We start from the raw sequence: 115,343 nt of genomic DNA on the forward strand, positions 1-115,343 counted from the left end.
AACGATGCGACCTTGACATCGATCGAGTTGGACGGCCGGCCGCTTGCGGACTTCGAGCGTTACCGCATGAAATACGAGGTGGAATTGCCTGCCGGCACGTCGAAAGCGCCGACGGTTACGGCGACTGTTTACGATCCGAACGCGCATATGCTCATCCTGCCCGCCGAAGCGCTGCCGGGGACGGCGACGATCCGGGTAACGTCGGAAGACAGGGCCGCGGTGAACACGTATGAGATTCATTTCACGGTGAAGGAAGAGGAACCGAAGGGCACGGACGCGACGCTCGCCGCGATCGAACTGGACGGCCGGCCGCTGGCGGGATTTGCGCGAGACCGGATGGAATATTTTGTGGAACTTCCTGCCGGCACGAGTAAGTCGCCAACCGTTGCCGCGCGTGCCACGGATGGGAAAGCGAACGTCGAGATCACACAGGCGGGCAGCGCTAGAGGCAAGGCGGTTATCGTCGTGACGGCGGAGGACGGCATAACGAAGCGGACTTATACGATACAGTTCTCCGTCAGAGTGCCGAATCCGGAACCTAATCCGGGGCCGAGCACGAGTCCAAGTCCGCAGCCGAGTCCGAAACCGGCGCCGAAGCCGAATCCGGAACCGGAACCGGGCATATACAAGGTGAAGCCGGAAGATTTCAAGCCGGCGGCAGGCGGCAAGGTCGTCCTTGAAGTGCCGGCCGAATCCAAGGCAGTTCAAATTCCGCTTGACGCGGTAAGCAAGCTCGGCAATAACGTGCTGGAAGTGAAGGCGGGTGGGCTGATGCTGCAAATTCCGTCTGAAGTCATCAGCCAGGCGGCAGCGCTGCTATCGCAGGAGCAACAGACCAACGGTACGATCACGCTGAGAATGACCCGGCTTACCGAAGGCGAAGTCAAGGCGCGGATCGGCGGGCAGCACGTGAAGGCGGCGGGCGGCGCCTACATACTTGAGCTCGTTGCAACAGCAGCGGACGGGACATCCGTAAGGTTGGATACATTCAATAAGCCGGTCACAATCGGCTTGCAAGTTAACGCGACGGCGAATCCGAAGCTTGTCGGCATTTATGGCGGCGCTAACAGCGGACCGCTTGCCTACATCGGCGGAGAATACGCTAGCGGCGAAATAGCTGCCCAGATTAGCCAATCCGGCGCATATGCGGCGCTGGAGATGAAGAAGGCGTTCATCGACGTGCCGGCGACCCATTGGGCGGCGAGCGTCATCGAGGAATTGGCGGCGAAGGGCATCGTCAACGGCGTGAGCGCGACACATTTTGAGCCGGGACGCAGCGTGACGCGCGCCGAGTTTGCGGCGTTGCTCGTCAAGGCGTTCGGGTTCAAGGAGGAAGCGGAGCTCTCCTTCGAAGACGTACATGCCGGCGACTGGTACGCGGAGGCGGTCGCCATCGCGGTGAAAGCGGGCTTCGTGCGCGGCAGAAGCGCTGCGCAGTTCGATCCGAACGCGCCGATCACCCGCGAGGAAATGACCGCAATGATGATTCAGGCGTACGAAGCGGCTCGCGGCAAGACAGAGGCGAATGGGAACGCGGCGTTCACCGACGAGGCAAGCATATCGGCATGGGCGTTGCCGTATATCAATGCGGCGGCGGCGCTGCAACTGGTCCAAGGACGAGGCGCAGGCATATTCGATCCGCAAGGCATGACAACCCGGGCCGAAGCGGCGCAAGCCATATACAACGTGCTGAATCGATAAGCTTTATCATTTATATTGGCCCCTTTTAGCGGCGCGTTCGCTAAGGGGCCTTTCCTCCACATCTTACATCTTTCCTATCAACATCTCATTCATAGCACCCTTCATAAATCATACGCTTCACTATGTATCCTAATCTTCCTATTGAGGAGGTTTTCAAAAGCATGGCGAGAAATGGAATGCGAAAATGGCTGAGTGCATTATTCGTTTTTACATTATTGACAGGGACGCTGTATGTGCCGCCGACATTGGTCCCGACAGCGGAAGCGTCCGTCGCGCCGAGTTTCCATACGGGACTGGAAAACCAGGACGCGATACAGCCGACATGGATCGATGAATCCGAGTTAAGCGGCAACGTATCGCGGCCCGAAACGAAGGTAACGGACGAGATGAGCCATAAGGGCATAAACGCCTTGTTATACGCAGGACAAAGCACGGGCGCGGGCCGGTCGTACGCGTACAACAAAGTGTTTGAAACGAATCTTGCGGTAAACGCCGACACGACGGTCTCCTATTGAATCTATCCGCAGAGCCGGTCAACCGGCGAAGGAGGAGCCGAATATCACGGCAAGAACAGCATGAATGTCGCGATTGATCTGGCATTCGACGATGGTACATATTTGCATGAGACCGAAGCGAAAGACCAATATGGAATCGGCATGCACCCGGAGGCGCAGGGCAACGGTGGCAAATTGTTTCCGGACAAGTGGAATTTCGTGACGGCGAATATCGGGGAGGCGGCAAAAGGCAAAACGATCAAACGCATACTTGTCTCATACGAGCAGCCGGGAAATGCAGGCACATACCGCGGATTTATCGATGACATTCAAGTTTGGAATGCCGGTTTCGATCCAACCGTCTATGCGGATCCGATGCTCGGCACCGCGAACAATGAATTGGACATTATCGGGTTTGGCGGCAATCGGGGCAATACGTTCCCAGGCGCTGTCGTCCCGTTTGGCATGATCCAATGGAGCCCGGACACCGGTTATAACGATCTCGGTTCAGGCAAAGCGCCCTTAGGTTCCGGCTACGATTACGACAAGAAATCGATTGCCGGCTTCAGTTTGACGCATATCGACGGCCCAGGTTGCGATATCGCCCAGAATGTGCCGTTCCTCCCGATCGTCGGCGATTTGTGGAAGTCGCCTGCGACGAACTTTGAAGATTACGGCTCCTCGTACAGGCGGGAGAATGAAACGGCGATTCCGGGATATTACAGCGTATTGCTCGATCGCTACCGGATTCAAGCGGAATTTGCCCCGACCGAACGGGCCGGCATCGGCCGATTCACCTATCCGGCTACGGACAAAGCGACGATGATCATCAATACCGGCATCAACGCTTCCGGCGTTCGCGACGCGTTCGTCCAAATCGACAAGGAAAACCGGATGGTGACCGGCTGGGTCAATGCGGGCGGATTTTGCGGCAGCAAAGGAAGCGGCGGCACGCTTAAAGAGGACACAAACAATTATACCGTATATTTTGCCGCCGAATTCAGCCATCCGTTTGCCGAAGTCGGCACATACAAGAGCGGAGTCATAACGAAAGACAACGTAGAAGAGCGTTCCGAGAAACCGGATCACCGGAAAGTCGGCGCTTATGTGAAGTTCGATACGAGCGAAGATCAGGTTGTTCAGGTGAAAGCGGCGATTTCTTACACGAATATCGACAATGCGAAGTTAAATCTGAAGACAGAAATTCCCGGATGGAATTTCGACGAAGTGTCAAAGGCGGCGCGGGCGAAGTGGAAGAAGGCGCTAAGTTCCATCCTTGTGTCGGGCGGCACCGAGAAACATAAACGGATGTTCTATTCGTTCATGTACCACGCCTTCGTACATCCGAGCGTTTACAACGATGCAAACGGCGATTACCGGGGGTTCGACCAGAAAATATACAACACCGGCGGCAAATATACGCATTACTCCGCCTTCTCCGGCTGGGATGTGTATCGTACGCAGATGCAGCTCATCGCGATGTTGTTCCCGGACGTCGGTTCCGATTTTGCGCAGTCGCTCGTTAACAGCGCGAAAAGCCGAAACGGGTTCCTGCCCAAATGGAGCATCGCCAATTCCGAGACGAACATTATGAACGGAGACCCGGCTTCGGCCACGATCGCCAACATGTATGCATTCGGGGCAAGGGATTTCGATCTTCAAGCGGCGATGGAGATTATGGATCATCACGCCTCGACGCCATCCAGCCTCAACGGCCGCTTCAATCTGGAAGATTATCTCGCCTTGGGCTATATTCCGATCGAAAGAGGAGGATGGGTAACCGGCTATAGCGTCGAGTACGCCGTCGCCGACTATGCCATTGCGCAATTCGCCAAAGCGATCGGAGACGGCGAGCGGTACCATACGTATATGAGCCGCGCGCAAAACTGGAGAAACTCGTTCGAGGACGGCTATATCCGGCCGCGCAAGGCGAACGGAGAGTTCGAGGGCAACTTCGACCCGGCCAGCGAACACGGGTTCCAGGAAGCCAATTCGGCGCAGTACACCTGGGTTGTCGCATTCGATTACAACGGGTTGTTCGAAAAGATGGGAGGCATCGACGCGGCGAGAGATCGGCTGGATTTTTTCTTTACAGAACTGAACGGCGGTTCGCGGAAACCGTATTCGTTCCTCGGCAATCAACCGAGTTACGGCGTCCCTTGGGCTTATAACTTCGCAGGGCAGCCCTGGAAAACGCAAGACATTGCGCGCAGGGCGATGTTCGAACTGTTTCACGACGGTCCCGCCGGCATGATCGGCAACAACGACCTGGGCGCGGGGTCTGCGTGGTTTATTCTCGCTTCGCTGGGATTGTATCCGGAAATTAACGGTATCGGCGGATTTTCCTTGAACGCTCCGCTGTTCGAGGAGGCGTTGATCCGTCTTGGAGATCGCAAAACGTTCACCATTCGCGGACATAACAACCAGAGCGAAGAGGAAGCGCTGCGGATGAAATACATTGACGGCGTCACGTTGAACGGGCAAACCTACGCAAGCACATGGTTACCGTATGAATATATGACGGACGGCGGCGTACTGTCATTCGCGGTCAGCGATCGGGCCAACATGACCTGGGGAACGGGGCCGGTCGATCCCGAGCACCCATCCGACAGTTATTTAGGCTCGCAAATCGTGAATAACGGCCTGTACCGGCTTGTCAATAAAGCGACCGGGCAGGCGTTGGAAATACCTGACGAGGCTGCGGAAAACGGAACGGCGGTGCAAACCGGCGCGGTCGCGGCGACTAACCGCCAGGTCTGGTCTATGAACGGCAATCCGTACGCGAACTATACGATCGCCAATGTAAGCGCGGGTCTTGCGCTTGGATTGGATACGGAATTGGCCAAACCGGTTGTCCGCCAGGCGGATGCGAATCATGCACTGAAATGGGAAGCGCTTGCGACGGGCGACGGATATTACATGGTTAAGAACGTCGAAACGAAGAAATGGCTGAAAGCCGACGATACGGGTGCGGTCGCGGCAGACGAAACAAACGACCTTACGGACGCCCACCAATGGAAGTTTGTACAGACGTTGAAGCCGGGGGCGACCTATCGAATTGTGAACGCCAACGGCGGCAAAGCGCTGGAAGCGAACGAAGAGGGACAATTGCAGCTTGGGGCTTATTATACCGGTGCGGACAACCAACGCTGGACGGTTAGGCAAGCCGGAGACGGCGGTTTCCGCTTCGTGAATGCTGCGAGCCGGAACGTGCTTAGTCTTGCAAACGGCAGCAGCGCCAATTCCACCCGTGCGGTAACGGAAGTTCCCGATGACGCCAAAGCGTACCAAACATGGGATGTCCTGTTTGCATACCAGAACGCTTATCGGATAACGAACGCCGCGCTGACGAATGCCGGCGGCCCGCTGCACCTTGGCGCCCAAGGGACGGCGGATGCCGCGCCTGTCGTCGTGACGGGGACGAACGCGCCGGGTAACGCGCAGTTGTGGAAAATGATCGAGGTTATGGATCCGTTCGAGAGGAGGTTCGACGGAAATGAAAACCAAGATGAATAAAATGTTGCACGCGCTGTTCTGTTTCGCTCTGATATTGGGCGTGTATCCGGCTGCGGGAGCGAGTGCCGCGCCCGGCGATTTGGTGAATGTAGCCTTGGCCGAGACGGTCACGATCACAGCCAACGAAAATAACCCGCCCAACGAGACGGCCGAGAAATTGATCGATCAAAATCAGAATACGAAATGGCTGGGCCGTTCGAATGCGAATCTGTGGATTCAAGTTCAGTTCAAAAACGGCGATACGCAGGCCGTTACAAAGTATAGTTTGACAACCGCCAACGACGCGCCGGGAAGAGATCCGAAAAATTGGCGGGTGGAAGGCTCGAACGACGGAAAGACATGGGACATAATTGACGAACAGACGAACCAATTTGCGGGAGCCGCGCGTTTCTCGACCGAAGAATATACGATAGCAAGCAATAAAGCGGAGGAGTATGCCTATTATCGGCTATATATTACCGCGAACAACGGCGAACCGTTAACGCAACTGGCCGATTGGAAATTGTTCGCCATAGAGCTTGACGATGCGGCTTCCGTATCGATGGCAATGTCCAAGCTGGATCTCGGCGACACGAGCGCCCTGAAGAAAGGGCTAGCGCTGCCTGTCGGTTTTGTCAAGGGAACGAGCATCCGTTGGGAGAGTTCCAATCAAGAATACATGACGAATCAAGGGAAAATCCGGAAACGCCCCGGCATCGGACAGCCCGATGTGAGTCTCATGCTAACGGCAACGATATCGAAAGGTTCGGCAAGCCAAACCAAAACGTTTCCCGTAACGATATTGGCGCTTACCGCAGCCGATTTCGAATATAAAGCGGGCATTGATTTCGAATCCGGTTTGGAAGAGGGAGACCCGCCCTCGACCGATACGGCCGAACCGAACAGCCCGTACCGGATATTGGCTCTGACGAAGAATATGGGCGCTATCTGCTGCGGAATCGGAGGGATGGAGTCGAAGAAAGGTTCGCCCGGCATGCTCGGTTCCGGATCGCTGCTATATTCCGGCAACGCGCTTGATGCAAATTCTTCGCACGCCTATAACTCGGTTTTTGAAGTCGAAATCGTTGTCCGGCCTTCCACGAGGCTGTCCTATTGGGTATATCCGGAGAAAAAGCCTTCGGTGCTCCCGGAAATTGCGCGCACGACAAGCAAATATGCGGCGCTTGATCTTCTGTTTACCGACGGTACTTATTTGCACGAACTGAACGCCTTGGACCAGCACGGCGTCGCTCTTCACCCGAATGCGCAGGGCAAAGGCGGTTTTGTCGTTGAGGATCAATGGAATTATATTTCCGCGAATATCGGCTCGGTTGCAAACGGCAAAACGATCGACAAAATTTTGTTCGGGTTCGATTCCAGCACAGCGGCCTCCGGTTATTTCCGCGGATTCGTCGACGAGATCGTTATCGAGCATGATTCGAATATCGACGAGGAGAACATGGAAGCGGTGCTGGCGGCGAAGGACGCGCTCGATCTCGGCGATCTGTCGGCCGTGTCCGGCGATTTGAGTTTGCCGGCGGAGGGAGAACAGGGGACGACGATCGCCTGGACCAGCTCGAATCCGGGCTTGATCGGCCACGACGGCAAACTGGCTGCAAGACCTTTGCCAGGGTTGCCTAACGGCGAGCTCACGCTCACCGCAACGATTCAAAAGGGCAAAGCAGCCGCTGCGAAGGCTTTCACCGTCGTCGTGTTGGCGCTGACCGATGCGGAAGCGGTCGCCTTGGATCAAGCCCAATTGGATTTGGGAGACATAAGCGCGGTCGCGTCGGACCTATTGCTTCCCGCCAAAGGGGGATTCGGATCGGCCATTGCATGGAACAGTTCGGAACCAGGCACGATCGATTCCTCAGGGAAGGTCAGTCGGCCGAATCAGGATGACAAGTCTGTCGTCTTGACGGCTACGATGACGAGCGGAAGCGAGCGGGAGACCAAAACGTTTGAGGTCCTCGTCGTCGCCTTAGGCGACAACGGGGATGTCGCCAGCGATACGGCCGCGTTGAATCTCGGAGATCTTAGCGCTGTCACAGACAATATTTTCTTGCCTGAATTTGGACAGCAGGGCTCCGCCATCTCCTGGGGTAGTTCGAAGCCGCATGTCATTGACGAGAAGGGGCGGGTCGCGCGTCCTGCGCCCGGCAGCGGAGACGAGGGCGTTACGCTTACGGCGGCGTTGACGAAAGGGGCGGCTAGCCGGACGAAAGAGTTCGCCGTTACCGTTAAGGCATTGACCGCGGATGAAGCGGTACTGCTGTCAGCCGTTCGGGCCCTTGATTTGCCGAGCGCCGATGCGGTGAAAGAGAATTTGAATCTTCCAGCCGCTATTGGGGGAGAGGACGGCGTCGTCGTTTTCTGGGAGAGTTCCCATCCGGGAATTGTCAATTACCGCGGGGAAGTAGCCCGTCCGCGCAACGGGGATCCCGATGTAACCGTGGCGCTCACGGCAACGCTCCGCTATGGGGCGTCAAGCGTGAAGAAGTCGTTTGCCGTCACGGTCAAGGCAATCGGCGCGGAAGAACTGAGCAGCGATGCTGCGCTAAAGGATCTGCGGGTAAACTTTGCTACGATTGCCGGATTCGATCCGGGCAAGCTGGAGTACAATTACGAATTGCCGGCAGGTACGGAGCGGATGCCAAGCGTAACGGCTATGACCTACGATCCGTACGCGCATATGACGATTGCACATGCGAAAACGGCGACGGGAACGACAGAGATTCGGGTTACGGCGGAAGACGGCTCAGCAAATACGTACAAAATTCATTTCACGGAACATAGGGGCAATGATGCGACATTGAAAGCCATCTTCGTGGACGGCCGGCCTTTGGCGGAATTTGAGCGGTATCGCATGGAATACGATGTGAAGCTGCCGGAAGGCATGACACAGGTACCGACTGTCACTGCGGCAACTTACGATCCCAATGCGCAGACGGTCATCACGCCTGCCGCAGCATTGCCAGGGACGGCGACGATACGGGTAACGTCGGAGGACGGTTCGACTGTGAATACGTATGCCATCCATTTTACGGTTGACGGACTGGAAGAGCCGGAAGGAACGGATGCGACCTTGACATCGATCGAACTGGATGGCCGGCCGCTTGCGGAATTTGAGCGATACCGCATGGAATACGAGGTGGAGTTGCCTGCCGGCACATCGATCGCGCCGACGGTTACGGCGGTTGCTTACGATCCGAATTCGCATAAGCTCATCCTGCCTGCCGAAGCATTGCCCGGAACGGCGACGATCCGGGTAACGTCGGAAGACGGCGCCGCGGCGAATACGTATGAGATTCATTTCACGGTAAAGGAAGAGGAGCCGAAGGGCACGGACGCGACCTTGAAGGAAATATACGTAGGCGGCAAAGCGTTAAGCCGTTTCGATCAACACCGGTTCATATACGATGTGACGTTGCCGGCGGGGACGAAGCGGGCGCCGGAAGTGACGGCAGCCGCTTCGGATTCCAAAGCGAGCGTTCGGATTAAGCCGGCGCAGCGGCTTCCGGGCGTGACGGAAATCGTCGTAACGGCGGAGGACGGAATAACGTCGCTCACGTACCGCATTCATTTTACGGTACAATCCTCTTCGCCTGATTCCGGCGGCGGAGGAAATCCGGTTTACGGCGTGCCCGTTCATAATGTAGCGAAACAAGAGGAGAAGCAGAAGGTGGAAGAAAGACCGAGAGTCGACGAAACGGACCGGGGCGAAGAAGGGAAAACGCCGGAACGGCACGCTCCGCAAGCAACGTTGAGCGATATTGCCGCGCATTGGGCCAAGGAAGCGATTGAAAAGGCGGTGAGGCTCGGCTTCGTGACCGGTTACGAGGACGGCACGTTCCGTCCGAACGCCGAAGTGACGCGCGCGGAATTCGCGGCCATGCTGGCTCGCGCCATGAAGTGGGAGGGAGACGGCGCAAGCCTCAGCTTTGCCGACCGGGATGCGATTCCGGCATGGGCCGGAACGTCCGTGGCCGGAGCGGTCAAGGCGGGAATGATCCAAGGTTACGATGACAATACGTTCCGTTCGGCACGAAACGTAACCCGCGCCGAGATCGCAGCCATGATCGTACGGGCGCTCGGATTGAAAGTCAATCCGGATGCGGAGTTGACGTTCGCCGATACGGATCGGGTGCCCGCATGGGCCGTGCCTTATGTAGCCGCTGCGGCGGAAGCCGGACTGATGCAAGGCAGAGGGAACAATCAATTCGCTCCGGGCGACAATGCGGCCCGGGCGGAAGCGGTGACGCTGATCCTCGCCATGCTGGAGTCCAAGTAAGAGATAAACAACTTAAGGGCAACCGTTATTGGCGGTTGCTTTTTTTTTCTCTTGGAAGAACGGATCGTATGTGGTATGGCCGGCAGCGTCGTTGGATTTTGTCCAATGTTTTCGCTAATCCGGCTCCGTTATACGGCCTTACACTGGAATTTATCCAGTAGATTGCTCGAAAATTCGGAAAATAGAGAAATGGGGGAGAATCTATTGGATGTTTTCCAATCGTGCCCTGCTTCTCCCCATAAAAACTTCATTTCTATTGGATATATTCCAACGGAGACGAAGGGATTGCGTTCCCGGTCATAACGGAAGCGAACGAAAAGGCCGCGACGCAGCTTCAATCCCCTCCGATTTTTTGCTATACTAAAGTATTGGAATGGAACTTGCCGCAATCGAGGGAGGGATGGCCGATGACGGAGCATGAGGAACCGGAGCAAAGCTCATATATGGACAATATTCGCAACAAACTGGCGCTGCTGCCGGATCAGCCCGGTTGTTATTTGATGAAGAACGGCGAGGGCACGATCATTTACGTCGGGAAGGCGAAAGTGCTGAAAAACCGGGTGCGTTCGTATTTCACGGGAAGCCACGACGGAAAGACGCAGCGGCTCGTCTCGGAAATCCGCGATTTTGAATATATCGTAACGTCGAGCAACATGGAGGCGCTCATTTTGGAGTGCAACCTGATTAAGAAGCATTACCCGCGATATAATGTTTTGTTAAAAGACGACAAGTCGTTTCCCTATATTAAAATAACGAACGAAGAGCATCCGCGGCTCGAGGTGACGCGGCGCGTCGTGAAGGACAAGGCGAAATATTTCGGACCGTATCCGAACGCCTTCGCCGCCCAGCAAACGAAGAAGCTGCTGGATCGGATGTACCCGCTGCGCAAATGCCGCACATTGCCGGACCGCGTCTGCCTCTATTATCATCTCGGGCAGTGCATCGCGCCATGCGAATACGAAGTGAAGCCGTCGCAATACGAAGAGATGGTGCAGGAAATTGGCCGCTTTCTGGGCGGCGGCCACGAGGAAATTAAGCGCGAGTTGCAGAGCAGGATGGAGGAAGCGGCGGAAGCGCTCGAATTCGAGCGCGCGAAAGAATTGCGCGATCAGATTATGAGCATCGATGCGATTATGGAGAAGCAGAAGATTACGACATCCGACGCGATGGATCGCGACGTGTTCGGCTACGCCGTCGACAAAGGCTGGATGTGCGTGCAAATCTTGTACATGCGCCAAGGGAAAATGATCGAGCGGCACGCTTCGGTCTTCCCGTTCTACGGAGAGGCGTATGAAGATTTCATCTCTTTCGTGACGCAATATTACAGCGACAATCCGGCGCTGCCGAAGGAAGTGCTTCTGCCCGAGCAGCCGGCGCTCGTCGCGGAGAGCGTAGCGGAGGCGGAGGGCGATTCTGGCGCTCATCAGGCCGAGCCAGGCGTCGCGGCGCAAGAAACTGTCGGCGCCGAAGCGCTGCAGCAATGGTTGAATATTAAAGTGCATGTCCCTAAACGCGGTTTGAAGAAACAGATGGTGACGATGGCGCTCGATAACGCGCGCATGGCGCTGCAGGAGAAATTTCTGCTTATCGAACGCGACGAGGCCCGCAGTTCGAAGGCGGTCGAAAACTTGGGCGGATGGCTTGGCCTCGGCAAGGTAGGACGGATCGAGGCGTTCGACAACTCCAACATTCAAGGGACCGATCCCGTTTCGGCAATGGTCGTATTCATCGACGGCAAGCCCGCTAAGAACGAATACCGCAAATATAAGGTCCGCACCGTACAAGGGCCGGACGATTACGAAACGATGCGGGAAGTGATCCGGCGCCGGTACGAGCGGGTGCTGAAAGAGAATTTGTCCCTGCCGGACCTGATCGTCGTGGACGGCGGCAAAGGCCAAATATCCGCCGCGGTCGATATTTTGGAGAACGAGCTAGGATTGTATATCCCCGTCTGCGGCTTGGTGAAGGACGAGAAGCATAAGACGGCGCAGCTTATGATCGGCGATCCGCCGGAAGTGGTGCCGCTGCCGCGCGACAGTCAGGAGTTTTATTTGCTGCAGCGGATCCAGGACGAGGTGCATCGCTTTGCCATTTCGTTCCATCGCCAGCAGCGCGGCAAGTCGATGGTCGCTTCGAAGCTCGATTCGATTCCCGGCATCGGCGAGAAACGGCGCAAGGCGCTGCTGAAACATTTCGGCTCGCTTAAAAAAATAAAAGAGGCTTCCGTCGAAGACTTCAGGCCTCTTTCGATCGGCGACAAGCTCGCCGCATCCATTATACAAGCGCTTCAGGAGGAGGAGTCGTAACTTGCGGCTCCTCTTTCGTATTGCGTCTGCGGTACAGCGCACGGATGATCCAGGCGACGAGCGCGGGAAGAATCAGATAGAAGATTCCCCACAGGATGTTGCCGGTCCCTCCCATAAACATAAGATTGAGCGCGAACAGCACGCTGTCGAACACGACATGCGCAAAGACGGCCGCGATAAATCCGTACCGCAAAAAGATAAAGCTGAAGATAAGGCCGAGAATCGTGAGCTCGATCACCCGCGAGTAAGTCGGATACACTTGATATCCCGTATGTCCGAATGCCCATATGAGCGTCGGAATGAGGCATGCCAGAAACGTATTGCGCACCAGCTTCTTCATGATGGCGATGCCGAAAAGACGATAGACCGCTTCTTCGCCGATTCCCGCGCCCCAGGCCAGAAGCGGAAACAGCCACGGATAAGTCATATTGTACGGAGATTGCGACGCATCCGTCGTGAACCAAGTTCCGATCCCGCTGCTCAAGCCGATGAAAATAACCGGCTGAAGCCCGAGCAGGATGAAGGCGGTCAAGTAACCGATCCACATGCTGCGGAACGTATAGTCCCCGTATCCCGCTTCCCGCGGGCGCGGCCAAGGGTTGAGCCCGCGCTTGCGCCACAAGCCGTCGCCGGCCACGAGAGAGAAATAGATGGAAGCGCCGAGCGCCAGCGTAAACAAGCTTTGTACGATAATGCCGAAATAGATGGCGACATCGACGGTCGGCGTTTCCCCAAGCATCGATTTCAGTGCCGGAAACATGTTGAGCGTCCCGATAATATTGACGGCCGTATAGACTGCCGCAAGCAAGATGCCGCGCTTAAACGAGGTGAAAGAGCGGGTCAAGGCGCTGTATACGACAGCCAGAACGGCGAGCGCCAGCGTCAACAAACCGTAACCGATGCCCGTCATCCAACTTGCATACCTCGATTGTTTCTCAACATAGGCCGCATGCGATTCCGGCACGGTAAACGCCGGTTTAAACCCGACGATGTCCGGGCCGCGGAATTGAACCCGAAGCTCCAAGCCGGATTGTCCGATCGTCCGCGACATGTCTTGCAATACGACCGTGTATAATCCGTTCTGTGCATATCCTTTCGATATTTCCTGTAGCTGCTCCGGCCGGTACCCCATTTGCCCGGCAAATTGCTTAGCCGATTCCAATCTTCCATCCGGATCGGCCGCAGCCCCCTCCTTGTTCGCGGCGGGCGGCGTGTAAATGCTCCAGCGCGCGACTTTGCCTGTTTGCATATGTACATACACATAATATACTTTTCCTTTGACACTGCGGTCCTTCAACTCCACACGATACGTATCGTACGGGAATTCCCGCTCGAACTTCCGGTTGTAGTCGTTTAATAGCCGGTTGGCCGTTAAATATCCGTACAGCAATTTGTCCGTATCGTAAATCGCATATCCCGACGCAAGTTCCGGATCGGCATCCTTCCACTGTGTCAAAGTGAAAGATAACGCCGCGTCGATCGCTTTCTCTTTCGAAATGACCGCCCCGCTCTCCGCGCCCGGAGATTCATTCGTAAAGACCGGCAGCACTTGCAGCACCAAAAATACGATGAGACCGATCCCCGCCAGTATACCGAGCAATCTACGGTCGGCGCGGAGCGATAAACGTTCCCCCAATCGGTTCATGAAAATCCTCCTCGTCATATCGCAGTTGCAATTTCATTAAGGTTAATGATGCCATATTTTCGGAGCGTTCGCAAAAATGAAATAAATTGTTGAGACAGGTCGGTGATTTGGCAAGATAGGTCATAATAAAGATTATGATATGCAAATTCGTTTCTATGGAGTATACTTTGCTTTATAATTTTTCTCATTCATTGGCGGGCCGTTTTTTGAGCGAACATTTTATTAGAGGTGATGATGAAATTGAAGCGGCGATTGCATCCTTCCCGGTTATCTCCTCCCCGCATTTTGGCGATCGGTTTTGCGGCGATGATCCTGGTCGGGACATTGTTGTTAATGATGCCGATTTCGAATGCGGAGGGGAGAACGCTCGCGTTCGTCGACGCGCTGTTTACGGCGACTTCGGCCACCTGTCTGACAGGTCTGGTCGTTGTGGATACGGGAACTCACTTTACCGTTTTCGGCCAGATCGTGATCGCGATTCTGATCCAAGTCGGCGGGCTGGGATTTATGACGATGGCGACTTTATTCGCGCTCGTGTTCAAGAAGAAAATATCGCTGCGGGAGCGTCTCATTCTTCAGGAAGCGATGAATCAATCGAGCATCGAAGGGATAGTGCGTTTGATTCGGAAGGTGCTCATTTATGCGCTGACGATCGAAGGATGCGCCGCCATACTGTTTACGATCCGCTGGTCGTTCGATATGCCGTTCGGGCGCGCGCTGTATTACGGCGTATGGCATGCGGTGTCGCTGTTCAATAATGCGGGCTTCGACCTGTTCGGCCATTTTCGCAGTTTGACGATGTATGTGAGCGATCCGCTAACCAACTTGGTATCCATGTTTCTGATCGTTTCGGGGGGCATCGGATTTATCGTCCTTTCCGATTTGGTCGAATACCGCAAGAAACGCCGGCTGTCGCTGCATTCCAAAGTCGTACTGACCATGTCGTCGTTTCTCATCGTAATCGGAGCTATCGTCATGCTTATATTTGAATTTACGAATGCGAAGACGCTTGGCCCGCTTGATTGGAGCGGCAAAATATTATCTTCTTTCTTCCAATCCGTCACGACCCGAACGGCGGGAGCGAATACGCTCGACATTGGGGAATTGCGGCAAGCGTCGCAATTTTTCATGATTATATTAATGTTTATCGGAGCTTCCCCGGGCTCAACCGGAGGCGGCATCAAAACGACGACGTTTGCGATTTTGATCGGTGCGGTCGTCGGGATGGTCCGCGGCAGAGACGATATCATTATGTTTCAATTCCGTTTGGGGAAAGAGCGGATATTCAAAGCGTTGACGGTTGCGCTGCTTGCGTTGTCGCTGATCGTATTCGTATCGATGGTGCTCTCAACGACGGAATCGCATTCGTTCTTGGCCATATTGTTCGAAACGACATCGGCGTTCGGTACGGTCGGCTTGTCGATGGGAATTACGCCGGACCTGTCCGTATTCGGCAAAATCGTCATCAGCTTCATGATGTTCGCCGGCAGATTAGGGCCTTTGACGCTTGCTTACGCATTGGGGCCGAAAAAAGAGAAAGAATTGTACCGGCATCCGGAAGGAAAAATGATTATAGGATAAGGAGCTTTGGCAGGAGATGAATACGGAGCAATTTGCCGTCATCGGACTGGGGCGTTTCGGCTCCAGCTTGGCGAAAGAATTGATCGAGTTAGGAAACGAAGTGTTAGGAATCGATAAGGACGAAGAAGTCGTGCATGAATTGAGCGATGTGCTGACGCATACCGTCGTGGCCGACGCGACGGAAGAAGAGATGCTCCGTTCGCTCGGAATCCGCAATTTCGATTGTGCGGTCGTGGCGATCGGGGACGATATCCAAACAAGCATATTGGCGGCTATTCTGATGAAGGAGTTAGGCGTCAAAAAAGTGGTGGCCAAAGCGATTTCGGTGCTTCATGGCCGCGTATTGGAAAGAATCGGCGTCGATCGCGTCATTTATCCGGAACGCGATATGGGCGTTCGGGTGGCGCATCAACTGGTGTCGCCCAATTTGCTCGATTATATCGAGCTGTCGCAAGATTTTACGATTGCGGAATTGTCCGTGCCCGATTGTTTGTCAGGCATGTCGCTCAAGGAATTGAATATCCGCGCCCGCTTCGGATTCAGCATCGTGGCGCTCAATAAACCGTACGGCGTCATCATCGCCCCTACGGCAGAAGATATTGTCGAGAAGGAAGATATGATGGTCGTCATCGGTACGAACGAACAAATCGAAGCGTTTCAGGAAACGGCATTAAATCAAGAGAAAAATGGATAGCCTATAACACTTTTCTGACAAAACTGATCATTTATTTACGGGTAAATGATCAGTTTTTTTCATGATTAGAAAGGGAATGGTCTTAATTATACATGATTTTAGACAAACGTTTGGGCAGTATAAAACTGCTGATATATAAGGTTTTATCGAAAGTTGATTCGCTTCATTTTACGAAAATTATTGACGAAATTAATGCTATAATATATGATGAATTCAATTCATAAATGACCATTTTTGCAAACGCTTTCCGGAAAGGAGGGAGAACGATACCTACATTAAAAGATGTCGCTAAACTGGCCGGCGTATCCGTTTCTACGGTGTCGCGCACCTTGAATGACGATAACAGCCAAATGGTGAAGGAAGAAACGAAAAAGAAAATTTTCGAAGCCGCGGCGCAACTGGGCTACAGGCGCGCCTCCTTCGAGAATCGGCATGAAAGCTGGATGCAGCGCAAAGATGCGCCGCCGCAAATCGGTTGTTTCCTGTCGGTCACTCAACATAAATACAACCATCCTTATTTCTCCACGATTTTATCGGGAATTGAGAAGGGGCTTCGGAATGAAGGCGCATCGCTGGCATATGTTTATACGCTGGAGGAGTTCAAGGATCGGGACAATTTGCGGCGGATCGTCCATGGCGCGAAGGTGGACGGCGCTATTATTATCGAAGGAATGGAGCCGGAAACGTACCAATTTATCAAAAATTATATTCCGTCGATCGTCGGCGTCGATATTGCCGATCCGGATGTTTCGGTCGTTTCGTACGACCGGGTGGCTGCCGCCAAGGAAGCGGTTAATCATCTCATCGGCCAAGGGCATCGGCGCATCGGTTTTATCGGAGGCGCGGGATTAAGCGGAATGATCGAACGGGAAAAAAGATTTCGCGGCTATCAATCCGCCTTACAGGAAGCCGGCCTGCCGCTTCGATCCGAATGGATTATGGATGCGGGGTGGAATGTCGACGAAAGCTACCGGGCGATGAAGGAACTGCTGGAAAACGATAAGGGCGACGATCTTCCGACGGCGATGTTCGCGGCGAGCGATATGATGGCCATTCCCGCGATGCGGGCCGTGTCGGAGAAGGGACTGAACATTCCCGAACATATGGCGTTTATGGGACATGACAATATCGATTTGTCGGAATATACGATACCGCCGCTGTCCACTATGCATGTGCCTAAATTCGAAATCGGCCTAATAGCCGCGAGCTTGATCGTGGATACGATCGAAGGACGCTATCCTCTGCCGATCAAAATGATCGTCCCGCATGAAATGAAAGTCAGGTCTACATCGGATTGCGAAAGATAATCATTCGTTTTATGAAACCAGTGTAATGGAGGAGTTGTCATGAAAAAAAGTTGGGTCGTTATGCTGCTGCTTCTATTGTCCTGCGGGTTCGCGATGCCTGCCGGGGCGGCAACGCCGCGAACGGACGCCCCGCTCGTCAAGGACGGAATCCGGTTTTACCCGAAAAACAAATTGTCGGGGGTTCAAACCTACACAGTATACTACGGCGAGGACAAAATCGAAGAGATGAAGCGGTTCGACCTTGCGATTTTGGAAACGGCTTCGCAAACGGAGGAAAGGATACGCGATTTGACAAAATCCGGTACGATCGCTCTCGGCTATATCAGTATCGGGGAAGCGGACCCGGAGACATGGTATTATCCGTTTGTCGATAAAAAATGGATGCTCGGAGACAATACGAACTGGAATTCCCAATTTATCGACGTGCGCCATCAAGGATGGCATGATCTGGTCTTGAACAAGATGATTCCGCGGATTGCCGGATATGGCGTTCAAGGGCTGTTTCTCGATACGGTAGATACGGTCGACGTGGAACCCGGCATGAAGGATGCGATGACGGATCTGATCCGGGAAATTCGCGAGGCTTACCCGGACCTCATTCTCGTCATGAATCGCGGTTTGACGATTATGGACGAAGCGATCCCGTATATCGACGGGCTGATGTTTGAATCTTTCTCCGGCAACGTCGATTGGGATACGGTCGATTGGGATACGAATCCGCCGCGGGCCGTCTATCGCCAATGGACGGGCGGCGATGAATTATGGACGACGGATGTCGCAAGCAAACTCGGCGAATGGCAGCGAAGAACGGGCCTTACGGTGCTGGCGCTCGATTATTCAAACCCGGGCGACAAGGAATCGATCGAATACGCTTACGAGCGGGCAACCGCATTCGGCACAGGATTGTGGGACTTTGTCCCTTATGTGTCGACCCTTGATTTGCAGCATATTTACAAGCATAATATCGACTATCAACGCAGCGACGCTTTCCGCGATTCGGACGGAGACGGCGTGACCGATGCGGAGGAAATCGAGGCCGGCCTGAACCCCGCCAAGCCTTTTTCCAAGAAGAAAGGTTTATCCGATCTGAGCGTCTTCGAAGCGCTTAAAGTAAAGCAATGGGCGGAGGAACGGTTAAAGACGGCAGCTGACGAGAAGGCAAAAGCCGCTTTGTCGCAAGTCGCGGCATGGATGGATTCGTTCATGCAAAAACCGGATTTGGAAAATATCATGTTCGCGCGAATGTTCCTGCTCCAATACCAGGCGACTGCCGAGCCGGATCCGGGCGTAACCGAAACGATGAGCCGGCTTAACGATTTGACGTGGCAATTGAAATCCAAATAATCTTCGCAGATATCCCGCAGCTATAGGGCCGTCTGCCGTTTGAGAGCCGTACCTTCTTCAAGGTGCGGCTATTTTTTGAAAAACGCCTTCGCTTCGTCGATGAAATGCCGCGCCGTCATGCTAAGCGTAGCGGGATCGACATAGATAAGAGCGGTCGTGCGCTGCGTTTGCTCCAATTCTTTAAAGTTGACGACGACCAGTTCGTTGTCCGCGAGCAGTTGCGGCCGCAAATACGATTGAGGAAGGAGCGTCGCCAGTTTGCATGTCGCCAGCAAACGGAGAATCGCCTCGAAGGAGTCGATTTCCATGCGCACGTCGGGCATAATGCGGTACCGATGAAACAGCTCGTCCGTCAAGATGCGGTACCACGTTCCTTTGGAGAACAGAATCATCGGCAATCCGTTGAAATCGTTCATCCCGATCGGATGGTCGGGCTGGCGGCCGAGGAGCAGCGGATGATGCTTCGGCAGGACGAGGCATAAATGATCCTTGAACAACGGCAAGCAATGCAACGTTTTGTCGTCGATGAACGAGGCGACGAGCCCGATGTCTACTTTCTTCTCTTTGACAAGCGAGGCGATCTCGTGCGTTTTGCCTGTAATGGCTTTTAATTCGACGTCCGGATGTTTGGTCATAAAGATGTTCATCATATCAGGTAAGGTGGATTGCAGCGTGGTCAAGCTGGCTCCGATCGTTATCGTGCTTTTGCCTTCTTGCCTGTATTCGTTGATGGTCCGCAAATAGTTATGCTGCAATTGGCGAAGCTCCAGCGCGAATTCGTACGTCAACTGCCCGATTCGCGTCAGTTCGAGCCGCTTGCCTTTGCGCACGAACAGCTGCACGCCCAAGTCTTCTTCCAGGCGGGATATTTTGCGGGAGAGGGCCGGTTGCGATATATTTAACACTTGCGACGCTTTGTTCAAACTGGATTGTTCCACGACGACTGTAAACTCATGCATGATATCTAGCATCGTCATTTCTCCTTCTTCATGTATATATGCAAAAAAGTTATAATAAGTAATACCAATTAAGCAATTCCATTATAAGCTAAAAAGGAGTAAGATGATAGATGGTGAAAAGGTGATATAGATCACACTTTTTCGAATGAATAATAATGGACAATTGAACGCATCTATTGAAAGGAGAACGCTTACTTATGAAAGGAACTTCTTTTTATTCACGGAAGTTACACTCTTTGCTCGGGGTCATTCCGCTCGGCTTATTCATTATTGAGCATATGCTGACGAATTACTCGGCATTTGAAGGCGGTCAAGAGGGGTTTAACGCCAGCGTAAAGTTTCTGAACGACTTGCCGCTTATTTTTTTCCTGGAGCTGTTCGGGATATGGCTTCCGCTGCTGTTCCACGGAGTATATGGACTGTACATCGCGTATCAAGCGAAAAACAATGTCGGCAGCTACAGTTACGGCCGCAACGTGATGTTCATGCTGCAAAGGCTTACAGGGGTCATTACGTTTATTTTCGTCGTATGGCATTTTTACGATACCCGCTTCCAACTCGCGCTTGGCACCGTAACGCATGAAGGATTGGGCGGGCATATGAACGGAATCGTATCGAATCCGCTCTTCTTTGCTTTTTATGTGATCGGCGTCATTTCCGCCGTATTCCATTTCAGCAACGGGATCTGGTCGTTCCTCGTCAGCTGGGGCATTACCGTCGGTCCGCGTGCGCAACGCGTATCCTCGTATATTTGCATGGGAATGTTCGTGATCGTGGCAACATTGTTTATTTTATCGCTGGTCGCATTTCGCGGAGATGAATTCCAAGCGGCCACGGCTATGTTGAATTCCGTGACAGCGGTACTTGGTTAAAAGGAGGAAAAGCGAATGGCTAAAAATAAAATCATAGTAGTAGGCGGCGGATTGGCAGGACTCATGGCGACGATTAAAGCCGCGGAAGCGGGCGTTCACGTCGACCTCTTCTCGCTTGTACCCGTCAAACGTTCTCACTCCGTGTGTGCGCAAGGCGGAATTAACGGCGCGGTCAATACGAAAGGGGAAGGCGACTCGCCGTGGGAGCATTTTGACGATACGGTTTACGGCGGCGACTTTTTGGCGAACCAGCCTCCGGTCAAAGCGATGTGCGAAGCCGCTCCGGGCATTATCCATCTGATGGACCGCATGGGCGTAATGTTTAACCGCACTCCTGAAGGTCTGCTTGATTTCCGCCGATTCGGGGGAACGAAACATCATCGTACGGCGTTCGCCGGAGCGACGACAGGACAGCAGCTTCTGTATGCGCTAGACGAGCAGGTGCGCCGTCATGAAGCGGCAGGACTTGTAACGAAATACGAGCATTGGGAATTCCTGTCCGTCGTGCTTGACGACGAGGGGGCTTGCCGCGGCATTTGCGGACAAGATTTGCGTACGATGGAAGTCGTTACGTTCGCGTCGGACGCGGTCATTCTTGCGACCGGCGGACCCGGCATCATTTTCGGCAAAACGACGAACTCGGTCATCAACACAGGCACGGCGGCAAGCGCGGTGTACCAGCAAGGCGTTTATTACGCGAACGGGGAATTCATTCAAATTCACCCGACGGCGATTCCGGGAGACGACAAGCTGCGGCTTATGTCGGAATCGGCTCGCGGCGAAGGCGGCCGGATTTGGACATACAAAGACGGCAAGCCGTGGTACTTCCTGGAGGAAAAATATCCTGCATACGGAAACCTCGTTCCGCGCGATATTGCAACTCGGGAAATTTTCCACGTATGCGTCGATTTGAAGCTTGGCATTAACGGCGAAAATATGGTTTATCTCGATTTGTCGCATAAAGATCCGAAGGAATTGGATGTCAAGCTCGGCGGCATTATCGAAATTTACGAGAAATTCGTGGGCGACGATCCGCGCAAGCTGCCGATGAAAATTTTCCCGGCCGTTCACTATTCCATGGGCGGCATGTGGGTCGACTACAATCAAATGACGAATATTCCCGGACTGTTCGCGGCAGGGGAATGCGAGTATCAATATCACGGCGCCAACCGTTTGGGGGCGAACTCGCTCGTTTCGGCTATCTTCGGCGGCATGGTGTCGGGACCGAAAGCGGTCGAATATATTCGCGGTTTGAGCAAATCGGCTGAAGATCTTCCTTCTTCCATCTACGAACAAGAGAAGAAGAAACAAGCCGACAAGTTCGAAAGCTTGCTGAAAATGGAAGGCACGGAAAACGCCTACGCGCTTCATAAGGAATTGGGCGAATGGATGACGAACAATATGACGGTCGTCCGTTATAACGATAAATTGGAACAAACGATCGGCAAAATCAAAGAATTGAAGGAGCGTTACCGCAACATCAATATTACGGATACGTCCCGCTGGAATAACCAAGGCGCTTCGTTTACGCGTCAATTGTGGAACATGCTGGAGCTGGCCGAGGCGATGACGAAGGGTGCGTTGCTCCGCAACGAAAGCCGCGGCGCGCATTACAAGCCGGAATTCCCGGAACGCGACGACGAGCAATACTTGAAAACGACGAAAGCGAAATGGACGCCGGACGGTCCGGAAATCGGCTACGAAGATGTGGACGTCTCTTTGATCAAGCCGCGCAAGCGCGATTACTCGACAGATAAGAAGAAAGGAGAATAAACGATGGCGGAAACTACGGCGACACCTAAAGCAGTAAAGTTTATCGTATCGCGTCAGGACGGACCGGATTCGAAGCCGTATACCGAGGAATTCGAAGTGCCGTACCGGCCGGGCATGAACGTGATTAGCGCATTTATGGAGATTCAACGAAACCCGGTCAATACGAAGGGCGAGAAGACGTCTCCGGTTTGCTGGGAATCGAACTGTTTGGAAGAAGTATGCGGCGCCTGCTCCATGGTTATCAACGGCAAACCGCGCCAAGCCTGCGCGGCGCTCGTCGACAAGCTGGAGCAACCGATCCGCGTTGAGCCGATGCGTACGTTTCCGGTCGTTCGCGATTTGATCATCGACCGCAGACGGATGTTCGACTCGCTCAAGCGCGTGAAAGCTTGGATTCCGATCGACGGAACCTACGACCTCGGTCCGGGACCGCGGATGGCGGAATCGAAGCGTCAATGGGCGTATGAATTGTCGAAATGTATGACATGCGGCGTTTGCCTGGAAGCCTGCCCGAACGTAAACGATAAATCGGATTTCATCGGCCCGGCGCCGATTTCGCAAGTTCGCTTGTTCAACGCCCATCCGACGGGCGAAATGAACAAGGAAGAGCGTTTGGAAGCGTTGATGGAGGAAGGCGGAATCGAAGGTTGCGGCAACTCGCAAAACTGCGTCCGCTCCTGCCCGAAAGGCATCCCGCTTACGACGTCGATCGCCGAAATGAACAAGGAAACGACGAAACATATGTTCAAGAAATGGTTAGGGGTATAACGATCGTACCCAACGCCCCGATTGTTAAGCTAAAGACATATCTGCCTGCGCTAATATCCGTTACGGGATTCGCAGCGGGTATGTCTTTTTTTTGTTTAAAAAAATAGATTTAGAGGCGAAAAATTACAACAACTGAAGCTTGATTTAAAAAATCGAACATGATAACCTAACATAAAGATTGCCGCATCATGCCGGAGGCAGGCGATTACGATCGGAGGTGGATGTATGACGGGAGCCCGACAACTCAGGTTTCATAGCAAGCCTTTCGTAAGCATTATGATCGTACTCATGATCTGTACCGCCTTCGTTCCCTTTAGTATGGAAGCGGGTTCGAAGCCGCTCGGGGATGCGATGCACGAAGTAAAGGTGATTAAAAGCCATCATTCGGTCAGGCACATTTTTTTCCCTGCCATGCATTGGTTTGTAAAAATCGGAACCATCGTTCCGCCGTCTTTTTTGTTGCTTATATGTATCTTTGTTTACTCTATCGTAAGTTACCGAACGTTCATCCCGATCAAGATGAAACGTCTCTTTCTAATGCCCATTAAGTTTACGTCGAGCTTCGTGCCCAGTACAGCATGTTCTTAGACGAAAATATAAAAAAAAATAAGTCAAACTCATATTGGAGGTTATTTCTTTGAATATTAGAGAAACGGATTTGCCGGGAATCGGACATAAATATGTGCTTGAAGCGCGCAGCGGCGACAAACTCGTTATCATTATCCATGACGACGGGCGGCGGGAGGTCTATCATTTCGACCATGACGATGCGGAAGAGAGCGTTTCCATGGTCAGCTTTGACGACGACGAAGCCCGTTTGATCGCGGGAATTATCGGCGGCATGACTTACCGCCCGAAAGCGCTCGAGACGATCGAGGTGGCGCTGGACGATCTGGTAATCGAGTGGTATAAGGTAGAACCAGGCGCGAAATGCATCGGATATACGATCGCCCAATTGGATGTCCGCCAAACGACGGGGGCGACAATCATCGCCATTATCGAGAAAGACCATAAAAAACATATTAATCCCGCTCCGGACTACAAATTTGCGCCGGAATCGACATTGGTCGTAGCGGGGGAAAGACATCAAATCAAGAAGTTGAAAGAATTTTTACTCAACGGAAACGAAGCGCAGAATACATCGGCTTAGCCGGTACAATGCAGCCAACGGTATCGCTCTTTCCTTCGCGGGAAACGTGATGACGCGTTGGCTGTTTTGTTTAATTTGCCGGAGCATTCCAAAGAAAAAAGTCAACAATGTCGCCCGCCATTCGTCTACTAGGTGAGGTGAATTTTATGCGAAAAACAATTGTCTTTATACTCATTAGTTTGCTGGTTCAATGGAACAATTGAAAATAATCGTTTTCAGCGTTTGTCTGGGAGTTGTATTCGAATGGCCCGGCTGCCTGAAAATATTGAAAAAACAATTTGCATTTCGTTATTGGCTTGTTATCCCGTTAATCGTATGCTTGTTATTATCCATTCTGCCTCTCTTTCCGATTAACAGTTGGACGACCACCATAGTTGGATATTTATTTTTCCGCTTACATACGAATATCATTTTCGGCATCTTAAGCGGCATTTTAATGGTTCGTATGATCACTAGAAACGATAGTATAACGCGTTGAAGCACTTGGAGATGATAGCATGTTCTTGCGCAGACTTGAGATTATAAATAAAACCGGAACGGTTGATTATCCATTTAACATTCCAGCGATAAGGAAATTGACTTCCCTTGAGTTTAAGACGAACGTGACGTTCTTCGTCGGAGAAAACGGATCGGGCAAATCGACGATTCTCGAGGCGATCGCCTTCCAATGCGGGTTCAATACGGCGGGCGGCGGCAGGAACAATTACTACGAAGTGGATGCTTCCCACTCCGGATTAGGCGATCATATCCGGCTTTCCTGGATGCCTAAGATTACAAACGGTTTTTTTATGCGGGCGGAAACATTTTACCACTTTGCTTCCCATTTAGAAACAATGCCGGATAGTTTACGGTACTATGGCGGTCGATCCTTGCATCAACAATCGCATGGCGAAGCCTTTCTCTCCCTGTTTAGCCACCGATTCGGCAAAAAGGCGATCTACTTGCTGGACGAACCGGAGGCAGCTCTGTCACCCGCAAGGCAATTGGCATTCATGCGAATCATCAAAAATTTGGAGAATGAAGCTCAGTTTATCATTGCAACGCATTCTCCGATTTTGCTTGGTTACCCTAACGCGCAAATTTTGAATTTTGACGCGCAGCCGGTTCGGGAGATTCGATACGAAGATACGCTGCATTATATTATAACCAGACGCTTTCTTGAGAACAGGGGAAAGGTGTTAGATGAATTGTTTTCTGATTAAAACGGTCGAGCATCTCTGGAATTGATAGAGCGGTATGATGACCATTCCTTCCCTTTGTCGATATCCCTTTCGTTCAGAAACGCCGGATTTGATGTACTTCCTCCCTATCCTTAGCGAAGGGGATTTCGACAAAAGGGCGGAAAAAGAGGGAACAAGGCACTAGCGTTGCATCGAAAAAGGCTGCGGATTCGAGTTCATGGAAGTTGTCAGCGTGATTGGCCGGCAACTCACCGATAACCCAACATTATTTTAGAAAGGAAAACGGTATGCCCTTCACCTTCGCACATCCTATATACGCCCTCCCCTTGCGCAAGTTGAGACCCGCCTGGTTCAGTTTGACCGGGCTCGTACTGGGGGCGATGGGGCCGGATTTTGAATATTTTCTTGCTCTGGAGCCGTATGCGACGATCGGACATTCGATAAAAGGACTAATACTGCAAGTGATCCCGTTGTCCGTCCTGTTTGCCATTTTGTTTCATTTCATCGTGAAGCGGAAGCTTGTACGCCACTTGCCGGCATTTTGGCAGCTTGATCGAAGGGCCGCCGCGCTCATTACGCCTTGGCAGCTGCGGACATGGAGGCAATGGATCGTCTTTGTCGGATCGGTAGTCATAGGTTTTGCCACGCATATTTTTGTTGACGCATGGACGCATGAGGGCGGTTCCTTCGTACAGCAATGGGCATGGCTGCAGCAACCGATATTGCTAGGTTCTCCTGCTTATAAATTGCTCCAATACGGCTTGTCCTTGCTCGGCCTCATCGCGGAGTTCGGACTTATTGTTTGGCTATTGGCCGCCGCGCCGGCGAACGGCAGCGCCGTACTGCACGAATCGAGAGCCGATGCGGTCAACCGTACCCGAAAGATGCTGTATTGGGCCGGTGTTGCGCTCTGTGGACTGCTCACAACCGCATTCAAATTATGGCTGTCGCCTAGCTATAATACGATTGGGATCATCGTCGTTGCGCCCATCTCTGGCTCATTGCTTGGCTTATTGCTCGTATCCTGTTGGAGCAAGCGGTCGATGCAAAAGCGAAGATGACCGTGTGCGGACGGACGCACGTGAATAGATCGATTGTATTTGCGCGCCAAAATGCGGTAAAGTGAGATAGATAGCAATTATTTTCATAAAAGGAGGATGGCCTCATGAATGTTGCCGCCGCATACTTGCAAGATGCGATAAGGACGTTTGAAAGCATGAAAAAGCTGGCCGACAAAACATTGGAGCAGTTGGACGATTCGCAGTTCTACGTGGCACTCGACCCGGAGTCCAATTCGATGGAGATTCTTATTCAACATATGCATGGCAATATGCTGTCCCGCTGGACGGATTTCCTGACGACCGACGGGGAGAAGGCAGACCGGGACAGAGACGGCGAATTTGAAGCCGGAAGGCTCGACCGCCGCGAACTGTTGGAACGCTGGGAACAAGGCTGGAACACGGTGTTTGCCGCCCTCCGCGCATTGACCGCGGACGATTTGCTGCGCACCGTCTACATACGCGGCGAAGCGCATACGGCGCTGCAAGCGATCCAGAGACAGGTGTCCCACTACGCGTACCATGTCGGGCAAATGGTTTTCTTGGGCAAGCATTTGAAGAGCGGCGACTGGCAGACGCTCAGCATCCCGCGGAGAAAACCGGAATCGAAATAATCGCGCCTCCCGCAATGAAGCGGGAGCGCTTTTTTTTTGGGCTTAATGCCGCCGCTAGCCTTTCGTCCCCCCTTGCAAGCCGAACCCTTTCGACATGAAGCGTTGCGATAAAATGTACAGCACGACGGAAGGACAGGCGTACAATACGGAGAAAGCCGCTAACCGGCCGTAATCGACCATGCCGTATTGTCCGAAAAACTGGTACAGCTTTACGGAAGCCGGAAAATTATCCGGCGATTGCAACAAAATATACGGTACGAAGAAGTTTCCCCAACTGCCGGAAAAGGTGAATATGGCTACGGTGCAAATGCCGGGAATCATTAACGGCGCAACCACTTTGCGAATGCCCGTAAAGATCGACGCACCGTCCACCCATGCCGCTTCTTCCAGGTCGTTCGGCACCGAATCCATAAAGTTTTTGAGCATCCATATTCCGTAGGGCATAGCCGATGCGACATAGAACAGAATGACGCCTATAATATTGTCGTACAGTTTAATGCTAAGAAAAAGCTGGTACACCGGAACCATGACGGCCGTAATCGGCAAAGAAGTCATAAAGAGAACGGTCAGCATAAACGGCTTCTTATATTTTAATTGGTAGCGGGACAACGGGTAAGCGGCCAGAATCGCCAAGGCGACGACAAGCACGGCTTGGCCCAGCGACATGAACAGACCGATCAGGAAAGCGCGCTGATTGGCGGCGTCGGATATGACATCGATATAATTGTTCATCGTTATTTGCTTGGGCATTTTCAGCGTTTGCATGGCGTTCGGATCGACCGAGGCGACGAAAACCCATAGCAGAGGCAGCAAAAAACAAATTCCGATGAAAGCTAAAATGGCATTCGGCAAGATACGGTACACCATGTTACGTTGTTTCGCATTCATAACAATTCTCCTTGTCAATGTACAGTTTTCATAGAGCGGATATAGAACAAACTGAGAATGATGCCGATCAACAACAACAATAAGGAAATGGCCGTTCCATAACCGAGCTGGTAATTGACGAATGCTTGATTGTACATAAAAATAGGCAGCGTCGTCGTCGAGGTTCCCGGCCCCCCGCCTGTCATCGCGTAGATGAGGCCGAACACGCCAAGCGTTTGCAGCGTAACAAGCATCATATTGGTTGTAATGGATTCTTTGATGTACGGGATAATAATGCGAAATAAAATTTGCAGTTTGGAAGCGCCGTCGACCACTGCCGCTTCTTCGATTTCCGCAGGCACATCGTCAAGCGCCGCCTGAAAGACGAGCATGGAGAACGCTGTGCCGTGCCAAATATTCGCGATAATGACGGTAAGCATCGGAACGGTAAACAGCCAAGTAACCGCAGGGATTCCGAAAAATGTAATGATCGAGTTCAAAGTCCCTTCGTCGCCGAAAAAACTGTACAAACAAAGGGCGCATACGATTTCGGGCGTTACCCAGCCCGCCAGAACGATCGTGCCGACGACACGCCGGAACATCTTGTTTTTTTTCTTCATCAAGAGGGCGATGAGAAAACCCAACACTTGCTGGCCGATGACGGCCGAACCGATCAGGAATATCAACGTATTCCATATGCTGACGGTGACCGTGGGGTCTTGAAACATGCGAGTATAGTTGTCGATTCCGATAAATTGCAATTGTTTGGCCGATTCTCCCGTTAGAGCCAAATTGGTGAACGAATAGAAAAACGTCAATAAAATCGGATAGATAAAAAATAAAAGCATGATAACAACCGACGGAAGCAAATAGAAAAGCCAAGTATACGTGCTGTTCTTCTTATAGGCAGAAGCTGCGGTCAAACTGCTCATTGTATTCCTCCTTCCGCATGCATCGATCATGAGAATGAAAAGCTTGCTTAGACCCCCTTGTTTGCAAGGAGAAGCCTAAGCAAGCCGGAGCGTTATTTCTCCACAACAAAATCCTTGCCGACAATTCGCGTCACATCCGCCGCATATTTATTCATCGCATCTTCGGGGGAAGTGCCGGTCGCAACCGACTCGACCATCGTTTGAATTTGCGTCGATACTTCCGGGTATTTGTCCTGTGCCGGCCTGAATTCCGCGTTTTGCAAATAGTCGGTGGCGATTTGATAGAAAGGCATTTCCGCATAACCGGGATCTTTCGCGACGTCCGCGCGAACGGTCAAGCTTCCCGAAGCGGTAACCAATTTTTGCGTATTTTCTTTATTTAGGGCGAACTTAATAATGTCCCATGCTTCATCCTTGTTTTTCGAATTGCTCGGAATCGATAGTGCCCAGCCTCCCGCAAGGGTGATCGATCCGGGCGCCTGCCCTTGACTTGTCGGCATCGGGGCGAATCCGAGCACATCTTTATATTCCGGCCAAGGGGACGCCCCTCCATCTAAATAGTTGCCGGTAATCCACGAACCGTCGAGCGAGATGGCCAGCTTTCCTTGCGGTAAATATTCTCTTGTCGACGTGTTGCCCGCCTGCCCGTTCAACACTTTGGAGAGCGGAGGGCCCAGTTTCTCCTTATTGACGGTTTCTATAAAACGAAGCGCGTCGAGAATTCCTTGGCTTTTAATAATCCACTTGCCGCCTGCGTCGTCGTATAATCTTTCGCCGGTGCCGTACAGCAGCATTTCATAGGTTTGCATCGACGTCGCCTCGCCGGTCGCTTTGCCCATGTTCATCCAAATAGGCACAGTATCGCCGCCCGCTTTCTCTTTGACCGTTCTGGCTGTCTCCAGCACGTCATCCCATGTCTTCGGCTGCCAATCTTCCGGAAGCCCTGCTTGCTTGAAAATTTGCTTATTATACCAAAGTCCTCTCGAATCCGTATTATACGGCACGCCGTATACTTTGCCGTCGCTTGCCGTTACCCCTTTCTTCATCGCTTCGATAAACGAACCGTTGGTCCAATCCTCCCAATCTTTCAGTTTATCGTCCAGCGGTTCGAGGTAACCGGCACTTGCATCCGCATTCAATATAAACGTGTCTTCCGTAACAATATCCGGCGCCGTATCTTTCGATTTCAACGCTAAGGCGACTTTCGCGAAATAATCTCCTTCCGACGCTTGGATCGGTGCAGGTTTCAGTTCCACGTCTTTATTGGGGTATCTAGAGGAGACATCCATAATCCATTTATAAAGCGTTCCATTCTGCCCGGTGCCGTCGTCACGGTAGGTTATCGTGATCGTTTTCTTCGTTTTGGAGCCCCCTTCGTCTTGACCGCCGGGATCGGCCGTTCTATTCGTCGAACAACCAAATAATAGAAAGGCGCACAGCAAAGCAATGATAACCGTCGATACGCTTCTACCTTTATTTGAATCCGCTTTCATCCTTTCTCCTCCTTTTTTCTACCATAACGGTAAACTTGTATTTCTTTTATTAGTATTAGCCGTTTACTATTTTATAACTTCAAAATCGCGCCTTTCTTCGCTTCAGCGAGCAGGGCGCGACGATCAGTACGTTAACGAAATATTTTGCTTACCTTTTGTTGTTGACAGCCCGGTTTACTTGGTTTACGATTTCATCACTGCTTAATCCTTGGGCGTTAATGACGGAAGCTTTCGTCTCGATTCCGCTCATGCCCATAACGTTTTTATCTTGTCCCGAGATGACGCAGCAATCGCAATCGGCCACATTGTTCATGGATACGACTTCATGCCCGTCCCTTTGCAATGCGTCCGCCACCGAATTCAGGCTGTCTTCCAGCGCGACTTTTGCCATGATTTACATCAACCTCCCGCGATATTTACTTACTGGCATTCGAGAGTATTGTAAACAAAATGTCGTCAAATTATCCGTTTCGGAAACTTTAGGCGCAGAAAATCGTTTATGTATGTACGAGCCGTTTTCATAAAATGATGTAAAAGGAGCATTGAAACAGACATGATGATAAAAAAAGAACCGATAACCGTGGATCGGATCAAGGCGGATTTACAGACGCTCGGCTTGCGGCCCGGCATGACGGTAATCGTCCATTCATCCATGAAATCGTTAGGAGGGTGGATCTTGGGAGGGCCGGTTGCCGTTATTATGGCGTTGGAGCAACTGCTCGGCGTCGAAGGTACGCTCGTCATGCCGACGCATACCGGAGAACTGAGCGATCCTTCGACATGGGTCAATCCTCCTGTCGATCCCAAGTGGTGGGATGTCATTCGAAATGCGATGCCGGGATACGATCCGGATTTGTCGCCAACCTATTATATGGGAGCCATCTCCGAATGCTTCCGCAAACAAAAGGGAACGCTGCGCAGCTCTCATCCGCAAGTATCTTTTGCCGCCCGCGGCCGGCTCGCGGAGCGGATCTGCGGCGAACATTCGTTGGAGAATTGCTTAGGAGAAACGTCTCCTCTGGCAAAAATTTACGAAGCGGGCGGATACGTGCTCCTGCTCGGAGTCGGCTATTCTGTGAATACGTCGCTTCATTTGGCGGAATATAGGGCAAACTATCCGGGGAAAAAGCAGATCGTCCATCGTGCCCCGATAATGCGCGGACAAACTTCCGAATGGGTGGAGTTTGCGGATATCGAATTTGACGAAGGAGACTTTGCGGACATCGGACAACAGTTCGAAAAGGACTGCCCGCATATTGTGCGAAGAGGCAATATCGTTGAGGCGCCGTCCGTTCTCGTGCCGCAAAAAGATTTGGTCGATTTCGCTACGGTGTGGATGGAGCGCAATCGGAACCAGTCGACAAAATAATGATGGGAGGTGTTCCTCGATGGATCAAATCGCGATTATATCGGATATACATGGAAATATGCCGGCTTTGGAAGCCGTATTGGACAATATCGAGAAACGCCGGATCGCCAAAATTTATTGCTTGGGAGACTTGGTCGGGAAAGGTCCGTGCCCCGCAGAAGCGGTCGATGTCATTCGGAATCGATGCGAAGTCGTCGTGCGCGGCAATTGGGACGAATTGATGAGCAGCGCTGCCGATGACGAAGAATTTACTTGGCATTCAAAGCGGCTCGGGCAGGAGAGAATCGATTACTTAAGCGGTCTTCCGTTTTCGTTCGATTTTCTGCTAAGCGGCAAGCTTGTCCGTCTGTTTCACGCGTCTCCGCAGAGCGTCTTCCATCGGGTGCATCCTTGGGAGGACGAAGCGAAGCGGCTCGCATTGTTCGAGAATACGCCCGCCGTTCAAAGTGCAGGGAAGGAAACCGGGGAACCGGATATTGTCGGGTACGGCGATATTCATAATGCGTATATGCAGCATTTGTACGGCAAAACATTGTTCAATGCAGGCAGCGTCGGCAACCCGCTCGACATCTTGCATGCGTCGTATGCCATATTGGAAGGGGAGTATGGTGGGCTTGATCCCGCCGGTTTTTCCATTCAATTCGTGCGGGTCCCTTACGATGTGGAACGCGCCGTCCGCCAAGCGGAAGAAGCGAGGGTACCGAAGCTCGAAGCCTATATTCGCGAACTGCGAACGGGCATATACCGCGGTCTCCAAACCTAGGTACATCATGAAGATTATATTTTGTTACACAAATGAAATATTTCTGTTATGGCTTCATAACATTGAGGGGTTACACTAGATTCATGACCCCCCTTTTAATCATATATAGACCTTGGAACCTGTGGAAGACAGGTTCTCTTTTTTTGTTTATAACGGTACGACCTGCTTTCGCATTTCTTTATAATATACCCATGAGGTAAACCCGAGCTCTTTCAAGCGCGCGCGGACCAGTTCCCATTCGTCCCCGACTCGATCGGGAATATGGGCGTCGGAGCCGAAGGTTACGTCTACGCCGTAAAACAACGCGCGTTCCAGTATATCGTCCGAAGGATACCATCCGCCGCTTAGTTTCGTTTTGCCCGAAGTGTTAATTTCAATGGCGATGCCGCATTCGCGGATCGTTTGCAGCGTTTCGTCAATCGCTTCGGCAGCCGGGATGTCGGTGAAGGCCGGATAGTTTCCTTTCATCGCGTCGATATGCCCGAGAATTTGGAACATGCCGCTGCGGGCCGAGTCGCGGATCATTTCGTAATACAATTCCTTCTCGCGCCGATGTTCTTCGTCCGAAAGGTTTTTCCACCGGTTTTTATTGAAGATGCTGACCCCGCTCGTATAATGTACGGAACCGATAATATAATCGAACGGGTATTGTTTATAAATCGATCGATATGTTTCGGCTTGCTCCGGGAAAAAATCGGATTCAACGCCAAGCAGCACATCGATTTTACCCGCATATTCCGCTTTTAATTTCAGAACCTCTTCCACATAACCGGCGAATGCGCTTTTGGCCATCGCGATACGGGGCTGAGCCTGGTCTTCTTCGCTGCCAAAGTACGGCGAATGGTCCGAAATGCCGATGACTTGCAGATTGGCGCGAATGCCCGCTTCGATATAATCGCGAATATTGCCGTCGGCGTGTCCGCAACGGAAGTGATGAGTGTGTAAATCGAATTTCATCCTTAAAATTCCTCCTTCACTCTGTGCTCATAAATTGCGATTCGCGCATCCCTTTCAAGTCGCTCAAAAACTGCTGCATGGCTGAATTTAAATACTTCCCGGATTTGTATACGACGCCGACCGGATGCGTCTTCTCGAACTCATTCACTTTAATGATCTGCAACGTACCCCGTCTTAGTTCGCCGGAGATCGACATTTTGGAGACGATGGCCGCGCCGAGGTTAAGTTCTACCATCCGTTTAATTTCCTCGCTGCTGGACAGTTCCATAACGACAAGCGGCTGGATATTGTTTTGTTTGAAAATTTGATCGACGAATTTGCGGCCAACCGTATCGGGCGACAACATAATGAACGGAATTTCGCGCAGCGATTCCAAGGTCGCATGCTTGGTTTGGCTGAGCGGATGCTGCGGCGAAACGACCATTTCGAACGTGTCGTAATACAGGACGGACGATTCGAGATTAGGATTTCCTTCCGACAAGTAACCGATCCCGATGTCGACCGAGCCGCTTTCGACGCTTGCCATGATTTGCATGGAGGACATCGTCAAAATCGACGTTTTAATGAGCGGGAATTGGTTTTGAAAATAGGACAGCACCCTCGGCAAAATTTGCATCGCGATGGAAGTCGTCGTACCGAGCACGATATGGCCTTGCGGGATGTGGCTCAGATCGGTAAGACGTTGTTTCAACTCGCTGACAATGCTTAATATCCTTTCGGCATGATCCAGAAACACCTTCCCTTGATCCGTTAACGTGACAGGCTGGTTCCGGTCGATGAGTACCGTCTTGAATTCGTCTTCCAGACTTTTGATTTGCGCCGATACGGCAGGTTGCGTGAGATTAAGCAATTCGCCGGCTTTGCGAAAACTCATCGTTCTGGAGATCGTGATCAAAGTCTCAAGCTGATTAATGTTCATGGGAACCTCCTTAGGATATATTTTTGACTTCCCGCAACGTAAGGCTTCGATAAAAGCTTTTTTTATCGACCGATCAGAAATTATAAATATGTTTTCTCATTCTAATTATAGGTTATTCTTCGGGAGCGAGCAATATTTATAAGATACGGGAAGGAAGAAGGAAAGCGCGAATCCGATGTCGAACAAAATGTTGAAAAATCGACATGGGCCATTGGTAGCAAATGCGGTTTCAAACATTGTTGAAGGAGGTCGTTTATGAATCGAAAATTGGTACGAAGCTGGCAAATGTACGACTGGGCCAATTCCGCGTTTGCCACGACGATGCTGGCCGCGGTGCTCCCCATTTTCTACGCGGACGTGGCGGCAGGCCATTTGCCCGATTATCAGGCATCCAGCTACTGGGGATTTACGCAAACGATTGCGATGATCGCCGTTGCGCTCATGGCTCCCATTCTGGGAGCGGTGGCGGACTTATCAAGCAGCAAGGTGCGGTTTTTGCGCGTTTTCGCTTACCTTGGCGTATTGTCTTGCGCGTTGTTGTTTTTTGCGGGCCAAGGGGACTACATCTACGTATCGGCGCTGTTTATTCTAGGAACGATCGGCTTTTCCGGCGGGAACACCTTTTATGATTCATTGCTGCCCGAAATCGCTCCGGTGGAAGTAAGAGACGACGTATCCGCGCAAGGTTATATGTTTGGGTATATCGGCGGCGGCGCGCTTTTGGCGCTGAACATCGTCATGTTGGAGAAATGGGATTTATTCGGGTTTCCGGACAAAATCGCCGCGACCCAGGCCGTTTTCGTCAGTGTGGCCATTTGGTGGTTCGTATTTTCGATTCCGATTTTCCGAAATATGAAGGATCCGAAGCGGGAAACGAAGCAAAGCGTCGGCTTTTACGCCAAGCACGGGTTCGGCCGCGTGTTCGGAACGCTGCGCAAAATCGGGAAATACCCGGAGTTGCTGAAATACTTGGTCGCTTTCTGGTTTTTTAACGACGGTATTTCCACGATCATCAGTATGGCGGCTATATACGGCAAGACGATCGGTATTGAAACGACCCATTTGATCGTTGCGCTGCTCATTACCCAGTTCGTCGGCATTCCTTTTACGTTCGCGTTCGGCAAGCTCGCGGTCAGAATCGGCTCGAAACGCTCCTTATACATATCTTTAAGCATTTATGTGATTGTCGTGTTATTAGGTTATTTTATGACGAGCGCGCTTCATTTTTACTTGCTCGCTTTTATCGTAGGCATGGTGCAGGGAGGAAGCCAGGCGGTGGCGCGGTCGATATACAGCCGGTTAATCCCGAAAGAGCGGGCGAGCGAATTTTTCGGATTCCTCAGCCTATCGGATAAGGTAACCGCTTCGTTGGGACCTGCCTTATTCGGAATCGTCGGTTTGCTGACCGGTTCGACGCGTACGGCAATATTATCCATTCTGGCGTTTTTCATCATCGGCATTCTGTTGTTGACGCGGGTCAATTTGGAGAAAGGGCATCGGGACGCGGAAGAGGTATCGGGATAAGCAGGGGTTGTGGAGCAATGGTTGGGTTAGCGGCCTCTTTTGTCGGTATCCCGTTTGTTCAGGGGGAGGGGGCGAGGAGCCTTCTGTCGCTGTACCGGTTGCTCAGGGGAGGGGTCAGGTGTCCTTTTGTCGATATCCCGTTTGTTCAGGGGGAGGGCGAGAGGAACCCTTTTGTCTACATCCCAGTTGTTCAGGAAAGCGGCACAAGTCCTTTGTCGCTGTATCGGTTGCTTAGGAGTATCGGGGGTTCGGACCATGTTGTTTATTCCGTATGCTCAGGGTAACAGAGCTAGAAACCGATTGTCCGTACACTGTATGATCGTTATCCCTTTAGTTCAGGCGAGAAAACGTGTGAACTGCAACCACCTGTTAGTAAGGAAGAGAGCTGAAACAGCATGACTACAATAGGCAGATGTTTCGTACACCGAAACCTGCCTATTTCATTTGTAGAATTAGGTCTGAAAAGGTAATAATCAATAGAGTCAGGCAATCGGCAAATTGTTTCTGAGTAGTTGGGATAATGCTAAGAGTTTCTGAGTATTTGGGATAGTGCTAAGAGGGAAGTTGCAGAGGTACAGGGGGGAAGAGGAACAAGCTTTAATGGGGTAAAAAGGTTAAGGCGGCTGTAAAAAAGGAGAGAGATGAGGTGTGATTGAGTGGGGATAGTGAGAGATAAAGCAAGGCATAGGGAGTAGAAATAAAAAGAGAAGAATAAAGGAGAAGTAAAAGAGAAGTAAAGTAAAGATGGAGTCCATGCGACACATGGCTAACGGAAGCAGAGGACTCTATTTGTGAAAAAATGAGACTTTCTAAAATGTAACGGAAGTGAGGGACCTTATTGGCGGTCATTCGAGCATTTTTCGCTAGAAAGACAATAAATAAGAGCGCTGATTTCCGTTAGAATTCGAAAAGAGTGCTTTTTGCCGATTTAAGGTCTTTCACTTCCGTTAAAAATTGTATGTCTTGACTTATTGACAGACAGTCTCGCCTGCAAAAAACCGTGCCAACCGACGCTCATACGGAGCAGGTCGCCGGGCCGATCGGTTATATGATCGGCTCGGCGACCTGGATGCGATGCCCGCTGTCGCAGGGCATCCCCGTCTCGTAGGAGCGGTTGCCCACCGCGCGGGCAACCCGCTCCTTCGCTTGCGCCGCGGCGCTGCTCGCGGCGCCTTCCGCGCGCGCCGCCGCCCAATAGGCGGCCACGGCGCGCACGATCTCCGCCGCGTCTTCGCGCGCGGCGGTCCATTGGTCCCAGACGCTCGTCGTATACGACGCGTCTGCCCCGGTCGGGTCGCGCCATTCGACGCGCGACTCGTTCAAAATATCAAGCGGCTTGTTCCGCCGCTTGTACACGAGCGGCGCGATCCGGCCGAACGTCGCGATGCGCTTGAAGCCGCTCGGATCGTGGAACAGCCGCTGCGCCCGGATCATGTCGCGGTTCGCATCGTCCCAGGCATCCCGCTTGATGCGCGCGGCGATGTCCGGATAATAACGTTCCGCGACCGTTTGGAACAAATCGACGATGCCGTCCGGGAAACGGCCCCCGGTGTCGATTTCCTTCCATACGGGCGTCCTCCATGTCTCCAGTCCTAGCTTCCGTTTCACGATCAGCGTATCCATCCATATTTCGAAGCGTTGATGACTCCACTTTTTGAATCCGGAACGATAAAATACGTATGGATGCATATTCCGGTCCAACACATGATGAAGCGCGAACCCCAGTATGTAAATGCTCGCCGGGTCGTCTTCGGCGCGTTCGGATACCGCTTCGATCATATCGAGCAAGACGCCGCCGCAGTGCAGGGAATGCATCGCGCTCCCGAGCAGGTTCATCGTCTTATCTTTTTTCCATGGCCAAAAATGATGATAGAATAAAAAATCAGGTCCTTGACACCCCATATTGAATACCCGCTTCAATTCCGGCTCATCTCCGTATGGAAGATACCCCTCCGCTTGCAATACCTCCTGGCCGAAAATAAGATGGGTCCAAATGTTTGGCATATGCTACCGACTCCTTTTGAGAGGTTGTTCCGCTTTCTATCGTATAAAAAGATGGCGTTTAAACTGTAACAGCTTCATTTTATACGAAAAAGGTCTTAATCGTACAGTCGCAAAAGTCGCCATCTTTCTACCTTGTGTTAAGTCTTTCATCCTAAAAAAGAGTGTTAATTTTTCATGTTTTGCAGTATAATAGGTATAAATTTCAATGGGAATGGATGGTTTTATCGATTTTTTATTATTTTTGTCGATTATGGGAGGGACATTAATTAGATGAAAGCGGAATTTATCAATCCATTTTTGGAGTCGGCAAGAATCGTAATCGAGCAAGTCGTGCAGGTTCGCCCTGCAACGGGAACGTTGGGAATTCGCGAGTTGACATATATCGAGGATTATATATGGATTCATATCGGCATGTCGGGCCAAGTCAGCGGCAACGTCATTTTTGGTCTGAACGAATCGGTCGCTCTCAAGATGGTATCTGCCATGATGGGCGGCTTCATGGTGACGGAGCTGGATGAAATGGGCCATAGCGCCATATCGGAGTTAGGCAATATGATTAGCGGCAATGCGAGCACGATTTTGTACAATCAGGGCGTTCGTGTTGATATTACCCCGCCGAAAGTGTTAAAATCGACGGAAGGAGACGTCAATTCCGCCAAAGCGCTTACCGTTCCGTTAATTATGGACGGAATCGGCGAATTGGACATTCAAGTGCTTATCTCTTAACGATACATAATGGAAAACGATCAGAACAGCTCCGGACGGAGCTTTTCTTTTTTTGCGAACGGGGTGATCATGCTTGTTACACGGGAAAGTAGCGCTTATTACGGGGGCTTCCAGCGGCATCGGCGCCCTGACGGCGCAAATGCTGGCCGCGAAAGGGGCGATTCCGGTCCTGACGGCCCGGAACGCGGAGAAGCTGCGCGATGCGGCTTTGGGCATCCGCGGCGAGTACGTTGCGATGACGATGGATGTGACGGATACCGGGCAAATATGCGGTACGGTAGAGCGCATCATGGATAAGTTCGGGAAAATCGACATTTTAATCAACAATGCCGGGTACGGTATCTTCGAATCGTTCGACCGTTTGCGGATCGAGCAATTCGCCGACATGATGGACGTCAATTATATGGGCGTCGTCCGCTGTACGAAGGCCGTTTTGCCGCATATGCTGGAGGCTGGGAGCGGACATATCGTCAACGTGGCGTCGATGGCCGGCAAAATCGGCACCGCCAAATCGACTTCGTACACGGCCACGAAACACGCGGTTCTCGGCTTTACCAATTCGCTCAGGCAGGAGCTGGCGGGAACGAACGTTACCGTCTCGTCCGTCAATCCGGGACCGATCGATACGCCTTTCTTCGAGAAGGCGGATCCTAGCGGAAATTATGTGCGCAACGTTTCGTTTTTTATATTGAAACCGGAGAAAGTAGCCGGGGAGATCGTCAAGCTGATCGAACGGCGCAAGCCGGAACTGAACCTGCCCCGGGCTGCGGCGGCCGGTATCAAATTGTATCAATTGTTTCCGCGGCTTGCGGATAAACTAACCTATAGATGGTTGAACAGAAAATAGGAAGGAAGGATTTATGCTTATGTCTACTTTTCAGGATCTGCACATTGCGGAACCTTTTATTTCGCAGCTTGCCGAACGGAACATTACGGAGCCCTCGCCGGTGCAAATCGAGGCGATTCCAGCCATGATGGAGGGAAAAGACGTCATCGCGCAATCGCAGACGGGGACGGGCAAAACGCTTGCCTATTTGCTTCCGGTGCTGCAACGGATCGATACGGGGAAGAAAAACCCGCAAGTCTTGGTGCTTGCGCCGACGCAAGAACTGGCGATGCAGATCGTGCGGGTGGCCGAGACCTACGGCGAACGTTCCGGGGTAACGGTGCAAGCGCTGATCGGCGGCGCCGCTTTGAAGCGGCAAGTGGAGAAGCTGAAGCTTCATCCGCAGTTGGTGATTGGCACGCCGGGGCGCGTTCTGGAGCTGATTCGGATGCGAAAGCTCAAAATGCACGAAGTGCGTACCATCGTGGTCGATGAAGTCGATCAAATTTTCCGTTTAGGCGCGGCGAAAGATACGGAAGAGATTTTCAAAAGCGCTTTGCGCGACAGACAGCTTGCGTTCTTCTCCGCGACGATGACAGGCCAAATCCGGTCGATCGCGCAGGAGTGGATGACGGAGCCGGTCACGATCGGCATCGAACCGGACAAGCGGATTGCACCGACGATCGAACATCTTTATTTCGTCTGCGAAGAGCGCGACAAAATCGATACGCTCCGGCGCTTGGTCCGTTTATATGAGCCGAAGTCGGCGATCGTCTTCGTGAACGATACCGATTCGATCGCCGAATGGACGGAGAAGCTGCAGTATGTCGGACTTACGGCCGAACCGTTATACGGAGACGCGAACAAGCAGGAACGCGCCCAAGTATTGCGGCGGTTTCGCGAAGGCCAGTGCCAACTGCTGATCGCCACGGACGTAGCCGCCCGCGGACTGGATATCGAAGGATTGCCGTTCGTATTCAATGCGGATCCCCCGCTCGACGCGGAACATTACGTGCATCGCGCCGGCCGTACCGGCCGAATGGGCAAGAAAGGAACGGCGGTTACGATTATAACGGGTCGTGAAAGATTCATTATCGAAAAATTTGCGAAACAACTGCAGATTGATATACGGGAGAAAGTGATGTACTCGGGAAAAGTTCACCCGGCGGGCGAGCGGATTCGCCGAAATCAAGGCGCGGGAAAACGGCAAAAATCGAAACGATAGGAAAGATAGATGACGATTGGTGGAAAAAACAGGTTTTTAATTGACTTTATTTTACTACATTCTTACAATTAGGTTCAAACGATATGAACTTGAGCAAAGGGTGGAGGTACATGGAAGAATCAACCGCTTATACGATTCATAGGGTGTTAAGCAATAATGCGGTTCAAGTTTCCGGGGAAAAGACCGGCGCCGAACTGATCCTGATGGGGAAGGGACTCGGCTTTGGCGCCAAGACCGGAATGTCGATCAGTCCCGCGGATACGCGGATCGAGAAGAGATTCACGCTCGACGACCCGCAAGCTCAGAAGCATTATCAAGTTTTGTTGGAACAAGTCGATTCTAAAGTGCTTGACGTATCCCAAGACATCATCGCGTTGATCTCCCAAGAATTCGGAACGGAAGAGTTGAACGAACAAGTGTTTATCGCTCTTCCGAGCCACATTCAGTTTGCTCTTCATCGTCTCAACAGTCACATGGAAATTGTAAACCCTTTTCTTTATGAAATCCAAGCCCTCCATTCCAGGGAATTCGCGCTGGCCAAGAAAGCTTCCGAATTGATCTCCAATTCGTTTCAAATTGAGGTGCCGGAGACGGAAGTCGGTTTTCTGGCCATGCATATCCAATCGGCGGTTTGCCATATTTCACTTGGGAATATCGTCAAATTGACGCATTTGATTCAAGAAACCGTCCACTTGATCGAATCGGAGACAGGCATTAAAGTTCCGCGCGACAGCATCGATTATATTCGTTTAATCACCCATCTGCGATTTGCGCTCGAGCGTTTGCTGGATGGGAAAATTTCTCCGAATCCGTTTGCAATCAAATTAAAGAAGACGCTTACAAGCGAGTACCGTCTCGCCCAAAAAATCGCAATACATATTGAGGAGCGCCTCGGATTGTCCGTGCCCGAGGATGAAGTCGGTTACATCGTCATGCATCTCTACCGGCTGCTGCAACAATATGAGAGACTCAAGTAATATACAGGACCGTATATGTCTTACGGACTGTCCCGCCAATTGACTTCATAGAATATCAGACATGCGATTAGCGTGCAACTAGGTAAACTAGGCATGAGCTAAGTGTGGCAGAAGAGTCATTTACGATTTTTCGCTGTCCGTTTGCTCATGCTTTTTTTTCTGTTTGCATAAGTCATCATGTTATGCGCGGGTCGCAGAGAAGGAGGTAGCACCCATGATTTTCAAAAAGAAAAAAGTAGTCACCCTTATACCGCCGCTATCGGGAATTTCAGTTGCGCTGGAAGAAGTGCCGGATCCCGCGTTCGCCCAAGGCTTCATCGGCGAAGGCATCGCCGTCAAGCCGACAAACGGCCAAGTCGTGGCTCCTTGCGACGGCAAGGTATCGTATATGTTCGACACGCACCATTCTTGCATTATCGAACATGAATCGGGAGTCGAAGTATTGATCCATATCGGCATTAATACGGTACAGCTGAGAGGAGAAGGGTTTCGGCCGTATGTGAAATCGGGGGAGCGGGTCAAACAAGGACAACTGCTGATCGAGTTCGATATCGAGCGGATTGAACAAGCAGGCTATCCCGTCATTACGGCGGTTGTCATGGCCAATGGCGACGCCGTTGAGAAAGTAACGTCATACCGGGGCGAAGTAACCGCAAACGTTGGGGTGCTTCTGGAAATACAAGTGAAATAAACTCATGCAACGAATGGGATGAAAGGGGGAGTTTTATGCTAGGTTTTTTGCAAAAGATCGGCAGATCGTTCATGCTGCCGGTTGCTACGCTTCCAGCCGCGTCCTTATTGCGCAGATTCGGCGAAATCGATTATGTGAATCAATTTCAGTTCGGCGAATCGGCTGGCGGATTTATCAACCAGTTTATCGCTCCGTTCTTGCTCGCCGGTGGGACGGCCATATTCGACAACTTGCCGCTCATTTTCGCGATTGGGGTAGCGATCGGTTTTGCCGGCGACGCCGTTGCGGCATTGGCGGCCGTGATCGCCTATCTTGTCTTGGGCAAAGTGCTGGCCGTCGTACCCGGCGTGTTTCGTTTTATCGACGACGATGCGATCTTGAATATGGGCGTGCTCGGCGGCATCATTGCCGGCGGAATCGCCGCTTATATGTACAACAAATATCATCGAATCAAGCTTCCGGATTGGCTCGCGTTTTTCGGCGGCAAGCGGTTCGTGCCGATTATTACGTCGATGTCGATGGTCATTGTCGCGATCGCATTCGGCGCGATATGGGGCCCGATTCAGAATGTGCTCGATAAATTCGGAAACTGGGTCGTCGGTTTCGATGTGGCCGGAGCCGTCGTGTTCACGGTTTTGAACCGGTTGCTGATTCCGTTCGGGCTGCATCATGTCATTAATACGATCGCATGGTTTCAAATCGGCACCTATACGGACGCTGCGGGAAACGTCGCCCACGGCGACTTGCACCGGTTCGCCGCAGGGGATCCGTCCGCGGGCATGTTTATGACCGGCTTTTTCCCGATTATGTTGTTCGCTTTGCCCGGCGCGGCGCTTGCGATCATTCACACCGCCAAAAAGGAAAAGCGTAAAGCGATCGCCTCCGTATTCATCGGCGTGGCGTTTGCCTCCTTTTTGACCGGGATTACGGAGCCGATCGAGTTTGCCTTTATGTTCGCGGCGCCGATATTATATATCGTTCATGCATTGTTGGCGGGCGTATCGGCTTTCATTACCGTTTCGCTCGGGATTCATCAAGGATTCGGATTCTCGGCCGGTTTGATCGATTTTTTGCTCAACTTGCCGATCGCCACGAAGCCGTGGTTGCTGATTCCGATCGGTCTCATATTCGGGGTAATCTACTATTTTCTATTCCGAATTATAATTGTGAAACTTAATTTGAAAACGCCCGGACGCGAGGAGGACGATTTGGAAGAATCCGCGGGGGGCGAATCGGGGAAAAATACGACGCTGCGCGATAAAGCGGCGAAAATTACGGAACTGATCGGCGGCAAGGCAAATATAGAGAGCATCGATGCGTGCATTACGCGGCTGCGTCTTCAATTGATAGACGATAAGAAAGTGAACGACGTCGAGATAAGGGCATTGGGCGCCGCGGGGATTATGAGATTGGGATACGGCGCGGTACAGATCGTGTTCGGCATGGAGTCCGAATTGTTGAAAGACGAGATGCTCAAGCTGTAGCGAGCATATGGGCAAACGTGGGGGAATCGGAAAAGGAGTGGACCTTATGCAACAACGATATATCATCAACAACCCTACAGGCATACATGCCAGACCGGCGGGAGCCATTATAAAAAAGGCGGAGACGTTTCCGTGCAGAATCGAATTGGAGACGGAAGACGGAACGCGGATATCCGCCAAAAGCTTGATCGGCATTTTAAAATTAGGTTTGAAACAAGGGGATCGGGTCGCGGTGATTGCCGAAGGAGAGGACGAAGCGGAAGCGGTTCGGCAAATCGGCGAAATCGTACAATCGATATTCGAATAAATGCCGGGAGGGCGAAACAATGAAATTAACGGGAATAGCGGCAGCGCCCGGGTATGCATGGGGACATGCGTTTTTGTTGGAGCAGGCGAAGGAAGTGGAACGAATACAGCTTCGTCCCGAGAAGTCGACCGAGGAGGTTGCGCGTTTCACCGCGGCCGTGGAGCAGGCCGTCTCTCAGCTAAAGGAACTGCAGGAGCGAACTCGCGCCACAATGGGGCTCGATTACGCCGAAATTTTCGAGTCGCATATTATGGTGCTGAAAGATGAAGAATTCGTCGGACGCGCGAAAGAACTCATTGTCGGGCAGTTGATCAACGCCGAGGCGGCACTATCCGATGTGACGCAGGAATTGGTCCAATTTTTCGAAAGTATGGACAATGTATATATGAACGAACGGGCTGCGGATTTTCGCGATATTAGCAAACGTCTGCACGGATTGCTCACCGGAAGCGAGCAACTGTCATTATGCGATCTTGACGGGCCGGTTGTGCTAATTGCGCACGATTTGACCCCTTCGGACTCTGCCCAACTCGAGCGCGAACGCGTCGCCGGGTTTGCTGCGAATATCGGCGGCAGTATGTCGCATTCGGCCATTATGGCCAGATCGATGGAAATACCCGCCGTCGTCGGTTTAAAGAACGCGACATCGTCGTTGAACAACGGGGATTTCGTTATTCTGGACGGGGTGAAAGGCGAATTGCTTATCAATCCGACGGCAGAGCAAGTGTCCGCATACCGAAAAGCAAAAGAAACGTACGAACGGCAGCGGGAGGAATCCAAAGCGTATTTGTATGCTCCTTCCGTTACGGCGGACGGCAAAATTGTGGAGTTGGCAGCCAATATCGGCAATCCGGCGGATGCGGTTCATGCGCGCAACAACGGGGCGGAAGGCATAGGGCTGTTCCGAACGGAATTATTGTTTATGGGACGCCGGAATTGGCCGACGGAGGAGGAACAATTTTACGCTTATAAACTGGCGGCCGAAGCTTTCGGCGGCATGTCGCCGATCGTCATACGAACGCTCGATATCGGGGGAGATAAAGAACTGGATTATGCGAAACGGCCGCGGGAGAGGAATCCGTTTCTCGGTTATCGGGCGATCCGTCTCAGCCTGGACGAGCGGGATAGGTTCAAGGCGCAGTTGCGGGCGATTTTGCGCGCCAGCGCATTCGGCAACGTGAAGATCATGTTCCCGATGATCGCCACTTTGCAGGAATTGCGCGCCGCTAAGGCGCTGCTCGCCGAAGCGAAGGCGGATTTGGACGCCATAGGCGTCAACTATCGTCATCGCATGGAAGTCGGAATCATGATCGAGGTGCCGGCCGCCGCCCTTATATCGGATCAACTTGCGAAAGAAGCCGATTTCTTCAGTATCGGCACGAATGATCTCGTACAGTTTACGATGGCGGCCGATCGTACGAACGAAAAGTTATCGCATTTGACGGATCCGATTCATCCCGCGGTGCTGCGTTTGATTCGACTCGTGATCGACAACGGGCATAAGGAAGGCAAATGGGTAAGCCTTTGCGGCGAAATGGCGGGCGATCTTGCCGCGATTCCGATTATGCTCGGCCTCGGACTGGACCGGTTTTCCATGAATGCCGGCGCCGTTCTTCCCGCACGCATTGCGCTTAGCGCAATAACGGCGGCGCAAACGAAGGAAATGGCGGAAGCGGCGCTTCGCATGGAGTCTTCTGACGAAGTTAGGGACTATGTGCATGCAATCATGCCGCATCTACGCGAATTGTTCCAGATTCGACGCTAATTTAAATATTAAGCCCCGGGCTATGCCTGGGAGAACGGAACAGGAAGTGCCGTGAGGCATGACGGAGCAAAGCCTCCGTTTGCTATACTGAGAATTGCGGTACCCATGGGCGGCAGCAGTTTAGCCCACCAGGCATCTCAATAAACCCCTTGAGGGGGTAGCCGGTAAAATTGCTGCGAAACCGCGCCTTTAGGCGCTGCCAGGCCAGTATCATGCCCCTTATAGGGGCCGAATCAAGCCACCCGTTGCACGGTACTGTGACTTGCTATCATTTCCATGTTAAAATATACTAACTAGGGAAAGCCTGACTTTTCCAGGGGTAACTAATTAAGCATTTATTAAGGGTTTCATTAGCCGTTCGTTAAGAACTGTGTATTACTCTTATAGTCAAACAAGGAACATGCGTTAACGCACGCTCTCCTGAAAGTTTTGCGCAGCAAAACTCACTTCGGAAGCATGGGCCAAGGGTTCTCGCAACCTTCTCGGTGCTGAAAAGTCTACTTTTTGAACACGCACTATTAAAACGGGTACGCCGAAAATATTTTCCATATGGATAAACATTATGCCGGTGAACGCGTCTATTAATAGGGATGGTATTTTATCATTTGGAAATTCATAGTTGAATGGAGGAAACGTAGGAGATGTTTAGTAGGTGGAAGCTCAAAGGATTGCTGGCCGTGCTGCTTGTTGCGGCGGTACTAGGCGGCTGTGGAACCGGGGCGAAGGAAGCGTTGCCGAAATTGGATGCGGAAGCGGAAGGGACGCTTAGAGTCATGTTTTGGGATGAAAACTATTTCTTCCAAAAATATGGAAACTTGTTCGCGACCCAATTTCCGAATATCGAAATCGAAGTCGTGAGCACGAGATCGATGTACTCGGATATGGATGAAAGCGGCGTATTTGATTATAAGAAGGCATTCCGCAAATTTGTCGACAAAGAGCAGCCCGATGTTTTGATGATGAACATCGAAAGTTACGAGGAATTGGCAGCGGAAGGAATGCTGTATGATTTGGAGTCCGTTATCGCGCAAGATAAATTTGACACTGCCGGCATGCTGCCATCCGTTGTCGAGTTGCTGCGGGAAAAGGGCGGCGGCAAGCTGTACGGATTGGCGCCGACATTTTACAGCAATGCTTTGTACTATAACGTGGATCTGTTTAACGAACATCAAATCGACCTTCCGCGGGATCAAATGTCATGGCAAGAATTGTTCGATTTGGCGAAACGTTTTCCGACCGGCGGCGACGAGAAAGAAAGAATTTACGGCTTGCAATTGCGGAGTTACCAAAGCAGCATCTTCGACTTGATTAATTCGATGGGGCAAACCGAAGATTTGGCTTTCCTTAGCGGGGACGGGGAGAAGCTGACATTCGACTCGGATAATTGGCGCAGGGTGTTTGACATGGGAGTGAATGCGATTAAATCCGGGGCCGTCTACACGCCGAAGCAACAAGATATGATGGGCGGCATGACGATGGAGGAATATTACAGCAGAGATTTGTTTATATCGGGCCGGGTCGGAATGATTTTGGGCGCAACCTACTATATGCGGGAACTCGAACAAGCGTCGGAAATGTCCAAAACTATTAAGAAATTTCAATGGGATCTTGTGACAATCCCCGTTAATCCGGCCGATCCTGAAACTTCTAGCGAACTCAGCCTAAGCGATATTTTTAGCGTGAACGCCAACTCGGCGAACCAACGCGCCGCTTGGGAATTTATCAAATATATTAACGGCGAGCAATTTGCCAAAATTCAATCCCGTTCGTTTGACGGCGATCTGTTGACGCGCACATCCATAATGAAAAATACGGACAATCGCAACATTGAAGCGTTCTACAAGCTGAAACCGAAATCGACGACAAACAATACATGGGAGAAGATGCCGTCCAATTTCTACGGAACGTTGACGAACCTCTTCAATGAAGAAGCGCAGCAAGTCGTCGACGGCAAGAAAACGACCGAAGAAGCGTTAAGCGCCATTCAAGAGAAGGGACAATTGGAACTGATCAAAGCGAAGGAAGAGGAAAAAAAGCAAAAAGAACAGCAGGAGCAAAACCCGGAGCAAACTGAGGAGGTATCGGAAGGCTCGGCTCAGTCCGAAACGGTGGCTGACGCGCCTTAACGCGCCCTTTGCGTTGCTTATAAAAATCCCTCCGTACGATGATCGTACGGAGGGATTTCGTTATGCAGATTCGCAACTTCCATTTCGCTTCGTTATAATGAGGAATAAGAGGTGAGACGTATCATATGAATCCGATCTTGCAAGTGGAACAATTGACAGGCGGTTACAGCATCGGCAGGCCGGTGCTGCATGACGTAACATTTGAAGTCAAGCAAGGCGAGATGGTCGGTTTGATCGGTTTGAACGGCGCCGGCAAAAGCACGACGATGAAGCATATTCTGGGATTGCTGCAGCCTCATCAAGGCCGGGTGCGGCTTGACGGCAAGACGCTGGACGAAGCGCCGGAGCTATACCGCGGTTCGCTTGCCTATGTGCCTGAATCGCCGATCCTATACGAAGAATTGACGGTTCAGGAGCATTTGGAGCTTTCCGCCATGGCATACGGCGTCGAACGCGACGATTACGCCGAACGGGCGCAAATGCTGCTCGATTTATTTCAAATGCGCGATAAGCGCGAAAATTTCTCGAAACATTTATCCAAGGGAATGCGCCAAAAGGTCATGATTATGAGCGCTTTTCTTGTCCATCCGCCACTCTATGTCATTGACGAGCCGTTTCTAGGACTGGACCCGCTTGGAATCCGTTCGCTGCTCGACTTTATGGTGGAGACGAAGACCAGCGGCTCGTCGATTTTATTGAGCTCGCATATTTTATCAACCATTGAAACCTATTGCGATCGATTCATCGTTCTTCATTATGGCCGCATCATCGCGCAGGGGACGCTGGACGATATACGAGCTGCGGCGGGATCCGATCGGTTGACGCTGGAAGAATGTTTCTACACGCTGGTCAAAGGCGGGGGGTAGATCGATGCGACTGGATCAATTATGGCAGCGGCGGCGGCAGCAATATTGGAAAGAGCTGTTCCCTTATTTTCGCTATGTGATACAGGGCGGATCGGCCACACTGCTTGCTTTCGTCATTATCGCATTTTCCGCTTATTACGTTTGGTTTTTACAAAACATAACGGAATCGTTTCCAATTCGCTACATAGCGCTACTGGTGCTGGCGCCATTTGTCACATTCAGTTCTTTCCGCACATTTTTGCAGCCCGCCGACATTATATTTTTGCTCCCAATGGAGCCGCGGATGAAGGAATATTTCCGGGGCAGTTGGAAATACAGTATGGTGCAGCAGTCGATTTGGTTATTCATCGCGTTTGGGATATTGTGGCCGCTGTACGTTCGGGCCGACGCCGATCCGAAACCTTTCGTGCTGTTACTGGCGGTATGGCTCATCTTAAAGGCGATAAACAGCCACGGCAGTTGGCGGGAACGGAATATGAACCGCCCGTTGGCGCGAGAATCGTTCCGCATGGTACGTTGGGCGTTTACCGTCGGCATGATTGCCGTCTGGTTATGGCAGCCTGTTTGGAAAGCGGCCGTTTTCAGCGCGATTGCTGCCATTACCTATATCATGGCGCTTCGTTTGCCTTTGCGGTACCCGGTGGCGTGGGAACGCCTCATCCGGCTGGAGCAAGAGCAACAGGGGCGCATTCTGATGTTTATGAATTTATTCGTCGACATGCCTGCAACGCCCCAGCGCGTCTATAAGCGTTCCTGGATGAACTGGGCCGCCGGCCGTATTCCGTTTCGGCGCGAGTCCGCATACTTTTACTTGTTTACAAAGTCGTTTTTGCGCGGCGAAGTGTTCGGCATGGCGATACGGTTGACGGTTCTAGGGTTGTTTGTCCTCTTCTGGGTGCGCGACTCGGCTTGGGCCGTTGCATTGTACGGCTTCTTCGCGCTTGTCATCGGAATGCAATTGACGGCGGTGCGACAGCTGCATTCCTATTCGTTCTGGCGGTCGATTTATCCGCTGCCGGACCTATGGCGCAAACGAGCGATCGTGCAATTGGTTTTTCGGGCTCATTGCGTCTTTGCCGTTATTTTATATATTCCGCTCGCGTTCGGCGGGCTGGAATGGTTGCTCAAGCTTCTGCCGTTGCCGGGAGGACTGCTGCTCGCCGCAGCGTTCCGTTCGGTATGGTCGCGGCAAAAGTGGTTTACTTCGGAAGACGATGTCTAAGACATGCCTAACGAAGGAATGTTGAAATATAACAAATTTATTGCCGGGAGGATACGATGGCGGATCCGAGAATTGCGAAACTTGCGGATATTTTGGTGAACCATTCCATTAAAGTAAAATCGGGGGACAAAATTTTGATCGTCGGGGATGCCGCGACCGGGCCCTTGGTCAAAGAAGTGTACCGGAAAGTGCTTCAGTGCGGAGCGCTCCCGCTAACGCAGATCGGTTTGGCGGAGCTGGAAAAAATATTTTATGACGAGGCGGGCGACGATCAACTTGCCAATGTGGACCATATCGATTGGCTGTACCGATATGCGGACGGATACATACGTATTCTTGGCTCGGACAATACAAAGGTACTGAGCCATGTCGACCCGGCGAGAATCGCGCGGCGGCGGAAGGCGACCGCCCCGCAAATGCAATATTTAATGTCGGGCGGCCTCCGTTGGGTCATTACGCTGTTTCCGACGAATTCGCAGGCGCAAGAAGCGGATATGTCGCTTGAAGAATACGAAGATTTCGTATATAGCGCCACCAATGCGGATTACGCCGCCTTGGAGAAGGAAATGCAGCATGCGGCGGAGTTGTTTAACAAAGCGTCCAAGGTGCGCATCGTGGCGAATGAAACCGATTTGACGGTAGATATCGAAGAGCGTCGCGCTGTCATTAGCGCCGGCGAGCACAATATTCCGGACGGCGAATTTTACTTCACGCCGAATCATTTGAAGACGGAAGGATACATCTATTTCGAATGGCCGACGCTGTTTAACGAGCAGGAAATTGCCGGCATCCGCCTTACCTTTAAAGAAGGGAAGATCGTTGATTATTCCGCGGAAAAAGGACAGGAATTTCTCGCTTCGGCTTTAAACACCGATAAAGGCGCGCGCTACTTGGGAGAGTTGGGAATCGGCATGAACTTCGGCATTCGGCAGCCGACGAAAAACATTTTGTTCGACGAAAAAATCGGCGGATCCGTTCATCTCGCCGTCGGGCGCGCCGTTGATTACGCGGGCAAAGGCAACGATTCCGCAATCCATTGGGATATGGTGAAAAGTTTGCAGCGCGGCGGCGAGCTGTATCTCGACGATGTACTCGTGCAACGGGGCGGCAAATGGTTGTTTTAAATTTCTCGGTTGCAGAAGGTTTTTGGATGCAGATGAAGAAAAAGTTAGGAAATGAAAGATTACATACTGATACCATTAAAAAGCGCAAAGGCTGGTGAGTGTATGGCGAATGAAAAACTAACGGTCAATGTGGGCATGGTAGGTTATAAATTTATGGGGAAGGCGCACAGTCACGCTTATCGCGATGTCGGTATGTTTTTCGATATGGATGCGTCCGTCAATATGAAAGCGATTTGCGGCCGGGATGAGAAGGCGGTCCGGCAGGCTGCCGACAAATTCGGGTGGGCCGGTTATGAAACGGATTGGCGCGCGCTAACGGAACGGGACGATATCGATCTGATCGACATCAACGCGCCGAGCGACGCGCATAAGGATATCGCGATCGCCGCTGCGAAAGCGGGCAAACATATCTTATGCGAGAAGCCGCTTGCGCTCTCCTTGCAGGATTCGCGCGAGATGCTTGCTGCTGTCCGCGAAGCCGGGGTCAGACACGCGATTTGTTTCAATTACCGATTTTTGCCCGCCGTCCAGCTTGCCAAACAATTAATCGACGAGGGCAGATTGGGCGAGATTCATCATTACCGCGCAACGTATTTGCAGGATTGGTTGGTCGATCCGATGTTTCCGCTCGCCTGGCGGATGCAAAAAAGCGTGGCGGGTTCCGGCGCGCATGGCGATATTAACGCGCATTCCATCGATTTGGCGCATTTTCTAATCGGCGACTTCGACAGAGTCGTCGGCCAGAGCAAAACATTTGTGACGAAGCGCCCGCTTCCTTCCGGGACAGGCGGACAGGATGCGCCCGCTGCCGCCCAAATGGGAGACGTTACGGTTGACGATACGACTTCGTTCTTGGCGCAATTCAAAAACGGCGCGCTCGGTACGTTCGAAGCGACCCGTTTCGCTACCGGCTGGAAAAATGGCAACACGTTCGAAATTAACGGCAGCAGAGGAAGCCTGCGCTTTAATCTCGAACGCTTGAACGAGTTGGAGGTATATTTGCTGGACGACGAGCCGCATTTGCAAGGCTTTCGCACGATTAAGGTGACGGAAGGCGTTCATAAGTACGCCGGCAACTGGTGGCCCCCGGGCCATATTATCGGATACGAGCATTCATTCGTTCATATTGTATACGAGTTTATCCAAAGCATTGTAACCGGCGGATCATTCCATCCCGACTTCGCCGACGGCGTCAAATGCCAGCAGGTGCTGGAAGCGGTGGAGCGGTCCATCGAATCGGGCGCATGGGTGAATGTGGACGACGTGTAAGTTAGAGTTCAATATTTGCGCATTAAGTAAGCCTGGGGGGGCCCAGGCTTTTTGATATTTTGGTGTGAGTCCGTTCCCTTTATGTTGCAAGGCGCTTCCCTCGTTGTGTTGCTTTTTCCGCTTTTGTCGGTATCCCCCTCGTTCAGAAGGCTTCGGAAAACTGTTCCGTTCGATCGCCAAGCCCTAACTTCCTCGACTATCCCATTTTCATCCCCTTTTGTCGAAATCCCCTTCGTTCAGAAGACTCCCAAAACTAGCTTTGTTCAGTGCCGCCAAGCTAGACGATCGCTTTCTAAAGGGAAGTTTCCAATTCAGCAAGAGAGTGATCAGTTTTTTTCCAAAAAATAAAAATCGAAAGTTGAAATAGGAACATTAGTTTGGTATAATAAATGGGAACGAATGTTCCGATTATCGTGCCAGGAGGGATTGTCATGACCGATTTGTTATCCTTTGAAGCGTTCTCAGCTTATTATGAGAAGGAAGAAACATGCGTGAAGGCATGGTTCGAGATGAGATGGCCGGACGGGTTCCGATGCCCCCGGTGTCAGCATCATGCCGCTTACGTCATTACGACCCGCAAACTCCCTCTATATGAATGCCAATCCTGCAGAGCGCAAACTTCGCTCATTGCCGGTACGGTCATGGAAGGCAGCCGCACCTCGCTGCGCAAATGGTTTCTGGCGATTTATCTCCATGCAAGGCCGGAGGGCGTCAACGCGATACAATTATCCCGAATCATCGAGGTAACTTACAAAACCGCTTGGCTCATCTGCCACAAGCTGCGGTATGCCATGTCCCAGACGGAATCGGCGGAGCTGTTGTCCGGACTGGTTCGCATTTCGGAAGCGATCTATGCCTTAAGGATCACGCCCGGCTCGAATTGGCATAAACAAGCACAACCTCTGCTCATCGGCGCTTCGGAGGACGGGAACGGGGTTATCGTGAAAATAAAAATCGAAAAACAGCGGAAAGAACCGATCAAAACTTGCTTTAAGCCTTTTCCGGTGGAGCATTTTATCGATCGTTATGTGGATCCGAAGGCGGCTGCCGGTGCGATTGTGACGCGCCGCATCGGACGCGACAGGAACCTAACGTTAATACGGCTTGCAGGGGAAGTGGAAACGTGGCTTGCTTGCCGGTTCGGCGGCATTGGAAGCAAGCATCTGCAAGCTTATTTGAATCATTATTGTTATATGTTCAACCATAGCAATTCCTCGCTGAAATCGCTATTCAACAGCTGCGTTACTTCACGAACGATTACTTATCCTGAGCTTGTCGGCCGTACTTCCGATTCCGGTATGGGTCATTATAAAATCGCATCCTAATGGGGTGTCCTTACTGCGATTGTTTTCATGGAATGTCTGTTTTCTTTGAATCCAGATACGTGCACTGTACCCCTGTATTGATGCAATTGCCCATGTTTTTTATAACAGCATTGAAAAAGGGCATATCTTACCTGTTTTTAATTCATTTTTGAAACTTTCTACTCTTTATTCCTTTATCCTGAGCGAGCGGGATTCCGACAAAAGGCGGGGAAAAGAACATAAGCCCAGGATCGCCGAAGTACTTCGTCAGAAGTTATTCGTTAGTGTATAGTCCCAGGCTTATTAGCGGACGCTCGCTTCGCAGTAGAATCGAACGGCGTTGCCGTAGAGGGCGGAAGCGGTTTCTTCATAAGGGAGAGCCTTCAGCTCGGCAATAGCCGCCGCGACATCCAATACCATCGCCGGATGAGTCTGCTTGCCGGCGAACGGCCCTTCGAACGGCCACGGGCCGTCCGTTTCGGTCATGATGCGATCCAGCGGATACTGTCGAACGATCGCTTGAATCTCCGGCTCGTAGAGCACGTCCGGCGTGACCGAAACATAATAGCCGTTCCCGATCATTCGCTCGATCGTCGTCGGCGCCCCTTTGAACCAATGGAAGTGGGCGCGGGTTACGCCGTGCTTTTCCAACAAGTCGCAAGCGGCGTCGGCATCCTCATAGACCGCATGCAGTACGATCGGGCGTTCCAACATTCGCGCCAGCATGACGAAACGCTCCAGCAGTTCCAAATATGCTGCATTCGGGAACGTTTCGGCCGTGCGCATTTTTTCGGCATCGCGCCGCATATAGTACGGCAGCCCGACTTCGCCGATGGCGAAATATTCGTCCCGCCGTTCGAGCATCCAGGCGATAAGCGCATCGACTTCCGCGGCGTCCGGCAGCGGCTGCTCGGGATGGAAGCCGTACGCGGGCACGATCTGCCCGGGGAAAGCTTGGAATATGGCCCGGGTTGCACGGCAGGATTGCAAATTTCGGGACACGGCGACAAGCTTTCGGACGCCGCTTTCTTTCGCTTTGGCGAGCAGCCTTTGCATGTCTTCCGGCGCATACATATCCAGATGAATATGCGAGTCCATCGCTTCGATCCGCGGCGAAGTCGAACTATTCATACGCATCTTCATTCCTTTTAAGCAACCCGTAAATGTCCTGTTTCAATTGAAGGAACGCTTCGCTATGCAGCATTTTCTCGTCCCGCGGCCGCGGGAACGGAACGGCGAATTGCCGCACGACACGAGCCGGCGAGGACGACAGCACATAGATGCGGTCGGATAAATAGATGGCCTCGTCGATGCTATGCGTCACGAGCAGCACCGATCGCCGGTGACGCTCCCACAGGCCGAGCAGCCATTGCTGCATATGGAGGCGAGTTAGCGCATCCAGCGCGCCGAACGGCTCGTCCAAGCAGATGAGCTCCTGCGGGCTCAGCATGGCCCGCACGAACGAGGCGCGCTGCTGCATGCCGCCGCTCAAGACGCGCGGATATTGCCGCTCGTATCCGCCGAGTCCGGCGCGCGCCAGCCATTCATGCGCCTGCTCGCGCAGCGCCTGGCGGGAGCGTTTGGCGCCGCCGGCAATGTCCAGCGCCATCGTCACGTTCTCCTCGATCGTGAACCACGGAAACAGCGCCGGCTGCTGCGGCATATAGCTGATCAGCCCTTTGCGGCCGGTAACGGTTTCCCCGTCGATGCGAATCCCGCCCGAATCGGGCAGCAGCAGTCCGCCGATCAATTGCAGCAGCGTGCTTTTCCCGCTGCCGGACGGTCCGACGAGCGATACGAATTCGCCTTGGCCTACGCTGAGCGTAATGTCGTCCAATACCCGATGTTGCCGGCCGTCGCGCAGAAACGATTTGCCGATGCGATCCACTTCCAATTTTGGCGCAGCCATACCTTACCGTCCTCCCTTCGAACCGGTTCTCGTATCCCGCTGCCACCGGATAACGCAGCGTTCCAACGTTACGACGAGTGCGAACAATAGCAAACTCAATGCTACAATAACGAAAATGGAGGCGAATACCCGATCCGTCATATAACCGTTGGCGGACAATCTAATAAAGATGCCAAGCCCTTCCTTCGCGCCGATCCATTCGGCGACGACGGCGGTCAATACGCTATAGGATGCGGCGATCCGCAAACCGGAGAACAGATGGGGCAGCGCGCTCGGAAACTCCAGTTTCCGCATGATCTGCCATTTGCGGGCCCCGATCATTCGCATATAGTTCAACAAATGCGGATCGGGCTGCGTCAAACCGGTTAATGTCGCGACGATGACCGGAAAGAAGCAGACGAGCATAATAAGGATTACCTTCGGCAACAGTCCGTAGCCGAGCCACATGACGAGCAGCGGCCCGGTCGTAATGACGGGAATGTTCTGAGACAAGACAAGCAGCGGATAGACGGCTGCTCGCATGCCTGGAATCAGGTGCAGCGATATGGCCAGCACGACGCCGAAGACGGCGCCCGCCCCGAATCCGAGCAAGGCGATTCGCGCCGTAGCGAACGTATGCGACCATAATCTCGCCGCAACGTCGGCGTTGCCGAATACTTCGACAATTTGCAAAGGACCGGGAAGCAGCCAAGCTTCGATATGCCCCACCGTAACGGCGGTTTGCCATCCGATCAATAAGACAAGAATAACCGCCAGCGGCGGCCATCCTTGTCGAACCCAATGTTTCACTTTCATAGCGGTCTTCCTCCCGCGTCAGTCGTATTTATGCGTCAATCTGTTCATGGAAGCGCCGCTCTTCGGATTGTACAGCACTTTGATCTGGGAAATGACGGACGGACTGCCCATCTCAATCATCGCTTCGTTCATCTGTTTGACGATATCGAGCAATTGATCCAAATCGCCTTCCATCGTCGTTTCCAGGGGGGCCACGCGATACGGTACGCCTGCTTTGGCGATCACCTCGATCGCGCGGTCCACGTAAGGAATGACGTCTTCGCCGTTTGGCGTTTTCGGAATAATTTGTATGCTTACGAGCGCTTTGGCCATGTTCATATCTCCTTTAATCGATTGATTTTCTTAAGTTCCGGATCGTTATCTCTATTCCGGTAAAAATTCGTTCGTAAACGCCTTGTCCGCATCGAGCTCTTTCTCCAGAAGATTATGCTCAAGCATCCAGTCGGCATAATTCACCCAGACTTCGCGCTTCTGTTCTCCCCAACGAGCCGCATCGGATTGGTAGTGCGGACTTAGCCACTTCTGGCTCGTCTTGACCAAATCGGCGTTCAAGTCCGGCTCCGCTTGAATGAGCACGTCGGCCGCTTCCTCGGGGCGGTCGATCGCGAATCGATACCCTTCCGCCGCGCCGGCGACAAACGCTTTTACGATGTCGGGTTTTTCCGCGATCATTTTCTCGCTGGTCGTCAATACCGGCGTATAATAATCCAGTTTGTCGCTATAATCGGTCAAATAGACGATATTGAGCGGTTCGCCCCGCAATTCCGCCTCGATTCCCGTCCAGCCGTAAAAAATCCAAGCAAAATCGATATCTCGTTTCACCGCTGTGAAAAAATCGGTCGATCCGATGTTTACGTTGTTTACCTTGCTTGCGTCGGCTCCGTCTTTTTCCATCAACGATTGCAGCATCGCTTCTTCCACGGGCGAACCCCAGCCCCCGTATGTTTTGCCTTCGAAGTCTTTCGGCGTTGTAATGTTTTTGTCGACAGGCGAAGCAAATCCCGATGTGTTATGTTGAATAATCGCCGCAATGGAGACGAGAGGCACGTTCTGAATGCGGGCGAGCGTAATTGACTCTTGTACGCCGACGCCGAATTCGGCATGGCCGGAGGCTACCATCTGATTGGAGCCGCTATCGCCCGGCTGAATAATTTCCACATCCAATCCGCGCTCCTTGAAAAAGCCTTTATCGCGCGCCACGTATAAACCCGTATGGTTCGTATTCGGAACCCAATCCAATACGACTTGTACTTTGGTGAGCTCCTGCTCCGTGTTCGCTTGTCCATTCTCCGCCGGCTTGCCGGCACCGCCGCAACCTGCCGTAATGAGCATGAATGCGCAAAGCGCAAGCCACCACGATCGTTTTCTTTTCATCCGCATATTTTCTCCACTCCTCTTTCTATTTCTTGACAAACAAAAAACGCCCCCTTATCCGGAGACGTGCGCATGGCAAAACAAATCGAAATCCTTGTTTCCTACGCTGGCATTACCCAGATCAGGTATACGGGTCAGTGTCTAACGGGACACAATCTCAGCCGGCCGATTCCCAGCACCCCGGAGGAACGTATTCTGTTATCAATTGATTATGATTATAGCAAACGCTGTCGAAAAAGCCACTATTTTTTTATTTTAACGCAAGAAATATTTTTCGGGCGAATATGAAGCCTTGCATGGCAAACTATCGTATAATAGATGGATAATGAAAAATATGGTAGTTGAATTCATGGGAGGGAGAACGAATGAAAAACAGTTTCACCGTTTTTGTATCGCCTCAATCGACTTTTGAAAGAGTGAGGGAAAAGTCGGGCTCAAGCTGGATTGCGCCATTAGTCATTGTGATCGTTTTATCCTTAATTACGATTTACTTCCAAATGCCGACGCTGGAGAAGGAAATGATCAAGACTTTCGACGCGCAAGGAATCGATCCAAGTATGCAAGAGATGGTTATCGCTACGAGTAAAGTAACGAGCTACGTGTTTGCCGTAATCATGCCTGCGATGATGGTGTTTCTCGGCGGACTGTTATTGATGCTGGTCAATTTGTTCATCCGCGGCGAAGCGAAATATATGCAGCTAGTCAACGTGTCGGCTTATTCGTCGCTGCCGTCGGCGATCGGCGGGCTTCTAACCGGTTTGCTTATGTGGACCTCGAACGTCCAGTCCGTTACCGAGGTCAGCTTAAGCTTGGGCGCTCTGGTGGCGGACAAATCAAGCGCATTATTTAAAATGGCATCGATTTTGAACCCGTTCAGCATTTGGGGTCTCGTTCTGATGATCATCGGCATGACCGTAATGAGCAAACGCCCGCGTAAACTGGTGGCGGCTTGGATCGTCGTCGGCTGGCTCTTGATCTCGATCGGAAGCTCGTTTCTATATTGAGCACAGATACATAGAATAGGGTGATGTTTCCATGAACAAAAAAATAATATGGGGCGGTTTGCTAGGGGTGTGCATTCTCGGGCTCGCGGCGTTCAACATGTACAATGTGAACAAAAGCGTCGAAGTCCGCTTAGGGGAAGCGACGGAAGGACGGATCGTCGAGCAAATCTATACGAACGGAAAACTGGAACCGCGCGAGGTGACCGATTATTTTGCGCTTATTGGCGGTACGGTAAAACAAGTCGGCATAAAAAAGGGCGACGTGGTTACGGAAGGGCAAGTGCTGTTCAAGTTTAACGTGGAAGATGTAAAAGAGCAGCTTACAATGGAACGCATCAATTTGCAAATGATTGTGGCGGAACGGGACAGCGCCAGCAAGCAATATTTTGAAAATTTTAAAAAGTTGAAGCAGGAAGATCCGAATCAGGAGATCGAGAAATTGGACTTGTCGCAATACGATTTACGCCTTAAAAACAGCAAGGTAAAAATCGAATCGCTGGAACGCAAGTTGAATAACGACGAGTTAAAGGCGAAAACGGCCGGCGTCGTGACGGAAGTGGCGGTGAGCGAAGGACAAATGGTTGCGCAAGGCAGCCCTGTCGCAACGATTGCCGATCTTACTTCATTTCAAGTAAAAGCGAACTTAAACGAATTGGATGCGGGCAAAATCGAGCCGGGAATGGACGCCGTCGTTACCGGGGACTCGATTGAAGGCGTATATAAGGGGAAAGTGACATACATATCGCCGATCGCCGTGTTGGCCGACCAGACGTCGAGGGATCCGTCCGTCGAAACGATCGTTTCCCTCGACAATGCCGCCGCGGAGCTTCGGTCCGGATATAATGTGACCGTCGAATTCGAAATTCCGGATCGAACTCGTATTTTGGTGCCGATCGACGCGGTCGTACATGCGGGGGACAAATCATACGTTTATAAAGTGGCCGACGATAAAGCGGTAAAGGTCGAAGTGACGACAGGCAAAGAAAACGAGGAGCAAATCGAAATCGTTTCAGGCGTCGGGATCGGCGAACAAATTGTTGTCGAGGGCGCGGAACGGCTGGACGACGGGATCAAGGTGAGCGTACGATGATTACACTGCGCGGGATCTCCAAAGTGTATCGCAACGGTTCCCTTGAAGTACAAGCATTGTCTCCCATCGATTTAACGATCGAAAAGGGCGAATTTGTCGCGATCATGGGTTCGTCGGGTTCGGGGAAATCGACGCTGATGAATATTATCGGCTGTCTGGATGTGCCGACAACGGGAAGCTACATGCTCGACGGGGAAGAGGTGCACACGTTAAGCGAAGAAAGTTTGGCGCGCGTCCGCAACCGGAAAATCGGATTCGTATTTCAAAGCTTCAATCTGCTGGGACGGCAAACGGTGCTGCAAAATGTGGAATTGCCGATGATGTATGCCGGCATCGCCAAGCCGGAACGAACGGAGCGGGCGCTCGCGCTGCTGGAGAAGGTGGGGCTGAAGGATCGCGTGAAGCACCGGCCGACCGAGCTGTCCGGCGGGCAGAAGCAGCGCGTCGCGATTGCTCGCGCCTTAACGATGAACGCTCCGATTCTGCTCGCGGACGAGCCGACAGGAAACTTGGACACCAAATCGTCGCACGATATTATGGGCTTGTTCCAACAAATCCATGGCGAAGGAACAACGATCGTGCTAGTCACCCATGAACCCGATATCGCGGAACATGCCGGCAGGGTCGTATGGTTTGGCGATGGGAAGCTCATCAAGGATACGCGCAAAGGAAGTGCCGTCACATGAGTATTTGGGAAAGCGTTCTGGTTGCATTGGACAATTTGCGGCTGAACAAGCTGCGTTCCTTTCTGACGATGATCGGAATCGTGTTCGGCGTGGCGGCGGTTGTGACGGTCGTGTCGATCGGCCAAGCCGGACAGTCGTCGATCGTATCCGCGGTTTCGAACTTTAAAGACGGCTATTTTGTGATCTATGCGAATCCGATGGAATCGGTTCAAGGGGATACCGATATCCGCATGCGCGACATTACGGAAGTCCGCAAGCTTGACGGAGTCCGTTATTCTTCCTCCTCCAATCCGTATTCCATGACCACCAAATTTAAAAAGGATACATTAAAATTTACGGTAACGGCGACGATGTCCGATTCCTTTAAAATGCAAAATATCGATTTGGCGGCAGGGAGGTTTTTTACCGCCCAGGAGGAGCGCGCCCGGCTGAAAGTGATCGTAGTCGATGCGGATTACGCCGAGAAAGTGTTCGGATCGGCGAAGCAGGCGCTAAACCGCAAAATCGTTCTATCCGGCGGGACGTTCCGCATCGTTGGCGTGTATAAGCCGCAAAAAAATATTTTGAGCGGCATAGGCGGCGAGCAGTATACCGGTTTTGCGCCGATTGCCGCGATGCCGGCTTCCGGCGACGGGGGCGCGGAACGCTTTCAGGCGATGGAAGTGCTCGCCAATTCGCCCGAGAACATCGACGAAACCGTCAAAGCCGTGAAGAAATGGCTGGCCGACAAGCATAACGTCTCCGAGAACGCGTATATGACGCAGACGGGCAAAGAGGCCGAGGAGATGGTTTCAAGCACGTTCTCGATCCTGCAAACGATTATCGGCTCGATCGCCGGCATTTCGCTGCTGGTCGGCGGCATCGGAGTCATGAACATTATGCTCGTATCGGTTACGGAAAGGACGCGTGAAATCGGAATCCGCAAAGCGATCGGGGCGACGCCGGGTGCGATTATGGTGCAATTTATGATCGAGGCGGTCATTTTATCGTTCATCGGAGGGACGGCAGGGGCGCTGTTAGGGCTGTTTTGCGCGTTTCTATTCTCGGTTCTGTCCGGCTGGCCGTTCGTCGTGTCGCTATGGGCGATCTTGCTTGCGTTCGGCTTCTCCGCGGCGGTCGGCATCTTCTTCGGCTTGTATCCGGCGAACAAAGCTTCGAAGCTGCATCCGATCGAATCATTGCGATACGAATAATGGAATATCCGTATCCGTTCAAAGGAAAGCGCCTGTCGCGGGAAACCGCTGGCAGGCGCTTAGTCGTTTAAATGACGTTGCTGTATTGTTCTTCCGTCAGAATGCGTTCAGACTGGGCATAAGCCGGCTTTCCCGGCATATAATGAATCGCGCGCAAAAAGCGGATCGTGCGCGTCTTGGCGCGCATGACGACGGAATGCGTCTCCGCCTGCTCTTCCGGCAAAGCGCGCACGCCGCCGAGGAAATGGCCCGGCGTAATGCCGGTCGCTGCAAAAATGACATCGTCGGTGCCGATCATGTCTTCCATTCGCAGCGTCTTGAACGGATTGCCGATCCCCATGTCGAGACAGCGCTGCAACTCAATGTCGTTGGCCGGCATGAGCCGCCCTTGCAGTTCGCCGCCGAGGCAATAGAGCGCGGCCGCGGCGAGGACGCCTTCCGGAGCGCCGCCGGAGCCTACGTACAGATCGACGCCGGTATCGGCGAAGGCGGGAGCCATGGCGCCCGCAACATCGCCAGCGCTGAGCAGTTGAATGCGGACGCCGGCGTCGCGCAGCACGTTCATTTCGTTCGCATGGCGGTCCCGATCCAGAATGGAAACGTTCAGCTCGGAGAGCTTCTTGCCGAGATGTTCCGCGGCTTTGCGCAATGTCAGCTCGAGCGGATCGTCGAGGCTGAGCTTATTCTTCAATGCGGGACCTACGGCAAGTTTCTGCATGTACATGTCCGGCGCATGCAGCAAATTGCCTTGGTCGGCAATCGCCACGACGGCAAGCGCGCCGTTTCCGCCTTTCGATACAAGCTCGGTGCCTTCGACGGGATCGACGGCAATATCGACGGCCGGGCCGTCGCCGCATCCCAGCTTCTCGCCCACATACAGCATCGGGGCTTCGTCCATCTCGCCTTCGCCGATGACGACTCTGCCTTGGATCGCAACGGAATTGAACATTTGCCGCATCGAAGCGGTAGCGGCTTCGTCGGCCTCGTTCTTGAGTCCCCGTCCGATCCATTGCGATGCGGACAATGCGGCCGCTTCCGTAACACGTACGATTTCTAAAGATAATTGTCTCTCCATGTGGTTCCCCTCCACGATATTATATAGTATGTCATATATACATTGAAATATGTTATAACAAATAATATAATATACATCAATGAAAATCAACCCGTATTTTTAAAAACAGGCGGCATAATTTTTGTCGAGGTACAGGCCGGACGAGAAGAAGGAGGGAATAATGGAAAAGATGAGTGTGTAAATATTTTGTATCGGGAAAACTATTTATAAGTCATATGCTTGGTTATATATGACGTCATAATTGTCCGATGTTGAAATACGAGCTTTTGAGCAGGTAATTGCGACAACAGGCAAGAAAGCGGTGCGGAACAAAACTTAACAAATGAGGAAACATGGGAGGGCTTTCAATGAGCGATTCGGGAAAAAGCGGGCATGGCTTGAAGCTGGGCGTTATTTTATGCAAATGGTGCCATCGTGTCATTGATGAAATGGATACCGAGAAAGTGGTCGTTTACTATTTGGAATGCGATCGGGAAGATTGCGCGAAAGACCGGGACAGCCGATTGGAAGTCGGATAAATAGATTGTCTAGCGGCGCTTTTTCCATTATCATTAGAACAAAGAACAAGGTACTGGTAAAATAAGTTTAAGCGATTTCTTGGAATCGCCGGAAAACATCGTTAGGAGTGAGTGGTCATTCAACTCTCGTCACGCCAATATGAAATATTACAACTCGTTCAAAAACAGGCTCCTATCACCGGAGAGCAAATTGCGGAACAATTGGGCGTCAGCAGACCGACAATCCGTTCGGATTTGTCGATTCTAGTCATGCTTGGATATTTGGATGCTAAGCCGAAGGTGGGATATTTTCCGGGAAAATCGGTGGCGGCTTACAATGCGCCGTTCAAATTGGATTTGAAAGTGAAGGACGTACAACTGCTGCCGGTCATCGTTCGGGAGACGGCAACGGTCAACGATGCGGTTGTATCCTTATTTCTCGGCAATACGGGAACATTGATCGTGGCGGATGCGGACGGAATCCTGCTCGGCGTTATATCCAGCAAAGATTTGCTGAAGGTGACGCTAGGGAACCCGAATGCCGCTTCCATGCCGGTCAGCATCGCGATGACGCGAACTCCCAATATCGTGACCATATCTCCCGAAGATCATATTATCGACGCGGCGAAAAAAATGGTGGAACATCAAATCGACACGCTCCCGGTCGTCGTTTCGCGTTCGGACGAACATAAGCAGGATAAATGGGAAGTTGTCGGCAGAGTGACGAAAACGACGATCACGAAATTAATATTGCGCATGGGCGCAGATTTATAGAGAGAGCCTAACAGGGAAAGGGGAACTATGCGGATGGGGCAGAAGCCACAGCAAACGATTACGATTTGTTCGGACTCCGTTGGGGAGACGGCCGAAATCGTCGTGAAAGCGACGATGAGACAATTTAGCGGCCACGACGTGCGGCTGCAGCGGATCGGACATATTAAACAAGAGGACGAAATAAGGACCATTATGGAAGAGGTAAGCCGCAACGGCGGTTTTGTCGCCTATACGCTGGTTCAACCGGAACTTAGGGAAATGATGAAAGCCGAGGCCATTCGTTTGGGCGTTCGCGCCGTCGATATTATGGGTCCGATGATGCAAGCGTATATCGATACGTTTAACGATTCGCCGCGGCGCAAGCCGGGCTTGCTCCATCAAATGGACGAAGACTATTTTCGCCGGATGGAGGCGATCGAATTTTCGGTCAAATGCGACGACGCCAAAGATACGACGTCGCTGCTGCAAGCCGATATCGTATTGCTGGGCGTATCAAGGACGTCGAAAACGCCGCTTAGCATTTTCTTAAGCCATAAAGGCTACAAAACGGCGAACCTCCCGATCGTGCCGGAGGTGAAGCCGCCGAAAGAGCTGTTCGATTTGCCGCGAAATCGGGTGATCGTACTAACGATGGATGCGGGACAATTGCTCAAGATCCGTACGGAACGTCTCAGGACGCTGGGGCTGCCTTCCGTTTCCGCCTACGCCACGATGGAACGCATTCAAGAAGAGTTGGAATACGCCTCCGTCCTGGCGGCGCAATTGGATTGTCCCGTCATCGACGTTACCGATAAAGCGATCGAAGAAACGGCCGGCATTATTTTAGGATATTTGAACTGAAACATAACAAAGGAGTTGCCTGATAGCGAACCCGCTAAGGGCAACTCCTTGTCGTTGCAAGCTTTATTTCGTCAAATCGCGCACGCCTTGGTAGATCGTATCGAACAATTCGTCCAAATACTCCTCCTCGATGCAGGAGAAGGCGACGCGAAGATCGGTTTCGCCCAAGGCGATCGTGCCGATGCCGTATCGATCGAGCAAATGCGTGCGCAGCGTTTCGGCGTCAATCGTTTTCAGCTTCAGGCACATGAAATATCCGGAATTGAACGGATAGTAGTCCCACGCCTCGTTGTACTTGCCGCTGTCAAGCAGCGATTTGACGCGATTGGCGCGGCCTTTCATAATTTCGAATTTCTCGCGTTTCTGCTCTTCGAATTCGGGAGCGTTCAATGCTTGAAGGACGAACGTTTGCGACGGATGCGAGCAACTGGATACGGTAGCGCGAATGATGCCGATCGTTTTTTGTTCCAACGCGCTAAGGATCGCTTCGGACTCGGCCGCGAACGTAATGAATCCGACGCGGAACCCCCAGACGTATTCTTCTTTCGTCGCGCCGTCGACTTTCACCGGCAGGATGTTCGGATGGAGTCCGGCCAGCTTGCCGAACAACGATTGATGCAGCGAATCCTCGAAGAAGAGGCCAAAGTACGCATCGTCCGTCACCGCGACGACTTTGATTCCCGCTTCGGCCGCGTCAAGGATGGCCGCTACGATTTCATCGCCCTCCTGCGGGCCTGGCGTATAGCCCGTCGGATTGTTCGGGAAGTTAAGCACGAGGATGGCTTTGCCTTTATCCTTCTGCGCCAGCAGCGCTTGACGCAGCCCCTCGCTGTTAAATCGATTGCGCTCGTTATACAGCGGGAAATTAACGATTTGCGCGCCGCGGCGAATGCCGAACGTCAACTCGTAATTCTCCCAATTTTTATCCGGGAAAATGACCGCGTCGCCCGTCTCGGCGAACAAATCGGCCACGACGCTTAAACCGTGCGTGAGCGCATTGGTAACGATCGGATTGCCGAACGATTTATTTTCAAGCGCCGGATTTTCCTGAATCATCTTCTTGCGCCAAGCCGCCCGCAATTCCGGTTTTCCCGCAGGAGGAGCATACGGATACAAATCTTTCGGTTGATACGCGGATAATGTATCTTGGATCACCTTCAGGTGCATCGGAGCGTTGCCCTCCGTCGCGATCCCGATCGTGGCATTGTATTTTTTCGCTTTGCTCGCCGCTTCCGCCGATTGGCTTAAAATGCCTTCTTTCGGAAAATAAATGTCCTTTCCCAACTGTGACAACATCGCATACACATTTGCATTTTCGCGTTGAATGGTGTCGTTCAACTGCTGAGCCAGTGGATTCATCTCATGCCATCCCTTCCAAAATCTTGGTTTTTAGTTTCCCATCGCTTGTATCCGAATTATATCATTTTTGCAAATGCGGTGTCACTTACATTCTAGACGGCAATAGATTCATAAAGGATGGGCGGATCGGGAAAAACGCGCTCCAAACTGCTGGCCGGCGCAGTGACGATGATGTCATTTATGATGCGGACAGTATCGCTTCATCAATTCGATTGTGGCGGCGTCCAGCGGTTCCTGTCTCTGCTCCAATCCTGCGACAACTTTATCGAAACGGGGTTCCTTCATATTTTGGCCGAATTTAAACTTGGCGCTGACCGACTCCACGCATATTTTGACAACGGCAACGCCGCGCAGTTGTTTAGCATAATCGGCATCGTCCGGATCGATCGGCTCATATCCGCCTTCGGGCTGCAATTTCTCCATAAAGGCGGTTAAGCTTCGCGCCTTCTCCGCCAAATCGTCGACGGCTTGCGCCGTTCCTTTGAACAGCACGGATTTAAAATAAGACGTTGCCGGGCAGGCGAGCTTCGGATCGGAAAAGTAGGAAGGGATAATGGCATATTCTTTGGCTACAGCGAATGTCACGTTCGGATGGAGCCGCAAATGTTCCATCTTCTCTCCGATCTTGCTGCCGTGAAAATAGACCGCATCGTCCGTATGCACGAAATTCAACGGGGTGACTCTCGGCCACCCGTCTTCCCCGATCGTACCTAAAAAACCGCAGCTCATTTCCGCCAAAAACGTATCGATTTCCTGCCGCTCCGCAATGGAAAATTCTTTTCTGCGCATGGGATTCATCTCCTGTCGATTTTGATATTCTCCTAGAATAGTCGGTTTGTTGACAATAAAAAAGATCCAATTTACAGTGGAATTATTGGACCAATGATCCGGCTTATTTGACAGGAGGCGATTCAATGGATTTTTATATCCCTTTCGATTCGTATTTACGGGAATACCGCTATAAATATTTGGCTTTGTATCATGCGATGCGCACGGCGATTGTGAGCGGGACGGTTCCCTATGGAACGAAGCTGCCCTCCAGCCGCGAAATGGCGAAATTATACGAGGTTTCGCGAGGGAGCGTCAATCAAGTGTACGAGATGCTGCTATCGGAAGGCTTTGTCGCGGCCGAAGTGGGCAGAGGGACGTTCGTCAGCTACCGCTCGCCCGCTTCCTCCTCCGCTGTTGTCGAACAAGCGGAAATCTCCATGTCGGATTGGGGCAAACGGGTAGCCGTCATGCCGTCGTATCACGGAAGCCGCGCTGCTGCGGGAATGCATGACCGAACGGGAAAGGGAAAGGTTGATCTCCAAGCATGGCATATTTCTACGGATCATTTTCCGGCGGACGAATGGAACCGGGCGCTCTATGCCGAGGTAAGGCGAACGCTGCGCCAAAGCGGGACGGATTCTCTCCATCCATTCGGGCATTTGCCGCTCCGGCAAGCGATTTCTCATCATTTGCGCAGAATGCGCGGCATCGCGGCGCCTGCCGAGCATATTTGCATATACAACGGGTCGATGCAGGCGATCGCATTGCTCGCGCAATTATTGGTGAACGAAGGGGACCCGGTTGTGATAGAGAATCCTTGTTATCCCGGCACCGCAAGGGCTGTTCGCATGTTTGGCGGCAATATCGTAAAGGGCCGGGTGGACGGGAACGGAATCGTGCCGGACGACTGGAACGCCAATCTACTGTTCGTGACGCCGAGCCGGCATTTCCCGACAGGGGCGGTGCTTCCGTTGGAACGAAGAAGACAGCTGCTGACATGGGCGGCCGGCAGGAAGGCGATCATCGTCGAGGATGATTACGACAGCGAATTCCGTTACGGAGGACGGCCGATCGAACCGTTGAAAACGTTGGACAGCCAAGGCTGCGTCGTATATGTCGGCACGTTCTCCAAGACGATGTATCCCGACTTGCGCATCGGTTACGCGGTGCTTCCGCCGGGGCTGGTCGAACCGATGAACCGCGCGAAGCATTTATACGAGCCGTATCCGTCATCGCTGCTGGAGCAGCGTGCCCTCGCCGCGTTTATGAAATCGGGCCATTACGAACGCCACTTGCGCAGAATGAAGCGGATTTACGGCAGAAAATACGCCGTATTGTACAAAGCGCTGCAGGAGATGGCCGCCGATTTGTTCGATATCGTTCCATGCGACGCCGGACTGCATATATACGGCGTATGGCGTCATTCGGCCGAAGCTTACGAGCGATGGGGCAGCCTTGCCGAAGCCAAGGGCGTCATATGGAGCGACGGCCGAAGATATCAGTTGGAGGGCGGTCATCCTGCGGCATGTTTCGGCTTTGCCCATTTGGTGGACGAGCAGCTTGAGCGGGGCGTTCGGATCATGGCGGAAGCTTGGCGGGAATATGAAGCGGAAGCATCGGTTTAAGGGAAGCGAGAAGATATGGTACACTATGGTTCAAGAGGTTGTTCAAAAAGTCCCCTTTTGATCACGAAGATGAACTGGGAGCGAGCTCGACATCGAATTTTGCGTTCACCCTCGAAGTCCGGTGCTCGTGTAGGTTTTGCCTACACTCCGCTCCTCCTTCTTCGGGTTCTCGCAACCTTCTCGGTGCTGAAAAGTCGACTTTTTGAACACGCACTTCAATAGAGATTGATTCACAATGATCGAAATTCGCTTATAATCAGGGAGGTTCGTTACGCATGATAGACGCATCGCCATCCTCATATGTTTTGAAGCCCTCGTTTGCCAAAATCGTATGTGAGCCGGGGTGGAAATGGGCGAAACGGGAAAAGCCGATGCCCAATTACGATTTATTCTATGTTTGGAGCGGCGAAGGCGAAGTGTTGTTGAACGACCGGGCATACCGGGTTTCGAAGGGAAGCTGTTTTCTGTTTCGGCCGGGAGACCATACGAGCGCGACGCATGATCCGCAGCGTCCGCTCGTGCTGACCTATATTCATTTCGATGTAAGCGAACCGGTCCGGTCCATACCGGCGCCTTACCGTAAGCTGCGGGAAACGGTCGATTTCGAATATATGCTGTCGCGTTACGTTCGTTTGTTCCTGGTGAAAACGTATGCGGCGGAGGAAGAGGCAAAGCTCATATTGAAGCAAATGATGATCCATTTGCTGAGGGAGGATTTGGAGGAGCCGGTCGAGCGGAAAGCGAGCCATCGCGTCACGGAAGCGATCCATGAAATCGCCAATTATGTGCGACAAAATCCCGGCGCCGCGCACCGCGTTGAAGATTTGGCGGCGCGGGCGCAGCTCTCGCCTCGCTACTTGTCCATCAAATTCAAAGAATTGATCGGCGTGCCGATCCAATCGTATATGATTCGCACCCGAATCGAACGCGCCGAGCATTTGCTTCATCATGCGGGGATGAACGTCACGGAAGTGGCCGAAGCGCTCGGGTACCGCGACATCTTCTTCTTCAGCCGCCAATTCAAGCGATACACCGGAAAAAGCCCATCGGAAATCCGTTAGTTAGAAGTCGACTGTCGACTCTTTTTCGAACGCGCATTAAGACGTTCGGCCGTTCTCTTGCGGCTGCAGCGTTCCCAACGCTTCGCCCATTCTCACCTTATGCCCGACGGCTAAGTCTTCGCGCGGCGCAAACGTGCCGTCTTCGGTCAGCAGCACGACCGTCGAACCGAACTCGAAATAAGCGAGTTCCTGACCGCGTCCCCATAATTGCGCCCGCTCGTCCACATACTTGATGCTGCTGACGTTGAGCGCTCCGACCTTGACGACGGCAACTTCGCCGCCATCGTGGCGGATATAAGTAACGAGCCGCTCGTTTCGGCTTAATACCCGCTTCATATGGCGAAGGCCGAAATCGTTGACGGGGTATACTTTGCCCGGAATATGTTCCGTCTCGATCCGTTCGCCGGCGACCGGCGTATGGATGCGGTGGTAATCGGTCGGACTTAAATACAATACGAAATAATAGCCGTCTTTATATTTCTCCATGCGCGGCGACCGGTTCAGAAGTTCCGCCAGCGTATAGTCCTGTCCTTTCACATTGACGATCAACCCCGTTTCGATCGTACCCATTCCGGTAATGAGCGCGTCTACGGGGCTGACCAATATTCCCGGACGGCTATCGATCGGGCGCGCTCCCGGCTTCAGACGTCTCGTAAAAAATTCGTTTAACGAATCGTATTCGTGCAGCGCTTTTTCCGCATCCTCCACTCGAATGCCGTACATTTTCGCAAATTTCGGAATGAACGGTTTGCTCGCTCCCGATTTTGCAAACGCTCCGGTCAACCGCGACAACCATTTGCGCGAGGAGAGCTCGGTTAGCAGCCGCATCCAATGTTTTGCCATATTTTATGCTCACCTGTCCTTCCCGTTAATCTTGACATAGAACGGCGGGCAAATCAATATTTTTCGCACGCTCAAATGAATAGAGAGATCTTGTCTCCGCAGGCGTATCGCGTAATCGGCGCATCGTAAAAAAGGGGTTGCTCATTCCGCGATTATGGTATATGTTATAGTCAATTACATAACGATACGGGGGCTTGAGGATTCAGGCTGAGATTGTAGCTAGTCAACCGCTACCGACCGTTAATCTGATCTGGATAATGCCAGCGGAGAGAATCATGATTCGACAAAGGGCCCTTTCTAACCGTCTGTGTATTTCCAGACGGTTTTTTTATGTAAAATTTCATAAAAAAGGGAGAGTTTGACAAGAAATGAATCAAGCGATTGGTAATGCGTACCGGAAAGGCTTGAAGTTTTCCGATATTTTAGTAACGGTGTTTCTGGCTTTGGTGCTTGGCGTCGTGTACCGGTTTTGGGGCGTCGTCTACGATTTGTTCAAGCCGTTCTTTTTTCAATCCGATGAAATCGTATACGGCATGTGGTTTATTGCGTCGACAATCGCCTTTCTGATCGTCCGCAAACCGGGCGTCGCGCTGTTGGCGGAACTGGCCGCGGCCCATGTGGAATTGCTGTTCGGCTCGGAATGGGGGATCCAAATGTTTCTTTACGGACTTGTGCAAGGGTTGTGCGCGGAGCTTGTATTCGCGGCATTCCGTTACCGGAATTACGGGATCGCGGCGGCATCGCTCGCCGGCGTGGCGATGGCGGTCGGTTCCGCGCTTGTCGATTATTCGTACGGGTATATCGCCGATTACGAGGCATGGATGTTTTTCGTCAAATACGGTTTGCGCTGCGTTAGCTCCGTCTTAATCACCGGGATATTCGCCTATTATGTCGTCAAAGCGTTGGAAGCGACGGGAGTTACCAATTTGGTGCGTCCGGTGGCCGCGTCGGAATATGAATCGTTGAAGAATGAGAACTGACGAAAGCGAGGCGGGAAAATGGCGGCGATTGCACAAACGGAAGCGGTAGGCGTCGGTCAATTGCGATTAAAGTTTCCGGGAGAACAAACCTTTGTGTTCCGCGATTTGTCCTTAACCGTACCGGCCGGGCAGAAAGTATTGCTGCTCGGCCCAAGCGGATGCGGGAAATCGACGCTGCTGCAGGTGCTCGGAGGGCTCATTCCCGATTCGATTGAAGTGCCGCTCGTATACGATTCCATTCGCGTTCCCGACTCGTGCGGATTCGTATTCCAGGATCCGGATACGCAGTTCTGCATGCCGTATGTCGACGAAGAATTGGCGTTCGTGCTGGAAAACTTGTCAGTGCCCAGAGAACAAATGCGGGCACGTATGACTGAAGCGCTTGCGCAGGTCGGCCTCGCGCTGGACGATCTCCATACCCCCGTAAAGCGCCTGTCCCAAGGGATGAAGCAGCGGCTCGCGCTCGCGTCCGCGCTGTTGCTTGATCCGGACGTATTGTTTCTCGACGAGCCGACGGCGCTGCTCGATCCGGAAGGAACGCGGCAAGTTTGGGAATCGGTAAGCAAGATTGCGGACGGCAAAACGATATTGATCGTAGAGCACAAAATCGACCGGATTGCCGAGCTCGCAGACCGGGTCGTCTTGCTGAACGATGAAGGAGCCATTATCGCCGACGGCGAGCCGAACGTCGTATTCCGCACCTGCCGGGGTCAATTGCAGGAATACGGCATCTGGCATCCCGGCGTGTGGGAGAATTATTCCGCTTCGCCGTCCTATCGGCGGTTGACCGATCAACATCGTGTGCCGGAGGCCGCTCAAAGGCCGGTTATCGTATTGCGCGACTGGAAAGGGTTCCGCGGGAATGAAGGGCGCATCGCGGTAGAAGAGGCGGAAATCTATCCCGGCGATTGGATCGCCGTCGTCGGAGACAACGGAGCGGGCAAAAGCACGCTGCTCCTCTCGCTTATGCAGCTGCTGCGGACGGAGGGGAAGTATGAGCTGAACGGGCGCGATCTGTCCGCAAGCGGCAGCCAAGGCTCCCGCAACCGGCAACGCCCTATGGCGGACGATGTCGGATTCGTCTTTCAAAATCCGGAGTTCCAATTTGTAACCAATACCGTCTATGACGAGATCGCATACTCGCTAAGGCGGGACGGCGCGAAGAGCGCCGCTCGGATCGAAGCGGCCGTTGCGCAAATGCTCGCGCTGTTCGATCTTGATGTAGGTCCGGGGCGTCATCCGTATCAGCTCTCAACCGGACAGAAGCGTCGGCTTAGCGTCGCGACTGCGGTCGTATGCGGACAGCGGGTGCTGCTCCTGGACGAACCGACCTTCGGTCAGGACGCGCGCAATACGTTTGCGATTCTTGAAACGTTGGAACAATTGCGGCAGCAAGGCACCGCGATTGTAACCGTAACGCACGACCCGCAGGCGGTTCGTCATTTCGCGACGCATGTTTGGCAAATCGCAGACGGCAAGCTCGTCCGGCGCGATCCGGCCGAACGGTGCCCATTCATCGCAAGCGGCCGGGCGGAACGGGAGGAGGAGAAGCGATATGAACTTGCTCGAACCCGCTAAAGAGACATGGCTGCACAGGGTGAACCCCGCCTTGAAGCTTGCCGCTTTTCTCGGTCTGTTCGTCGTCGCCTTGTTGACCCATCGGCCCGATTTCGCGTTATTTCAAGCGATTGTGTACATTGCGCTGCTGTTCTTGTCCAGCGGCCATTCGCGGTGGAAGATGGCGGCGCTTATGCTGCCGTTTCTGCTCGTCTTCCTCTCTTCGTCGTCGACGATGATCTTGTTCGGCAGGGGAGACACCGTTTGGTGGACATGGGGTTTGCTGAAAATTTCCGAGGAAAGCTTTTACCGCGGCATTCATATCGGATTGAAATCGGTTTGCTGCGCGGCCGCGGGTTTGCTGTTTGCGCTTACGACCCGTCCGTCGCTGTTGTTCTACGCCCTGATGCAGCAATTTCGCATGCCTCCCCGGTTCGCATACGGCTTTTTGGCGTCGATGCGTCTGCTGCCGATCGTATGGGAAGAGTTTGTCACGCGCAAGCATGCGCTGCAAGTGCGCGGCGTACGCTATGCCCAAGGGGTGAAAGGCTTGTACGAAAGGCTGTCTATGTATGCGGTCCCGCTTCTTGCCCAAAGCATACGGCGGGCGCAGCGGATCGCGGTTGCGATGGAAGCGAAGCGGTTTCGGATGCGGGCGAAACGTACGTACTATTATGCGACCTCCTATTCGATTGCGGACCTCGTATTTATCGTTTGTTTCGCCGCGCTTGTGACAGCCGCTTATGCGGCGGCGTTCCGCTTCCCGGTTTTCGGCATCGACGATGTGCGCTATATGAGCAAATCGCTTTGACAGCCGGTCTCGTTCTCGCCGCCGCCCGATTCCCCGGAGCCGGAGCGCAGCAAAAAATCGGCGTAAGCGATAGGATTGCTATAAGTGGCCCGCCATATGTCGTACATGCGCGCCTTCAGAAAACCGTATCTCCGGCCGCATCCGTTGGATTCGATAAACTTGACTTCCCCTTGGCTGGTAATGCCGATATCGAATCCGAGATCGGCAAGATGAGGCAGCTTCGACTCCATCCGCTTGGCGATGGAAAGCGATACGGCATCGATCCGTTCCTTCAGCTCTTGCACAGGGAAATGCGGCAGCGCCGCGGGCAGCAATTGTTCAATGCGGCTAACCGATCCGCCGTTCGCCACATTGGTAATATATCTGCCTGCTCCCGCCACTTTGCCGATGATGCCCGTAACTTGCCACTGGCCGCTTCCGTCACGCTGCACGACGACGCGCAGGTCGAAGGGGCGGCCGTTGTAAGCGGCGAGCGGAATATATTGCTGGATGATATATTTTTTGTGCGAGGTGAACGCCGAGACCGCTTTCGGCATTTCCTTCGCTCTCGCATACGCCGTCTTCACGCCCGCTTTGCCTGCGGGATAGTACAGTTTCCATCCCGACGAGTAACGAAGCAGTTTGATGACCCCTTGCCCCAAACTGGCGTTGTTCGGCTTTAAAATCAAGGAGTCGTGCCGTTGCATCATCAATTTGAGATTATCCGCGGTGTACAGCATCGTATCGGGGAGATGGCCGATTACTTCAGGTTCCTCGCGCAATATGCGGTCGATGACGATTTTGCCGTACCGGTTCGTTTCGTTAAATATTTGAATCCCTTGCCTGACGAGTTCTTTGATGCGATCATGCGACTCTTTGCGGAAGTATAATGCGCGATTATGAATAACCCGCGGAATCGGAACGGTTTTTCTCACATATCCGTACTTGCCTTTCACATAGGCGACGGCTTCTTTCTTATCAGGATGCAAATCCGCCAACCGTACATAACAAGGCGTAATGCCGTAACGCTTGCCGGCTTCTTCGTAACAGGACAGCGACTCCTGTTTCGGTTTCCCGCTTGGGATCCCCCGATACGTTCCTGAGTTGACCAAAATGCCCACATAATTGTTCCCCATGAACGAAAGTCCCTCCTGCCAGAAGTAGTTCAACAAAAGCAAATCGTAGAATACGCGCTCGAAGATTTCTGTCGTACAGTTTATGCCGCCGCCCTGTCGGCCCGTATGGTCGAATGTGTCCCCGCATTCGTCTATTTTTCCGCCATTGTCACCATCGGATAGGCCGGTTGTATATGCTAACGTAGCATACTCCGGCGCAGTTCTCTCCCACTTCCAGCTGCCGGAGGCTTCATCACTTCTCGAAGGAAAGGGGTTGATCGTTTGAGCGCGCCAAAAGTCGCCGTCGTAACGCCGGGATCTTTCACGATTCCTTCTAAACGAAGCAGCTCGGTGGAACGCGTGGTCGAGCAAGTATGTCCGCTAATCAAACATCGGGCGAATGTGCGCATTTTCGGCAGAACGGGCAAGGGGCTTCGCAGATTCGGCCTCATTAAGGGCGTCCCTTGCGAACGGTTTCCGGCAGGGAAAGGCGGGAAGTATATCTCGGCCGTCTATTTGCGGTTAAAAACGTTTAAGCCCGATCTCATTCAAGTGGAGAACCGGCCGCGCTTCGCTTATTTTTTGAAGAAGAAAATGCCCAAATCGCGCGTCTGGCTATACCTGCATTCCACGACGTTTCTTTCCAAACGTCATATCGGAACGCAGCAACTCGCTCGCAGTTTGCGCGCCGTCGATCGCATCGTCGTAAACAGCGCGTTTCTCAAAAATCATATCGGACAGCTGTTTCCCGGTATAAAGGGGAAAATCTCGGTCAATCATCTGGGCGTCGATCCGGACAGTTTCACGTCGCGTTGGAGCAAAAAAGGAGGGCAGCTGCGGGAGGAGTGGCTGCGCAAGCACAGAATGCAGGGGCGCAAAATCATTCTTTTCCTTGGCCGATTAATTCCGATGAAAGGCGTGCATCATTTGCTTCGCGTCGTTCCGGACGTTGTAAAAGAAGATCCGTCGGCGCTTTTTGTCATCGTAGGCAGCGCTTTTTACGGTTCCAAACGGAAAACGCCCTATGTGCGCAAGCTGGAACGGGCGGCAAAGCCGTATTCCAAGCATATCCGTTTCATTCCATACGTGCCGTACGACCAGGTAGCGCGTTGGTTCGGCGCGGCGGATATCGCCGTCGTCCCTTCGTCCGCGCGCGAGGCGTTCGGCTTGGTCAATGTGGAGGCCATGGCGGCGGGAATTCCGGTCATCGCAACAAGGGCCGGAGGAATGAAGGAAATCGTCGCGGACGGCGAAACCGGATATTTGCTGGACCCGCAAATGTTGCGAAGCCAATTGAAAGCGCGTTTAACGCAGCTTTTGCGCGACGAGACGCTCAGGAAACGGTTGGGAACAGCGAGCGCGGAACGGGTTCGGGAACAGTTTACATGGCGTCATACGGCCGACCGTTGGATCAAAATGATCGAGAGCGAAGTCACGTAAATGGCTGTAGAATCGTATCGATGAAATTTCATTGTCCGATTTTTCTAGGCGAGTGACGAGTATCTGGGTGAATGCATATGATGCAAATGACGATCTATGCAGGAAGGAGAGGCCAATGAAAAAGCAAAGGAAAACGGTGAAGTCAGGGAAAACGAAAAAACCGCTTTACTATGTGCATAACCCGAATTCTCTTGAACTGAGCTGGCTTGACAGCATGAAAAAAGAGAAAAAAGACGGCGAAGACGTCAAAGAGACTTCGCAGCGGAAGGAATTCGCCGTTAGCGCTGTGGCGGAATCCGTTCTCGAACAGGCGCCGTCCGAGCAATGGATGCTGAATGCGATGCATGAAGTGGCTCGCGAAGAACCGTTGACGAACAAGGATGAAGGCTTTAATCGCGCAAAAGCGGTCTTGTTTGGCGACAAGACGGCCGCTCAGGGGGAAGCGCGGGCGGAAAACGTAGCTCATGAAGCGAAGGCGGAACGGAAGGAAGCGGATGTTGCCGAGTTGCAGTCGGAGGCGGAGAGCGGATCGGAAGCGATAAAGGACGAATTGCCGGATGCAAAGGAAGCCAGAACCGCACCGCGAACGGAACGCAGAGCGCCTAGGGCCGCGGCGAAACCGGAAGCGAGAAGCGGAGCGAAGCCGGATAAGTCCGGCTCGCTGCAAGAGCCGAATGAAGAGCGGAATAGCGAAGCCGCGCCTGAGGGACCCGCTGCGAAAGGCCAAAAAGCGTCATTCTCTTCCGCGGCCGAGCCCAACCCGTCTCCCAAAAGGGGCAGCGAAGCTTTATTCGAATCCGCAGCGCAGCAAGCGCCGGTTCGCAGCGCGAAGAAAGAAGTCGTGTATACGGACGATTTAGCGGACGGTGCGGTCACGAACGAAAAAATTGCGCCTTATTCGATTGACGGGACGAAGTTGAAAAGGGACAGTATCGGGACCGAAGCGTTGCAGGACTACGCGGTGCTCAGCATAAAAATCGCCGACGGCGCCATCAATGCCTCGAAAATCGCGCCGGAATCGATCGCAGGCGAGCATTTGATCCGCAATGCGATATCCGGACAGAAAATCCGGGATCGTTCCATTACGAGCGAAAAAATTAAAGACGGAAGCATCACGTCGGAGAAATTGGCGGATAAAACGATCGACTCGAGCAAAATCGCCGAAGGTTCGATTCAAACGAAACACTTGAGCGCCATGATCATCTCTGCCGACTTGATTCAAAATCAATCGATTACGGCCGAAAAAATTCGCAGCGGCGCGATCCAAACGGAAAATTTGGCCAACGAGTCGATCGACAGTTCCAAAATTAAAGATAATGCGGTCACATCCGCCAAAATACGCGACGGAGCGATTACGGAAGCGAAAATTGAAAACGAAAGCATTACGGCGGCCCATATTCGCGACGGAGCGATTACGAAACAGCACTTGGCGCCCAGATCGATACAAGGAGATCATATTGCGGACGGACATGTAAATTCGAATCATTTGGCTTCTCGGTCGATCGGTCCGAACCATATTCAGCCGCACGCGATTGCGTCCGCCCATTTGGCGCCGTCGTCCGTCAATTTCAACCATTTGCAAGAAGAAGCCGTGAAACAGGAACATATCGGCCAGAACGAAATTCAAAGCTGGCATATTGCCGATCAAACTGTTTCAACATCGAAGCTTGCCGACCAATCGGTAACGACCGTCAAAATCGTCGATCATGCGATTACGACTTCGAAAATCGCCGAACAAAGTATTTTGCCGCAAAAAATAGCGGACGAAGCCGTGCAAACTCGGCACATAGCGAAAGGCTCGGTCGTCTCGGACCGGATCGCCCCGTTCAGCGTAGGAACGATTCATTTGCAGAAGGAATCGGTTGGTCCCGAACATATCCAAGAAGAAGCCGTACAGGAACAGCATTTGCAAAACGGCGCGGTCACCTCCGACAAATTGGCTTATCTTGCCGTACAGGAAGACCATATCGGGCTGGGCGCGGTGACGACGTATCATTTGGATGCTGCGGTCGTTACGGATGAGAAATTGGCGGCAGGCAGCGTCGTTACCGAAAAAGTGGCGGACGGCGCGATAACGGAAGAGAAGATCGCCTCGCAGGCGGTAACATCCGATAAAATCGCGGACCAATCGGTTCAAACGTACCATTTGGCGGACAGCGCGGTCAGTTCGTTCAATTTGCAAGAAGAAGCCGTGCAATCTTACCATATCTCGCCGGGAGCCGTTCAAAGCGTTCATATCGAGAATCACTCGATCGAGCAAGGAATGATCAAGAACGAAGCCGTTACCTCCGATAAAATCGCCGCGCATGCGATAAAGGATCGTCATATCGGGGCCGGAATGATCTATTCCCATCATTTGGCCGATCATGTGATCACTTCGTTAAAGCTGTCGCCGGAAAGCGTCTCGACGGATAAATTGGGCGATATGTCGGTTACGACGTCCAAAATCGCCAATCAAAGCATAACGGCCGACAAGCTGGCCTCGGAGGCGATCGAAAGAAAACATTTGTCCGAAGGAGCCGTCACCGGGTACGCCTTGGCTGAACAAGCCGTTCAATCCGAACATGTGAATGCGAAGGCGATCCGCGCCGAGCATATATCGGCGGAATCGATCGAAACCGGCATGCTGTTGGATGGGGCGGTTACGAACGGAAAATTGGCGGAGCATAGCGTTTCGGGCACCAAGATCGTTCCCGGCTCCATCGAGGGCGATCATATCGGGAACGAAACGATCGGCGGCAGGCATTTGCAGGCGCATGCCGTTCAATCGGTTCATTTATGCAATTCCAGCGTTACGGAAGAAAAGCTCGCCGAGCGCAGCGTCAGCGGATCCAAGCTTCAGCCGGAAAGCGTTGAGGAAGAGCATTTGGCGGACCGTTCCGTTTCCGCCGGCAAGCTTCAGCCGGAGTCCGTTACATCGGAGCATCTGACTCGGCAATCCGTCGATTCCAACCATTTAAAAGATCTTGCGGTCGGAGAACGCCATTTGCAGCCGCAATCCATTACGGCGGAAATGTTGCAGGACGCGGCGGTAACGAACGACAAAATCGCCATATCGGCCGTAACCGGCAAACATATCGCGCTCGAATCCATCTCGGGCAAACATCTGCGCGTCAATTCCATTCAAGGATATCATCTGAAAAAAGGAAGCGTAACGGTCGCTCACTTGGCGCAGGATGTTTTATCCGTGGATTTGGTTCCCGACGAAAGCATTCACGGCAACAAAATCCAGTCCAAGGCGATCGACACGAGCCATATTCGCGATCAGGCCGTTCGGACGGATAAGCTGAAGGACGGCGCGGTAACGTCCGCCAAGCTCGGAGAGGGCGCCGTAAAATCGATTCATATCGAGCCGGGAAGCGTCTCCGGCGGTCATCTGCAAATCGGCGCGGTCGGCTCAAGCCATCTGCAGGCCGCAAGCGTCCATTCGGATCATATCGCGGAAGAAGCGATCGAGTCGGCGCATTTGCAAAAAGGGGCGGTTACGCAAGAACATTTGCGCGCGGACGCGGTTAACGCGGTTATTTTGCAGGACGGCAGCGTAATCGAATCCAAACTGGCCGCAGGATCGGTCACTTCCGGCAAAGTCGCAAGACGCGCCATCCTTGCGGATCATATTGCGCAAGGCGCGATCGAAGCGGAGCATGTCAACGATTCCGTTATCGGTTCGTCCCATCTTCAGGCGGAATCGGTCGACAGCCGGCATTTGAAATCCGGCATTATTACGTCGGAGCATCTTACGGAAGGCGTCATTCTGACCCATCATTTGCGCGAACAATCGATCGGCGAAGCCCATATCCAGGACGATTCCATCCATTCCGGCATGCTGCAGGACGGAAGCGTGACGAGAAGCAAATTGCCGGATCGGGTCGTTTCGGGCGACAAAATCGCCCTCAAATCGATCGGTTCGATTCATTTAACGGAAAACGCGGTGCAAACGGAACATTTGACGGACTCCTCGATCGAGGGGCGGCATATCGGTCCCGGCGAAGTGACCGGCGAGCATTTGCAGGTGATGGCCGTCACTTCCCGCCATATTCAAGACGGGGCGCTGTCGACCGTACATTTGCAAGACGGGGCGGTCACGGCGGATAAATTGCAAACCGGTTCCGTAACGACGGCCAAAATCGCCTTAAAATCGATCGTAGAAGACCATATTCAGGATCAAGCGATTACCGAGGCTCTTCTTCAGGACGGGGCGGTCGGCACGGATAAATTGGCGGACAGCGCCGTAAGCGCAGCGAAAATCGGCGCGAAAGCGGTGCATTCGCAGCATTTGGCGGAACAATCCGTCCATGCCGCCCATATTGGGCAGCAATCGGTAGGAGCGGAGCATATTCGAACGGGAGCGATCTCGGGCCGCCATATCGAATCAGGGGAAATCTCCGGCGATCATTTGGGCCCCGATGCGGTAGCTTCGTTTCATTTGCAAACGGACAGCGTGCATACGGGACATTTGCGGGACGGAGCCGTTCGTACCGAAAAATTGCAGGACCGCACGATTACCGGGGAAAAAATCGCAATTAAGACGATTGCGACGGAACATCTGCTTGACGGTGCCGTCCAAACGCCGCTGCTCGCGGATTCCGCCGTTGCGGCTTCCAAATTGGCCGACGGCAGCGTCACCGAGAGCAAAATCGCCCGCGGAGCGGTGGGGCCGCAGCAGATCGCGGACGAGGCGGTTTCGGCCCAGCATATCGTTCCGTATGCGATCGGCTCCGACCATATCGGGGTGGCGGCCGTTGAGGCGCGCCATATCGGTTCCGGTGAAATCGGTCCGGAACATTTGCAGGAAGGTGCGATCGGTTCGCAGCATATTCAAGCGGGCGCAATCATGCCGGAACATTTGCCGGACGATTCGATCACGGCGGAGAAGCTGCAGAAACGTTCCGTTACCGGCCATAAAATCGTCCTGAAAACGATCGCGGGGGAGCATATTCAAGACGATTCGATTACGGCCGACATGTTGCAGGCCGGAAGCGTCACCGGCGACAAGCTGGCCGCTGCGGCGGTTGCCGGCGATCATATTGCGCAGCGCTCGATCGGCTCCGGCCATTTGGACGCCGAGGCAGTGCGGTCGGAGCATATCGCTCCGCAAGCCGTCGAGACGGGACATCTGGCCCAGGAAGCGGTCCGGTCTGAGCATATCGGTTCCGCCGCCGTTCACGGAGAACATGTCGCGTCAGGGCAAATCGCCGCCGATCATTTGGCGGAAGGAGCCGTCGCGACGAAACATGTGCAGGACGGGGCGGTTACGGCGGATAAATTGCAAACCGGTTCCGTAACGACGGCGAAAATTGCCGTGAAATCGATTGTGGAAGATCATATTCAGGATCAAGCGATTACCGAGGCTCTTCTTCAGGACGGGGCGGTCGATACGGATAAATTGGCCGACAGCGCCGTAAGCGCGGCGAAAATCGGCATTCAAGCGGTCCATTCGCGCCATTTGGCGGAACAATCCGTCCATGCCGCCCATATTGCCCGGCAATCGGTCGGGGCGGAGCATATTCGGGCCGGAGCGATCGGAGGACAGCATATCGAATCCGGAGAAATTTCCGGCGATCATCTCCGCCATGAAGCGGTAGCATCGTTCCATTTGCAATCGGGCAGCGTGCGGACGGAACATTTGCAAGACGGAGCCGTAAGCGCGGAGAAGTTGCAGGAGCGCAGCGTTACCGGCGACAAAATCGCGGCCAAGACGGTCGCAGCGGAGCATCTTCTCGATGGAGCCGTTCAAACGCCGCTGCTTGCGGATTCCGCCGTTATTGCCGCCAAACTGGCGGACGGCAGCGTGACGGAGAGCAAAATCGCACCCGGAGCGGTAGGGCCGCAGCAGATTGCGGAAGAGGCAGTATCGGCAGAGCATATCGTTCCGTATTCGATCGGCTCCGACCATATCGGGGTGGCGGCGATCGAGGCGCGCCATATCGGTCCCGGTGAAATCGGCCCCGATCATTTGCAGGAAGGTTCGATCGGACCGCAGCATATTCAGCCTGGCGCCTTCTTGCCGGAACATTTGCCGGACGAATCGATTCCGGCAGAAAAGCTGCGGAAGGGATCCGTTACCGGCGATCGAATCGCCTCGAAGACCATTGCGAGCGATCATATTCAAGACGGCTCCATTGCTGCCGAATTGCTGCAGGTTGGCAGCGTCACGGGCGAGAAGCTGGCTTCCGAAGCGGTAACCGGCGACAAAATTGCGGGACGGTCGATCGATTCGGGCCATTTGGGCGCCGAAACGGTTCGGCCGGAGCATATTGCGCCGCTAGCCGTCGAGTCGGGCCATCTAGCCCAAGGGGCGGTCCGGTCCGAGCATATCGGTTCCGCCGCCGTTCTCGGCGAGCATGTCGCTTCGGGGCAAATCGCTGCCGAACATTTGGCGGAAGGCGCCGTTGCGTCGAATCATTTGCAGGCGGGAGCCGTGCAGGCGGATCATATTGCGGACGGTTCAATCGGAGCGGAGAAATTGCAGCCCGGTTTGATCGACGCAGTAAAAATTGCGGACGGTTCGATTCGCGGCAGCCATTTGACGGACGGAGCCGTCCAGGCCGGGCATATAGCGGAGCGCGCCATCGAGCCCGCCCATATAGCGGAGCGGGCCATCGAGCCCGCGCATATAGCGGAGCGGGCCATCGAGCCCGCGCATATAGCGGAGCGCGCCATCGAGCCCGCGCATATAGCGGAGCGGGCCATCGAGCCCGCGCATATAGCGGAGCGGGCCATCGAGTCCGCGCATATAGCGGAGCGGGCCATCGAGCCCGCGCATATAGCGGAGCGGGCCATCGAGCCCGAGCATATAGCGGAGCGCGCCGTGGAGGAGCGCCATATCGCGGATGAGGCGGTACGCGGCCGTCATATCGGCGACGGCGAAATCGCATCACGCCATTTGCAGCCGATGTCGATCGGAAGAGAGCATTTGCAGCCTGACGTTCTCCAAGTCCAAGAAACGAAATTCGATTCGTTGGAAGGAACGCTGATTGCCGACCGTTCCATCAACGGCGATAAGCTCGCTCCGCAAATCATTTCCGCCTCCCATCTGCAATCCGGAGCCGTGACGGCGGACATTTTGCAAGAAGGAAGCGTGACGAACGACAAAATAAGCGACGGAGCGGTAACGGCCAACAAAATCGCCGCCCGTGCCGTCAGTTCGACGCATATCATCCCGCACTCGATACGGCCGGACCATCTTGGCCCCGGTATCGTCGGTCCGGAGCATATCGGCGCTTCCGCGATCGGCGGAGAGCATATCGCATCCGAGCAAATTTCGGCCGCTCATCTGCAGCAGGATTCCGTAACAGAACGGCAATTGCAAGCGGGATCGGTGCATTCGGAGCATTTGCAGCTTGGCGCGATCGGAACCGAACAGTTGCGGGACGGCGCGGTAACCGGCGACAAATTGGCGGCGGAATCGGTAAGCTCCCGGCATTTGCAGCTCCAATCCGTCGATACGGATACGCTCAAGGACGGCAGCGTCAGCAGCGAGAAAATTGGCGACGGAGCAATTACCTCGGATAAAATCCGCGGGGGCGCGGTCGATTCATCGCATTTGGCGGCGCAGTCCGTACGGCCGGAACATATCGGTCCGGAGGCTGTAGGAACCGTTCACCTGCAATCCGGTTCCGTCGGTTCGGAACAACTGCAGGAAGGAGCGGTCACGGGAAGCAAGCTGGCGGCGGAAACGATAACCGGCGAGCATATTCAAGCGCAGGCGATCGATGCGGCACTACTGCGCGACGGTTGCGTGGTGAGCGGCAAAATTCAGGATTCTGCGGTTACGGCCTACAAAATAGCGCCATTGTCGATCCAACCGTTCCACCTTTCGCCGCAAACTGTTCAAACCGGCCATATTGCAACAGGGTCCATCCGGGCGGAGCATATTAAGGAAGGTTCCGTCGACGAATCGCATGTTGCCGACCGGGCGATCGAAGCGAAGCATTTGCAGTCCGGTTCCGTCGGCGCGGAGCATTTGCAGCCGGGGGCCGTACAGCCGGAACATTTGCAAGACGGGGCCATCGGCACGGATCAATTGCAAGACGGTGGCGTTACCTTGTCAAAGCTTGCCCCGGAGGTCGTTGAAACATTCTATCTTTCGGATGAATCGGTCGCCTCGGAGCATATCGCGCCGCGCTCGATCGGTCCGGATCATCTTGGCGACCATATTGTTGAAGAACGGCACATTGGCGAAGCAGCGGTTACGGGCGGACATATCCGCAGCGGTTCGATCGGGGAAGCCCATCTTCAGCGGCATGCGGTGCAAACGCAGCATATCCGGGATCAAGCGATCGGCGCCGACCAGCTTCGGGACGGATCGATTACCGGGGAGAAGCTAACGGGTGATGCGATCGGCACCGAGCATATTCAGGCCCATGCGATCGTAACGTCCTTGCTTGACAACGGAAGCGTAACGAACGATAAGTTGGCCGATCGTGCGGTGGGCGGCAAGAAGATTGCCTTCGGATCGGTTGCCGCCGAGCACTTGCAGGACGAATCGGTTTCGCCGGACAAAATGACGTTTACTCCGGTTCAAACGGTTGCATCGAGTGCGCCGCCTTTGCAGCAGTTCGGAATGACCCCTTTCGCATTTTGCGATCAAGACGAAAAAATCGAAGTGACCGTTTCATTTGCCGAACCTTATGCGAATGCGGATTACGTGATCGTCGCGATGACGAACCATTCGGCCTGCTACGCGGCATTGCGGGCGAAGAACGAAAAATTCGCCGTCGTCGAAATTGTGAGGGGCCGCATCAGTCCGCAGCCGTTCGGATACATTTCCTGGATCGCGATAGGCCAAAAATGAGCGAGAAGCGAATCAATATGATACGGGGACAGACGTTAGAACACGCGGGTCGATAGACTCGCGTGTTTGCTTTGTCCCGACCGGCAGCCTGCCATGCAATGCCGAAGGAGGGGGCAGTACATAAGCCGTTGCAATAGAAAGTGTACAACATAGAATGTGTGTAAACGCGAGCGTGAAGCGCGTTTCACGCGAATTCGGTATGCGGCCTCGCCGATACTCACAATTTTTTCCGAACATTAGGAGGTGGATGACGTTGTTAATCCGTCATCGTCGAACGATTCGTAAAACTTTGACTCGCACTCGCCTCAATACGGATGCGGGGAATGGCTCGAAACCGTACGTTTCCGTCATTATCCCCGTCAAGAACGAAAGAAAAACGATCGCCCGCGTGATCCGGGAGGCCCAAATGGTGCACCCGCATACCGAAGTTATCGTCGTGGCCAACGGATCGAAAGACGGGAGCGGAAGCATTGCCGAAAAATGCGGGGCTACCGTATTGTCGTTTTCCGAATCTTTGGGTCACGATGTCGGCCGAAGCATTGGTGCGCAGGCGGCAAAAGGACATATTTTATTGTTTATCGACGGCGACATGATCATTCCCGTCAAGCAACTGCGGCCGTTCGTCAAGGCCGTCTCCGGCGGATTGGACGTCGCTTTGAACAACTATTCGGGACCGGTTCGAAAACATAGAGTGCATGGCGTCGTCTTGGCCAAGCATGCGTTGAATGCGATGCTTTCCCGCCCGGATCTGCAAGGATCTTCGTTGACGGCCGTTCCGCATGCGATCAGCCGGAGGGCGCTGGAGGCGATCGGCGCGGAGAATCTGGCGGTTCCGCCGCTTGCGCACGCCATTGCAATCGGACGCGGATTGCAAGTGAAGGCGGTTTACCGCGTGAACGTAGGGCGATTGAATCCGCTCCGCATGCGCGGGCGCAGGCACGATCCGCTGGAAGGCTTGATTATCGGCGATCATCTGGAGGCGATCGAATGGATAACGGCGAATGAGCCGCGCGGCGGCTTCGGAGATTTGTCGAGGACACGGGAAATCGTGAGGTGAGCGAATGAAGCAGAGCGGAAGAAGCGTACGGAAACCGATGAACGGGGTCCGGAGAAGCAGCGTTGAGCGCCCCGCGGCCTCCGCAGCGACCGTCGCTGCGATCGTATCCGTGAGCAACGAAGAAGAGTCGATCGGGAAGGTGCTCGGTCAATTGACCCGGCTTGCGCTGGATGAACTGATTATCGTGATGAACGGCTGCAGAGACCGAAGTTTTCCGCTCGCGCGATCATATCCGCAAGCGGTCATCTTGCACTATCCGCATCCCATCGGACATGATGTGGGCAGAGCGATCGGCGCCAAAGCGGCGCAATCGGATATTTTATTGTTCGTGGACGGCGACTTTCCCGTTCCGGCGGAATCGCTTGCCCAATTCATCGAGGCGGTGCGTCGCGGAACGGATGTCGCACTAAACGATTTGTCGCCGTATCTGCCAATGTTCGATGAACGCGATGCCGTTACGCGATGCAAGGAATTTCTGAACCGCTGCTTGGGGCGGCCGGACTTGGGGGCCAATTCGTTAACAGCGGTTCCGCACGCGCTGTCGCGCAAAGCGGTCGAAACGATCGGCTGCGCGAATTTAATGGTGCCGCCGAAAGCGCATGCGATCGCGCTGCTGCAAGGACTGAAAGTGGAGGCAAGCGTCAGCGTAAACGTCTTCCATCATAATAGGGAGCGGAAAATCAATATCGGGACGATAAATCCGGTTTCGCAATTGATTGTGGGCGACCATCTGGAAGCGTTCCGGCAGGCGATGGATATACAAGGCGGAAGGTTGCTGTTCCCCGATCGTTTCCGCAGAAGAGCGGCGTTAAGGAGGAAAGGCCGGTGAAAAGGACCAGCATTATTATTCCTACATTTAACGGACTTCACCTGCTGCGGCAATGTCTCGCATCGATTCGGCAATATACGGACGTACCGTACGAATTAATCGTGGTTGACAACGGATCGACGGACGGAACGGCGGATTATTGCCGGCAGGAGCAAATTCCGTTTATTTCGCTGCCGTCCAATACGGGATTTCCGGCCGCTTGCAACAGAGGATTGCGGATGGCAAGCGGGGATGCGCTGCTGTTGCTAAACAACGATGTCGTCGTAAGCGCCAATTGGCTGTCCAATTTGTTGGCCGGACTGTACAGTGCGGATCATATCGGCATCGTCGGCCCGATCGCCAATTATGTCAGCGGCAAACAACAAGTGGCATATCCCTATGCGGACTTGGCCGAATTTCAGCGGCTTGCCGCCGAAGCGAACCGTCCCGACGCTTCCAAACGGAAATTGGCGGAACGCATCGTCGGTTTTTGTTTTTTGTTCAGGCGGGAAGTGTTGGATACGATCGGCTTGTTGGACGAACATTTCAGCCCCGGACATTATGAAGACGACGATTACTGCTTCCGGGCGCGCATGTGCGGCTTTAGTTTGATGATTTGCGGCGATGCGCTCGTACATCACGAAGGAAGCGCGAGCTTCAGAGAGCATGCCGCCGGCCGGATCGAGGAGTTGATCGAACGGAATTATCGGTTGTTTCAAAATAAATGGGGTGTGGATCCGCACATTTATATATGACGGGGAGGGATTTCGCATGAAAGGTATCATATTGGCTGGAGGAACCGGAACTCGCCTGTACCCGCTCACTAAGCTTGTCAATAAACATTTGCTGCCCGTAGGCAAATATCCGATGATTTGTTACGGCATCGAACGTTTGCGCCGTGCGGGCATACGCGACATATTGATGATTATCGGCAAAGCCTCCTCCGGACTATATATGGATTTTTTGGGCGACGGGTCGGAGTGGGGCGTCAGCCTTACCTATAGAATTCAAAGCAATGCCGGCGGAATCGCCCAAGCGTTAGGCTTGGCGAAAGGCTTCGTATCCGAAGGAGAGAAGTTTGTCGTTCTGCTCGGCGACAATTTGTTCAAGGACGATTTGGCGCCATTCGTCAAGTCGTTTCGGGAACAGGCCGTCGGGGCAAGGGTGCTGCTGAAGCAAGTTGCAGATCCGCACCGCTACGGCGTTCCCGTATTTCATCCGGAACGCAAAGATGAAATTGTAAAAATCGAGGAAAAGCCGTCGCAGCCGAAGTCCCATTATTGCGTCACGGGGCTTTATATGTACGATACGAACGTTTTCGACATCGTCGAACGGCTGGTTCCTTCCGCCCGCGGCGAATTGGAAATTACGGATGTGAATAATGTATACGCCGAGGCGGGGCGTCTGCAATACGATGTGCTGCAAGAATGGTGGACCGATGCGGGAACGTTCGAATCGCTCTTTGAGGCGAGTGTAATGCTTCGGGGGGTAGAGCCGTGATCAAAAAACAGGATAAAATAAGAAAACGAAAAAAACGGGTCGCCATGGGGCGGAAACGCCGGCTTGTCGTGAAGAAGATCGCCGGCAAAAAAAGAACATACAAGTTCAAGAAGAAAAGGCCGGCGGAGACGGCTGCGGACGCTCCCGTCATAGCTGAGCCCCCGCAGCCAGTGCCTGTCGCCGCAGCGGCGCCCGAGCCCCGTGCGCATGCCGACCGGTTTGAAGAAGGGTACAAAATCGGCGTATACGACGGCGGTGAGAAGCTTCTATCCGACATGCTTCCGGCATTTACGATTTTGCCCGAATTGACGGTTCGGGATGTGATAGCGGCCGGCTTTGAACAGGTGCGCCATCGTCTGTATCCGCTGCTCGATCCATTTACCGTATTTCGCGAAATGCAGCAGGCGTTAAACATGCGGAAACCGTTGTCCTTGGTTCGCCTTGGCGACGGCGAACTGCTTACGCTCGCCCACGATAAAGTCGTAAGCGCGGATCAAGCGTTGCGGGAAGGTCCTTTCTTGAAATATGCGGGAGTCGACATTCCCGATCCCGAGGCCGGAGACCTGCTGGCACAATCGATTCGCCAGGCAACGATCATCGGCATACCCGTTTCCCGCTCGCCCAATTTCCAACAGTTATTGTTCCCGGTGCTGCATCATTATCAAATCGGTTATAGCGATTTGCGAATGACGATATCCACGATGAATTATTTATTGTATCAATTGGGGTATCTAACGATGTTGATGGAGGGAAGAAGAGTGCTGCTTGTCGGAAACGCGGCTCCGGCACTGAGCGGGGTGCTCGCGCGCAGATGCGTTCAAGTCGCCGGCGTCGTCGCCCCGGTGAACGGCATGAAAGACATTCAACGCGTGATGGCGGAGGTGGCGCAATACGATTTCGATATGGCGCTTGTCGCCGCGGGCATTCCTGCCGTCGTCATTTCGCAGCGGATCGCCTCCGAATTGGGCAAAGTCGCGCTGGATTTCGGCCATTTGGCCAATAAAATCGCCACTGGGGAAAGCATTTGATGCAATCGCGCGAAGCGGAGTCGGCATGAAGGCAAACGGTGCGTTATCCCGTAAATCCTTGAATCCTTGAAGGAGGTGACAAGCGGTGAAGGCGGAGCAATCCAAACGGAAAGGGGCGAGGCGACGCCTCCGGAACCGAAATTCGCATGGCAGGCCGTCAATCCGGAAGCGAACGCGCGAACGTTCGTATGAAGAAGGATATGAGAGAGGCTATAATGAGGGCGTCCAGCTCGGCCGGCTCGGATACGGCACGAAGTTTCACGGTACGAGCATTATTATCCCGACGTACAATCAACTGGAATATTTGAAAGCATGTATCGACAGCATACGGATTCATACGCCGACTCCTTACGAAATTATCGTTGTCGACAATGCATCGACCGACGGAACGGAGCAATATTTGCAAAGATTGGGCGGGGAAGTCCGTTATCGCGTTCACGATCGGAACCTCGGTTTTGCCGGCGCGATCAATACAGGTTTAATGATGGCCAAAGGAACGACGATCGCGTTATTGAACAACGACGTAATCGCGACAAGAAATTGGCTTGCGAATATGCTGTCTTGCTTGCATAGCGATCCCGGAATCGGCATGGTCGGTCCTGTGACGAATTATATCGGAGGCGATCAGCAAATCGAAGTGCCGTACCGGAATTTGGAGGAGATGCATGCGTTCGCGGAAGGGCATAATCGGCCGGATCGAACAAAATGGCAAAGAACGGATCGTTTGGTCGGCTTTTGTTTGCTGTTTCGGCGCGAATTGTTCGAGCAAGCCGGTTATTTGGACGAAGGGTATGAAATGGGCAACTTCGAAGACGACGATTATGTGATTCGCGTACGTTTGCTCGGCTATTCCCTCATGACGGCAAGGGATACGTTTGTGCACCATTTCGGAAGCGTCAGCATGAAGGCGTTAGGAGACGGTTTGCAAACCGTGAACGATCGCAACAGCGCCTTTTTTTCGCAAAAATGGGCCAATCCTTACGCATTGGTTGATGAGGTCAAACAAATAGTTGCAGCGATGACGGTCCCATTGCCGCCCGCTCGCACTTCTGTTCATTTCTATCCGTCTCACGTGCTGGTGAAAGGATCGGGCGAAACGATTTACTGGATCGAGGACGGAATGAGGCATCCGGTAGAGGGCCATATTCCCCTTCCTGTCACGCGGGTGTCGCAAATCGAATTGCGCGGATGGGAATTAGGAGACGCCATTGGGGGCGAAGCGGTTATGAGGCGTTACAGAGGGGGCGAACGCGGGCATGCGGCGGTCGCGGAGGCGCCCGTTAACGGGCAATTATTGGCGGGAAGCGACGGGACGCTATATCAGTATATCGGACAGCAGAAACGGAAAATCGTGAGCGAGCACGCGGCCGCCGTCTGGAATTTGCATTTGAAAAATCGAATGCCGTTGTCCGAGGAGCGGCTGAGAGAGATGCCGGAAGGCTTGCCGATCGTTTCCGCTCCGCTAATTAAAGGGATGTATATATAGGCGCTTGACATGTAGCAGGGTACATTCGACGGCATATGTTGTAATAGGGTGGGTTATCGTTAATGGGGAGGGAATGGGATGCATCAAAAAATAAGTGAAATGATCGTACACATGTCTTATTCCCATCAGCACATGGCTAGGGTCATCGATGCCAAACGCCAGGTTGCGGTCCGAATGTCGCAGATCATCCACGCCTTGCCCGACCGGCATCCGGAATTCTCGGGTGTGGACGGTTTGATCGAGAATTCGGCGATAGTAACGAAAAATATCGTTGCCTATCTAAACAGCATCGCCGATTTGCAGGAGGCGGTGGCGGAAAATTTAACCCATGTCATGAAGGAAATCGGAGATCAGGGAGAAGAGTAAAGACGTGAACCCGGGCCCGGAAGCGAGGGGATGGTATTGAACAGAGAGGAGGCGTACTTGCATATTTTGGATGCAAGCGCCAAGTTGCAATGGAATATTTCCATGATCCTGGAAGCGAAAGCGGTCGAAGCCGAGAAAGTGCGCAATTGGGCGTTGAACCATTTATCCGAACACGCTTTTACAAGTCATGAAGATCAATTGAAGGAGCCGATCGCGATTCATGAGCAACTTGTCGAGGTGATCGACGGATTAACGAAATTGGAACACGGCCTGGCCCATAATTTGCGGGTCATATTGAATCGGGACGCGGATTCGGGCGGAGACGGGTTCGACGGAATGTTTGGCGGCAATTTTGATATAGGGGACACAGGCAATGGACCTCTGGACGAAGGAAAGGATCGTTAAGCTAAAGCTTGTTGATTCGATTGCGCACAGCCAACAAGCGATCGCCCGCATACTAAACGTTATTGCCGATGTGGCGGAACATGAGGAGTCGAAGGAGCTCGCGCGCCGTATCGGCGAAAATATGCAAGTCGTAACCGGATACCAGCAAGCCTTAAGCTCGATGGCGGCCGGCGTCGCGTCTCGGCGATTAAAAAAAGGAACTCCTACTAAGCCGTGGTTGGCTCCAGCTTTCAACGCACTAACGAATGGGACCCGAGGAGTGCAGGAGGATAAGCGGAATGAAAAAAACAAAGACAAAGGCGCTAAGAAAGAGAAAAATTCGCATCGTGAAAAAGGGGAGACGGTTATTCAAAGGAAAACGCCGTTTCATTCATAAAAAGTTGAAGCGCCGAATCAAAAGACGGATCAGACCGATTCGCAAGCGCCGTTTAAAACGGCTTAAACGGAAAGGTCATGCCCGCCGCAGCAGGCCGGTCATTCAGGACAATGCGGGCCCGCCGCAAGGGAATGAATTCAATCAGGCGTTCGATCAGGCGTATAACGAAGGATTCAACGCCGGCTTTGCCAAAGGGTTCGAAGACGGCCATCATATTGCATATGCATCGCAATAACCACCGAATCGGTGGTTTTTTTGCTTGAAGAAGGAAATATAAGAATTTTGTCGAAATGGTAATGTAAAATATTCCACTTGGAGCGGTTACTTAGTATGGTTTATGACGGAATTATCATCTCTATTGTTTTGGGATTGATTCGCGGCGGCAGCTTGAAAAGCTTTGCCGATTTGCGCCTTAAGCACGGCTGGATTTTCATTGTGCTGCTGGCTGTGCAAATCGTTATGTTTATATTTCAGTCCCGCTGGGACTGGCTTTCGTATGCAAGCAATTATTTTTATATGGCCGTTTACGTCGTCGGCTTGTATTTCTTATGGATCAATCGCAGCCATACCGGTTTTCCCTGGATATTCGCCGGCGTATTGCTGAATTTTATCGTCATGGCGGCCAATGGGGGAAGAATGCCGGTTTCGCCGGAAGCGGCATCCGTCCTGGATCCGTTCTTTACCCAAGCGCTGCAGGAAGGCGTTTACGGCAAGCATCAATTGATAACCGACTCGACCCGGCTCGGGTTTCTGGGCGATATTATCCCGTTATCGAGTCCGTATCCCCGGACCCAAGTGATAAGCGTCGGGGATGTCGTCATGAATATTGGCATTTTCGTTTTTATTCAGCATTTGATGCTGGCGGATAAAATGAAGAAATCTTCGCTGAAATCGATAGAGGAGTGAAGCGCACAACCATTAGATTATAGAAGGAGGTGAATTCGATGAAACTTGATAAAGCCAAAGCGAAAACAATTCTTTTGAATTTGGCGATCGTTGCATCTCTGGTTATTGCTCTAACTTCCGGCTATAGACTAGTATAATCTTAAGTCGGAAGGCCCCACCGAGGAAGAAGTGATTATGCTTCTTCCTTTTCACCTTCTCTAGAAAAGGTAGAAATTTGAATATGAATCATACAGCTAAGTTGAAATCGTATTTTACAATCCCATCCAATCTGTATTTAACAGGTCTATGTTTCGTGGGGATTCTCGTGTTTATGCTAAATTCTCAAATTCAATTGCCTTCGACATCCGGTTGGGTATTGTTGTTTTCACTCACGGGATCGATATTGCTATTAAATCAGGTTTTATTCCGTTTGCCTCCTGAGGGAAATGCTCAATCGATGGATTCGGCATTGTACTTGGCTTGTATTTTCACTTTTGGATTGCAATTATCTCTCAATGTACTGTTAATCAGTTCAGTGATTTATATACTATATCAACGAAGAATCGTTTGGTGGAAACATATTATCAATTTCGCCGTCTATGCTTTAATGATCGTTTCGGCCCATTACGTATTCGTGCAAACGGGAGGACATACAGGTCCGATGGAGCCGACTGCGCTATATTCTTATCTTTTGGCTATGACCGCATATTTTACCGTTAATGTCATTGCGCTCGGAATTTATTTTATGTTGTTAATTAAAAAAAGCTTGTTCCAGGTTATCCATGGATTCGTTAAAGAAACGATAACCGCCTATATAAGCACGTTACTGCTTTCCTTAATGTTAACGATGATGTTCGAGACGCATTTTTATTTCGGATTGTTTCTGTTTTTAATCATCGCCGTCCTGTTGTCCGTCTCGTTTAAACAGCTGTTTCGCTTGTATCAGGAAGTTTCGGATAAGGCCGCGAGAGACCCGCGCACCAATTTGTTCAACCACGGTTATTTCGAAGAACTGCTGGAAAAGGAGCTCGCCCAAGCGAAGGCGTCAGGCTCTCCCTTAAGTCTCGTTATTTTGGATGTGGACAGCTTCAAAAAATATAACGACACGTTCGGCCATCTGAAAGGCGACAAGCTGCTTGAGTTTTTCAGCAAATTGCTTTTGCAGGAATGCGATCCCCATCATTATATCGCAGGGCGTCACGGAGGCGACGAATTTACGATATTGCTGCCGGGCAAACGGGAAAGGGAAACATTCTCTTTTATCAATTCCTTGAGGAAAAAGGTTAACGATTCCTATTTCGAAGGCGTTGAAATTTTCCCGCACGGCTGCCTTACGTTTTCGGCCGGAATTATCGAGTATACGGGGGGAATTTATGATAAGTCGCAACTAATGGATAAAGCCGATCAAGCGCTGTATTATGCGAAAGCCCAAGGCAAAAACCTTGTACATATTTATAACGAACAGTCGCCGATTTCCAAGACGATCGATATCGAGCAAGATATACAGGAAATCGAGCAGCAATTGAAAATCTTCCTATCGAAAGATATTTATACGTTCCAGCATAGCAAAAGAGTATTCACGTACGCCATGGATCTATGCGATTATATTCCGCTCAGCGATGCCGAGAAGAGAACGTTAATTTTGGGAGCGCTGTTCCACGATATCGGTAAGTTAGAAGTGCCGAAGCATATTTTGCAGAAGAAAGAGAAGTTGACCGCCGAAGAATGGAGCATCGTGAAGAAACATGTTATATGGGGAAAAGAAATCGTATCCGCCATCGATAAATATTCGGATCTGATTCCGCTGGTGGAGCTGCATCATGAACGCGTTGACGGCAAAGGTTACCCGTACGGCCTGGCCGGCGACGATATTCCGAAGCTGGCACGCATATTATGCGTAATCGATTCGTTCGACGCCATGACGACGGAAAGGCCTTATCAGAAAACGAAGACGTTCGATGAAGCGATACAAGAACTGCGGCGTTGTGCGGGGCAACAATTCGACGAAGCGTTCGTCGAATCCTTCATTCGGATGATCGCGAACAAGTATGATTTTAAACTGGAAGAAATGAATTCCGTTTCATAACGATAGAATCCGACTCTATTTGCGAATGACGCATTCGCAGATAGAGTCTTTTGTTTTTTTGGACATTCGCCAATTTTCAATCTTAGCGGATAAGCGTCCATGATGTGTCTGCCTGTATCGCATATATTTATACATACCTATAAACCAATGACGGACAGGATGAATGTTGTGAAAGATAAGATTTTCCGACGCAGGGGCAAAGGGCATCGGCATGGGTACGAAACCGGTTGGAGGCATGGCTACCGTCTGGGAGCGTGCCAATCGGTACTGAGGCGAGTCGCGTCCCGCCCGTTCCCGGTGCGGGATGTGAAGGCGATGTATGTTCCTCAAGGATTCGAGGCGATCGACAGCGGGGTCATCGAGGCGCTGCAGGCGTCCGTCCGGGAATGCATAATCGCCGAACCGCAGCGGATGCTTGATTTGGCACTGGAGACGAAGCCCGATCTGTTGCTGGTTATGAACGGGCTTCACGTCTTTCCGGAGGAACATCACGATCATCTCGACCGGATTCGCGGCAGCGGAATCCGCACGGCCGTTTGGCTGGCGGACGATCCGTATTTTACGGACGATACGGCACGCAATGCGCCCCATTACGATTATATATTCACCCATGAGATGAATTGCATCGAATTTTACCGAAGTCTCGGCTGCGGCCAAGTTCATTATTTGCCGCTCGCCACAAGCAGCCGGATATTCCATCCGCGCCGCACGGGATTGGAGTACGAAAGCGATGTCTGTTTTATTGGAAACGCCTTTTGGAACCGTGTTGCTTTGTTTGACGAATTGGCTCCGTATTTGGCTGACAAGAAAGTGGTTATCGCCGGAGGACATTGGGAGCGCCTGTCCCGATTCGAAACGTTAAAGCGTCATATCCGGCCCGGTTGGACGCCGATTGAAGAGACGGCGAATTATTACAATGGGGCCAAAATCGTAATCAATATGCATAGGCCGATCGAAGCCGGAAGCGACAATCGAAACGGCCGCAACATTCGCGGCACGTCGATCAACCCGCGCACCTATGAAATTTCCGGCTGCGGTACCTTGCAAATTACCGATGTGCGCGAAGATTTGCATCATTTGTACCGTCCCGGATCCGATATTGAAACGTTTGCGTCGGCATCCGAATTGCGCGACAAAATCGAATTTTATCTAAGCCATGAAAAAGAACGCCTTGCTATCGCGCTGAGAGGGTTGCGGACGACTAGAGAAAACCACATGTTCGCGGACCGGTTGAATCGCCTTTTTGAAATTATATTTTCATAATGCAAAGGAGTGTCGTCATGTCTTTAATCGTTCATCGTCGGAAAAAAACGAGAAAGCGCCATGCGCTCAAAAAACGGAGAATCGTCGTAACTAGATTAGGCCCAGCCGCTATAGCCCGCAGAGAAGGGCGGAAATTGGGGTTCAAGAAAGGGTTTGACGAAGGTTACTTGCGCGGCCGTGCCGACGTCATCGTCAACACGGTTCAAGATCCGGTTCCGTTTCGCAATATTCGGATTCTGTACGTTACGACGGGGAAAGGTTTTCCGTATTCGCCGATCGACGAAGCCGTGATCAGCACGCTGCAAGGGATGGTGTCCGAACTCATTCCGACCGATCCGCGGCAGCCGGTTGCCGATCTTGCAAGCCAAGTACGGCCAGATCTTGTGCTCTCGCTCGACGGCATGGAGTTTTCGACCGAACAGGTGCAGTCGATCCGGCAACTCGGGTTCCGCACCGCGATTTGGCTAACGGACGATCCGTATTATACCGATTTCACGTCTAATATGGTCGGCCATTACGATTATGTTTTCACGCTTGAGTTGAACTGCGTTCCTTATTATCAATCGCTCGGCTGCCCTAATGTATATTACTTGCCCTTCGCCGTTCAGCCGACGCAATACCGCCCGAAGCCGACTCAATCGACCATTCGCAGCGATATCAGCTTTGTCGGTTCCGCATATTGGAATCGCGTCGGATTTTTCGATCAACTCGTGCCTTATTTGCAAGACAAGAACGTCAGCATTTCAGGGTTATGGTGGGATCGGCTTGCAGGGTTCGAAACGCTGAAAGACAAGATCGAATTGGGCAAATGGATGGGACCGCAGGAGACGTCGGAAGTGTACAACGGTTCGAAGATCGTCATTAACTTGCACCGGTCGCATGATGACGATTCCGTCAATAACAATACCAATAAAATACACCCGGTATCCCCTAATCCGCGCACATTCGAGATCAGTTCATGCGCCACGTTGCAGCTAACCGATATTCGCGACGATTTAGCCCGGTTCTATACGCCGGGCGTGGAGATTGAGACGTATGCTTCTCCCCAGGAATTGATGGAGAAAATCGATTATTACTTGGCGAACGAGGAAGCCCGCCGCGATATCGCATTGCGCGGATTGGCCAGAACGATGCGCGAGCATACGTATGCCAGAAGATTGAATGAAATGCTGGCCCATATATTCGGGTAAAGGAATCGATGCGCGATCCGGTACAAATTGCTGTACCGGATCGCTTGCATCATGAAGCGATGCAGGGATACGAAAGGGAAATTGTACGAATGTGGAGGGTTCAATGTCGTGGCGATACGTATGTCCTTTCAATATATTGTACTACCTGGGAAAGGAGGTGAATCCATACCGTTAGGTATGATTCGTGCCGATGCGTAGAAAACGAAAAATGATATTGTTCTCTCACGTCTGCAACCCAACCTCCATAACCGGCGCGGAAAAATTGCTTCTCTTTTTTACGAGGGAAATGATGCCGTTCTACGATTGCGTTCTGGTTGTGCCGGGAGAAGGGGTTCTTTCGCGCCAAGCGCGTGCCCACGGAATTAAAGTAGTCGTTCAGCCGTGTCCGCTGTTTTTTCTTATTTACGATCCCCCGGCCGATTTGCCGGATCAGTTGGAGAGGTTGAAGCAATGTGCGGAACTGCCGAAATTAATTCGGCTGTTAAAATCGGAACGCCCCGATGTGGTGTTAACCAATACATGCGTGCATATTTTGCCGGCGGTTGCCGCCAAGACGCTGCATATTCCGGTTGTGTGGAAAATTACCGAGACGATTAACGAAAATGCGAATACCGCTCAATCCGTTGCGCTTATCGACCGCTATTCGGATCTGATCGTCGGCATATCGAATACGACGATGCGTTCATTTCGCGGCGACGCGATCCGCCGTAAAATCGTTATTTTGCCTCCATCGTGGCGAATGGAGGAATTCGAGCCCGAGAAATGGCCCGCCGCCAGAAAGTCCAGACGCAACCAGCTTGGCATTGCCGAGTCGACGCGGCTTATCGGCTATATTTCCACGTTCATCAATCCGGAAAAAGGATTGGAGCATTTTATTAAAATGTCGCTCCAAATTTGCGAAAAATTCGCCCATACGCAATTTATTATCGTCGGGAGCCCAAGGGATATGGACTATTACAACCGTTGTCTCGCGATGATTCAAAGGTCGAAACACGCGCATCGCTTTCGGTTCAGCGGTTTTGAAGATTCGATTCAGGCGATTTACCCGGCGATGGATATTTTGGTCGTCCCAAGTCTAGTTCAGGAAGGATTCGGTATGACCGCCTTGGAAGGCCTTATTTTCGGCAAACCGGTCATTACGTACCGTTCGGGCGGTCTAAGCGAAATTCAAAGCGCAACGGGCAACGATCGCTATGTCGTCGAGCAAGGGAATGTGGAGCAGTTGACGGCATGTGTCAGCGAGTTGCTGGCCGATCCGCATGCCGAAGCCAGAGTAGGCCGATCCAATCATCAAACGGTGCAATCGATGTTCGGCATCGAATCCTACCGAAAGAACTTGAATCATTTGGCTGTGCGGATCAACGCCCTTAGCCCGCCGAGACCGAGACGCGCGCTTTCCGCGCGCAGAACGGGAAAAACGATGCGCTTAAGGCGATTGATGCGAGTAAGGAAGCAACGTGCAGCGAGGCTCGGAAGAAAGCTGCGTTTAAAGCGGAGGGCCGCCATTGCCAGAAAAAGAGTTGCCGCCGCAAAGCGCAAAAGCGCAAGGCGCAGAATCGGCAAGCGAATCAACGTTAGAAGACGGCTTGCCAACCGGAAGCGCAAGAAGGTGCGAACGAGAGTCTAGCCCGATTTTCATACGATAAGAAGGTGAATTTTTTTATGCGCATCATGACTGTCTTGGGTACGAGACCTGAGATTATCCGGCTAAGTTTGATTATTCGGAAATTGGATCAGTATGCCGACAAGCATGTGCTCGTGCACACCGGCCAGAACTTTACCGCGACTTTGAGCGATATTTTCTTCACGCAGTTGGAGCTGCGGACGCCCGACTACAGGCTGAACATGAAGCAGCAATCTTTTGGCAGCCAACTGTCCGCGATGTTTGGCGAAATCGAACAAATCATATTGCGCGAAAAGCCGGATAAAGTATTGCTGCTCGGAGATACGAACAGCGCTTTATGCGCGATTGTCGCGGAACGTATGGGAATTCCCGTCGTGCATATGGAAGCCGGAAACCGCTGCTTTGACTTGGCCGTCCCCGAAGAGAAAAACAGGCGGGTTATTGATGCGATTTCCTCTTACAATATGCCGTACACTCAGCAGAGCAAAACGAACTTGCTGCGTGAAGGCTTTCCAAGCGAACGCATCGTTCTGACCGGGAATCCCATTTATGAAGTGCTGCTCCGTTTCGCCCCGCAAATCGAACAAAACGATATATTGGAACAATTGGGCTTATCGCCGCGGAACTATTTTCTCGTGACAGCCCATCGCGCCGAAAATGTAGATTCTCGCGATCACTTGTCCCAAATGATGAGCGCTTTGAACGAAATCGCCGCGCTTTACGGGCAGAGAATCGTTTGCAGCATCCATCCGCGAACCAAATCCCGAATGGAGCAATATATGGACATTGACATGCACCCGTTAGTCGAGTTCCACGAACCGTTCGGATTTTTCGAATTCGTCAAGCTGGAACGGAATGCGCGCTGCGTCATGACGGACAGCGGAACAGTGCAGGAGGAATGCTGTATCTTTCATATTCCGACGGTAACGATGCGCAATACGACGGAAAGGCCGGAAACGGTCGATTGCGGCAGCAACGTCGTCTCAGGGCTCAAGGCGGCAAACATCGTGGAGGCCGTAAAAATCATGACGGAACTGCCTTCCGACTGGCAGTGTCCGGACGGATATTTGGCGACCGACGTTTCCGTAAAAGTCGTAAAATTTCTGCTTGGAGGGAAGGTTGATGTTTGAGAACGAACGAATTTTGGTGACCGGCGGCACCGGGTCTTGGGGATACGAACTGATTAGCCAACTGCTGCCGCAAAAGCCGAAGGAGATCATCGTGTTCTCCCGAAACGAGACGAGTCAAGTGGCTATGAGCCGTCATTTCGAAGATCCGCGGCTTAGTTTTTTTATTGGCGATATACGCGACAGAAAGACGATTTCGCGCGCATGCCAGGACGTGGATTACGTGTTCCATCTTGCGGCGCTCAAGCATGTGCCGGTATGCGAGGATCATCCCTATGAAGCGTTAAAAACGAACGTCATCGGCACGCAAAACGTGATCGAGGCTTCGATTGAAAATCATGTGAAAAAGACGGTCTATATTTCGACGGATAAAGCGGCGAATCCATCCAATTTTTACGGCATGACGAAGGCGATCGGCGAAAAGTTAATCGTGTATGCCAATTTACTGCGTTCGGACACGAAATTCGTTTGCGTGCGCGGCGGCAACGTGCTGGGCACTAACGGCAGCGTCATTCACTTATTTATGAACCAAATTAAACAGAAACATCAGATCGGATTGACGGACAAAAAAATGACTCGCTTTTTTTTAACATTGCAGGATGCGATCCGGTTGCTGTTTAAAGCGACAAAAGAGAGTTATGGCGGCGAAATTTATGTGATGACGATGCCGACTTGCAAAATTATCGATTTGGCGGAAGTGTTAATCGAAGCTTCCGGCAAATCGGATGTTCGGATCGTGGAAACCGGCGTAAGGCCCGGCGAAAAAATACATGAAATATTAATGAGCGAATACGAGAGCACATCCACTGTCGTTTACGACGAGCAATATTTGGTTATTTTGCCGACGATCAATATCCCCGGTTTAAGGGAGCGGTACGAACATTGCGCCCCGGTAGAATTCACCAGCTTCAGTTCCTCGCAAAATGTAATGAACAAGGAAGAAATCAAGAACATGCTCGTGCGGGGAGGATTTTTGTCATGAAATTGCTCGTCCTCGGCGGCAATGGAATGGCTGGCCATATGTTGGTGGGGTATTTTCGCGCCGCCGGCCGACATTCCGTTTTCTACACGACAAGAGACGAGACCGACGATTCCGGATTGTTGTTCGACGCGGAGGATCCCTCCATGGTGGAGGCGCTCGTTCGAACGGTTCGCCCGGATGTCATCGTGAACGCGATCGGCATTTTGAACGAAGCGGCCAAACGGAATCCGGTAGCGGCATATGCCGTTAACGGGCTATTGCCGCATCGTCTGGCGTCGGCGGCCGACTCTGTCGGGGCGCGGCTCATTCATATTAGCACCGATTGCGTATTTCGCGGCGATCGGGGCGGTTATGCCGAAACGGATGCGCCGGACGGCATAACGGTGTATGCTCGAACGAAAGCGCTTGGCGAAGTGAACGCCAGCCGCCATCTTACCGTTCGAACCTCGATCGTCGGACCGGAAGTCCGGTCGCATTGCATCGGATTGTTGCATTGGTTTCTGCGGCAACAAGGCAACGTTCGCGGTTACCGGCAAGTGTTGTGGAACGGAGTCACGACGCTCGAACTCGCTAAGGCGATCGAACATTGGATTGACTGTCCGGTTAACGGACTCGTCCATCTTGTTGCGCCGGAGCGTATTAGCAAGCTGGAATTGCTTCGTTTGTTCCAAAGATCGTTCGACAAGAACGATGTTGAGATCGTACCCGACGACGAAATCGCCGTCGATCGAACATTGGCGGTCACCCGTTCGGATCTGGACTATTCCGTGCCCCCTTATGAAGAGATGATTCGCGAACTGGCACAGTGGATGCGGTCGGGATGAACGGGCGCGGCACGATTCTCGTTACCGGAGCTTCGGGATTTACCGGCCGTCATGCTTGCAGTTATTTTGACAGCATCGGAATGAAAGTCGCGGCGCTCGTAAGGAAGGCGGGGGACACGCCTGAGTACGGAGAGACGGTCGTTTGCGATATGACGGTCAAGGAGCAGGTGTATGAAGCCATACGATCGGTTCGTCCCGATTACGTGCTGCATGTGGCGGGGAAAAATTCCGTTCCCGAATCGTGGACGAATCCGATCCAATATATCGAAACCAACATGATGTCTACGCTGATCCTGTTGGATGCGCTGCGGGAATTGCCGCACTGCCGCATTCTCGTGGTCGGCTCGAAATTGAAATTCGATTTGGCGCGGACGGAGAAACCGCCGCATCCATATAGTTGGAGCAAGACGATGCAGCAAACGGCGGCGCGCCATTGGATGCATTTATTCGAGCAGCATATTATGCTGGCGGAGCCTTCGAATTTGATCGGCCCCGGCCCTTCGACGGGGATTTGCGCACTCTTCGCCAGCAAAATGATACGGATGGAGCGGGGATATAAGGAGGGGCCTTTCCGCTTATCGTCCGCCGGAGAACAGCGGGATTTTCTCGACGTGCGGGATGCCGTGCGGGCATACGGATTTATTTTACGGGCGGGAAGCAGGGGGACGGTCTATCCGATCGAATCGGGAATATGGCGCCGCCTTGACGATGTGATCGAAGCGTTTCAACGTCATGCTTCCAAACGAGTGCCCGTAATTGCCGGAAATGACGATGTACGGACAGAGCCTGTGCCGGCAAACCCCGCTTTGATGCGAGAACTTGGTTGGACGCCTCAAATCTCCTTTGAGACGTCCGTTCAAGACATTGTTGACTATTACAGGAAGCGGCAAGAGGTGAAATGATGAAACCTAGAGTAACGATCGTTATTCCGTTTTACAATTGTCCTTATGTCGATCAAGCGATCCGCAGCGCGCTGAACCAATCTTATAATCATATCGAGATCATTGTCGTCGACGACGGATCCACACAACATACGGAATTGATAGCCCCTTACCGCAGCCAGTTGAATTATTTGGGAAAAGCGAACGGGGGAACGGCCTCGGCATTAAACCACGGCATCAGAATGGCTTCCGGAGAGTATATCGCCTGGTTAAGTTCGGACGATCTGTTTTACCGGAACAAAATCGAACAGCAGCTAGAGTTTATGCTAAGCCGAAATGCCAAAATCAGTTATACTTCCTTCGATAATATCGACGCGCATGGCAATGTGACGGAAGCCGACGTCGGCATCCGGTTTCCGAACGCTCTCGAGTTTTACCGTTCTTGGCATCATTACAATCCGGTCAACGGTTGTACGGTAATGATGAAAAAAAGCATGCTGGAGCGGGTAGGGCTGTTCAACGAAAGTTATCCTTACACGCATGACGTGGATTTATGGATGCGCATTATATTGAAGGGGTATTATTTTTATTTTTTGAACAAAAGTTTGACCGGTTACCGCTGGCATAACGAGATGGGAACGAGGAAGCATCAACCTGCCGTCGTGCAGGAATATGCGCAGACTAGAGAGAGATATCACGCCCCGTTATCCAATTTCATCGCCAAGCTGGTTAACCGGTAAGGGGGCGTCGATGAGAGCGGTCGTAACGGGGGGCGCCGGTTTTATCGGTTCGTATCTTGTCGAATCATTGCTTGCGCAAGGCGATGAAGTACATGTGATCGACAATTTGAGTACGGGTTCGTTAGCGAATGTGCCTGGAGCGGCGGAGTTTTACGAAGCGGACGTTCGTTTCGAACAAGCGTCGCAAACGATTGCCCAGATTCGCCCCGAAATCGTCTACCATTTGGCCGCGCAAGCGGACGTCCAAACATCGGTGCGCGATCCGTTTCTGGACGCTCATGTCAACGCGCTTGGTACGGTCAATTTGCTTCAAGCGTGCGTCAAGGCAGGCGTGAGCAAATTTATTTTGGCATCCACCTCGGCCGTGTACGGCAACTTGGAGCGGACGGCGATCAGGGAAACCGATCCGGCGAACCCGATATCTTTTTACGGTATATCTAAGTTGACGGCGGAGAATTATGTCCGCATATTTGGTGCGCTTTTTGGCATTCGTTATACGATTTTACGGTATGCCAACGTATACGGGGCCAGACAAACGCCAAAGGGCGAAGGCGGAGTCGTTGCGTTATTCATGGAACGGTTTCGGAATGGATTGCCTCTGATCGTTCACGGCGACGGGGAGCAGACCCGCGATTTCATTTACGTGAAGGATGTCGTGCTTGCCAATTTGTCGGCAAAGCGGTTTGGAGATGGCGAGACGGTGCACATTAGCACAGGCTTACCGACATCCGTCAACATGCTCGCTTCCGAGCTTCAGCGCATCCATGACAAACCGCTTCAAGTCAACTACCATGATCCGCGTTTGGGCGATATACGCCACAGCTGCCTGAGCAACAGCAAAGCTCGCGAAACGCTCCGGTGGAATGCAAGGTATAATATTCGCGAAGGGTTGCGCGAAACCTATGAGCATTTGTTCAACAAACGCATATAATAAACCTGCCAACCCGTACTTTCCGAAAAGTGCGGGTTGTGTTCATGCGAACATAGCGCTATGCGACTCTTTAAACCAATTCCCATTGGCAGTATTCTCTCATCGAACCTTCTAAGCACTATCCCCTCGACTCAGTATCCTCTCATCGAACTTTCTAAGCACTATCCCCTCGACTCAGTATACTCTCATCGAACCTTCTAAGCACTATCCCCTTGACTCAGTAACCCCTCTTGAGAATATACAATCGAACAAGAAGGAAGATGAACGTCTTAACGACTATACCTCACCCACCTGCATTTTTTGTAATTTTATCTATATTTATATTGAAATACGAACTAATGTTCTGTATAATGTAAGTAGAACATCTATTCTTATTGGGGTGAAATAAGTGGAGGAACGAGCCGGAAAGTATGATTATTCGGACGCTTCGTCGGAACGTTTCGTTAGTGACGTTCAGCGGGATTTAAGCTCTGTATGCAATCGGGATGAGGGATACCCGAATGGCATTTCAAGTTGCTCTGATGCGGCGAACATGAGCGATTCAACGGCAGATTGCCTTGTGGCGATGTTTGATCGTCAATTTGGTACGGAGGAAGCTTGCGCCGATTACTTATTCCAAAAGAAGTGGCCGGGCGGGTTTCATTGTCCGCGTTGCCGCTATGATCAAGCGTATACGATTGAGTCGCGAAGACTTCCGTTATATGAATGCCGCGCCTGTCGTCATCAAACTTCTCTTACAGCCGGAACGATTTTAGAAGGGAGCCGTACTTCATTGCGCAAATGGCTTTTTGCGATCTGGCTCGTTTCGCGACATTGCGGTGTCAATGCAGTACAACTCTGTTCGTATATCGGCGTTACATACAAAACGGCTTGGTCGATGTTGCATAAGATTCGCCAAGCTATAAGTCATGGCGATGCAAACCAACCGCTTACAGGAATCGTCCGAGCCGGTCAAAATTTCTATGGCCGCCCTTACAATTCGACTATATTTCGGCATCCCCAGGAACATCATTTACTCGTCGGCGTCTCCCTCGACCCGCAAGGAGAGCCGCTTTACGTTAAAATGAAGCAAATCTCTCTTGAACATCTGGACGAAATGCGCTTACGGAAGTCCGGTTTGAAGGCGTTTGCAGAACAGCATGTCGATCCTGAAACGTACGATGTAGTCATCGAGCGGGGGCGCATGCTTTTCAATCGTCTTCCCCATTTGCGGAAGTTATTTAATCAAGCGACAACATGGATTAATAAGACGTTTCGCGGAATAGGCCCCGCCTATTTGCAATATTATTTGGATGAGTTTTGTTTTCGCAGAAATATGCAATTCCGCAATGCCCCTATTATGAATAGTCTCTTGGACTTATGTATGACAACTCGCCCGATGACTTGCTCCGTCGCATCGCGACAATACCTGCGTACAACCGGCACGAGTACAACTCATCTAAGAACAAATACGTTGAGCCGCTACCAGCGAAACAAACTTTATTTGCAAAACCTTATTCATAAAAGCAGACAAATTCGAAAAGTTCTTGCTGAAACTCTGGCGTAGCGGGGATCCTTGTATGGAAGCATACTTTTCATTGAAACACTTTCTTGCAACCTGTCGAAAAGTTTTGTTGAGATTGGATTATTGAAGTTGAAATTCGACGCCTATTTGTTGAAGGAGCGATATACTATAAGTTTTACTAATGCCCACTAAGTTGGGGACTACCTCTGAGCGACCAGGATATCGGATGTTGTTTTGTGCTGTGTCTGTATTTCAAAGGAATATAGATTATTTAGTACGGCCCTAAAGAGGGGCAATAAAGTTTTAGTTTTGAGATTTGCTAGTTTTTAGTTCATATGGCTACGCAGAGAGACATTAAGTTTAGAAGTACTAGGTTCGCCGCTACTGATGGGATCGTGTTTAGAGGGTTTAATGGGAATATGCAATTCCCCTGAGTGGTTGGGATAGCGAGTGATTGGGATAGCGGTCAGAGGGATGAAAAATTGTTATATTTCATTGGCTTCTGAGCTGATGGGATAGTGGTTAGAAGGTTTTAAAAAGGAGGCAATAGGAGGGGGGGGGTTATTAATGGTTTGAAGGGCGGTTTCCCGCCCGGTTCGCAAAGGGTTATATCGATTCGATCATATTGATAAAATTTTGCGCATAGCGTTCCAGAGTAAACTCGGTACGGACGAGGCGTTGCGACTCGGTGCGAATCGATTCTCTAAGCTGTTCGTTGCTTAATAAAGAAATGGATTCTTGCAACGCTTCGACAATATCGCCTAACGTATATAGTTTGCCCGTTTCGTTGTGTATAATCGTGCTTGCAACTCCGTCTTTCCGCGATGAGACGACCGGGCAACGACAACTCATCGCCTCCAGCACACAATAAGGCCCGCCTTCTTCTTTGGACGTTAAACAGAGGAAGCCCCCGGAATCGCCAATCATAGAAAAATAATTTTGCATCTGATCATTCGGCACGTTTTGATACATCGTAAGATACGGCTTCAATTTCAACCGCTCGATCTCGCTTTCGAATTGCTCCCTTTCCTGCGCGTTCGCTAAATTCGGATCTTCAAACATCCATAAGCGAATGTAAGGATTGTAATAATGAATCAAATGGCTTCCGATCGTTAAAAACTCTCTCCAATTTTTATTATCCTCGATTCTCCCGACCCAAGCGATAATAGGGTGGCTCGTTTTAGGCAACTCCCGATACGTAAACATTTCGCTGTCAAACGGATTGTTGAAGTGGAACTTGGGGATGTAAGGGAACAACTCGTCGAACAGAGCCGCGATATGGAACGTTTTCGGATTTAATAATGCGGAAGCATATTCCGCGATACAAGCAATTCCTTTCGTCAATTCGTTTCGCGCGACTTCCTGCGGTCCGTATCCCTGGATTTCCAAAATGAATTTTCCCGTATAACCCAGACTGCGAAATCGCGGAAATGCGCCGTAGTCGGTCGTAGCTATAATCGCATCGTACCGTCCGTGCTCGATAACTTGTATGAGTCCGGCGTCGTCGCTCGCGATAAATGTGGGAATATCGGAAATATTTTGCATTCCCGAGCCGGGAGAATAGTAGAGACAATGCCCCGTATGTCCCAGTTTGCGCAGCGCCCGGCATCGATGGCGGTTCAAAGAATCGACACCGCCGCTCGGAACGTAATGAATAAATAAAAAATTCATGAGCTTCGGCGCGGCGAAAGAGCGGAAATAGCGCGCCTTCTCTCCCTTCGTTTTACGTTTAATTCGGATCCGCGATTGTTAACTGCTCTTTGTTAATAATTGCGATCGGGGAACCGTTGTTTTTGGCGAAGATCGTAATATCCGTAAATATCGGGGACATAATGTTCGTTACGAATTCAAAGGAAAAAGGCATGTATTCCGTGCGCAGATCGGCGATCGTAACGATAGATCCGGTTTGGGGATACAGATCGAGATGATGTAGGGAACGAGCGAATATGTTGCCGTTGATATAACCTTGGGTCAGGATATCAAATGGCAGATCGCCCCGGTTTTGAACGACGATATCGACGGCTTGAATGTACCGCGAATCAAACTCGGCTCCCGGGAAACAATTTAGTTTGAAAACGGACATAACAGCCTTTCACTCCAATCGGCTTCTTTCAATTATTATTATGATATGATACATGGCTAAAAACGGACTGGACAAATATGTATTTTATGAGTTGAGGAACTATACCCATGCATTCGGGGACGGCGGCTAATATATTGTAAGGACGGAAAGAAGCTACGGATATCGATTGGGGAGAGCGGAATGAAAATATTGTTGGCGACGTATTTCATTTCTCCGCATGTAGGCGGAGTATGGGAGTTTATGACTCAAATGAAGCGCCGGTTGGAAGGGTTCGGCCATGTTGTGGATTTGTTCAGTTCGGGTCCAGGGCATCAAACATACCATATTTCGAATGCGAATCGGGTTCTCCACAAGGAACAGATTATGCCTTTGCTGTCGGCCAAAATAAATGCTGCGCTTTATCCGGAGCTCGCCGAGGACGGTTGGATTCGTCATTTTGAGTTCGAATGTCTCAGTATGGAAATAGCGGCCGCATATTTCGGATTGAACGAGTACGATATTATCCATACTCAGGATGTTTTCGCCACTCGCGCGTTTTCCAGAGTCAAGCCGATCGCAACGCCGTTAATTGCCAGTTTGCACGGCTCGGCGGCGGAGGAATACAGGCTTCATTTTATCGAAAATGATGAAAACTTGAGCCTTTCCCGCAGATGGAAATACCATCAAGTATTAGAATATTTGGGCGCGTCCTCCGGAGATGTGACGGTGACATCCTCCCATTGGCTGAAGAACAAATTGGTGAAGGAATTTGCCGTCCCAAGCGACAAGGTGAGAGTTTTTCAATACGGTTACGATATCAACCGGTTTATGGAGCGAATGTCGGTCCCTTCCGGAATCGATCGGATACCAGGGAAGAAAACGATAATTTTTACGGGACGTCTGGTGGAAATAAAAGGCGTTCATTTCTTATTATCCGCACTGGCGGAATTGAAATCGATCCGCCAAGATTGGCATTGCCGAATTGTTGGGAGCGGACCGGAGCAGGAGAAATTGCATCATCAAAGCTTGGTTCTAGGATTGCAGCATTACGTTTCTTTTATGGGAAATAGGACGGATGTTCCGTATATGTTGGCGATATCCGATATTTTCGTCTGTCCGAGCATACTGGATAATCAGCCTTTATCGCTCATTGAAGCGCAAATCGCCGGTCTTCCCGCTGTTGTAAACGACGCTGCGGGAATTCCGGAAATGGTCGAACAAGGAATTACCGGGTTCGTCTGCCCTACGGGGAAGACGACCGCAATGGTCTATTATTTGAATGTGCTGCTGGAAGACGAATCCTTGCGGCGCCACATGGGGGCTCAAGCCCAAAGATGGGCCATAGATCATTGGTCGTACGACCGGATGCTGCAGCGATTTCTGGATCTATACGAGGAACTGAGGGGAGGGAAAAAATGAGCCATTTCCAGGTCATGAGCGATTTGTATAACGGCCTCTTTTTAATACAATGTTCGAATCCCGAAGTGTCCGTAAACTATACGATGTGGAATCGAATCAAATCCGGTTTGCCTCAACATTATGTTATGCCCGATCCTAAGATGCTAACGATACTTAAGCAGATGAAATGAGCGGATGCTCCGTTCTATGTTTGGGATTTCATTTCGTAGGAGGGATCTTCATGAAATTAGCTGAAATTAAGGGGGTTTATCACTCGATTTTTAGCTTGGGATTTAACTGTACGCCTGCGATTCAACTGGAAGCGAACAAGCTGCGGCCGTTTGCCGGCGTGCTGGATTGGACGGTAAGCGCGTATTTGTCGGATGTGAACCGGTTATTGAAAAACCGGTTTGCGGGTTTTATGGAACTCCCGAATTTGAAGATGCTCGATTTTATTCCGAACCATCCGAATTATGTCGTCCAAGATACGTATTATAATATGGTGTCCAGCCATGATTTTCCGATTCGCGCCGGTTCGGATTCCTACTTGTCCAGCTATCCGGAGTTTAAGGAAAAGTTAAATCGGCGCGTGGCGCGGACGTTGGAAAAAATGGCCTCCGATCCGAAGCTGTTGTTTGTCAGGTTAAACGGAACGTTTGAGGAAGCAAGCGAACTGCAATCCGTTTTGGCTTCGATGGTTACCCATGATTTTCGCGTATTGCTGGTCAATTACACTCAGGTTCCGTATATCGTCGATTTGGAGTGGCCGCTCGAAAAAGTTTGTTCGGTAGAGCTTCCCGCTTTCGATATGTATGCAAGCAACTATGATCCCAATTGGAATATTTTGCTTGAGGGCATTCAATATGTGAACGCTTGACCTTTCATTAGCAATCGAAAAGCCTTGATCCCTTTGTCGTAAAGAGATCAAGGCTTATTTGCGTCAAGGCGGTTACGGCATCATGGCCGATACGACGAAGGAAACGTTACCTGTCAATTTTGCTTGGTTTACCGGCGAATCGGTGGACTTCACGGACAGGTAGTAAGCGTGCGAAGGATTGACAATTTCTCTATCGACGTATCTAAGCGTGCTGTAAGTTGAAGAGAAGCAAGTTTCTTCCGCCTGATATACGATCGTCCCGTGAGGAGAATCTTTGCGAATGATAATTTGCAGTTGCCCGATATCCCAGTTCTTTTGCCAGCTGACTCCGGCCTCGATGACGACATGATCGCCGGCGGTTAAATTCGGCATCTGAATAAAGGATAAAAAAATTTCTTGCTCGCCGATATGAAGCGGAAAGACGTATTGTCCAAGATTGATGCCGCTGGATAGCGAATATTTGATGAGCATACAGGAATCCCTCCTTGGCTATTGCGACGTTGGTCGAGGCGTTCGCCTTAACCGGCGTCGCTAACGATAAAATTTAATCGCAAGCGAGATACGACATGCAAAGTGCCGCCGCCAATTCTTGATCGGTGATCGCCCGGCTGTCGATATGGTTGATACGATAGACGGCGGCATCGTCCGGAATGATGCGGCGCTCCATAAAGAACTGCGCCGCCGACCTGAGCAGCAGCCCGGGATGCGGATCGTCGGGAAGAGGCGGCGACGCCTCGGCTGATCGCTCCTTTCTGCGAACAAGCAAGGAGTTGGGGGCGTTCACGAGAATTTTGCCTTGTTTGCGCAACTCGTACGAGACCGCGATATCGTCGTAAAAATAATAATAATGGTCCGGTATCATAATTTGCTTATACAATGTAGCCCCGCCTGGGTTCCAATCGGTCTCATGCCGCTGAAACGTGGGAAGTTCCAAAAAGGATTGCCCGGCATGATGCAGCTTGAAGGAAATTCGCTGCCCCTCTATGCGCTCGTATCCTCCCGCATGCTGCACCGTAAAGTCGGAGTATATGACACGGCATGCGACCGATCCGATATCGCCGCTTTCTTCGGCACGAACGAGCAACTCTTCGATCCATCCTTCCGTCGCCACATTGTGAGGATCGATGAAAATATAATAGGCGTCTTTTCTGGCATGCTGCAAGGCGGCTTTTTTCGCTTCGGCCGAGCTCAGTTTGTCCGTTGAACGGACGGTTGTTACATTTGCGAAAGATTGCATGCAATCCCGGATCCATTGTCCGTTTGCCGCCGACGAGCCGTTGTCAAAGAGAATAATCTCATGCGGGATGCGAACGGTATTTTCGATCGAATGTACGCACTCCAACGTATGTACATTCGCTTCATGAACGATGACGACGAACGTGACGAATGTATGGAAGAGCCCTTCGCGAATCTTTTTCCGCAAGACCGCTTCTCCGGAAATAAGCGCGGCTTGATGAAGCTGATGCTGCAAAATGATATGGGTTGTCTGTCCGGAATGGATTCGGTATTTGTATATCGCATACGGCACGTGGACGAAAGCGGAGCGCGGATAATGGAAAGCGGCTCTTAACGCCAAGTCGTAATCTTGGGCGCTATCGTATTTCGGATTGAAAATGCCGATTTTATAAAACACGTCGCGGCTGATCATCTTGAAATGGGTTGCATACATATTCCCGTCCAGATGCTCCGTAAAGATATCCCGCTTCGGAAAACGCTCGCTGCCGACGCGTTCGGTATCCCTGGAATATTCGTCGATATGCATACGGTCGGAAAAAGAATATTTCGTTTCATCGGTCCAATGCAATAAGGACAACTCGACAGCGTGGGGTTCCAGCATATCGTCGCAATCGAGAAACGCGATGATGTCCCCGGAAGATCGGAATAAGGCCTCGTTCTGCGTGTTGGAGATGCCAAGATTTCGTTCGTTTCGATACACGCGCACAAGTGGATGGCCGCTGTACCCCGCTACGATGCCGGCTACCTCCGGATCGGTCGAGCAATCGTCCACGATGATCAATTCGATATTTCGATAGGTTTGGTTAAGCGCGGAATTAATGGCTTGCTTCAAGTACGGCGTATTATTGTAGACCGGAATAATGATGGAAACTTTCGGATTGTTTCGAAGATGATCCATATGCTCATTCCTTTCCAGCGCAATATGCTAAACTGACGATGTTTTCTCGCACTATTCTTTATTAAATGCGATGCCTGAACGAAAGGAAACGGTAAACGTGGAGGGCTTGGTTGGGATTTGCGCCTTTGCCGGCAAGATAGGTAATCTGTCCCTATCCATTCGCTTATAGGATGCATTAAATATAAAGATTGGATTATGGAAAGGGTGGATTCGATGACGGATGGGTTTAACCGTAATCCGACCGGCCAAGGCTCTATGGCCGAAGGGATGAACACGGTTGCGGAAGGGATCACTTCCCATGCGGAAGGCTCGGGCACATATGCGCAAGGGAACGCTTCTCATGCGGAAGGCTACGCAGTTATCGCGGAAGGTGTGGCCTCCCATGCCGAAGGTTCGAATTCCAGAGCGATCGGGAACGTATCGCATGCGGAAGGCTACGCTACCGCTGCGAAAGCCGAAATGGCGCATGCGGAAGGATCCAGCACGGCAGCGGAAGGCGTAAGCTCCCATGCGGAAGGGCACGCGACGATCGCAGCCGGCATTGCATCGCATGCGGAGGGAAGCGCGACCCATGCGAAAGGGGACCAATCGCATGCGGAAGGCTCGGGCACGGTTGCGGAAGGGGAATCCGCGCATGCCGAAGGGAAGGGAACTTCCGCGGGCGGCGAAGCGGCGCATGCGGAAGGAGCGAACACGACCGCTGCGGGTTTCGCGTCCCATGCGGAAGGCTCGGGCACGATCGCGGTCGCATTCGGCTCGCATGCCGAAGGCAATACGAGCAAGGCTACCGCCTTTGCCGCGCATGCGGAAGGCAATTCGACCGAGGCGATTGCGTTTGCCGCGCATGCCGAAGGGAACTCGACGCAGGCGATTGCGTTCGCTTCGCATGCCGAGGGCTCCGGATCGAAGGCGAACACGTTCGCTTCGCATGCCGAAGGCAACTCCACGAACGCGAGCGGAGCGGCTTCCCACGCGGAAGGAAGCTTTACGATTTCAAGCGGAGCTGCATCGCATGCGGAAGGCGGCAAAACATACGCAGGCGGCGATTATTCGCATGCCGAAGGTTCCGGCACGGAAGCTTCCGCCTTTGCCGCGCATGCCGAAGGCGCGTGCAACGAGGCGGGCGGCATCGCTTCGCATGCCGAAGGGATCCGCACATTGGTCAAAAGCCAGGACGGCGCACATATTATGGGAAAATACGGCAAGGCCGATTCCGGATTGGAAGGGCATTACTCGTGGTATTTGGCAAACGGGACCGGCGACGCCAATCTTAGTCTTGCCGCGAAAGTCATCGGCACGACCGGCAATATGTTCGTCGACGGGTTTTACGGCGCGGCCGCGCCGGGGTATGCGGAATTATTCGAAACGACGGACGGAAATCCGATAGAGCCGGGATATTTCGTCACCTTGGAAGCGGATCGCGTCCGCTTGGCCGGCAACGGCGATAAATTCGTGCTCGGCGTGACCGCGGCGGCGCCAGCCGTGGCGGGCGACACGCAGGAGCTCCATTGGCAAGGGAAATACGCGGTCGATGAATGGGGCAGGGTGCAATATCAAGAAGTAAACGTACCGCCGCAAAAAGACGAGGACGGCAAAATTATCGTCCCAAAGCGCACCGAACTTCAGCCGATATTGAATCCCGCTTGGGATCCGGCAAGGGAGTACGTGCCCCGCAGGAAGCGGCAGGAATGGGTCGCCGTCGGTCTGCTCGGCAAATTAACCGTCCGGGACGACGGCACATGCGAAGCGAACGGTTATTGCAAGCCGAACGGTGAGGGCATTGCCACCAAAGCGAGACAAGGCTATCGCGTCTTGAAACGGCTTGCCCCCGGGCAAATCGTTATTTTGTTTCGCGGCTGACGCCCGGCTTGGCGCGAACGAAAAGGAGTCCGTTTCCCTATTGCGCTGTTCAGGCGCGACAGGGAGCGGACTCCTGGCGTTTGGGCCGCGGCATTGATAATGGATCGCTACAGCAAACCAAGCGATTGCAGCCGCCCCTTCATCGCTTCGCCGGACGCTTCCGGCGAAAACGCGTCCCGTATCGTTTGCCGGGCCGCACGGCCGATTTCCATGCGATAAGCGTCGTCGTAAAATAATCGTTCCATATAATGCGCGGCATGTTCCGCCGAAGGTTCGGCCCATGTTTGGTACGCTTCGTAAGGCCCAAGCCGGGTTCCGACGGGGACAAGCTTGTATTGGACGGGGCAGGAATTCCGCTCGTTCATGAAGTCGGTATTACCCGACCAATGAGTAGCGATGAC

Annotated in this window: 96 protein-coding genes and 2 riboswitches (2 of these 98 running past the window's edge); of the genes, 72 read left to right on the forward strand and 24 right to left on the reverse strand. The window is 52.2% G+C overall.

What is annotated here, in order from left to right; translation table 11 throughout:
- The 5 genes from LQ229_RS04285 to uvrC form a co-directional block, all read left to right on the forward strand.
- On the forward strand, nucleotides 1-1,701 hold the final stretch of the coding sequence (locus LQ229_RS04285; protein WP_216536645.1) for a GH92 family glycosyl hydrolase. It extends 5,100 nt beyond the left edge of the window; the window shows 1,701 of its 6,801 coding nt (coding positions 5,101-6,801); its start codon lies beyond the left edge, outside the window; it ends in the stop codon at nucleotides 1,699-1,701.
- Nucleotides 1,702-1,862: 161 nt separating this feature from the next.
- Complete coding sequence (locus tag LQ229_RS04290; protein ID WP_230191031.1) at nucleotides 1,863-2,216, forward strand: hypothetical protein; 354 nt, start codon at nucleotides 1,863-1,865, stop codon at nucleotides 2,214-2,216.
- A gap of 60 nt (nucleotides 2,217-2,276) precedes the next feature.
- A complete protein-coding gene (locus LQ229_RS04295) occupies nucleotides 2,277-5,711 on the forward strand; it encodes a GH92 family glycosyl hydrolase (RefSeq protein ID WP_230191032.1) in 3,435 nt (1,144 codons plus the stop codon).
- Nucleotides 5,692-9,981, forward strand: a complete 4,290-nt coding sequence (locus LQ229_RS04300) for an immunoglobulin-like domain-containing protein (protein WP_230191033.1) — start codon at nucleotides 5,692-5,694, stop codon at nucleotides 9,979-9,981. The genes LQ229_RS04295 and LQ229_RS04300 overlap by 20 nt, the downstream gene beginning before the upstream one ends.
- 407 nt (nucleotides 9,982-10,388) lie before the next feature.
- A complete protein-coding gene (gene uvrC, locus LQ229_RS04305; RefSeq protein ID WP_216536642.1) occupies nucleotides 10,389-12,287 on the forward strand; it encodes an excinuclease ABC subunit UvrC in 1,899 nt (632 codons plus the stop codon).
- Here uvrC and LQ229_RS04310 read toward each other — a convergent pair.
- Nucleotides 12,256-13,932, reverse strand: coding sequence for a type II CAAX endopeptidase family protein (locus LQ229_RS04310; RefSeq protein WP_230191034.1), 1,677 nt, complete (start codon nucleotides 13,930-13,932; stop codon nucleotides 12,256-12,258). The two genes, uvrC and LQ229_RS04310, sit on opposite strands and share 32 nt — an antisense overlap.
- 252 nt (nucleotides 13,933-14,184) lie before the next feature.
- Here LQ229_RS04310 and LQ229_RS04315 point away from each other — a divergent pair, with 252 nt between their 5' ends.
- The 4 genes from LQ229_RS04315 to LQ229_RS04330 all read left to right on the forward strand — a co-directional run bounded on the left by LQ229_RS04315 (nucleotide 14,185) and on the right by LQ229_RS04330 (nucleotide 18,858).
- A complete protein-coding gene (locus LQ229_RS04315) occupies nucleotides 14,185-15,513 on the forward strand; it encodes a TrkH family potassium uptake protein (protein ID WP_216536666.1) in 1,329 nt (442 codons plus the stop codon).
- 16 nt (nucleotides 15,514-15,529) lie between these two features.
- Nucleotides 15,530-16,207: a TrkA family potassium uptake protein gene (locus tag LQ229_RS04320; RefSeq protein WP_216536640.1), complete on the forward strand. Its 678-nt coding sequence runs from the start codon at nucleotides 15,530-15,532 to the stop codon at nucleotides 16,205-16,207.
- A 224-nt stretch (nucleotides 16,208-16,431) separates the two neighbouring features.
- Nucleotides 16,432-17,514 (forward strand): LacI family DNA-binding transcriptional regulator, encoded by a 1,083-nt coding sequence (locus LQ229_RS04325; protein ID WP_230191035.1) that lies wholly within the window; start codon nucleotides 16,432-16,434, stop codon nucleotides 17,512-17,514.
- Nucleotides 17,515-17,553: 39 nt separating this feature from the next.
- On the forward strand, nucleotides 17,554-18,858 hold the full coding sequence (locus LQ229_RS04330; protein WP_216536639.1) for an endo alpha-1,4 polygalactosaminidase: 1,305 nt from the start codon (nucleotides 17,554-17,556) through the stop codon (nucleotides 18,856-18,858).
- A 68-nt stretch (nucleotides 18,859-18,926) separates the two neighbouring features.
- Here the strand turns inward: LQ229_RS04330 and LQ229_RS04335 are convergent, their stop codons facing one another.
- Nucleotides 18,927-19,829 (reverse strand): LysR family transcriptional regulator, encoded by a 903-nt coding sequence (locus LQ229_RS04335; protein ID WP_216536638.1) that lies wholly within the window; start codon nucleotides 19,827-19,829, stop codon nucleotides 18,927-18,929.
- Nucleotides 19,830-20,014: 185 nt separating this feature from the next.
- Between LQ229_RS04335 and LQ229_RS04340 the strand changes: the two genes are divergently transcribed.
- From LQ229_RS04340 to LQ229_RS04370, 7 genes are all read left to right on the forward strand, one after another.
- Complete coding sequence (locus LQ229_RS04340) at nucleotides 20,015-20,689, forward strand: succinate dehydrogenase cytochrome b558 subunit (RefSeq protein ID WP_216536637.1); 675 nt, start codon at nucleotides 20,015-20,017, stop codon at nucleotides 20,687-20,689.
- Nucleotides 20,690-20,704: 15 nt separating this feature from the next.
- Nucleotides 20,705-22,462: a succinate dehydrogenase flavoprotein subunit gene (gene sdhA, locus LQ229_RS04345; protein WP_216536636.1), complete on the forward strand. Its 1,758-nt coding sequence runs from the start codon at nucleotides 20,705-20,707 to the stop codon at nucleotides 22,460-22,462.
- A gap of 3 nt (nucleotides 22,463-22,465) precedes the next feature.
- Nucleotides 22,466-23,230 (forward strand): succinate dehydrogenase iron-sulfur subunit, encoded by a 765-nt coding sequence (sdhB, locus tag LQ229_RS04350; protein WP_216536635.1) that lies wholly within the window; start codon nucleotides 22,466-22,468, stop codon nucleotides 23,228-23,230.
- 637 nt (nucleotides 23,231-23,867) lie between these two features.
- Nucleotides 23,868-24,380 (forward strand): cation:proton antiporter regulatory subunit, encoded by a 513-nt coding sequence (locus LQ229_RS04355; RefSeq protein WP_216536634.1) that lies wholly within the window; start codon nucleotides 23,868-23,870, stop codon nucleotides 24,378-24,380.
- 497 nt (nucleotides 24,381-24,877) lie between these two features.
- Entirely contained in the window at nucleotides 24,878-25,582 is a 705-nt protein-coding gene (locus tag LQ229_RS04360; protein ID WP_230191036.1) for an AAA family ATPase, read from the forward strand.
- A 266-nt stretch (nucleotides 25,583-25,848) separates the two neighbouring features.
- Nucleotides 25,849-26,622 carry a DUF4184 family protein gene (locus LQ229_RS04365; RefSeq protein WP_216536632.1) on the forward strand — a complete coding sequence of 258 codons (774 nt, stop codon included), beginning with the start codon at nucleotides 25,849-25,851 and terminating at the stop codon, nucleotides 26,620-26,622.
- Between the two features lie 104 nt (nucleotides 26,623-26,726).
- A complete protein-coding gene (locus LQ229_RS04370) occupies nucleotides 26,727-27,233 on the forward strand; it encodes a DUF1572 family protein (RefSeq protein WP_216536631.1) in 507 nt (168 codons plus the stop codon).
- A 54-nt stretch (nucleotides 27,234-27,287) separates the two neighbouring features.
- On the opposite strand, the gene LQ229_RS04375 is transcribed toward LQ229_RS04370, so the two are convergent.
- From LQ229_RS04375 to LQ229_RS04390, 4 genes are all read right to left on the reverse strand, one after another.
- Nucleotides 27,288-28,121 (reverse strand): carbohydrate ABC transporter permease, encoded by an 834-nt coding sequence (locus LQ229_RS04375; RefSeq protein WP_216536630.1) that lies wholly within the window; start codon nucleotides 28,119-28,121, stop codon nucleotides 27,288-27,290.
- 14 nt (nucleotides 28,122-28,135) lie between these two features.
- A complete protein-coding gene (locus LQ229_RS04380) occupies nucleotides 28,136-29,032 on the reverse strand; it encodes a sugar ABC transporter permease (protein ID WP_230191038.1) in 897 nt (298 codons plus the stop codon).
- Between the two features lie 92 nt (nucleotides 29,033-29,124).
- The gene (locus tag LQ229_RS04385; protein ID WP_230191039.1) at nucleotides 29,125-30,525 is read right to left on the reverse strand and encodes an ABC transporter substrate-binding protein; all 1,401 of its coding nucleotides are present in this window, start codon (nucleotides 30,523-30,525) and stop codon (nucleotides 29,125-29,127) included.
- A gap of 148 nt (nucleotides 30,526-30,673) precedes the next feature.
- On the reverse strand, nucleotides 30,674-30,916 hold the full coding sequence (locus tag LQ229_RS04390; protein ID WP_216536627.1) for a YkuS family protein: 243 nt from the start codon (nucleotides 30,914-30,916) through the stop codon (nucleotides 30,674-30,676).
- Nucleotides 30,917-31,078: 162 nt separating this feature from the next.
- Here LQ229_RS04390 and LQ229_RS04395 point away from each other — a divergent pair, with 162 nt between their 5' ends.
- Together LQ229_RS04395 and LQ229_RS04400 are read left to right on the forward strand one after the other, a co-directional pair.
- Nucleotides 31,079-31,894, forward strand: coding sequence for an AAC(3) family N-acetyltransferase (locus LQ229_RS04395; protein ID WP_356709581.1), 816 nt, complete (start codon nucleotides 31,079-31,081; stop codon nucleotides 31,892-31,894).
- A 19-nt stretch (nucleotides 31,895-31,913) separates the two neighbouring features.
- Nucleotides 31,914-32,657, forward strand: coding sequence for a metallophosphoesterase family protein (locus LQ229_RS04400; protein ID WP_216536626.1), 744 nt, complete (start codon nucleotides 31,914-31,916; stop codon nucleotides 32,655-32,657).
- A gap of 147 nt (nucleotides 32,658-32,804) precedes the next feature.
- On the opposite strand, the gene LQ229_RS04405 is transcribed toward LQ229_RS04400, so the two are convergent.
- Nucleotides 32,805-33,614 carry a histidinol-phosphatase gene (locus LQ229_RS04405; protein ID WP_216536625.1) on the reverse strand — a complete coding sequence of 270 codons (810 nt, stop codon included), beginning with the start codon at nucleotides 33,612-33,614 and terminating at the stop codon, nucleotides 32,805-32,807.
- A gap of 16 nt (nucleotides 33,615-33,630) precedes the next feature.
- The gene (locus tag LQ229_RS04410; RefSeq protein WP_216536624.1) at nucleotides 33,631-34,533 is read right to left on the reverse strand and encodes a LysR family transcriptional regulator; all 903 of its coding nucleotides are present in this window, start codon (nucleotides 34,531-34,533) and stop codon (nucleotides 33,631-33,633) included.
- A 255-nt stretch (nucleotides 34,534-34,788) separates the two neighbouring features.
- Between LQ229_RS04410 and LQ229_RS04415 the strand changes: the two genes are divergently transcribed.
- The gene (locus LQ229_RS04415) at nucleotides 34,789-36,057 is read left to right on the forward strand and encodes an MFS transporter (RefSeq protein ID WP_216536623.1); all 1,269 of its coding nucleotides are present in this window, start codon (nucleotides 34,789-34,791) and stop codon (nucleotides 36,055-36,057) included.
- Nucleotides 36,058-37,101: 1,044 nt separating this feature from the next.
- Here LQ229_RS04415 and LQ229_RS04420 read toward each other — a convergent pair.
- Nucleotides 37,102-38,061 (reverse strand): zinc dependent phospholipase C family protein, encoded by a 960-nt coding sequence (locus LQ229_RS04420; protein ID WP_230191040.1) that lies wholly within the window; start codon nucleotides 38,059-38,061, stop codon nucleotides 37,102-37,104.
- 270 nt (nucleotides 38,062-38,331) lie between these two features.
- Here LQ229_RS04420 and LQ229_RS04425 point away from each other — a divergent pair, with 270 nt between their 5' ends.
- From LQ229_RS04425 to LQ229_RS04490, 14 genes are all read left to right on the forward strand, one after another.
- A complete protein-coding gene (locus tag LQ229_RS04425; RefSeq protein WP_216536621.1) occupies nucleotides 38,332-38,787 on the forward strand; it encodes a chemotaxis protein CheX in 456 nt (151 codons plus the stop codon).
- A gap of 73 nt (nucleotides 38,788-38,860) precedes the next feature.
- A complete protein-coding gene (locus LQ229_RS04430) occupies nucleotides 38,861-39,634 on the forward strand; it encodes an SDR family oxidoreductase (protein ID WP_216536620.1) in 774 nt (257 codons plus the stop codon).
- 13 nt (nucleotides 39,635-39,647) lie between these two features.
- Nucleotides 39,648-40,838 carry a DEAD/DEAH box helicase gene (locus LQ229_RS04435; RefSeq protein ID WP_230191041.1) on the forward strand — a complete coding sequence of 397 codons (1,191 nt, stop codon included), beginning with the start codon at nucleotides 39,648-39,650 and terminating at the stop codon, nucleotides 40,836-40,838.
- A 110-nt stretch (nucleotides 40,839-40,948) separates the two neighbouring features.
- Nucleotides 40,949-41,815: a PRD domain-containing protein gene (locus LQ229_RS04440; protein WP_216536618.1), complete on the forward strand. Its 867-nt coding sequence runs from the start codon at nucleotides 40,949-40,951 to the stop codon at nucleotides 41,813-41,815.
- A 214-nt stretch (nucleotides 41,816-42,029) separates the two neighbouring features.
- Entirely contained in the window at nucleotides 42,030-42,506 is a 477-nt protein-coding gene (locus LQ229_RS04445) for a PTS glucose transporter subunit IIA (RefSeq protein WP_216536617.1), read from the forward strand.
- A 35-nt stretch (nucleotides 42,507-42,541) separates the two neighbouring features.
- A complete protein-coding gene (locus LQ229_RS04450; RefSeq protein WP_230191042.1) occupies nucleotides 42,542-43,990 on the forward strand; it encodes a PTS transporter subunit EIIC in 1,449 nt (482 codons plus the stop codon).
- Between the two features lie 46 nt (nucleotides 43,991-44,036).
- Nucleotides 44,037-44,297, forward strand: coding sequence for an HPr family phosphocarrier protein (locus LQ229_RS04455; protein ID WP_230191043.1), 261 nt, complete (start codon nucleotides 44,037-44,039; stop codon nucleotides 44,295-44,297).
- Between the two features lie 19 nt (nucleotides 44,298-44,316).
- On the forward strand, nucleotides 44,317-46,062 hold the full coding sequence (gene ptsP / locus LQ229_RS04460) for a phosphoenolpyruvate--protein phosphotransferase (RefSeq protein WP_230191044.1): 1,746 nt from the start codon (nucleotides 44,317-44,319) through the stop codon (nucleotides 46,060-46,062).
- 641 nt (nucleotides 46,063-46,703) lie between these two features.
- A complete protein-coding gene (locus LQ229_RS04465) occupies nucleotides 46,704-48,188 on the forward strand; it encodes an extracellular solute-binding protein (RefSeq protein ID WP_230191045.1) in 1,485 nt (494 codons plus the stop codon).
- Between the two features lie 125 nt (nucleotides 48,189-48,313).
- The gene (locus LQ229_RS04470) at nucleotides 48,314-49,054 is read left to right on the forward strand and encodes an ABC transporter ATP-binding protein (RefSeq protein WP_216536612.1); all 741 of its coding nucleotides are present in this window, start codon (nucleotides 48,314-48,316) and stop codon (nucleotides 49,052-49,054) included.
- 4 nt (nucleotides 49,055-49,058) lie between these two features.
- Nucleotides 49,059-50,276, forward strand: a complete 1,218-nt coding sequence (locus tag LQ229_RS04475; protein WP_230191046.1) for an ABC transporter permease — start codon at nucleotides 49,059-49,061, stop codon at nucleotides 50,274-50,276.
- A 56-nt stretch (nucleotides 50,277-50,332) separates the two neighbouring features.
- Nucleotides 50,333-51,400 (forward strand): aminopeptidase, encoded by a 1,068-nt coding sequence (locus LQ229_RS04480; RefSeq protein ID WP_216536610.1) that lies wholly within the window; start codon nucleotides 50,333-50,335, stop codon nucleotides 51,398-51,400.
- A 102-nt stretch (nucleotides 51,401-51,502) separates the two neighbouring features.
- Complete coding sequence (locus LQ229_RS04485; protein ID WP_216536609.1) at nucleotides 51,503-52,669, forward strand: Gfo/Idh/MocA family oxidoreductase; 1,167 nt, start codon at nucleotides 51,503-51,505, stop codon at nucleotides 52,667-52,669.
- A gap of 431 nt (nucleotides 52,670-53,100) precedes the next feature.
- Nucleotides 53,101-53,994: a transposase gene (locus tag LQ229_RS04490; protein WP_230191047.1), complete on the forward strand. Its 894-nt coding sequence runs from the start codon at nucleotides 53,101-53,103 to the stop codon at nucleotides 53,992-53,994.
- A 282-nt stretch (nucleotides 53,995-54,276) separates the two neighbouring features.
- Here the strand turns inward: LQ229_RS04490 and LQ229_RS04495 are convergent, their stop codons facing one another.
- The 5 genes from LQ229_RS04495 to LQ229_RS04515 are packed head-to-tail and all read right to left on the reverse strand — an operon-like array spanning nucleotide 54,277 to nucleotide 58,057.
- The gene (locus tag LQ229_RS04495; RefSeq protein ID WP_356709594.1) at nucleotides 54,277-55,110 is read right to left on the reverse strand and encodes a TatD family hydrolase; all 834 of its coding nucleotides are present in this window, start codon (nucleotides 55,108-55,110) and stop codon (nucleotides 54,277-54,279) included.
- Nucleotides 55,097-55,882, reverse strand: coding sequence for an ABC transporter ATP-binding protein (locus LQ229_RS04500; RefSeq protein WP_230191048.1), 786 nt, complete (start codon nucleotides 55,880-55,882; stop codon nucleotides 55,097-55,099). Before LQ229_RS04500 ends, LQ229_RS04495 begins: the two co-directional genes overlap by 14 nt.
- Nucleotides 55,883-55,885: 3 nt before the next feature.
- The gene (locus LQ229_RS04505; protein ID WP_216536605.1) at nucleotides 55,886-56,677 is read right to left on the reverse strand and encodes an ABC transporter permease; all 792 of its coding nucleotides are present in this window, start codon (nucleotides 56,675-56,677) and stop codon (nucleotides 55,886-55,888) included.
- 18 nt (nucleotides 56,678-56,695) lie between these two features.
- Nucleotides 56,696-56,989: an MTH1187 family thiamine-binding protein gene (locus tag LQ229_RS04510; RefSeq protein WP_216536604.1), complete on the reverse strand. Its 294-nt coding sequence runs from the start codon at nucleotides 56,987-56,989 to the stop codon at nucleotides 56,696-56,698.
- Between the two features lie 51 nt (nucleotides 56,990-57,040).
- Nucleotides 57,041-58,057: an ABC transporter substrate-binding protein gene (locus LQ229_RS04515; protein WP_216536603.1), complete on the reverse strand. Its 1,017-nt coding sequence runs from the start codon at nucleotides 58,055-58,057 to the stop codon at nucleotides 57,041-57,043.
- 73 nt (nucleotides 58,058-58,130) lie between these two features.
- Nucleotides 58,131-58,244, reverse strand: a riboswitch (TPP riboswitch).
- A gap of 172 nt (nucleotides 58,245-58,416) precedes the next feature.
- Between LQ229_RS04515 and LQ229_RS04520 the strand changes: the two genes are divergently transcribed.
- The 4 genes from LQ229_RS04520 to LQ229_RS04535 are packed head-to-tail and all read left to right on the forward strand — an operon-like array spanning nucleotide 58,417 to nucleotide 62,024.
- Entirely contained in the window at nucleotides 58,417-59,055 is a 639-nt protein-coding gene (locus tag LQ229_RS04520; RefSeq protein ID WP_216536602.1) for a Yip1 family protein, read from the forward strand.
- Between the two features lie 31 nt (nucleotides 59,056-59,086).
- Entirely contained in the window at nucleotides 59,087-60,145 is a 1,059-nt protein-coding gene (locus LQ229_RS04525; protein ID WP_216536601.1) for an efflux RND transporter periplasmic adaptor subunit, read from the forward strand.
- Nucleotides 60,142-60,831 (forward strand): ABC transporter ATP-binding protein, encoded by a 690-nt coding sequence (locus LQ229_RS04530; protein ID WP_216536600.1) that lies wholly within the window; start codon nucleotides 60,142-60,144, stop codon nucleotides 60,829-60,831. The genes LQ229_RS04525 and LQ229_RS04530 overlap by 4 nt, the downstream gene beginning before the upstream one ends.
- On the forward strand, nucleotides 60,828-62,024 hold the full coding sequence (locus tag LQ229_RS04535) for an ABC transporter permease (protein WP_230191049.1): 1,197 nt from the start codon (nucleotides 60,828-60,830) through the stop codon (nucleotides 62,022-62,024). Before LQ229_RS04530 ends, LQ229_RS04535 begins: the two co-directional genes overlap by 4 nt.
- A 67-nt stretch (nucleotides 62,025-62,091) precedes the next feature.
- Here the strand turns inward: LQ229_RS04535 and glpX are convergent, their stop codons facing one another.
- On the reverse strand, nucleotides 62,092-63,099 hold the full coding sequence (gene glpX, locus LQ229_RS04540; RefSeq protein ID WP_216536598.1) for a class II fructose-bisphosphatase: 1,008 nt from the start codon (nucleotides 63,097-63,099) through the stop codon (nucleotides 62,092-62,094).
- Nucleotides 63,100-63,446: 347 nt separating this feature from the next.
- Here glpX and LQ229_RS04545 point away from each other — a divergent pair, with 347 nt between their 5' ends.
- From LQ229_RS04545 to LQ229_RS04555, 3 genes are all read left to right on the forward strand, one after another.
- Nucleotides 63,447-63,617, forward strand: a complete 171-nt coding sequence (locus LQ229_RS04545) for a GapA-binding peptide SR1P (protein ID WP_216536597.1) — start codon at nucleotides 63,447-63,449, stop codon at nucleotides 63,615-63,617.
- Nucleotides 63,618-63,728: 111 nt separating this feature from the next.
- A complete protein-coding gene (locus LQ229_RS04550; protein ID WP_216536596.1) occupies nucleotides 63,729-64,370 on the forward strand; it encodes a helix-turn-helix transcriptional regulator in 642 nt (213 codons plus the stop codon).
- A gap of 33 nt (nucleotides 64,371-64,403) precedes the next feature.
- Complete coding sequence (locus tag LQ229_RS04555) at nucleotides 64,404-65,210, forward strand: pyruvate, water dikinase regulatory protein (protein WP_216536595.1); 807 nt, start codon at nucleotides 64,404-64,406, stop codon at nucleotides 65,208-65,210.
- A 63-nt stretch (nucleotides 65,211-65,273) separates the two neighbouring features.
- On the opposite strand, the gene LQ229_RS04560 is transcribed toward LQ229_RS04555, so the two are convergent.
- Nucleotides 65,274-66,569 carry an aminotransferase class I/II-fold pyridoxal phosphate-dependent enzyme gene (locus LQ229_RS04560; RefSeq protein WP_230191050.1) on the reverse strand — a complete coding sequence of 432 codons (1,296 nt, stop codon included), beginning with the start codon at nucleotides 66,567-66,569 and terminating at the stop codon, nucleotides 65,274-65,276.
- 174 nt (nucleotides 66,570-66,743) lie between these two features.
- On the reverse strand, nucleotides 66,744-67,358 hold the full coding sequence (locus tag LQ229_RS04565) for a pyridoxamine 5'-phosphate oxidase family protein (protein WP_216536593.1): 615 nt from the start codon (nucleotides 67,356-67,358) through the stop codon (nucleotides 66,744-66,746).
- A 125-nt stretch (nucleotides 67,359-67,483) separates the two neighbouring features.
- On the opposite strand from LQ229_RS04565, the gene LQ229_RS04570 reads away from it, so the two are divergent.
- Both LQ229_RS04570 and LQ229_RS04575 read left to right on the forward strand, forming a co-directional pair.
- Entirely contained in the window at nucleotides 67,484-68,965 is a 1,482-nt protein-coding gene (locus LQ229_RS04570) for a PLP-dependent aminotransferase family protein (RefSeq protein WP_216536592.1), read from the forward strand.
- Nucleotides 68,966-69,240: 275 nt separating this feature from the next.
- Entirely contained in the window at nucleotides 69,241-70,026 is a 786-nt protein-coding gene (locus tag LQ229_RS04575) for an AraC family transcriptional regulator (RefSeq protein WP_216536591.1), read from the forward strand.
- Nucleotides 70,027-70,062: 36 nt separating this feature from the next.
- Here LQ229_RS04575 and asd read toward each other — a convergent pair whose 3' ends face one another.
- Nucleotides 70,063-70,869 (reverse strand): archaetidylserine decarboxylase, encoded by an 807-nt coding sequence (asd, locus tag LQ229_RS04580; protein ID WP_216536590.1) that lies wholly within the window; start codon nucleotides 70,867-70,869, stop codon nucleotides 70,063-70,065.
- Nucleotides 70,870-71,045: 176 nt separating this feature from the next.
- A riboswitch (TPP riboswitch) is annotated at nucleotides 71,046-71,158 on the forward strand.
- Between the two features lie 79 nt (nucleotides 71,159-71,237).
- Between asd and LQ229_RS04585 the strand changes: the two genes are divergently transcribed.
- From LQ229_RS04585 to LQ229_RS04595, 3 genes are read left to right on the forward strand one after another with little or no spacing between them, the layout of a single operon-like run.
- A complete protein-coding gene (locus LQ229_RS04585; protein WP_216536589.1) occupies nucleotides 71,238-71,849 on the forward strand; it encodes an ECF transporter S component in 612 nt (203 codons plus the stop codon).
- Between the two features lie 18 nt (nucleotides 71,850-71,867).
- Complete coding sequence (locus LQ229_RS04590; protein WP_216536588.1) at nucleotides 71,868-73,427, forward strand: ABC transporter ATP-binding protein; 1,560 nt, start codon at nucleotides 71,868-71,870, stop codon at nucleotides 73,425-73,427.
- On the forward strand, nucleotides 73,405-74,217 hold the full coding sequence (locus tag LQ229_RS04595; protein ID WP_216536587.1) for an energy-coupling factor transporter transmembrane component T: 813 nt from the start codon (nucleotides 73,405-73,407) through the stop codon (nucleotides 74,215-74,217). Before LQ229_RS04590 ends, LQ229_RS04595 begins: the two co-directional genes overlap by 23 nt.
- Here the strand turns inward: LQ229_RS04595 and LQ229_RS04600 are convergent.
- Nucleotides 74,196-75,332 (reverse strand): YheC/YheD family protein, encoded by a 1,137-nt coding sequence (locus tag LQ229_RS04600; RefSeq protein ID WP_216536586.1) that lies wholly within the window; start codon nucleotides 75,330-75,332, stop codon nucleotides 74,196-74,198. The genes LQ229_RS04595 and LQ229_RS04600 overlap by 22 nt on opposite strands.
- Before the next feature lie 261 nt (nucleotides 75,333-75,593).
- On the opposite strand from LQ229_RS04600, the gene LQ229_RS04605 reads away from it, so the two are divergent.
- The 24 genes from LQ229_RS04605 (at nucleotide 75,594) to LQ229_RS04720 (ending at nucleotide 106,653) form a co-directional block, all read left to right on the forward strand.
- Entirely contained in the window at nucleotides 75,594-76,751 is a 1,158-nt protein-coding gene (locus tag LQ229_RS04605; protein WP_216536585.1) for a glycosyltransferase family 4 protein, read from the forward strand.
- Nucleotides 76,752-76,866: 115 nt separating this feature from the next.
- On the forward strand, nucleotides 76,867-85,548 hold the full coding sequence (locus LQ229_RS04610) for a WIAG-tail domain (protein ID WP_230191051.1): 8,682 nt from the start codon (nucleotides 76,867-76,869) through the stop codon (nucleotides 85,546-85,548).
- A 289-nt stretch (nucleotides 85,549-85,837) separates the two neighbouring features.
- A complete protein-coding gene (locus LQ229_RS04615) occupies nucleotides 85,838-86,605 on the forward strand; it encodes a glycosyltransferase (RefSeq protein ID WP_230191085.1) in 768 nt (255 codons plus the stop codon).
- Nucleotides 86,606-86,609: 4 nt separating this feature from the next.
- Nucleotides 86,610-87,434: a glycosyltransferase gene (locus tag LQ229_RS04620; protein ID WP_216536582.1), complete on the forward strand. Its 825-nt coding sequence runs from the start codon at nucleotides 86,610-86,612 to the stop codon at nucleotides 87,432-87,434.
- The gene (locus LQ229_RS04625; protein WP_230191052.1) at nucleotides 87,431-88,168 is read left to right on the forward strand and encodes a glycosyltransferase family 2 protein; all 738 of its coding nucleotides are present in this window, start codon (nucleotides 87,431-87,433) and stop codon (nucleotides 88,166-88,168) included. The genes LQ229_RS04620 and LQ229_RS04625 overlap by 4 nt, the downstream gene beginning before the upstream one ends.
- 16 nt (nucleotides 88,169-88,184) lie before the next feature.
- On the forward strand, nucleotides 88,185-88,913 hold the full coding sequence (locus LQ229_RS04630; protein ID WP_216536580.1) for a sugar phosphate nucleotidyltransferase: 729 nt from the start codon (nucleotides 88,185-88,187) through the stop codon (nucleotides 88,911-88,913).
- Nucleotides 88,910-89,941: a GT-D fold domain-containing glycosyltransferase gene (locus tag LQ229_RS04635; RefSeq protein WP_230191053.1), complete on the forward strand. Its 1,032-nt coding sequence runs from the start codon at nucleotides 88,910-88,912 to the stop codon at nucleotides 89,939-89,941. Before LQ229_RS04630 ends, LQ229_RS04635 begins: the two co-directional genes overlap by 4 nt.
- Before the next feature lie 85 nt (nucleotides 89,942-90,026).
- The gene (locus LQ229_RS04640) at nucleotides 90,027-91,427 is read left to right on the forward strand and encodes a glycosyltransferase family 2 protein (RefSeq protein ID WP_230191054.1); all 1,401 of its coding nucleotides are present in this window, start codon (nucleotides 90,027-90,029) and stop codon (nucleotides 91,425-91,427) included.
- A 78-nt stretch (nucleotides 91,428-91,505) separates the two neighbouring features.
- The gene (locus tag LQ229_RS04645; protein ID WP_216536579.1) at nucleotides 91,506-91,793 is read left to right on the forward strand and encodes a nucleoside-diphosphate sugar epimerase; all 288 of its coding nucleotides are present in this window, start codon (nucleotides 91,506-91,508) and stop codon (nucleotides 91,791-91,793) included.
- Nucleotides 91,794-91,829: 36 nt separating this feature from the next.
- Nucleotides 91,830-92,198, forward strand: coding sequence for a restriction endonuclease subunit S (locus LQ229_RS04650; protein WP_230191086.1), 369 nt, complete (start codon nucleotides 91,830-91,832; stop codon nucleotides 92,196-92,198).
- Entirely contained in the window at nucleotides 92,167-92,574 is a 408-nt protein-coding gene (locus LQ229_RS04655) for a hypothetical protein (RefSeq protein ID WP_230191055.1), read from the forward strand. The genes LQ229_RS04650 and LQ229_RS04655 overlap by 32 nt, the downstream gene beginning before the upstream one ends.
- 4 nt (nucleotides 92,575-92,578) lie before the next feature.
- Nucleotides 92,579-92,809: a hypothetical protein gene (locus LQ229_RS04660; RefSeq protein ID WP_230191056.1), complete on the forward strand. Its 231-nt coding sequence runs from the start codon at nucleotides 92,579-92,581 to the stop codon at nucleotides 92,807-92,809.
- A gap of 95 nt (nucleotides 92,810-92,904) precedes the next feature.
- Nucleotides 92,905-93,480 carry a DUF5317 domain-containing protein gene (locus tag LQ229_RS04665; RefSeq protein ID WP_216536577.1) on the forward strand — a complete coding sequence of 192 codons (576 nt, stop codon included), beginning with the start codon at nucleotides 92,905-92,907 and terminating at the stop codon, nucleotides 93,478-93,480.
- A 514-nt stretch (nucleotides 93,481-93,994) separates the two neighbouring features.
- A complete protein-coding gene (locus tag LQ229_RS04670) occupies nucleotides 93,995-95,545 on the forward strand; it encodes a diguanylate cyclase (RefSeq protein ID WP_230191057.1) in 1,551 nt (516 codons plus the stop codon).
- Nucleotides 95,546-95,713: 168 nt separating this feature from the next.
- The gene (locus LQ229_RS04675; protein WP_230191058.1) at nucleotides 95,714-96,808 is read left to right on the forward strand and encodes a DUF3880 domain-containing protein; all 1,095 of its coding nucleotides are present in this window, start codon (nucleotides 95,714-95,716) and stop codon (nucleotides 96,806-96,808) included.
- Between the two features lie 17 nt (nucleotides 96,809-96,825).
- Nucleotides 96,826-97,998 (forward strand): glycosyltransferase, encoded by a 1,173-nt coding sequence (locus LQ229_RS04680; protein WP_216536575.1) that lies wholly within the window; start codon nucleotides 96,826-96,828, stop codon nucleotides 97,996-97,998.
- 190 nt (nucleotides 97,999-98,188) lie between these two features.
- Nucleotides 98,189-99,625, forward strand: coding sequence for a glycosyltransferase family 4 protein (locus LQ229_RS04685; RefSeq protein ID WP_230191059.1), 1,437 nt, complete (start codon nucleotides 98,189-98,191; stop codon nucleotides 99,623-99,625).
- 35 nt (nucleotides 99,626-99,660) lie between these two features.
- The gene (gene wecB / locus LQ229_RS04690) at nucleotides 99,661-100,752 is read left to right on the forward strand and encodes a UDP-N-acetylglucosamine 2-epimerase (non-hydrolyzing) (protein ID WP_216536573.1); all 1,092 of its coding nucleotides are present in this window, start codon (nucleotides 99,661-99,663) and stop codon (nucleotides 100,750-100,752) included.
- The gene (locus LQ229_RS04695; RefSeq protein ID WP_216536572.1) at nucleotides 100,745-101,731 is read left to right on the forward strand and encodes a polysaccharide biosynthesis protein; all 987 of its coding nucleotides are present in this window, start codon (nucleotides 100,745-100,747) and stop codon (nucleotides 101,729-101,731) included. The genes wecB and LQ229_RS04695 overlap by 8 nt, the downstream gene beginning before the upstream one ends.
- The gene (locus tag LQ229_RS04700) at nucleotides 101,728-102,555 is read left to right on the forward strand and encodes an SDR family oxidoreductase (RefSeq protein WP_216536571.1); all 828 of its coding nucleotides are present in this window, start codon (nucleotides 101,728-101,730) and stop codon (nucleotides 102,553-102,555) included. The genes LQ229_RS04695 and LQ229_RS04700 overlap by 4 nt, the downstream gene beginning before the upstream one ends.
- A complete protein-coding gene (locus LQ229_RS04705) occupies nucleotides 102,537-103,457 on the forward strand; it encodes an NAD-dependent epimerase/dehydratase family protein (protein WP_230191060.1) in 921 nt (306 codons plus the stop codon). The genes LQ229_RS04700 and LQ229_RS04705 overlap by 19 nt, the downstream gene beginning before the upstream one ends.
- Nucleotides 103,457-104,176, forward strand: a complete 720-nt coding sequence (locus tag LQ229_RS04710; protein WP_216536660.1) for a glycosyltransferase — start codon at nucleotides 103,457-103,459, stop codon at nucleotides 104,174-104,176. The genes LQ229_RS04705 and LQ229_RS04710 overlap by 1 nt, the downstream gene beginning before the upstream one ends.
- A gap of 10 nt (nucleotides 104,177-104,186) precedes the next feature.
- On the forward strand, nucleotides 104,187-105,107 hold the full coding sequence (locus LQ229_RS04715; protein ID WP_230191061.1) for an NAD-dependent epimerase/dehydratase family protein: 921 nt from the start codon (nucleotides 104,187-104,189) through the stop codon (nucleotides 105,105-105,107).
- 532 nt (nucleotides 105,108-105,639) lie between these two features.
- Nucleotides 105,640-106,653 carry a transposase gene (locus LQ229_RS04720; RefSeq protein WP_230191062.1) on the forward strand — a complete coding sequence of 338 codons (1,014 nt, stop codon included), beginning with the start codon at nucleotides 105,640-105,642 and terminating at the stop codon, nucleotides 106,651-106,653.
- 564 nt (nucleotides 106,654-107,217) lie between these two features.
- On the opposite strand, the gene LQ229_RS04725 is transcribed toward LQ229_RS04720, so the two are convergent.
- Complete coding sequence (locus LQ229_RS04725) at nucleotides 107,218-108,282, reverse strand: glycosyltransferase family 4 protein (protein WP_216536567.1); 1,065 nt, start codon at nucleotides 108,280-108,282, stop codon at nucleotides 107,218-107,220.
- Nucleotides 108,283-108,340: 58 nt separating this feature from the next.
- Entirely contained in the window at nucleotides 108,341-108,694 is a 354-nt protein-coding gene (locus LQ229_RS04730; protein WP_216536566.1) for a hypothetical protein, read from the reverse strand.
- A gap of 180 nt (nucleotides 108,695-108,874) precedes the next feature.
- Here LQ229_RS04730 and LQ229_RS04735 point away from each other — a divergent pair, with 180 nt between their 5' ends.
- Nucleotides 108,875-110,092: a glycosyltransferase family 4 protein gene (locus tag LQ229_RS04735; protein ID WP_216536565.1), complete on the forward strand. Its 1,218-nt coding sequence runs from the start codon at nucleotides 108,875-108,877 to the stop codon at nucleotides 110,090-110,092.
- Nucleotides 110,093-110,312: 220 nt separating this feature from the next.
- On the forward strand, nucleotides 110,313-110,948 hold the full coding sequence (locus LQ229_RS04740; protein WP_216536564.1) for a DUF1796 family putative cysteine peptidase: 636 nt from the start codon (nucleotides 110,313-110,315) through the stop codon (nucleotides 110,946-110,948).
- 72 nt (nucleotides 110,949-111,020) lie between these two features.
- Here the strand turns inward: LQ229_RS04740 and LQ229_RS04745 are convergent, their stop codons facing one another.
- Nucleotides 111,021-111,419, reverse strand: coding sequence for a hypothetical protein (locus LQ229_RS04745; protein WP_216536563.1), 399 nt, complete (start codon nucleotides 111,417-111,419; stop codon nucleotides 111,021-111,023).
- A gap of 73 nt (nucleotides 111,420-111,492) precedes the next feature.
- Nucleotides 111,493-113,082 (reverse strand): glycosyltransferase, encoded by a 1,590-nt coding sequence (locus LQ229_RS04750; RefSeq protein WP_216536562.1) that lies wholly within the window; start codon nucleotides 113,080-113,082, stop codon nucleotides 111,493-111,495.
- A 213-nt stretch (nucleotides 113,083-113,295) separates the two neighbouring features.
- Here LQ229_RS04750 and LQ229_RS04755 point away from each other — a divergent pair, with 213 nt between their 5' ends.
- Nucleotides 113,296-114,942 (forward strand): peptidase G2 autoproteolytic cleavage domain-containing protein, encoded by a 1,647-nt coding sequence (locus tag LQ229_RS04755; protein WP_230191063.1) that lies wholly within the window; start codon nucleotides 113,296-113,298, stop codon nucleotides 114,940-114,942.
- Between the two features lie 107 nt (nucleotides 114,943-115,049).
- Here the strand turns inward: LQ229_RS04755 and LQ229_RS04760 are convergent, their stop codons facing one another.
- On the reverse strand, nucleotides 115,050-115,343 hold the final stretch of the coding sequence (locus LQ229_RS04760) for a glycosyltransferase (RefSeq protein WP_216536560.1). 852 nt of this gene lie beyond the right edge of the window; only the last 294 of its 1,146 coding nucleotides appear in the window; its start codon lies off the right edge, out of view; it ends in the stop codon at nucleotides 115,050-115,052.

This window comes from Paenibacillus sp. CECT 9249, from assembly GCF_918697855.1.
Lineage (GTDB): Bacteria > Bacillota > Bacilli > Paenibacillales > Paenibacillaceae > MSJ-34.

Excerpts from the sequence above, each read along its gene's own strand:
- LQ229_RS04290 (WP_230191031.1), top strand. The coding sequence starts at position 1,863 with ATGGCGAGAAATGGAATGCGAAAATGGCTGAGTGCATTATTCGTTTTT.
- LQ229_RS04295 (WP_230191032.1), top strand. The coding sequence starts at position 2,277 with ATGAATGTCGCGATTGATCTGGCATTCGACGATGGTACATATTTGCAT.
- LQ229_RS04300 (WP_230191033.1), top strand. The coding sequence starts at position 5,692 with ATGAAAACCAAGATGAATAAAATGTTGCACGCGCTGTTCTGTTTCGCT.
- uvrC (WP_216536642.1), top strand. The coding sequence starts at position 10,389 with ATGACGGAGCATGAGGAACCGGAGCAAAGCTCATATATGGACAATATT.
- LQ229_RS04310 (WP_230191034.1), bottom strand. The coding sequence starts at position 13,932 with ATGAACCGATTGGGGGAACGTTTATCGCTCCGCGCCGACCGTAGATTG.
- LQ229_RS04320 (WP_216536640.1), top strand. The coding sequence starts at position 15,530 with ATGAATACGGAGCAATTTGCCGTCATCGGACTGGGGCGTTTCGGCTCC.
- LQ229_RS04325 (WP_230191035.1), top strand. The coding sequence starts at position 16,432 with ATGACCATTTTTGCAAACGCTTTCCGGAAAGGAGGGAGAACGATACCT.
- LQ229_RS04330 (WP_216536639.1), top strand. The coding sequence starts at position 17,554 with ATGAAAAAAAGTTGGGTCGTTATGCTGCTGCTTCTATTGTCCTGCGGG.
- LQ229_RS04335 (WP_216536638.1), bottom strand. The coding sequence starts at position 19,829 with ATGCTAGATATCATGCATGAGTTTACAGTCGTCGTGGAACAATCCAGT.
- LQ229_RS04340 (WP_216536637.1), top strand. The coding sequence starts at position 20,015 with ATGAAAGGAACTTCTTTTTATTCACGGAAGTTACACTCTTTGCTCGGG.
- sdhA (WP_216536636.1), top strand. The coding sequence starts at position 20,705 with ATGGCTAAAAATAAAATCATAGTAGTAGGCGGCGGATTGGCAGGACTC.
- sdhB (WP_216536635.1), top strand. The coding sequence starts at position 22,466 with ATGGCGGAAACTACGGCGACACCTAAAGCAGTAAAGTTTATCGTATCG.
- LQ229_RS04360 (WP_230191036.1), top strand. The coding sequence starts at position 24,878 with ATGTTCTTGCGCAGACTTGAGATTATAAATAAAACCGGAACGGTTGAT.
- LQ229_RS04365 (WP_216536632.1), top strand. The coding sequence starts at position 25,849 with ATGCCCTTCACCTTCGCACATCCTATATACGCCCTCCCCTTGCGCAAG.
- LQ229_RS04370 (WP_216536631.1), top strand. The coding sequence starts at position 26,727 with ATGAATGTTGCCGCCGCATACTTGCAAGATGCGATAAGGACGTTTGAA.
- LQ229_RS04375 (WP_216536630.1), bottom strand. The coding sequence starts at position 28,121 with ATGAATGCGAAACAACGTAACATGGTGTACCGTATCTTGCCGAATGCC.
- LQ229_RS04380 (WP_230191038.1), bottom strand. The coding sequence starts at position 29,032 with ATGAGCAGTTTGACCGCAGCTTCTGCCTATAAGAAGAACAGCACGTAT.
- LQ229_RS04385 (WP_230191039.1), bottom strand. The coding sequence starts at position 30,525 with ATGAAAGCGGATTCAAATAAAGGTAGAAGCGTATCGACGGTTATCATT.
- LQ229_RS04390 (WP_216536627.1), bottom strand. The coding sequence starts at position 30,916 with ATGGCAAAAGTCGCGCTGGAAGACAGCCTGAATTCGGTGGCGGACGCA.
- LQ229_RS04395 (WP_356709581.1), top strand. The coding sequence starts at position 31,079 with ATGATGATAAAAAAAGAACCGATAACCGTGGATCGGATCAAGGCGGAT.
- LQ229_RS04400 (WP_216536626.1), top strand. The coding sequence starts at position 31,914 with ATGGATCAAATCGCGATTATATCGGATATACATGGAAATATGCCGGCT.
- LQ229_RS04405 (WP_216536625.1), bottom strand. The coding sequence starts at position 33,614 with ATGAAATTCGATTTACACACTCATCACTTCCGTTGCGGACACGCCGAC.
- LQ229_RS04410 (WP_216536624.1), bottom strand. The coding sequence starts at position 34,533 with ATGAACATTAATCAGCTTGAGACTTTGATCACGATCTCCAGAACGATG.
- LQ229_RS04415 (WP_216536623.1), top strand. The coding sequence starts at position 34,789 with ATGAATCGAAAATTGGTACGAAGCTGGCAAATGTACGACTGGGCCAAT.
- LQ229_RS04420 (WP_230191040.1), bottom strand. The coding sequence starts at position 38,061 with ATGCCAAACATTTGGACCCATCTTATTTTCGGCCAGGAGGTATTGCAA.
- LQ229_RS04425 (WP_216536621.1), top strand. The coding sequence starts at position 38,332 with ATGAAAGCGGAATTTATCAATCCATTTTTGGAGTCGGCAAGAATCGTA.
- LQ229_RS04435 (WP_230191041.1), top strand. The coding sequence starts at position 39,648 with ATGCTTATGTCTACTTTTCAGGATCTGCACATTGCGGAACCTTTTATT.
- LQ229_RS04440 (WP_216536618.1), top strand. The coding sequence starts at position 40,949 with ATGGAAGAATCAACCGCTTATACGATTCATAGGGTGTTAAGCAATAAT.
- LQ229_RS04445 (WP_216536617.1), top strand. The coding sequence starts at position 42,030 with ATGATTTTCAAAAAGAAAAAAGTAGTCACCCTTATACCGCCGCTATCG.
- LQ229_RS04450 (WP_230191042.1), top strand. The coding sequence starts at position 42,542 with ATGCTAGGTTTTTTGCAAAAGATCGGCAGATCGTTCATGCTGCCGGTT.
- LQ229_RS04455 (WP_230191043.1), top strand. The coding sequence starts at position 44,037 with ATGCAACAACGATATATCATCAACAACCCTACAGGCATACATGCCAGA.
- ptsP (WP_230191044.1), top strand. The coding sequence starts at position 44,317 with ATGAAATTAACGGGAATAGCGGCAGCGCCCGGGTATGCATGGGGACAT.
- LQ229_RS04465 (WP_230191045.1), top strand. The coding sequence starts at position 46,704 with ATGTTTAGTAGGTGGAAGCTCAAAGGATTGCTGGCCGTGCTGCTTGTT.
- LQ229_RS04470 (WP_216536612.1), top strand. The coding sequence starts at position 48,314 with ATGAATCCGATCTTGCAAGTGGAACAATTGACAGGCGGTTACAGCATC.
- LQ229_RS04475 (WP_230191046.1), top strand. The coding sequence starts at position 49,059 with ATGCGACTGGATCAATTATGGCAGCGGCGGCGGCAGCAATATTGGAAA.
- LQ229_RS04480 (WP_216536610.1), top strand. The coding sequence starts at position 50,333 with ATGGCGGATCCGAGAATTGCGAAACTTGCGGATATTTTGGTGAACCAT.
- LQ229_RS04485 (WP_216536609.1), top strand. The coding sequence starts at position 51,503 with ATGGCGAATGAAAAACTAACGGTCAATGTGGGCATGGTAGGTTATAAA.
- LQ229_RS04490 (WP_230191047.1), top strand. The coding sequence starts at position 53,101 with ATGACCGATTTGTTATCCTTTGAAGCGTTCTCAGCTTATTATGAGAAG.
- LQ229_RS04495 (WP_356709594.1), bottom strand. The coding sequence starts at position 55,110 with ATGCGTATGAATAGTTCGACTTCGCCGCGGATCGAAGCGATGGACTCG.
- LQ229_RS04500 (WP_230191048.1), bottom strand. The coding sequence starts at position 55,882 with ATGGCTGCGCCAAAATTGGAAGTGGATCGCATCGGCAAATCGTTTCTG.
- LQ229_RS04505 (WP_216536605.1), bottom strand. The coding sequence starts at position 56,677 with ATGAAAGTGAAACATTGGGTTCGACAAGGATGGCCGCCGCTGGCGGTT.
- LQ229_RS04510 (WP_216536604.1), bottom strand. The coding sequence starts at position 56,989 with ATGGCCAAAGCGCTCGTAAGCATACAAATTATTCCGAAAACGCCAAAC.
- LQ229_RS04515 (WP_216536603.1), bottom strand. The coding sequence starts at position 58,057 with ATGCGGATGAAAAGAAAACGATCGTGGTGGCTTGCGCTTTGCGCATTC.
- LQ229_RS04520 (WP_216536602.1), top strand. The coding sequence starts at position 58,417 with ATGAAAAACAGTTTCACCGTTTTTGTATCGCCTCAATCGACTTTTGAA.
- LQ229_RS04525 (WP_216536601.1), top strand. The coding sequence starts at position 59,087 with ATGAACAAAAAAATAATATGGGGCGGTTTGCTAGGGGTGTGCATTCTC.
- LQ229_RS04530 (WP_216536600.1), top strand. The coding sequence starts at position 60,142 with ATGATTACACTGCGCGGGATCTCCAAAGTGTATCGCAACGGTTCCCTT.
- LQ229_RS04535 (WP_230191049.1), top strand. The coding sequence starts at position 60,828 with ATGAGTATTTGGGAAAGCGTTCTGGTTGCATTGGACAATTTGCGGCTG.
- glpX (WP_216536598.1), bottom strand. The coding sequence starts at position 63,099 with ATGGAGAGACAATTATCTTTAGAAATCGTACGTGTTACGGAAGCGGCC.
- LQ229_RS04545 (WP_216536597.1), top strand. The coding sequence starts at position 63,447 with ATGAGCGATTCGGGAAAAAGCGGGCATGGCTTGAAGCTGGGCGTTATT.
- LQ229_RS04555 (WP_216536595.1), top strand. The coding sequence starts at position 64,404 with ATGGGGCAGAAGCCACAGCAAACGATTACGATTTGTTCGGACTCCGTT.
- LQ229_RS04560 (WP_230191050.1), bottom strand. The coding sequence starts at position 66,569 with ATGAATCCACTGGCTCAGCAGTTGAACGACACCATTCAACGCGAAAAT.
- LQ229_RS04565 (WP_216536593.1), bottom strand. The coding sequence starts at position 67,358 with ATGCGCAGAAAAGAATTTTCCATTGCGGAGCGGCAGGAAATCGATACG.
- LQ229_RS04570 (WP_216536592.1), top strand. The coding sequence starts at position 67,484 with ATGGATTTTTATATCCCTTTCGATTCGTATTTACGGGAATACCGCTAT.
- LQ229_RS04575 (WP_216536591.1), top strand. The coding sequence starts at position 69,241 with ATGATAGACGCATCGCCATCCTCATATGTTTTGAAGCCCTCGTTTGCC.
- asd (WP_216536590.1), bottom strand. The coding sequence starts at position 70,869 with ATGGCAAAACATTGGATGCGGCTGCTAACCGAGCTCTCCTCGCGCAAA.
- LQ229_RS04585 (WP_216536589.1), top strand. The coding sequence starts at position 71,238 with ATGAATCAAGCGATTGGTAATGCGTACCGGAAAGGCTTGAAGTTTTCC.
- LQ229_RS04590 (WP_216536588.1), top strand. The coding sequence starts at position 71,868 with ATGGCGGCGATTGCACAAACGGAAGCGGTAGGCGTCGGTCAATTGCGA.
- LQ229_RS04595 (WP_216536587.1), top strand. The coding sequence starts at position 73,405 with ATGAACTTGCTCGAACCCGCTAAAGAGACATGGCTGCACAGGGTGAAC.
- LQ229_RS04600 (WP_216536586.1), bottom strand. The coding sequence starts at position 75,332 with ATGGGGAACAATTATGTGGGCATTTTGGTCAACTCAGGAACGTATCGG.
- LQ229_RS04610 (WP_230191051.1), top strand. The coding sequence starts at position 76,867 with ATGAAAAAGCAAAGGAAAACGGTGAAGTCAGGGAAAACGAAAAAACCG.
- LQ229_RS04620 (WP_216536582.1), top strand. The coding sequence starts at position 86,610 with ATGAAGCAGAGCGGAAGAAGCGTACGGAAACCGATGAACGGGGTCCGG.
- LQ229_RS04630 (WP_216536580.1), top strand. The coding sequence starts at position 88,185 with ATGAAAGGTATCATATTGGCTGGAGGAACCGGAACTCGCCTGTACCCG.
- LQ229_RS04645 (WP_216536579.1), top strand. The coding sequence starts at position 91,506 with ATGCATCAAAAAATAAGTGAAATGATCGTACACATGTCTTATTCCCAT.
- LQ229_RS04655 (WP_230191055.1), top strand. The coding sequence starts at position 92,167 with ATGGACCTCTGGACGAAGGAAAGGATCGTTAAGCTAAAGCTTGTTGAT.
- LQ229_RS04665 (WP_216536577.1), top strand. The coding sequence starts at position 92,905 with ATGGTTTATGACGGAATTATCATCTCTATTGTTTTGGGATTGATTCGC.
- LQ229_RS04680 (WP_216536575.1), top strand. The coding sequence starts at position 96,826 with ATGTCTTTAATCGTTCATCGTCGGAAAAAAACGAGAAAGCGCCATGCG.
- LQ229_RS04685 (WP_230191059.1), top strand. The coding sequence starts at position 98,189 with ATGCGTAGAAAACGAAAAATGATATTGTTCTCTCACGTCTGCAACCCA.
- wecB (WP_216536573.1), top strand. The coding sequence starts at position 99,661 with ATGCGCATCATGACTGTCTTGGGTACGAGACCTGAGATTATCCGGCTA.
- LQ229_RS04695 (WP_216536572.1), top strand. The coding sequence starts at position 100,745 with ATGTTTGAGAACGAACGAATTTTGGTGACCGGCGGCACCGGGTCTTGG.
- LQ229_RS04700 (WP_216536571.1), top strand. The coding sequence starts at position 101,728 with ATGAAATTGCTCGTCCTCGGCGGCAATGGAATGGCTGGCCATATGTTG.
- LQ229_RS04710 (WP_216536660.1), top strand. The coding sequence starts at position 103,457 with ATGAAACCTAGAGTAACGATCGTTATTCCGTTTTACAATTGTCCTTAT.
- LQ229_RS04715 (WP_230191061.1), top strand. The coding sequence starts at position 104,187 with ATGAGAGCGGTCGTAACGGGGGGCGCCGGTTTTATCGGTTCGTATCTT.
- LQ229_RS04720 (WP_230191062.1), top strand. The coding sequence starts at position 105,640 with ATGAGCGATTCAACGGCAGATTGCCTTGTGGCGATGTTTGATCGTCAA.
- LQ229_RS04725 (WP_216536567.1), bottom strand. The coding sequence starts at position 108,282 with ATGAATTTTTTATTTATTCATTACGTTCCGAGCGGCGGTGTCGATTCT.
- LQ229_RS04730 (WP_216536566.1), bottom strand. The coding sequence starts at position 108,694 with ATGTCCGTTTTCAAACTAAATTGTTTCCCGGGAGCCGAGTTTGATTCG.
- LQ229_RS04735 (WP_216536565.1), top strand. The coding sequence starts at position 108,875 with ATGAAAATATTGTTGGCGACGTATTTCATTTCTCCGCATGTAGGCGGA.
- LQ229_RS04740 (WP_216536564.1), top strand. The coding sequence starts at position 110,313 with ATGAAATTAGCTGAAATTAAGGGGGTTTATCACTCGATTTTTAGCTTG.
- LQ229_RS04745 (WP_216536563.1), bottom strand. The coding sequence starts at position 111,419 with ATGCTCATCAAATATTCGCTATCCAGCGGCATCAATCTTGGACAATAC.
- LQ229_RS04750 (WP_216536562.1), bottom strand. The coding sequence starts at position 113,082 with ATGGATCATCTTCGAAACAATCCGAAAGTTTCCATCATTATTCCGGTC.
- LQ229_RS04755 (WP_230191063.1), top strand. The coding sequence starts at position 113,296 with ATGACGGATGGGTTTAACCGTAATCCGACCGGCCAAGGCTCTATGGCC.